68 protein-coding genes and 6 pseudogenes are annotated in these 106,016 nt (G+C 36.5%); 32 read left to right on the top strand and 42 right to left on the bottom strand.

Going from position 1 to position 106,016, the window contains the following annotated elements; all coding sequences use genetic code 11:
- The 11 genes from Q360_RS0113435 to tsaD form a co-directional block, all read right to left on the bottom strand.
- On the bottom strand, window positions 1-710 hold a 710-nt coding region (locus Q360_RS0113435), incomplete at its 3' end, for a carboxypeptidase-like regulatory domain-containing protein (protein ID WP_027077556.1).
- 789 nt (window positions 711-1,499) lie between these two features.
- Entirely contained in the window at window positions 1,500-2,720 is a 1,221-nt protein-coding gene (locus tag Q360_RS0113430; protein ID WP_027077555.1) for a multiheme c-type cytochrome, read from the bottom strand.
- A gap of 376 nt (window positions 2,721-3,096) precedes the next feature.
- Window positions 3,097-4,278, bottom strand: a complete 1,182-nt coding sequence (locus Q360_RS0113425; protein ID WP_027077554.1) for an aldose epimerase family protein — start codon at window positions 4,276-4,278, stop codon at window positions 3,097-3,099.
- 30 nt (window positions 4,279-4,308) lie between these two features.
- The gene (locus tag Q360_RS0113420; protein ID WP_027077553.1) at window positions 4,309-5,370 is read right to left on the bottom strand and encodes a cellulase family glycosylhydrolase; all 1,062 of its coding nucleotides are present in this window, start codon (window positions 5,368-5,370) and stop codon (window positions 4,309-4,311) included.
- A gap of 237 nt (window positions 5,371-5,607) precedes the next feature.
- Window positions 5,608-6,486 carry a family 43 glycosylhydrolase gene (locus tag Q360_RS23305; RefSeq protein ID WP_245603262.1) on the bottom strand — a complete coding sequence of 293 codons (879 nt, stop codon included), beginning with the start codon at window positions 6,484-6,486 and terminating at the stop codon, window positions 5,608-5,610.
- A gap of 439 nt (window positions 6,487-6,925) precedes the next feature.
- Window positions 6,926-7,570, bottom strand: coding sequence for a TonB-dependent receptor plug domain-containing protein (locus Q360_RS0113410; RefSeq protein ID WP_027077552.1), 645 nt, complete (start codon window positions 7,568-7,570; stop codon window positions 6,926-6,928).
- A gap of 682 nt (window positions 7,571-8,252) precedes the next feature.
- Window positions 8,253-9,434 (bottom strand): class I SAM-dependent methyltransferase, encoded by a 1,182-nt coding sequence (locus Q360_RS0113400; protein ID WP_027077551.1) that lies wholly within the window; start codon window positions 9,432-9,434, stop codon window positions 8,253-8,255.
- A 7-nt stretch (window positions 9,435-9,441) separates the two neighbouring features.
- Window positions 9,442-10,542 carry an AI-2E family transporter gene (locus tag Q360_RS0113395; RefSeq protein ID WP_027077550.1) on the bottom strand — a complete coding sequence of 367 codons (1,101 nt, stop codon included), beginning with the start codon at window positions 10,540-10,542 and terminating at the stop codon, window positions 9,442-9,444.
- Window positions 10,543-10,545: 3 nt separating this feature from the next.
- The gene (locus Q360_RS0113390; protein ID WP_027077549.1) at window positions 10,546-11,196 is read right to left on the bottom strand and encodes a DUF4159 domain-containing protein; all 651 of its coding nucleotides are present in this window, start codon (window positions 11,194-11,196) and stop codon (window positions 10,546-10,548) included.
- A gap of 213 nt (window positions 11,197-11,409) precedes the next feature.
- Window positions 11,410-12,117, bottom strand: coding sequence for a 16S rRNA (uracil(1498)-N(3))-methyltransferase (locus tag Q360_RS0113385; RefSeq protein WP_027077548.1), 708 nt, complete (start codon window positions 12,115-12,117; stop codon window positions 11,410-11,412).
- A gap of 9 nt (window positions 12,118-12,126) precedes the next feature.
- Window positions 12,127-13,149: a tRNA (adenosine(37)-N6)-threonylcarbamoyltransferase complex transferase subunit TsaD gene (gene tsaD, locus Q360_RS0113380; RefSeq protein WP_027077547.1), complete on the bottom strand. Its 1,023-nt coding sequence runs from the start codon at window positions 13,147-13,149 to the stop codon at window positions 12,127-12,129.
- A gap of 83 nt (window positions 13,150-13,232) precedes the next feature.
- Between tsaD and Q360_RS0113375 the strand changes: the two genes are divergently transcribed.
- The 4 genes from Q360_RS0113375 to Q360_RS0113355 all read left to right on the top strand — a co-directional run bounded on the left by Q360_RS0113375 (window position 13,233) and on the right by Q360_RS0113355 (window position 21,045).
- Complete coding sequence (locus Q360_RS0113375) at window positions 13,233-17,600, top strand: translocation/assembly module TamB domain-containing protein (protein ID WP_036195950.1); 4,368 nt, start codon at window positions 13,233-13,235, stop codon at window positions 17,598-17,600.
- 454 nt (window positions 17,601-18,054) lie between these two features.
- On the top strand, window positions 18,055-19,041 hold the full coding sequence (gene pfkA / locus Q360_RS0113365) for a 6-phosphofructokinase (protein WP_027077544.1): 987 nt from the start codon (window positions 18,055-18,057) through the stop codon (window positions 19,039-19,041).
- A 24-nt stretch (window positions 19,042-19,065) separates the two neighbouring features.
- A complete protein-coding gene (gene gap / locus Q360_RS0113360; protein WP_027077543.1) occupies window positions 19,066-20,067 on the top strand; it encodes a type I glyceraldehyde-3-phosphate dehydrogenase in 1,002 nt (333 codons plus the stop codon).
- Between the two features lie 126 nt (window positions 20,068-20,193).
- Complete coding sequence (locus Q360_RS0113355) at window positions 20,194-21,045, top strand: N-acetylglucosamine kinase (protein ID WP_027077542.1); 852 nt, start codon at window positions 20,194-20,196, stop codon at window positions 21,043-21,045.
- A 65-nt stretch (window positions 21,046-21,110) separates the two neighbouring features.
- Here Q360_RS0113355 and Q360_RS0113350 read toward each other — a convergent pair whose 3' ends face one another.
- Together Q360_RS0113350 and Q360_RS0113345 are read right to left on the bottom strand one after the other, a co-directional pair.
- Complete coding sequence (locus tag Q360_RS0113350; RefSeq protein ID WP_027077541.1) at window positions 21,111-21,491, bottom strand: RidA family protein; 381 nt, start codon at window positions 21,489-21,491, stop codon at window positions 21,111-21,113.
- Between the two features lie 10 nt (window positions 21,492-21,501).
- A complete protein-coding gene (locus Q360_RS0113345; RefSeq protein WP_051554722.1) occupies window positions 21,502-24,228 on the bottom strand; it encodes a putative LPS assembly protein LptD in 2,727 nt (908 codons plus the stop codon).
- Window positions 24,229-24,373: 145 nt separating this feature from the next.
- Here Q360_RS0113345 and Q360_RS0113340 point away from each other — a divergent pair, with 145 nt between their 5' ends.
- From Q360_RS0113340 to tnpA, 10 genes and pseudogenes are all read left to right on the top strand, one after another.
- Window positions 24,374-25,732, top strand: a complete 1,359-nt coding sequence (locus tag Q360_RS0113340; RefSeq protein WP_027077539.1) for an N-acetylmuramoyl-L-alanine amidase family protein — start codon at window positions 24,374-24,376, stop codon at window positions 25,730-25,732.
- A 56-nt stretch (window positions 25,733-25,788) separates the two neighbouring features.
- Window positions 25,789-26,754, top strand: coding sequence for an MlaD family protein (locus Q360_RS0113335; protein WP_027077538.1), 966 nt, complete (start codon window positions 25,789-25,791; stop codon window positions 26,752-26,754).
- 3 nt (window positions 26,755-26,757) lie between these two features.
- On the top strand, window positions 26,758-28,083 hold the full coding sequence (locus tag Q360_RS0113330; RefSeq protein WP_027077537.1) for a (Fe-S)-binding protein: 1,326 nt from the start codon (window positions 26,758-26,760) through the stop codon (window positions 28,081-28,083).
- Between the two features lie 10 nt (window positions 28,084-28,093).
- A complete protein-coding gene (locus tag Q360_RS0113325; protein ID WP_027077536.1) occupies window positions 28,094-28,885 on the top strand; it encodes a (Fe-S)-binding protein in 792 nt (263 codons plus the stop codon).
- A 13-nt stretch (window positions 28,886-28,898) separates the two neighbouring features.
- Window positions 28,899-29,381 carry a hypothetical protein gene (locus Q360_RS0113320; protein WP_027077535.1) on the top strand — a complete coding sequence of 161 codons (483 nt, stop codon included), beginning with the start codon at window positions 28,899-28,901 and terminating at the stop codon, window positions 29,379-29,381.
- A 95-nt stretch (window positions 29,382-29,476) separates the two neighbouring features.
- On the top strand, window positions 29,477-32,386 hold the full coding sequence (locus Q360_RS0113315) for a glycoside hydrolase family 3 N-terminal domain-containing protein (protein ID WP_027077534.1): 2,910 nt from the start codon (window positions 29,477-29,479) through the stop codon (window positions 32,384-32,386).
- A gap of 17 nt (window positions 32,387-32,403) precedes the next feature.
- Entirely contained in the window at window positions 32,404-33,543 is a 1,140-nt protein-coding gene (gene bshA, locus Q360_RS0113310) for an N-acetyl-alpha-D-glucosaminyl L-malate synthase BshA (RefSeq protein ID WP_027077533.1), read from the top strand.
- Window positions 33,544-33,637: 94 nt separating this feature from the next.
- Window positions 33,638-33,979, top strand: coding sequence for a hypothetical protein (locus Q360_RS0113305; protein ID WP_027077532.1), 342 nt, complete (start codon window positions 33,638-33,640; stop codon window positions 33,977-33,979).
- Window positions 33,980-34,102: 123 nt separating this feature from the next.
- On the top strand, window positions 34,103-35,293 hold the full coding sequence (locus tag Q360_RS0113300) for an OmpA family protein (RefSeq protein ID WP_245603261.1): 1,191 nt from the start codon (window positions 34,103-34,105) through the stop codon (window positions 35,291-35,293).
- Window positions 35,294-35,602: 309 nt separating this feature from the next.
- Window positions 35,603-35,887 (top strand): annotated as a pseudogene (gene tnpA, locus Q360_RS0113295) (IS200/IS605 family transposase); the annotation flags it as partial.
- Between the two features lie 333 nt (window positions 35,888-36,220).
- Here the strand turns inward: tnpA and Q360_RS0113290 are convergent.
- The 13 genes and pseudogenes from Q360_RS0113290 to Q360_RS23290 form a co-directional block, all read right to left on the bottom strand.
- The gene (locus Q360_RS0113290) at window positions 36,221-36,889 is read right to left on the bottom strand and encodes a DUF1919 domain-containing protein (RefSeq protein WP_027077529.1); all 669 of its coding nucleotides are present in this window, start codon (window positions 36,887-36,889) and stop codon (window positions 36,221-36,223) included.
- 336 nt (window positions 36,890-37,225) lie between these two features.
- A pseudogene (locus Q360_RS27455) lies at window positions 37,226-38,284 on the bottom strand (acyltransferase family protein).
- A 38-nt stretch (window positions 38,285-38,322) separates the two neighbouring features.
- Window positions 38,323-39,120, bottom strand: a complete 798-nt coding sequence (locus Q360_RS0113280; protein ID WP_027077527.1) for a hypothetical protein — start codon at window positions 39,118-39,120, stop codon at window positions 38,323-38,325.
- Window positions 39,121-39,179: 59 nt separating this feature from the next.
- Window positions 39,180-40,223 (bottom strand): glycosyltransferase, encoded by a 1,044-nt coding sequence (locus Q360_RS0113275; protein WP_027077526.1) that lies wholly within the window; start codon window positions 40,221-40,223, stop codon window positions 39,180-39,182.
- Window positions 40,224-40,504: 281 nt separating this feature from the next.
- On the bottom strand, window positions 40,505-41,278 hold the full coding sequence (locus Q360_RS0113270) for an SDR family oxidoreductase (protein WP_027077525.1): 774 nt from the start codon (window positions 41,276-41,278) through the stop codon (window positions 40,505-40,507).
- 13 nt (window positions 41,279-41,291) lie between these two features.
- Window positions 41,292-42,032, bottom strand: a complete 741-nt coding sequence (locus tag Q360_RS0113265; RefSeq protein ID WP_027077524.1) for an SDR family NAD(P)-dependent oxidoreductase — start codon at window positions 42,030-42,032, stop codon at window positions 41,292-41,294.
- 34 nt (window positions 42,033-42,066) lie between these two features.
- Entirely contained in the window at window positions 42,067-43,341 is a 1,275-nt protein-coding gene (locus Q360_RS23300; protein WP_036195946.1) for an ATP-grasp domain-containing protein, read from the bottom strand.
- A gap of 50 nt (window positions 43,342-43,391) precedes the next feature.
- Window positions 43,392-44,624 (bottom strand): glycosyltransferase family 2 protein, encoded by a 1,233-nt coding sequence (locus Q360_RS0113255; RefSeq protein WP_027077523.1) that lies wholly within the window; start codon window positions 44,622-44,624, stop codon window positions 43,392-43,394.
- Window positions 44,625-44,628: 4 nt separating this feature from the next.
- Window positions 44,629-45,447, bottom strand: a complete 819-nt coding sequence (locus tag Q360_RS0113250; protein WP_027077522.1) for an SMP-30/gluconolactonase/LRE family protein — start codon at window positions 45,445-45,447, stop codon at window positions 44,629-44,631.
- 9 nt (window positions 45,448-45,456) lie between these two features.
- Complete coding sequence (locus Q360_RS0113245) at window positions 45,457-46,206, bottom strand: SDR family NAD(P)-dependent oxidoreductase (RefSeq protein WP_245603260.1); 750 nt, start codon at window positions 46,204-46,206, stop codon at window positions 45,457-45,459.
- Between the two features lie 239 nt (window positions 46,207-46,445).
- Entirely contained in the window at window positions 46,446-47,060 is a 615-nt protein-coding gene (locus Q360_RS0113240; RefSeq protein ID WP_027077520.1) for a sugar transferase, read from the bottom strand.
- A 5-nt stretch (window positions 47,061-47,065) separates the two neighbouring features.
- Window positions 47,066-48,265 (bottom strand): glycosyltransferase family 4 protein, encoded by a 1,200-nt coding sequence (locus tag Q360_RS23295; RefSeq protein ID WP_051554719.1) that lies wholly within the window; start codon window positions 48,263-48,265, stop codon window positions 47,066-47,068.
- Window positions 48,266-48,387: 122 nt separating this feature from the next.
- On the bottom strand, window positions 48,388-49,257 hold the full coding sequence (locus Q360_RS23290) for a glycosyltransferase family 2 protein (RefSeq protein ID WP_036195944.1): 870 nt from the start codon (window positions 49,255-49,257) through the stop codon (window positions 48,388-48,390).
- 683 nt (window positions 49,258-49,940) lie between these two features.
- Between Q360_RS23290 and Q360_RS0113225 the strand changes: the two genes are divergently transcribed.
- From Q360_RS0113225 to Q360_RS0113200, 4 genes are all read left to right on the top strand, one after another.
- A complete protein-coding gene (locus tag Q360_RS0113225; RefSeq protein ID WP_027077519.1) occupies window positions 49,941-51,068 on the top strand; it encodes a glycosyltransferase family 4 protein in 1,128 nt (375 codons plus the stop codon).
- Complete coding sequence (locus Q360_RS0113220; RefSeq protein WP_027077518.1) at window positions 51,061-52,326, top strand: hypothetical protein; 1,266 nt, start codon at window positions 51,061-51,063, stop codon at window positions 52,324-52,326. Before Q360_RS0113225 ends, Q360_RS0113220 begins: the two co-directional genes overlap by 8 nt.
- A 126-nt stretch (window positions 52,327-52,452) precedes the next feature.
- Window positions 52,453-53,520, top strand: coding sequence for an acyltransferase family protein (locus Q360_RS0113215; RefSeq protein ID WP_027077517.1), 1,068 nt, complete (start codon window positions 52,453-52,455; stop codon window positions 53,518-53,520).
- Between the two features lie 1,371 nt (window positions 53,521-54,891).
- A complete protein-coding gene (locus tag Q360_RS0113200; protein ID WP_027077516.1) occupies window positions 54,892-56,376 on the top strand; it encodes a hypothetical protein in 1,485 nt (494 codons plus the stop codon).
- A gap of 42 nt (window positions 56,377-56,418) precedes the next feature.
- Here Q360_RS0113200 and Q360_RS0113195 read toward each other — a convergent pair whose 3' ends face one another.
- The 11 genes and pseudogenes from Q360_RS0113195 to Q360_RS0113150 form a co-directional block, all read right to left on the bottom strand.
- Window positions 56,419-57,588 (bottom strand): O-antigen ligase family protein, encoded by a 1,170-nt coding sequence (locus Q360_RS0113195; protein WP_156950114.1) that lies wholly within the window; start codon window positions 57,586-57,588, stop codon window positions 56,419-56,421.
- Window positions 57,585-58,748, bottom strand: coding sequence for a glycosyltransferase family 2 protein (locus Q360_RS23285; protein ID WP_051554718.1), 1,164 nt, complete (start codon window positions 58,746-58,748; stop codon window positions 57,585-57,587). Before Q360_RS23285 ends, Q360_RS0113195 begins: the two co-directional genes overlap by 4 nt.
- Window positions 58,749-58,871: 123 nt before the next feature.
- Window positions 58,872-59,034 (bottom strand): annotated as a pseudogene (locus tag Q360_RS27450) (DapH/DapD/GlmU-related protein); the annotation flags it as partial.
- Between the two features lie 449 nt (window positions 59,035-59,483).
- On the bottom strand, window positions 59,484-60,899 hold the full coding sequence (locus Q360_RS0113180; protein ID WP_262493225.1) for a lipopolysaccharide biosynthesis protein: 1,416 nt from the start codon (window positions 60,897-60,899) through the stop codon (window positions 59,484-59,486).
- 77 nt (window positions 60,900-60,976) lie between these two features.
- Window positions 60,977-62,071, bottom strand: coding sequence for a GDP-L-fucose synthase family protein (locus Q360_RS0113175; RefSeq protein ID WP_027077512.1), 1,095 nt, complete (start codon window positions 62,069-62,071; stop codon window positions 60,977-60,979).
- 5 nt (window positions 62,072-62,076) lie between these two features.
- Window positions 62,077-63,189, bottom strand: a complete 1,113-nt coding sequence (gene gmd / locus Q360_RS0113170) for a GDP-mannose 4,6-dehydratase (protein WP_027077511.1) — start codon at window positions 63,187-63,189, stop codon at window positions 62,077-62,079.
- A 1,149-nt stretch (window positions 63,190-64,338) separates the two neighbouring features.
- Window positions 64,339-66,336 (bottom strand): Ig-like domain-containing protein, encoded by a 1,998-nt coding sequence (locus Q360_RS0113165; protein WP_027077510.1) that lies wholly within the window; start codon window positions 66,334-66,336, stop codon window positions 64,339-64,341.
- Window positions 66,337-67,258: 922 nt separating this feature from the next.
- Entirely contained in the window at window positions 67,259-67,858 is a 600-nt protein-coding gene (locus tag Q360_RS26710; protein WP_245603259.1) for a UDP binding domain-containing protein, read from the bottom strand.
- Window positions 67,859-68,239: 381 nt separating this feature from the next.
- A complete protein-coding gene (locus Q360_RS26705) occupies window positions 68,240-68,410 on the bottom strand; it encodes a hypothetical protein (protein WP_245603258.1) in 171 nt (56 codons plus the stop codon).
- 121 nt (window positions 68,411-68,531) lie between these two features.
- Window positions 68,532-69,554 (bottom strand): NAD-dependent epimerase/dehydratase family protein, encoded by a 1,023-nt coding sequence (locus tag Q360_RS0113155; protein WP_027077509.1) that lies wholly within the window; start codon window positions 69,552-69,554, stop codon window positions 68,532-68,534.
- Window positions 69,551-70,948, bottom strand: a complete 1,398-nt coding sequence (locus Q360_RS0113150) for a nucleotide sugar dehydrogenase (RefSeq protein WP_027077508.1) — start codon at window positions 70,946-70,948, stop codon at window positions 69,551-69,553. Before Q360_RS0113150 ends, Q360_RS0113155 begins: the two co-directional genes overlap by 4 nt.
- 918 nt (window positions 70,949-71,866) lie before the next feature.
- On the opposite strand from Q360_RS0113150, the gene Q360_RS0113145 reads away from it, so the two are divergent.
- The 6 genes from Q360_RS0113145 to Q360_RS25860 all read left to right on the top strand — a co-directional run bounded on the left by Q360_RS0113145 (window position 71,867) and on the right by Q360_RS25860 (window position 88,729).
- Entirely contained in the window at window positions 71,867-72,853 is a 987-nt protein-coding gene (locus Q360_RS0113145; RefSeq protein WP_027077507.1) for a UDP-glucuronic acid decarboxylase family protein, read from the top strand.
- A gap of 185 nt (window positions 72,854-73,038) precedes the next feature.
- Window positions 73,039-74,172: a DegT/DnrJ/EryC1/StrS family aminotransferase gene (locus tag Q360_RS0113140; protein ID WP_027077506.1), complete on the top strand. Its 1,134-nt coding sequence runs from the start codon at window positions 73,039-73,041 to the stop codon at window positions 74,170-74,172.
- A 2-nt stretch (window positions 74,173-74,174) separates the two neighbouring features.
- Window positions 74,175-76,118 (top strand): polysaccharide biosynthesis protein, encoded by a 1,944-nt coding sequence (locus Q360_RS23275; protein ID WP_051554716.1) that lies wholly within the window; start codon window positions 74,175-74,177, stop codon window positions 76,116-76,118.
- A 28-nt stretch (window positions 76,119-76,146) separates the two neighbouring features.
- On the top strand, window positions 76,147-76,926 hold the full coding sequence (locus Q360_RS0113130; protein WP_027077505.1) for a polysaccharide biosynthesis/export family protein: 780 nt from the start codon (window positions 76,147-76,149) through the stop codon (window positions 76,924-76,926).
- A 55-nt stretch (window positions 76,927-76,981) separates the two neighbouring features.
- On the top strand, window positions 76,982-79,348 hold the full coding sequence (locus tag Q360_RS0113125) for a GumC family protein (RefSeq protein WP_027077504.1): 2,367 nt from the start codon (window positions 76,982-76,984) through the stop codon (window positions 79,346-79,348).
- A 489-nt stretch (window positions 79,349-79,837) separates the two neighbouring features.
- A complete protein-coding gene (locus tag Q360_RS25860) occupies window positions 79,838-88,729 on the top strand; it encodes an Ig-like domain-containing protein (RefSeq protein WP_051554714.1) in 8,892 nt (2,963 codons plus the stop codon).
- A gap of 208 nt (window positions 88,730-88,937) precedes the next feature.
- On the opposite strand, the pseudogene Q360_RS23250 reads toward Q360_RS25860, so the two are convergent.
- A pseudogene (locus Q360_RS23250) lies at window positions 88,938-89,876 on the bottom strand (IS1595 family transposase).
- A 180-nt stretch (window positions 89,877-90,056) separates the two neighbouring features.
- Between Q360_RS23250 and Q360_RS27445 the strand changes: the two are divergent.
- Both Q360_RS27445 and Q360_RS24730 read left to right on the top strand, forming a co-directional pair.
- Window positions 90,057-90,218, top strand: a pseudogene (locus Q360_RS27445) (IS481 family transposase); the annotation flags it as partial.
- Window positions 90,219-90,242: 24 nt separating this feature from the next.
- Window positions 90,243-90,632, top strand: a complete 390-nt coding sequence (locus tag Q360_RS24730; RefSeq protein ID WP_156950113.1) for a hypothetical protein — start codon at window positions 90,243-90,245, stop codon at window positions 90,630-90,632.
- Between the two features lie 657 nt (window positions 90,633-91,289).
- On the opposite strand, the gene Q360_RS0113100 is transcribed toward Q360_RS24730, so the two are convergent.
- The 4 genes and pseudogenes from Q360_RS0113100 to Q360_RS0113085 all read right to left on the bottom strand — a co-directional run bounded on the left by Q360_RS0113100 (window position 91,290) and on the right by Q360_RS0113085 (window position 95,687).
- Window positions 91,290-92,549 carry a nucleotide sugar dehydrogenase gene (locus Q360_RS0113100; RefSeq protein ID WP_027077503.1) on the bottom strand — a complete coding sequence of 420 codons (1,260 nt, stop codon included), beginning with the start codon at window positions 92,547-92,549 and terminating at the stop codon, window positions 91,290-91,292.
- Between the two features lie 18 nt (window positions 92,550-92,567).
- Entirely contained in the window at window positions 92,568-93,308 is a 741-nt protein-coding gene (locus tag Q360_RS0113095) for a tyrosine-protein phosphatase (protein ID WP_027077502.1), read from the bottom strand.
- Window positions 93,309-93,673: 365 nt separating this feature from the next.
- Window positions 93,674-94,657, bottom strand: a pseudogene (locus Q360_RS23240) (proline racemase family protein).
- Window positions 94,658-94,730: 73 nt separating this feature from the next.
- Window positions 94,731-95,687 (bottom strand): ornithine cyclodeaminase family protein, encoded by a 957-nt coding sequence (locus Q360_RS0113085; RefSeq protein WP_027077501.1) that lies wholly within the window; start codon window positions 95,685-95,687, stop codon window positions 94,731-94,733.
- Between the two features lie 325 nt (window positions 95,688-96,012).
- On the opposite strand from Q360_RS0113085, the gene eat reads away from it, so the two are divergent.
- From eat to Q360_RS23235, 6 genes are all read left to right on the top strand, one after another.
- Window positions 96,013-97,326 (top strand): ethanolamine permease, encoded by a 1,314-nt coding sequence (gene eat / locus Q360_RS0113080; protein ID WP_036195941.1) that lies wholly within the window; start codon window positions 96,013-96,015, stop codon window positions 97,324-97,326.
- Window positions 97,327-97,334: 8 nt separating this feature from the next.
- Window positions 97,335-98,693: a glutamine synthetase family protein gene (locus Q360_RS0113075; protein WP_027077499.1), complete on the top strand. Its 1,359-nt coding sequence runs from the start codon at window positions 97,335-97,337 to the stop codon at window positions 98,691-98,693.
- Window positions 98,694-98,696: 3 nt separating this feature from the next.
- Window positions 98,697-99,845, top strand: coding sequence for an iron-containing alcohol dehydrogenase (locus Q360_RS0113070; protein ID WP_027077498.1), 1,149 nt, complete (start codon window positions 98,697-98,699; stop codon window positions 99,843-99,845).
- Window positions 99,842-100,579 (top strand): gamma-glutamyl-gamma-aminobutyrate hydrolase family protein, encoded by a 738-nt coding sequence (locus Q360_RS0113065; protein ID WP_027077497.1) that lies wholly within the window; start codon window positions 99,842-99,844, stop codon window positions 100,577-100,579. Before Q360_RS0113070 ends, Q360_RS0113065 begins: the two co-directional genes overlap by 4 nt.
- Before the next feature lie 5 nt (window positions 100,580-100,584).
- Window positions 100,585-101,949, top strand: a complete 1,365-nt coding sequence (locus Q360_RS0113060; protein WP_027077496.1) for an aldehyde dehydrogenase family protein — start codon at window positions 100,585-100,587, stop codon at window positions 101,947-101,949.
- 833 nt (window positions 101,950-102,782) lie between these two features.
- Window positions 102,783-106,016, top strand: a 3,234-nt coding sequence (locus Q360_RS23235; protein WP_036195939.1) for a CotH kinase family protein, incomplete at its 3' end; no start/stop codon positions are given.

The raw sequence follows: 106,016 nt of genomic DNA, 5'->3' as shown, positions 1-106,016 counted from the left end.
AACGTATTATACGAAATAGATGGTTTTCCCATCTTTCCTTTTTTAGTGGTAATGATGATTACACCATTTGCCGCTCTAGAACCATAAATAGATGCAGCTGATGCATCTTTTAGTACCTGTAAAGACTCAATGTCATTCGGGTTTATGTTTCCTGGATCTGTGGAAGGCACACCATCTATAATGTATAGAGGATCGTTATTACCTACAGAACCAAAACCACGAATACGCACGGTAGCTGAACCACCTGCACGTGAATCGTTGACAATATTTACACCGGCAGCCCTACCTTGTAATTGTTGGGCAAACGTTGTTGCTGGTACAGCAAGTAGTTGATCTACATCTACTACAGCAACTGCACCGGTCAAATCCTTTTTGGCCTGTGAACCGTAACCAGTAACAACAACTTCGTCTAGTTTGCTAGCATCCTCTTCAAGGGTAATATCAATATTAGTCTGTCCACTTACAGGAACTTGAGCGGTCTTGTAACCAATATAGCTAAAAACAAGAGTTGCCTCTGCATTGGCATCGATAGTGTAGTTACCATCAAAATCAGTTTGTGTTCCATTTGTTGTTCCTTTTACCAGCACATTAGCTCCAGGCAATGGGCCTGTGGCGTCGGAGACGGTACCAGTGATTGTTTGTGCTTGAATAGTTGCCAGACATAACAAGGCTACTATTAAAGGCAATTTTTTAAAGAAAAGATTTCTCATGCGCTCAGTTTTAGTTTAGTTAAGTTAATAGTTTTAGTTGATGAATCAATAATTATATTACTGCGTTGAGAATTCAATAGAATTTCTCGCTTGTGAAGTTATGTTAAAAGTTGTTAATTTCAAAATATCATAAATATTTTAACACAAATCAATCAATTTGGTATTTAAATTCATCTGAGGATTAGGATTTGATAATCGTACATCCCATGCGGGCTTTGCATAGCTTAATGCAATACCTCAGATTTAGTTTCAATTTTAATCATTGAGTAAAGTCTACTAGATACTAAACTTTCCGTTCGCTTCTAGAAGCAGGCTAGGTACGCCATCCCATATATCAATGGTTATTAACTTTCTGATGTCACAATGTATTTAACTGACTTTATACGTTTGTAATCGTTACCCTAAGAAATGGAAAACGATGTATAAAAATGAATTGTAGGGTTTTCCTAAATTATTAAGGAACACAAGTGCTGTGAATGGCTTTCAAATGTTTACTTTTTTTGTTGAGTTATAGAACAAATTGTGTTGTGTATAATCTTGATAAGTTCAAACAAATTGAAATGGCCATTTATCCTATTGAGCTAGAATTAACTCCAAACCTATCTTAAGCTCTTTTTTATAGGTATACTTTTAAATTCTCAAACCCCAATGAGTACATCATTGATATCTGGCCATGCAAACGGAGAGAAATATAATCAAGTTATTAATGCAACAATTCAACAACTTCTTAAAATGATTAATACTTGGTAGTTTATTTTGGAGAAATAGTTAAAGCAGTAACCAATTTTACTATTGTAATATACTATCTATATAAATACCAATAAGATGAGTTCGAACATCAACCGATTTTTCTAAACCATCCTCTATAGACCTAACCTTCATAACACGAGAAGGGAATTCTGGCATATGGCATTGTATGCAGTTAGTGAAATCTGTTAGGTTCGATACTGAATCAACTGTGTGCAGGTTTTGTGGTTGCTCATGACAACTTAAGCACTTAGAATTAAAATATTGTGAATTATCTCTTTGGTTTTTGTGAGGGTCATGGCAAGTAACACAGCTCATTTCTTCACTCTCTTTGAAACACGGGCTGCTTATTAAAAGGCCATATTGGTTGCCATGAACATCCAATTCGGTATTTGGTTTACCTGAACTAAAATTCTTAGAATTTTCTTCTAAACTTTCACCAATAAGAAAAGAGAATGGATTTTCAGTAATTTGATTGGTACGAAGTCCTGCATGGCATTGCGCACAGGCATCCATTTGTTGTTGACGGTTTAGGGTTTCTGCACGAACTATAGGGTCGAAATCTAGCGTCTTTAAATTCCCGACGCGATAATCTACATGTTCTTGGGAAGGTCCATGGCAGCGTTCACAATCTACACCATACATAAACGAATTTTTATCATAAACGTTCGAGTTACCTGAAAATTTCTCATTCTTGGCAAAAGTGACGTGACATTTGATGCAGTTGTCCATCACGGGTCTTTTATAGCCATAGTTAGGGAACCCAGGGCTGTTTATCCAACTATCTGTTAAAGTGAAATATGAGGCCTGTAATTGGTACAGAGAATCTTCTTCAAAGGTAAGATAGGATTGCCCTTTGACTCCAGAACCAATAGTAATATCAATTTTTGATTTCTCAAGTACTTTTCCGTGATACGTTTTTGTAGATTGATAGCTACCCCCTTCTTCTTGTGTCATTGTCACTTTTACACCAGCTAAATTTATCTCATTCTCTTTAGGGCTAAAACTGCCGAGGATATTTTCTGAGTCTGCCAGAGCGGAAGTATTATAGTGTGCGGTTGAAATATGAGTTTTATAAATAGATTCATGACAGGGAATGCACGATTCTGATCCAGCAAATTTCTTTCCGCTGTAGTGTACTGGTAATTCAACTTTCAAATACTGATATTCCGATTCGGAAGTATCGTTATAATGATAGTACACAAGCACCCCGATTACTAAAAGTATCAAAAAGGAAACACCGACAACTATTTTTTTTAACACATAACAAATTTAAGATAAACAGACAGTAACCCATACTTTAAATCATATTTTTATAGGAGTAAGATGTTTTTCGTTAAGCATAAAAATACGACCTTTTGCAATAGTTTTCCTTCAACGGATACTCAAATCCATTCAAATATGCTATTCAATAAAACCATACCCATACGTACGAGTGTCGTCGAGAACCCTTACTTGTGATACTTTACTGCGCAGTACCTCAACTTGAGGTATTATACATGTTTAATTCAAAATACTTTTTTGATGTAGCTAAGGTTATAAATAAGATACCTACTCCATTCCCTATTATTAATTTGAAAGCATGCGAATCATACTATCATTTTTAGAAACTTCTTGAGTTTAAAAAAATAGTAGAATCTTATAAAATGGAGAACGCATACTCCGAAACTGTGCGGTATGTTTCAAAAGGGTTTAATAGGATAGCAGGAAAATTTAGCTGATTAGGTGCATCGGGAAAATGTTGAGTCTCCAAACAAAAAGCAGATCGAAAATCATCTTTGGCACCAGATTTTAATATATTTTCAGAATTCATAAAATTACCAGAGTAAAATTGGATTCCAGGTTCTTTTGTATAAACATCCATAACAATACCTGATTTATCTCCAATTACTTTAGCTGCATGTTTCATTACGTTTGGCTTATGTTTGCTCAATACAAAATTATGGTCATAACCTCCACCAAAAACGAGCTGCTCGTTATTCATTTCAATCCGTTTTCCAATAGTATGCGATTCAGAAAAATCAAAAGGAGTTTCTGCAACGTTTCTTAATTCACCAGTTGGAATTAAATGTGTGTCAACTGGAGTGAATTTCTCCGCATGGATTTGTAGTTTGTGATTTAAAATACTTCCACTACCCTCTCCATTAAGATTAAAATAGGCATGATTGGTTAAATTAACTATAGTAGGCTTATTTGTTGTAGCCTTATATTCCATTAGTAAGGAGTTGTTTTTGGTCAAAGTAAAAGTTACTTCAGCAATCAAAGTGCCAGGAAAGCCCTCTTCCATATCTGGGGAAGTGTAGTTTAATGTCAGTGTATGCACATCGGGCTGGTGTGCATTCCAGACTTTATCTTGAAAACCATGTTCCCCTCCGTGTAGGGCATTCACATTATTATTAGGAAGGATAGTATATTCTTTTTTCTTAATAGTGAACTTTCCCTTGGCAATACGGTTTCCTACTCTGCCAATAGTTGCGCCAAAGTATGATTCGGGTCCTTTTACATATTCTTTCGTGCTGCCTCTTCCAATAATCACATCCGTAAACTTACCGCTCTTATCTCGGGTCCAAAGCCCAACAAGGCGCCCTCCGTAGTTTGTTATCGCTAGTTTCAACTGTGGTGTTTTCAACCAGTACAGCTTGACGTGTTTTCCTTTAATTATAGTGTCAAAACTAGAATCTAACACCTTAGAATTGAATGCTCCAGGAATCACGGTGTTCTTTTGCTTTAGCGTCTGTTTGTTTTCCTTGCAGTTTGTAAAGCACAAAAGCACTACCCCTAATATCCCTAGTATGATACCTTTATTGTTTAAACTTATCATTACACATTTGAGTTTTGATTACAATTCCTTTTAAGAATTTAATTTTAGTATCAAATCCGTCTCGTCTTTACGATATGGCGTACCGTCTTTTCTAAATACCTCATGAAACCACTCATCAGGTTCGGAGCCGTCTTCAATGGGAGTACCCCACATATATTTGGTATTTGATTTTCCAGCAACCAGACCCCAATTGATTGCACCTACATTTTCCTTTTTTAATAAGGGTAAAATAGTAGAGAAACGACTATTTTTTGCACGCGCCATATACTCGGTGCAAATCAAAGGTCTGCCATGGGATTTTAGCAAATTAATGACATGCTGGTGGTGTTTTTTATCTTCGTAATTATGGTAAGTGATTATATCGGAGTTGAGCGCCTGAAATGCATTGAGTTCTTGAAATTTCCAATGCCAGATTCCCACAGTAAGCGGTTGGCTGGGGTTTACCTCTCTTGCCCAAGTAAAAATATTTTTCAGCAATGGCATTGACGTATTTTCCTTTCCAGAATTACCCGGCTCATTATATAGATCCCACATCAATATGCGTTTATCATTGGCAAAGGTTTTGAGTATATCTTTTACATACGTTTCTAATGCTGGGAAATTTGCTTCATTCTTGTGTGCTGGGTCGCCTGGATCCTGCATCCAACCAGAATTGTGCGTTCCTGTTTTAGGTTCTGGTTGTTCTCCTATTTTTGGACTTTTTCCCCATACATCATCAAAAAAGACAAACATTGTTTTCATGCCATGTTTATCGGCAATATCTAGATAAATAGCCATTCGCTTTTTAAAGCCATCAGCATCCGCTTTATAGGCTAAACTATGAAGGTAAACGCGCATGGTATTAAAGCCTATTCCTTCTGCATAACCTAATTCACTATCTATAGTTTCTGGGTCAAAAGTAGCTTCTTGCCACATTTCCAACTGATTGATAGCCGTGCTTGGGTTAAAGTTTGCACCGGTCATCCAATCATGCTGCGCATACCAATTTATAGACTTTTCGACAGCCCATTTGTTTGTTTCCAATACATTTTCTTGACCGCTTACTACTAAGCTCAAGCATAGTAGAAATACAAAATAAATCACTTTTTTCATGTGTAACATAGTAACGATTCTTAGTATTTTATCTTTTAGTGAATAGTAAACATTTTGAGTATTAAACCAAACGAAGTGATTTGCCTTTTTGGTTAAACATCCTTATTCGGATGCGATTTCTTTCACCCCTTCAAATGTCATTTTTACAGGTTTGATAGTACCATTTCTATTAAATTCCATGACATCCATACAAGTCACACGATGGTCCCTATCTTCATTAGGGATAGGGCGTCTGTGCTATACCATGATATACTCGTCGTTGTCGCGTCTTTTGATTACCGAATGATGGCCTGCTCCGGTAGCAATGTCCCCCTCCCTGGACTCTAGAATGGTGCCAATACGTTTATAGGGTCCTGTAGCTTTTTCGGCCATAGCATAGGCCACTTTATACGTTCCATTGGTCCATCCACCTTCCGACCACATAAAATAGTAGATTTCGTTTCGTAAAAACATAAAGGGGCCTTCCACATATCCTTCTGGGGTGATTTCTTTGAAGTTAGTACCATCCTCCCACGGCATAAAACCGGTAAAATCATCGTTCAGTATCCCTAGGTTGCAATGACTCCATCCTCCATAAAATAAATAAAAGGTATCGGCTACGTCCTTGAATACAAACTGGTCTATAGGTTGGTCGTCATTATAAAAATCAGATATAAGCGGCTCTCTCAAATGATCACTAAATGGTCCGACAGGCGTATCGGCTACGGCCACTCCAATACCTCCATAATGATTAATATCATTAGTTGGGTCATAAGAGTTTCTGCCAGGTCTTTGAATGTCGTTCGCACCAAAGAATAGAAAATACTTTTGATTTTTCTCTATGATTGAAGGCGCCCAAAGGGCCTGACGTAGCCATTTAATGTTGGTAGTATCCAAAATGCGTTCATGCTTTTTCCAGTCCACTTGGTTTTTAGATGAAAAGGCGTCAAAATGTAATTGCTTGTCATAGTCATCGGAGAACGTAGGGTACACCCAATAGGTGTCATTAAAAACTACACCTTCGAGATCGGCATACCACCCATCTGCTATTGGGTTGTTCAATTTTAGGGTCTCCTGCGAAAAACTGAGTCCATAAACTAAGAAACATAACATGGTGAAAATTAAATTTTGTTTCATGAGTTTATTCTTACTAGTCTTCTTATTTTAAACCGAAGTTAGACAAAATACAAAATAATTTAAACTTAGATAAGCTTTCTTTTGCTTAGACTAGTACGCGAAGCATTCTATATAAAATAGACTTTATGATAGTTATCTGTATGCGATAACAAATTTAAACAGCTTTTCTTTAACACACTATCAGACGATGTTGGGTAAATTTATCTTATTGGATGATATGCTTAAACCACTTCCGGAGTAGTCCGATTACTTTTTACTTATGACCTGAGTTTGATTAAATCAACTTGAGCTTATGGTATTCGTTATTCGTGCTTCTTTTTAGTTGGCAGGAAGCTGCAGGGAGTAAGACCGGTGATATGGTTTGCTAGGAAGTTTCCGTGCCATAAATGCTTTATCTGTTATATCGACTTCAGTTCAAGCTTTATGGTTGCTATATCGGTTACATTTTCATCTTAATAAGTATGACTCCGCTAGCACCACGTGCACCATAAAATGAAGCAGCGTCATCCCGAAGAACTCTTACCGAAGCTACTTCCCTAGGAAAAATATACTCCATGGAACTAACAGGATTACCATCTACGATTATCAATGGTTGTTGAATACTTTGAATCGAATTAGGGGGTACTAACCGAATAGAAGTTCCGTTGACAACAGCTCCTGGTATTTCTGTCGCAATCAGTTGGTACATATTCAAATACTTACTATAATCCTTAGGTTCTCTTCTAGTTCTTTTAACCTTTGTCTCGAAACCTAACTCTTCCAATTGCTCTTCAGACACTACAGACTCATTTTTAGGAAAAACAATCAACATACCATCATTACCTTGATAGTTTTTGGTTACGATACCGTAATTCCAAGAATATGCCGAAATAGTTTTGTTGGCAGGCTTTAAACCTATTCTGAATTCACCCTTCTTATTCGTTTTAGTTTTTGTCTTTACGGAATCGATATAAATTACAGCCTTTTTTACAGGTTGCTGGTCTGCGTTTAAAACGGTACCATTGACCCATTGTATTTCTTTTTTTTGAGCATTAATTTGCGCTGTATAGCAAACAATTAAGACAAACGTAATAAGGATTTTCATAGCGATAGGTGTAATTTGGCAATCTCTTTTTTACTCCGTTAAGATAGCTAAAAAATCAAAATCATCTGCTATGTTGGTGTGCTTTTTTATAGTTGTATCGATAATAGAACAGCTTTTTACACTAGTCAGCTAAAAAAAGTATTTTTTTTGGTCATGTGATTTTAGTTGAAAAGAAATTCAAATAATTTGATACAGGTAGGTGCTTGATGGTTACAATTGAATGGTATTTGTAAAGAATGGATTGTTAATCGTTGGGTTGATTTTCTTGCTAAAGATACACTCTCACCTTGCCATATTAAGTCGATACATGGTATTATAGAAGTTTAGCACCCTTATTTCGGTCTTTAAAGGCACGTGTGTTTTTTGTTTGCCTTTGTGTTACCCACCCTACATTCATACCCATTGTTGTCTACTGTAAAATTTGCAAAATATAGAATGGTGAATAGGTCTTACCTTGGCTGCACATTAAGTTTAGATCAGATATAAGGTGAATTATGCCTTTTAAGAGTGGTTCTTTCTGCTTTTTTTTATTGTTTTACCATGTTGGCTTTTTTGATAGTATAGTTTTCGAAATACCAATACTTGTGAGATACGATTACATTTTAAAACAGCTGTCACTACCTATAAAGCTATTGGGTACCTTATGCATATGGACACTGTGTATAAGTATCTTAATGTTCGTTTAAAATAGCCTATAACAAGAGATAACAATCAACTTGTTTTCCAAGTTTCTGGTAAAGAATAGGTAGTCGGTCCCGCCATCCTTTAGTTTTAGTTTTTTGCGTATTGTAGCCACACCATCAGGGAAGTTACGCGTGGTAATATTTGCCTTGGTAAGCCCAAGTTTTTGTATCGCCTTTTTATTATAGGCTACTACCGTTCTTATTTTAAAACTTCTTCCTTGGAAATTTTGATGTATCTCGGAGGTGTACAAATGGGAGTGGGTATGTAATTTATGTACATGAAGCCTTGCACTAATTAATTTAAATGCACCTGATTTTAGAAGTGCTGCGTTGGGTTCATAGAGGAAGTTGCGTGGAAGGGAGAAAGTTGGTACGGCTGCTTTTTCTTCTGAAAGTAAAAATTCGAAAATAGCCTCTTGACTCTTTATCAGGTTCACTGCTTTAATTGTAGGTTCTTCATTAAAACCATACGCTAGTACCCATAAAACTTCCTTTACATCGTTTTCCAAGGCAACAATATGTATTTCTTTTACATGTGTTAACTGTCTTGTGCCTGTAGTAAGATCCAACAATGGACCCGTCTTGATGAGGATATTGTCTGATTTGGAAAAAAGCAGATTTAAATGTCCTGTAATATCTGGTTCGCAGTCTGATAAGAAATAGACTTTTTTATTCGTATTGGTTCTTCTAGACGGGTCAATATATATCCAATCGAACTTTTGTGCTATTTTGGTTAAAAATTCGATGCCATCACCTGTAACAAAATCAATGTTTCCGATGCCCATAGTATCAAAATTTGATTGCGCAATTTTGCTAAGTATCGGGTTCTTTTCTACATGGAAAACTCTTTTTATTTTCCGACCAAAGGCATGTATATCTACACCAAAGCCAGCAGTAATATCTGCGAGTGAATCTCCATTTACAATACTGGATTTGTATGTAGCGGTTTGTTCGGATGATGTTTGGGATATGTTTAACTTGTTGGCATAATAAATGTTTTCCAAAGAAAACCATGTCGGTAGCTTCTTTCTGCTTTTGAGTTTAGCCTCAATTTGACCTGCCAATTCCTTTGTTGAGACCTTAAGGAATGGAGATTTTTGAAACAAAAGTGTAGGGATGTCTTTAGTAAGATTCGCAGTAATGAACGCTTGGACATCGGCATGCAAAATGGCATCGTTCATGACTGCTTTATAAATTTTTGGTAAGGGATTTTACAATTTTGTTATCCGATAAAAACTCTTTTAAAATCACTTTAATGGCCGTATAACCCGGAACAGCTATTATCATGCCTACCACGCCAAACAATAGCCCAGCAATAATAATGACCAAGAAAATTTCTAATGGATGCGATTTTACGCTGTTTGAAAATATAAATGGTTGTGAGAAAAAATTATCTACCAACTGTCCAATTACTAGCCCTATAATCACATATCCTGTGTTCGGTAAAATAACAGAACTAAAATCCATGCCAAGGGTGCTCGTCATGGTGAGCAAAATCATGAGCACACCACCTATAATTGGACCTATATAGGGGATTACGTTGAAAAGTGCACATAAAAAAGCGATAACTATGGCGTTTTCTATTCCAACAATCAATAACACAATGGTATAGATTACGAAAAGAATAAATATTTGGAGCAATAGACCAACGAAATATCGGGATAACAGTCCATTTATTTTATTAATAGAATTTATTGTTCCTGTTTCTTTTGTATTTGGTACGAATACCAATAGTCCATTCTGAAATAGCTTGCTGTCCTTTAAGAAAAAAAAAGAAATGAACAACACGGAGAAAAGACCAATACTGAGGGTACTAAGTACATTTAAAAACGAGTTGAGAAAATTAGGTATAAAACTAAGATTTAAGCCTTCTAGAATATTCTGTTCAATATTGCTTTCTTGAATGGCGTCACCCACAACATTTGTTGACAATCCCAAATATTGGGTAATTTCAAAATAAAGGGAGTTGATACTTTTTTGTAGCCCATCCATATTCAGCAGGGAAAGATTTTTGCTCTGCTCGGATATCAGCGGGATAAAAAGGGCAAAAACACTGGCTATGACCCCAACCATAACAAGCATTGCGAGTATCACTGCCAAAATATTGGGGAATCTAAGTTTTTCTCTTAGAAAGAAAACAATAGGTCGACCTATTAATGCGATGACCGCAGCTATTGCCAAATAAGCCAAAACGGAGCGGACCATGTATAGAAAATATAAAATCAGTAGGATTCCTGTTATAATCCCTATGGTCCTCAATAATCCGTTTGAAATGGTTTTAGAGGTCATGCTTTAGTTTTTAAAAACATATGAAATGATATTTGCACCCATTTTTAAGGCTTGTTGTCTTATATCCTCTGGGTCGTTATGTACTGCGGGGTCTTCCCAACCATCACCTAGATCAGATTCAAAAGTAAACAATAAGACAAGGCGCTGCTCGTAATAGATGCCTAATGCTTGTGGTCGTTGCCCGTCGTGTTCGTGTATCTTGGGAAGCCCTTTTGGAAAGTCGTATTCTTGGGAAAATATAGGGTGGTCTGCGCCAATTTCTTCTAACGGTGTATTGGGAAAAAGTGCCTCCAGCTGTTTGGTCACATAGGGTTTCATGCCATAATTATCATCAATATGTAAAAAACCGCCGGATACCAGGTAGGTTCTCAGATTTTCAAGATCCTCTTGGGAAAATACCACGTTACCATGACCTGTCATATGTAGAAATGGATACTGGAAAATAGCTGCGTTTCCCACTTCAACTGTATTTGGCTTATCGTTTAAACGCGTACCTATGTTAGCATTACAAAATCGAATCAAATTTGGCACAGCCGTCGGATTAGCATACCAGTCTCCTCCGCCATTGTATTTTAGTATAGCCACTTCTTGGGCCCTTACTTCTGATATAAACAGAAAAACACATAAAACAATAAGAGCGATTAAGCGATGCATAAAACAAGGTGTAAAAATTCAAATTTACATAATATCGGTATGAAAAGTAGGGAAGTGGCTTTATTGTTTAGTAAGGTATTATTTTCACGACTTTTTTTAGACTTTTTTTTATTCGGGGACCATTAATTGACTGCTTAATGGTCAGCGACTATCACTTTATTTTTAAATTATAACAAGTATACTGTGTCCAGCGTTAAGCTAAAGAACAAGCGGTTATCCATTATTGGTAAGCGTAACCGTAGTGCAGGCAACAATTGCAGCAGTTTCTGTTCGTAATCTAGTCTTGCCCATTGATACGGGTTTGTAGTCTTTTGTCTTTGCTTTTTTAATTTCCTCTTTGGTGAAATCTCCTTCTGGGCCTATCAATATTGTTATTGGTCTGTCTGGTGCAATATTGCGTTTTAATTCGTAGCGTTCGGTGTCTTCGCAATGTGCTATGAACAAGAGCCCTTGCGTATCCTTTTCCAAAAATTCAGCTAACGTAATCAATGGATTTAAAATAGGTAAATAGGCCTGGAAAGATTGTTTCATGGCCGATTGAATCACCTTTTCGTACCGTTCTGTTTTTACGGTTTTTCTTTCAGATCTTTCGCAAAGTATGGGTGTGATTTCATGCACTCCTATTTCTGTAGCCTTTTCTAAGAACCACTCGAACCTATCATTCATTTTGGTTGGTGCCACCGCTAAATGAAGATGATGTTTTGTAGGGTGGATTTTTTTGTGGTGCGTAATAGCTACAGTGCACCCTTTTGCATCACTTTCGGTAATAGTAGCGAACAGAAAAAGGCCACGGCCGTTGGTAATTTGAAGTTCGTCTCCGACTTTTCTACGTAATACTTTTACGATATGTTTGCTTTCAAAACTATCGAACGTAAAATGTTTCGATTCTTCTTCTAATTTTGGGTTGTAAAATAATTGCATAAGATTGGTTTAAAAACTATATCTGGCGCTGGCGGTAACGTTCTGCTCCGCAAAGAGTTCTTTTTTGAATTTTAAATACCCAACAATACCAATCATCGCGGCATTATCCGTACAATATTCAAATTTTGGAATATGCACGGTCCATCCCAAGTCCTTTTCCGCATTTACTAGCGCTTTCCGAATACCTGAATTAGCAGAGACACCTCCACCTATAGCAATAGTGTTGATTCCTGTTTGCTTAACAGATTTTTTAAGTTTCTGCATTAGAATGGTTACAATGGTGTATTGTATAGAAGCACAAATATCAACAAGGTTTTCAGAGATAAAATCTGGATTTTCCTTCGTTTTTCTTTGAACAAAATATAGGATGCTTGTTTTTAATCCACTAAAACTAAAATTAAGATCTTTTACCTTGGGTATAGGAAATTCAAAGGCACGCGGGTTACCTTTCTGTGCATACTGATCTACCAAAGGGCCACCAGGGTAAGGTAATCCTAAAACTTTTGCGCTTTTATCAAAGGCTTCACCAACAGCATCGTCTAGGCTTTGCCCCAAAACCTCCATTTTAAAATAATCGCTGACTTTTAAGATTTGGGTATGTCCTCCGCTAATGGTCAAGGCCAAAAAAGGAAATTTTGGAGGCGACATATTCGTGTCTTGGATAAAATGTGCCAAAATATGGGCTTGCATGTGGTTTACTTCAATTAGCGGAAGTCCAAGACCAAGGGCTAAGGACTTCGCAAAAGAGGTGCCTACCAAAAGAGACCCCATAAGACCTGGTCCGCGGGTAAATGCTATGGCTGATAACTGTTTTTTATCGATATTTGCTTTAGCTAATGCTTGATCAACTACGGGAACTATATTTTGCTGATGTGCACGGGACGCAAGTTCGGGTACGACGCCACCATATTGTTCATGTATTTTTTGACTGGCAACCACATTGCTTAGTACAGTAGTATTCCTAAGAATGGCAGCAGAAGTGTCGTCGCAAGACGATTCGATAGCAAGGATGTAATTAGTTTCGTTTTCCAACGGTTTTGGAATAAAAATTAAATGACAAAGGTAAAACATAAAGCCCTATCAAAAAATTAAGGAAAATACTGATTAGGACAATCATGGTTCTGCTATTGATATGTATTTTGGGAACCATGGTACTTTCCTTACCAGTTGTTCAGACCAGCTTGGCTAAGTATGCAACAACTGCTCTTAACAAGGAGTTTGGAACCAACATCAATATAGATAAGTTGCGTTTTTCCCTTATCTCTTGGGATACTTCTTTACAGGGGATATATATAGAAGATTATCAACAAGATACGCTGTTTTATGTAGATAATCTAAAGACTTCGGTGTTGAGCTTGGGAAATTTAACCCAAGGAAGACTCGAGTTTGGGGATATTACAATTAATAGGCTTCACTTTAAGCTTAAAACTTACGCGGGAGAAAGAACGACCAACATAAATGTTTTTGTGGATAAACTAGATGATAAAAAACCAAGGGCACTGGGAGCTCCACCATTTTTCTTTTCCTCTTCTTTTGTAGACATTAACGAAAGTAGGTTCCAATACATAGATGAAAACCTAGAAAATGCGCAAACTCTATTGTTCAATAATCTAAACATAGCTGGCAAGGATTTTCAGATAGTAGGGCCGGAAGTCTCTACCAATATTGCTGAAATGTCGTTTTTAAGTAAAAGAGGTATTCAGGTAGAAAAAATGTCTACTATTTTTAAATATACCAGGGAGCAAATGCGTTTTGATTCCCTTGAAATTAAAACACCACTATCTAATCTCAACGGTAATCTTGTTTTTAATTATAACAGAAAGGATTTTGTAGATTTCCTGAATAAGGTGAATCTGGAAGCCAGTTTTGAGGAATCTACTGTAGCTTTTGATGAAATAAATCTGTTATATAATGAATTTGGAAATGGCAAGTTAGCAACATTTAGCGCAAACCTTAGTGGAGTACTTAACGATTTAAATACTGATGATTTATTTCTTTTTTCAGATAATACAGGAATACGGGGAGATTTTAATTTTAAGAACCTCTTTAATAAACAAAAGCCTTTTGCACTAGATGCAAAAATGAAGAACGTAACTAGCAACTATTATCAATTAAATGCCCTTTTGCCCAATTTGGTAGGAAACTCCCTTCCCTCTTCGTTTAGTAAATTAGGACAATTTACAATAAGGGGTGATGCTTTCATAACCAATTCTTCCATTGATGCCAAAGTAAACTTGAATACTGCTGTGGGTAGTAGTTATACTGATATCGTGTTGACTGATTTCAACAATATTGATAATGCAACCTACAAAGGTTTTGTTTCTTTAATAGATTTTGATTTAGGTGATTTTGTGGGAAGTCCAACTGTTGGGAAAACTACCTTAGATTTTAACGTAAAAGGAAAGGGTTTCGTAAAAGAAAAGCTTGATACAGAGGTTACCGGTCAGGTCTATAGCATTGAATTTAATAGATATACCTATAAAAACCTAAAAGTTGCCGGAGTTCTAAAAGATGAACTATTTGATGGTTCCCTAATAAGTAATGATAGGAACATCAAATTTGATTTTAAAGGATTGGCAGATTTTGGAAAGGACCGAAACAATTTTAATTTTATGGCCAACGTTGCCTACGCCGACCTTAAGACCTTAAATTTTATTAAGGATAGTGTTTCCATTTTTAAAGGCAAGGTAATTATGGATATTACTGGGACTACGCTTGATAATTTAGTTGGGGGTATCAATTTTACGAGCACCAGTTATGAGAATATAAACGACATCTACTACTTTGACGATTTCGCCATTGCCTCTTCCTTTGATAAGGAACGCGTAAGAACTATAAACATTAATTCACCCGACATTATCACTGGTTTTATGAAGGGGAATTTTAAAGTGAAAGAACTTGGTAAGCTTGTTCAAAACTCTCTGGGTAGTATTTATACTAATTTCCGCCCTTCTGATATTTCTAGTGGACAAGACCTTTCCTTTAATTTTAAAATTTACAATAAAATAGTTGATATTTTCTTTCCAGAAGTGCGCTTTGATCCCAACACGTTTATAAAAGGAAAAATAGTGGCGGACGAAGGTGATTTTAAACTCAATTTTGAGTCGCCCAGTATAGAAGCCTATGGCAATGCGGCAGATAATATCGAATTAAAGATTGACAATAAAAATCCTTTGTTCAATACCTTTGTTTCGGTAGGGGAGCTAAGCACACCTTATTATAATTTAAAGGATTTTAATCTCATCAATACAACCCTAAAGGATACCTTGTTTTTTAGGTCTGAATTTAAAGGAGGAAGCGAACTTAACGATAGTTATAATCTCAACTTTTATCACACCTTCAATAAGGATAATAAATCTGTTATTGGTTTAAAGACTTCGGATATTAATTTTAAGGGGAATAAGTGGGTTTTGAATAAAGATGGAGATTCCAAGAATAAGGTTATTCTGAACCGTTCTCTGGATAGTATTACCATCGAAGAAATCGTAATGAACAATGAGCAGCGTGAACAGATAAGGTTAAGGGGGCAAATCGCTGATTCTACTTATAAAGACCTACAGCTCCAGTTCAAGATAGTATCGTTGAATAAAATCACCCCAGTAATAGATAGCCTAAAACTTCAAGGAGAAGTAAACGGAAACCTCAATATCTTGCAGAAGGATGGTATTTATTTGCCATCTTCTAGTCTTAATATAGTTGACTTTGGTGTAAACGATACCCGGCTTGGGGATTTGGCAATTAGTATTGTTGGAAATAGGGACTTAACTGAGTTTCAGGTAAATTCTCAGCTATTGGATAACGACGTCGAAAAGTTTAGTATCGTAGGCAAGATAGAAAATAAAGAAAAAGTTCCTAAGGCCAACTTGATGGCCAATTTCAGTAATTTCGATTTAGAACCTTTTAGTCCTTTGGGTGAAGGTGTAATTGATCGTATTAGGGGAGGTATAGACGGCAGTATAACCATAACCGGGGATGTGGACAATCCAAATTTTAACGGCCTTCTTACTTTGGATAATGCTGGAATATCAGTGCCTTATTTGAACGTAGATTATAGCTTTGGTATGCGTTCAAAAGTGTGGCTCTCTAACCAAACATTCAACTTTGAGAACATTGCACTTACCGATGTGGCAAAGGGGACTAGAGCAAATTTGGACGGTACTATTAGTCATAGTTACTTTAAAAATTGGGTATTAAATTTGAATGTAGACACAAACAATGACCGTTTCTTAATATTGGACACCGATTTTGAGGAAGGAGACTTATATTATGGTACTGGATACTTGAATGGTAGTGGTCGCATATACGGCCCTACAAAAGCCCTTAACATTAATGTCAGTGGAAAAACGGCTAAAGGCACCTCCTTAAAAATTCCCCTCAGCGATGTCGCTAGTGCAGGAGATTATTCTTTTATAAATTTCACTAAAAAAAATAGTATAAACAGTATCGACCAACAACGTAGTTTAAAAGATTCTCAGGGTGTGGAGCTAGAGTTTGATTTGGATATTACCCCAGAGGCTGAAGTAGAAATAGTGACCGATACGAAAACAGGTAGCTCTTTAAAGGGTACAGGAGTCGGAATCATTCTGCTACAGATAAATACGAATGGTAAGTTTGAAATGTATGGGGATTTTGTTGTGGTTACGGGGGAATTCAATTATAAGTTTGGCGGTATTATAGATAAAAAATTCGCTGTTAAACCTGGCGGTACCATCAATTGGGATCAGGAGCCTTTAGAGGCTGATTTGAATATGGAAGCGGTATATTCCATTGATGCAAACCCCGCCCCTTTATTAGACAATCAGAGCTTTGCAAGACGAATACCTACAGATGTCGTTATCAAATTAACAGGGGAACTTCAAAGTCCGAATATAGAGTTTGGCATAGAGTTTCCTGGAACCAATTCTATTGTACAATCCGAACTTCAGTATAGGTTGCAAGACCCAACCATAGAAGAGAAGAATGCTATTTTTTTATTGGCACAAGGTAATTTTGTTAATGATCAAAGCGGTATAAACCAACAAGCGATAACCGGTAACCTAATACAAAGTGCGTCTGGTATATTGAATTCAATTTTAGGAGGTGGTAATGACAAATTAAATGTCGGACTTTCTTATGAACAAGGTATTTTAGATCGTAATGCAGATATAGAGACAGATAATCGTATTGGGCTAACGGTTTCTACCCAGATAAGCGATCGGGTTTTATTCAATGGTAAGGTAGGGGTTCCGGTAGGAGCGTCTAGTGAAAACCTTGTTGCTGGTGATTTTGAAATTCAGCTGCTCTTAAACGATGAGGGTACATTGAGTGCGAAATTCTTCAGTCGACAACGTGAAATTCAAGCCTTTTTGCCTGATCAGCAAGGTTCTACTCAAGGAGCCGGACTCTCTTATGAAGTTGATTTCAATACCTTTAGGGAACTCTTTAGGAAAATCTTCACTACATCTTCCGATACTATTATCGTAGGGTCTCAAGCTATTGATTAGTAGGATGTAAGTTTTTGTGAGACGTCTACGTTCTGGGTATTTTTATTCCTCTCGGTTAGTTTTGTTTGGTTATTTTTTTACAACTGTGCTAAGCGCTGTTAAAACGAGTAACGTGTTAAAAATTTATACGATACGCCTTACTTTTGAAATATAAAAAAAGTTCACAAAAGCAACATTACGATTGTTTTAAAGATTCATTTTCATTCATTATGAATGTATTTTTACTTTTTAAGGCTAGTAGCTCTAATGTATCGGTAGTCGTACCTTTTAAGCGGATATGAATATATTTATTAATCTTTGTAGGTTGTTTAATGTTAGTAAAACGCAGGTTTATGTCCAATTTTAGTAAAAATATAACCACGAAACCCTTATTGTTGGGCGAATTAAAATTGCTGACGGTTTCCATTTCATAATTGCATTAACTTTTAGTACTTTCGTTCGCTTAAATTTTTCCATGTCTTCAAAAATAAAAAAAATAGGTGTACTTACTTCTGGGGGGGATTCTCCAGGAATGAATGCTGCCATTAGGTCTGTTGTGCGAACCTGTGCATATCTGAAGCTAGAATGTGTTGGAATCTACAGAGGATACCAAGGCATGATAGAGGGTGATTTTAAGCTTATGGATGCGCGTAGCGTAAACAATATTATAAATAAAGGGGGAACGATGTTAAAGTCCGCCAGGTGCATGGAATTTATGACACCCGAAGGCAGAAAAAGGGCCTATTCCCAATTGGTTACAGAGGGTATTGATGCTTTTGTGGTCATTGGTGGTGATGGAAGTTTCACAGGAGCCATGATTTTTAATCAAGAATACAATTTTCCTGTAATCGGTATTCCAGGTACGATAGACAATGATATTTTCGGAACTACATATACACTTGGTTTTGATACCGCTTTGAATACGGTAGTAGAGGCTATTGATAAAATTAGGGATACAGCGAGTTCGCACAATAGATTGTTCTTTGTAGAGGTTATGGGTAGAGATGTTGGCCATATTGCATTAAATGCAGGGGTTGGTGCCGGTGCCGAAGAAATCTTGATACCTGAGGAGAATTTGGGACTAGATCGTTTATTGGAGTCTTTGAAAAGAAGTAAGCAATCTGGAAAATCTTCTAGTATAGTAATCGTAGCCGAAGGTGATAAATCTGGAAAGAATGTATTTGAGCTTGCGGAATATGTAGAAGAACACCTTCCAATATATGATGTTCGCGTATCTGTACTAGGACACATGCAGCGTGGGGGGTCCCCTTCTTGTTACGATAGGGTTTTAGCTAGTAGAATGGGAGTAAGAGCAGTAGAAGCGCTTCTGGAAGGCAAAACTAGTTTAATGGTAGGTATACAGGATAACAAGCTAATTCTTACCCCTATCAATAAGGCCATAAAAGGCCACACAAAAATAGACAAGGAACTTATTCGGGTTTCGGAAATAATGACAACATAATTTTAATTCATAATAACAGATAACATGTCAAACTTAAAAATAGGAATTAACGGATTTGGTAGAATTGGTAGACTGGTTTTCAGGACTTCAGTAAAACGGGGAGATGTAGATGTGGTAGCCATCAACGATTTGTTGGATGTAGAGCATCTGGCTTATCTTTTAAAATACGATTCGGTACACGGTCATTTTGATGGAACTGTTGAAGTAAAAGACGGTCATTTGGTTGTAAACGGAAAAACGGTACGAATTACGGCAGAAAGAGACCCGAAAGAAATTAAATGGGATGCAGTAGGAGCAACAACCGTTGCTGAATGTACGGGTATCTTTACTACATTGGAAACAGCTCAATATCATATAGATGGTGGTACTAAAAAAGTTGTAATTTCTGCACCTTCCAAAGATGCTCCAATGTTTGTAATGGGTGTAAACCACAAAGACGTGAAAGAATCTGATACTATAGTTTCTAACGCTTCTTGTACGACTAATTGTTTAGCACCAATGGCAAAAGTACTTAACGATGCCTTTGGTATCGAAGAGGCCTTGATGACAACCGTTCATGCTACAACAGCTACGCAAATGACCGTAGATGGTCCTTCTAGAAAAGACTGGAGAGGTGGTAGAAGTGCTATGTTGAATATTATACCAGCCTCAACTGGTGCAGCCGTTGCAGTAACTAAAGTAATCCCAGAACTTAAAGGTAAACTTACGGGGATGGCTTTTAGAGTGCCAACTGCGGATGTTTCCGTGGTAGATTTAACGGTTCGTTTGGAGAAGGAAACTTCTTATGAAGAAGTGAAGAAAGCTTTTAAAGATGCTTCTGAAGGCGAATTGAAAGGCGTTTTAGGATATACAGAAGAGGCCTTGGTTTCTCAGGATTTTATTGGCGATGCAAGAACTAGTATTTTTGATGCTGGCGCTGGAATAGAATTGAATTCCAAATTCTTTAAATTGATCTGCTGGTACGATAACGAAGCAGGCTTCTCCAATAAAATGGTAGACCTTATACAACACGTAAACAGTCTCTAGTAAAAAACACGGTATTTGCGCTGTGCTTTGATGGCGTTTATGGAATGTATTAGATTTACGTAAATTTTCCTGAAAATAAGGGTATTTTTCCTTATTTTCAGGATTCTTTTTTAAACATATAGGTATATGATTTTAATTGTTGATAGTGGTGCTACAAAATCGGATTGGATTGCTTTGGATAGTAAGGGAAACCAGCTTTTTTTAACCCAGACCTTAGGCTTAAGTCCAGAAGTGCTTACAAAAGAAGTGATAGAAGATCGGCTGGCGAACAATTTTGAGCTGTCTAAGAACAGAGAGAGTGTCACTCATCTTCATTTTTATGGCGCAGGATGCGGAACGAATCGCATGAAGCTATTTTTAAAGGATATTTTTAAGGAGTTCTTTCCAAACGCCAAGGCGTATGTAAAGGAGGATACGTATGCAGCTATCTTTGCAACTACTAAAATTGGAACACAAGGTATTGTGTGTATTTTAGGAACAGGGTCTAACTGCAGTTATTACGATGGGCATCAGCTGTTCCAGAAGGTTACCTCACTTGGTTATATTCCTATGGATGATGGGAGCGGTAATTTTTTTGGACGTAAACTTATACGAGACTATTATTTCCATAAAATGCCTCAAGATCTTGGGATAAAGTTTGCTAAAGAATACAATTTAGAAGCAGATCACATCAAAGAAAATTTATACAAGCAACCCAATCCAAATACCTATTTGGCCACCTTTGCTCGCTTTCTGGTTGAAAATAAAGAACATCCATACGCAAAAGGAGTTATTGATAAAGGCTTTCAGCAATTTATCAATAACTACATTATGCAATTTGAGCTCGCAACCAAAGTTCCTGTTAATTTTGTAGGAAGTATTGCTCATTATCTAAGAGATGAGCTGGTTACGGTTTTAGAGCGGAATGACCTTATTGTTGGTGTCATAAGACAACGCCCTATAGAAGGGTTAGTTGAGTTTCATAAGGCTAATATGTAATGGCCTATCTTGGTTCTTTGAATATTCCAGTAATTTTTTCGATATTTTTTATCTTAAACTACAAACTACTTAACAGCAAGCATTGAAATCTCCACGTTTACAAACTTAGGTAGGTTTGCTACTTCTACAGTTTCTCTAGCGGGTGCAGTTTCAGCGTCAAAATAAGTTCCGTATACGTCATTTACTTTTGAGAATTGATGCATGTCTTTCAAGAAAATAGTAGATTTTACCACGTGGTCAAAACTCATCTCAGCTGCAGTTAAGATAGCCTTCAGGTTTTCCATAGATTGCTCGGTTTCTTTTTTGATATCTCCTTCTATCAAGGTTCCTGTTTTTGGGTCCATTGGAATTTGACCTGATATATACAAGGTATTTCCACTTAAAATAGCTTGGTTGTAAGGACCTATGGGTGCTGGCGCATTATCAGTGTTGATGATTTTTTTCATTTTCTAAAATTTAATTTCTTACGGGTTGACTTCGGTTTTCCCATTTTAAGTCGCTAAGAATGGAAGCGTCTATACCTATGAAGAAAAACCATCTTTTATATTGCCCAAATGGGGTCCAATTAAAACGCATATTAAAACTACCTAAATTACGTTCAAAACGAAGTTGTGTTAAGGTAAAACCGGAGTTTTGAAAGTCGTATCCAGAGGACCCTCCAACTTTCCATCTAGGCGATAGTTCAATATCACCTGAGAACATAAGCGCATTGTTGCCAAAGGTGTTCTGCCTTGCGCTGTTACTGTATCCTGCAGAATATGCTAATCTAAAATTCCAAGGAATCTTGGTGCCATATTTGGGGTTTTCAATATCACTATCGTCTTTATTATTATCCATAGGATTGTCGGAAAAGCTATCCGCCCTGCCAAACAAGTCGTCCGTTCTGCCGCCACTTTGAGCCACGTAATCAAACGGATTCTCCTCCTCCTCCTCCTCCTCTTCATCTTTATCTTTTCCAAACATATCACTACTAATGGAGTAGGTGATATTGGCGTTAGCTCGCGTAAGCCTAAAAAGACTTCCTCCATTGTTAGCATTTAAAGTGTTGATGCGCATTCCATTGTTATCAATAGCATAAGGGTCCAAATTAGCAGAGAAGTTAATGGACATTTTATTGTCCAATATATTCGTTCCACCATTTATACTCAATGGACTAAGCCGCAGTGAATCCGATTCTAAGTTGTATGCACTGGATATATTTAAATTACTTAGTAAGGGTACTTTTTTAGCTTCTAATTTAGTTGAATCTTTATCACTAACCTTGGCTTCTAACACGTTAGCTAGGGAAAAGCTAAGGCTATTGGAGCGCCCAAGTCTTGGGACCCCATTTAAGGTGCCTTCAAAACGCGTAAATTGTACAACCTCCCCATTTCCATCTATATACTGATCATAATACTGATCAAAGGAAGGCGCGTAGCCATAACTGATAGAGGGGCGCATCACATGTCTTATGGCTTGGATTTTTTTATCTTCCCCAAAATCAAATGTTCCGTATAGCGTCGTTCCTATGCTTGCGCTAAAATTGTATTGGTTAAAGCGATCAAAGCCACTGATAGTATCTCGTACCGTAGTATTGGTTTCTGCGTCAAAACGTTTGTCAAATGTCTCCAAGGTCCAAATATCTTCATAGTTTGCGCTTGTGCTTACACTAAAATACTTTGCTATTTTAAAATTGGTGCTTATGGGTATGCGATGTCTAGCCCCAACCCTTGCATTGTTGAACATTCTACTGGTTAAAAAATCTTGGTCATTTGTAGTAAGGCGGTTCTGGGCGTTTAAGTCATATTGAAAATTTATATTTTGTATAAATCCTTTTTTGATTCCGTCTCTCTTAGCAAAGGGAAAAATCCGTTCCATACTTGTTTGTAGCGTAGGAAGACTCATGGTAATATTGTCAGGGTTGTCTGCTGTAGCCGTCGGTGAGGTCAACTGCGAATGAGTGGCGGTTAAGCTCATATTTACCGATGGATAGGCTGGAAATGTTTTGGAGTAGGATATGGATGATGATAAGGTGTTGTTTTGGGTATTCGGTAAATTTCGCTGCTGTAAGGAATTTCGATAAAATTCACTACTCCCAAGGTTCACCGAAGCAGAAAACCTGGAGTTGGGACTCGCTTTGGGATCCTGTGAGTGGGAAATCTGGATATTATAGTTTTTTGATAAACTATAATCGCTAAATCCTTTTTGACTACGTACCTGGTTTTCGTACCTAAAATTAATGTTTCCCCTATATTTATAGCGTTTTGTGTAAATAGATGCTGCGCGCATACCCCAGCTCCCGTTGGTGTAGAAATCACCAGAAAAAGTAACATCTGCATAATCACCTAAAGGCACATAGTAACCCATGTCTTGCAAAAAGTAACCTGTATTAGGGTCATTGCCAAAGGCAGGCATTAATATACCTGCAGCCCGCCCTACAGTAAGGGGAAAATAGGCGAAGGGCATAAAAATAGGAGTGGGTACATCTTCGATATAAATACTACTGAACCCTGCTATCACCTTTTTCTTAGGGACGAATTTCGCCTTTTTTATGCGTATATAATAGTCTGGGTCTATGGTGTCAGTTGCTGTAGTTAGTTTAGCCTCACTCAAAAAATAAACAGAGTCGTTTTCTTTTTTTGTTTTTTCTGCATATACTTTCATAGAATCACTACCCAAGGCTCCTGCGGCGGCCTGTTGTTCTGTTCTGGAATTCCAAATAATAGCTTTTTGGGTATCAAAATTAAAACGAATCGAGTCCGGAATAACAACACTACCTCCTTGTTTAAAATAGGGTAATTGCGTGTAATTTCCTAATGAATCTTTTAAACGGCCCGCATAGACTTCATTTTTAACGTAGTCCATGGTGATGACCCCTGCTTTCAATTCGGTATCTTGATAATATATCTCTGCCTCGTTGTACAGATAAATCTTGTTTTCTTTTTGACTTAACCTTACATAGTCTTTGGCCTTATATGTAATTTTGTCAAGTAATAGTGGTTTTTTTTTGTTGAGAGAATCCGTAGCAACGGAATCTAATAGAATATTATCCTGACCTAAAGGCGCCAGAAAAAGAGGTGCTACTATGGTGTCCTGTACCGCTGTTACGGATAACGGTACAACTTTTTGCTCTTGAGCTTTGCTAGAAAATGCGCCGACTAAAAAAATCAAGAGGAAAAGTACGTAATGTTTATTTGATTGCAAGGCTTTATATCCTATTTTTGTAACAATTTGGCAATCCAATGAGACATTGGTTTCCGATGTCAAACTTACATATATTTTTTATTCCCTAAGTAGGGTATTACCATAATTTTAACCATAAGAAGGGGTTTAAAAACACCATAAGAACATGAAAATTAAATCGCTCTTGTCTATTTTATTTTTAGCGTCTTCCTTGCTATTATTTTCGTTTACACCTTTTTATACCCAAACGGTATCGGTAGAGCCTTTCGTTGTAGTCTTGGATGCAGGGCATGGAGGTCATGATCCTGGTAATTTAGGGAATGGTTATCTGGAAAAAAACATTGCCCTGAATATTGTACTCAAAGTGGGTGAGCTTTTGGGAAGTAACAAAGATATTAAGGTAATGTATACTCGTAAAGACGATACGTTTATAAATCTTTTTGTGCGAGGGGAGATTGCAAACAAGGCAAATGCAGACCTTTTTGTCTCTGTACATTGTGATTCGCATACTTCGGACGCACATGGTGCAGGTACTTTTGTTTTAGGGCTGCATGCGAACAAACAAAATTTCGAAATCGCAAAAAAGGAAAACTCCGTTATTTACCTTGAGGATAATTACGAAACGCGTTATGCCGATTATGATATTAATGCTCCAGAGTCTGTTATAGGTTTAACTATTATGCAAGAAGAATTTTTAGATCAGAGTATAGCCCTGGCAAAGATGATTCAAGATAATTTTTCAGGAAAGTTAAAACGAAATGATAGAAAGGTAAAACAAGCAGGTTTCATTGTGCTTCATCAGACTTTTATGCCCAGCGTTTTGGTAGAAACTGGGTTTCTTACCAACAAAAACGAAGGCGCATACCTCAACTCTAATAAAGGGCAAGTAGAAATGGGTACGGCAATTGCTAATGCTATTTTAAAATATAAGGGCGCTACGAAAGCGAATACTTCGCCAGTACTGGTGTCGAAAAAATCCGATGCTGCTGATGAACCAAAAAGGATTACAGCCGAAGCTATTGAAATGGAAAAGCTAGCTAGCGAGAAAGTATTATCAGAAAATAAGGTAGCAGAAAAAGAAAAAGAACCAATTAGCGCAACGCAAGAAGAAATAGAAGTAGGTGCTAAGGCTATAGCTACAGTTCCTCAAAGAGGCGAAAAAAGTAGCAATATAAGCACCAAGGCAGTAAATAACGAAGATATTAAGGTAACGAATGAAAAACCTGTCGCAGAAATTAAGGAAGCCCAACGAACTGATACAAACGTGGTTTTTAAGATACAATTAATGGCTAGTAGTAAGGATTTAGCTTCTGATTCTGACTATTTCAATGGATTAAATCGTATATCAAAAGAACCGTATAAGAAGCTGTATCGTTATTTGTATGGGGAGACCCGTTCGCATCGCGAAGCTGAAATGATGAAATCTAAAGCTGCCTCAAGAGGGTTTTCCACAGCTTATATTGTGGCTTACCGAGATGGTGTGCGAATTACCATTAGCGAGGCGCTAAAGGAGGTTTCGCAATAACCGTAATTATTGTAATAATTATTTCTAACTTTGTTTATAACATTAAATCTATTTTTTTGAAACTATCCAGGGAGCTTAAAACAGGAATAATAGTAATAGGAGGAATCTTACTTTTTATCATGGGATTTAGTTACCTAAAATCCACTCCTCTTTTTGACAATAGTAAAACACTTTATGCGGTATATCCAAATGTAGGGGGATTGCAATCCGGGACCGTAGTGTCGATAAATGGATACGGCGTAGGTAAAGTAAATGATGTTCGTTTTATAGATACGCAAGGTAATTTAGTAGTCACGTTTACTGTAAGTAGTGAATTTCAATTTACTAAAAATAGTACGGTAGAGCTATACGATACCGGTATCATAGGCGGTAAGGGATTACAGATTGTCCCTGTTTTTGATGACTCACCCAACGTGCAATCCGGAGATACATTAAACACCGATACAAGACCTGGACTCACAGAACTTGCTCAACAAAAATTAACACCTTTATTCAAGAAGTTTGAATCAGCGGTTACAGATGCAGATTCTGTTTTGATGAATGTAAACGATATTTTGGATAAAAATACAAGGAGCGATTTAAGAAAAGCGATTAACGGCTTAAGTCAACTTATGGTGAGCCTTAATGGGAGTGCCAGTACCTTGGATGAGCTACTAAAGGAGAACCAAGGCAAGTTGGGTAGTTCTTTAGATAACATTGATGTACTTACCTCCAATTTTGCCAAGCTATCAGATTCGCTCAATAATGCAGGGTTGGGAACTACCTTGTCTAGCTTACAATCAACCGTTGCGAGTTTGGATATTATTATGTCAAGATTAGAAAAAGGCGATGGTACTCTTGGTAAGCTTATGACCGATAAAGAATTATATTCCAATCTAAATAGTGCTTCAAGGGAGCTTGATTTGCTTTTGCAGGACTTTCGTTTGAACCCCAAACGCTATGTAAACGTCTCGGTTTTTGGTAAAAAGCAATCGGAATATGCGGTTCCTGAAGATGACCCCGCAGAAACTATAGAAAATTAATTGATGCAGTATATACCTAACATCTTATTTGCCATCCTATTCCTTTTTGGAGTTGGCTTTTTTGTCAGAAATGTAGTTCGTTTACGACGAAACATTTTTTTGGGAAAAGACGTGGAGGTAAGTGATAATACTTCTCAGCGTTGGAAGAATATGGCTAATATTGCTCTTGGGCAGAGTAAAATGGTGGTGAGACCGATTGCTGGTTTTCTTCATATTATCGTATACGTCGGCTTTGTTATTATAAATATTGAAGTGCTGGAAATAATTATTGACGGACTTCTAGGTACCCACAGGATTTTTGCTGGACTTGGACCAGTTTATAATTTTTTGATTGCTTCTTTTGAAATATTGGCTTTTTTAGTCATCGTAGCGGTAGTGCTTTTTTGGATACGAAGAAATGTTATTCGGTTAAAACGTTTTACAAAACCGGAGATGGAGGGATGGCCTAAACAGGATGGGAATCTTATTCTCTACATAGAAGTAGTGTTGATGTTCTTATTTTTAACCATGAATGCCTCTGATTATCAATTGCAACAAATGGGCGCTGACTATTATGTTCAAGCAGGTTCGTTTCCTATAAGTCAGTTTATTGCAGTCTGGTTTCAAGGGCTATCCGAAGCTACTTTAATTGGGATTGAAAGAACAGCGTGGTGGTTACATATTGCTGGTATCCTGTTCTTTTTAAACTACCTCTATTATTCTAAACACTTACATATTTTATTAGCCTTTCCCAATACCTATTATGGTAAGCTTACACCAATAGGTCAATTACCTAATTTAGAATCGGTCACGAATGAGGTAAAACTGATGATGGACCCTGGTGCAGACCCATTTGCTGCGCCGGCTGAGGATGCTCCAGTTCCAGAAAAGTTTGGTGCATCTGACGTACAGGATTTAAGTTGGGTTCAATTGCTAAATGCATACACTTGCACGGAATGTGGAAGATGCACGGATGAATGTCCTGCAAACCAAACGGGTAAGATGTTGTCCCCAAGAAAAATAATGATGGATACTCGAGATCGTTTGGTCGAAGTAGGGAAGAACATCGATGAAAATAAAGGGGTCTTTAAAGACGATGGAAAGCAACTGCTAGATGACTTTATTACTAGAGAAGAACTATGGGCATGTACATCTTGTAATGCGTGTGTAGAGGCTTGTCCTGTGAGTATAGACCCATTATCTATAATTATGGATATGCGTCAATATCTTGTTATGGAGCAGTCTGCCGCTCCAACAGATTTGAATAATATGATGGGGAATATAGAAAATAATGGTGCTCCGTGGCCCTTTAATCAAATGGACCGACTTAATTGGAGCAAAGAATCATAAATAGAAGAAAATGTCAACTGAATTGAAAGTACCTACCATGGCAGAATTATTTGCAGCCGGACAACAACCAGAGGTTTTGTTTTGGGTAGGCTGTGCGGGTAGTTTTGACGATAGGGCCAAAAAAATAACAAAAGCCTTTGTTAAGATATTGAATAAGGCGCAGGTCTCGTTTGCCGTATTGGGTACAGAGGAAAGTTGTACTGGTGATCCTGCTAAGAGGTCTGGTAATGAGTTTCTATTTCAGATGCAGGCTTTCGCGAATATCGAAATAATGAACGCCTACGGTGTTAAAAAGGTAGTTACGGCATGTCCCCATTGTTTTAATACCATTAAGAACGAATACCCCGTACTTGGTGGGAGTTATGATGTTATGCATCACACCCAATTCTTAAAGGATTTGTTGGATGAAGGTCGGATAACCATGGAAGGTGGTGCTTTTAAAGGAAAAAGAATAACCTTTCACGACCCGTGTTATTTGGGTAGGGCAAATGGCGTTTATGAGGCACCTAGAGAACTGATTAGAAAATTGGATGCAGAACTTGTAGAAATGAAAAGCTGTAAGTCTCGCGGATTATGTTGTGGTGCTGGTGGTGCGCAAATGTTTAAGGAATCGGAAAAAGGGGATCAGGAGGTGAATATAGTTCGTACAGAACAGGCTTTGGAAACCCAACCGGAAATCATAGCTGCTGGTTGCCCATTTTGTAATACCATGATGACCGATGGCGTAAAGAATAAAGAAAAAGAGGCATCGATTGCAGTGATGGATATTGCGGAGCTGATTGCCACCGCAGAGGAACTTTAAAAATACCCCAAAGATGTTAGTAGATTTTAACACATTGCCAGATACATCACGTATTTGGATTTATCAGGCCAATAGAAGCTTTACTCCGGCCGAGTTAGAAGTCATAGGTGCTGAACTTAATGATTTTATTGGACACTGGACTGCGCACGGAAAAGATTTAAACGCAGGTTATGAAGTGCGATACAAACGATTTTTGGTCATCGCTCTAGATCAAAGTTCACAATCTGCTACAGGTTGTTCTATTGATGCTTCAGTAAATTTTATTCAGCAATTGGAGAAAAAATACAACGTAGCGCTACTCGATAAAATGAACGTCTCTTACAAGCAAGGCGAATTTGTAGCCTATAAGACCTTGTTAGAGTTCAAGGCTATGGCCAAACAAAAGGCAGTTTCAAAAAACACCATTGTTTTTAATAACCTTGTAGCTACCAAAGGCGAATACAAAGAGCACTGGGAAGTTCCTGCTTCGGAGAGTTGGCATGCTCGTTTTGTTTAAGTTAAAACGGCTTTAAATACCTTGTTTTACTTGGTTATATCGATGAAATGCAATATTTTTCATTGTTCAAGGTTATCTCCATACATTTAAAACTCATGCGTCCATTTTTCATCTTACTTGCGTTTATCCTAAGTATGTATTCGGTTAGTGGTCAAGATCCGTTAATGACAACCGATAGCCTTGCACAACAGCAATGGGTAGACCTAGAATATAGCGGTATGACTTTGGAGGAGAAAATGGGCCAACTCTTTATGGTGAGTATCGCATCCAACCAAAACAAAGCAGCAACTGATAGGATCAAGGATATGATAACTACCCACCAAGTAGGCGGTGTTATATTTTCAAAGGGAGGCCCCGTACAGCAAGCTAAACTGTGTAATGTGTATCAATCGGTTTCCAAAACACCCTTACTTATAGGTATGGATGCAGAATGGGGACTTGCCATGCGATTGGATTCTACCTATGCGTTTCCGTGGAATATGACTTTAGGAGCAATTACAGATAACAAGATAGTTGAAAAGGTAGGACGCCAAGTAGGTATACATGCCAATCGACTAGGCGTACATATCAACTTTGCGCCAGATATAGATATCAATACAAATTCAAAAAACCCCATAATCGGAAACCGTTCCTTTGGGGAGAATAGAGAGAATGTCGCTGATAAAGGTGTTGCCTTTATGAAAGGGATGGAAAGTGTGGGTGTCCTGTCTAGCGGAAAACATTTTCCTGGTCATGGTGATACTGCTGTTGATTCACACCATGCCCTACCGGTTCTCGATTTCTCAAAAGAACGTTTGGATAGCTTGGAACTATATCCGTTTAAAAAATTAATAAAAAATGGATTGAGTAGCGTCATGGTGGCTCATCTAGAAGTACCCGCACTGGAACTAAAAAAAGGCTTACCGTCATCGTTATCTGAACAGATTATATCAGGTATTCTAAAAGAGAAGATGGGTTTTGAAGGGTTGGTGTTCACCGATGCCCTGAACATGAAAGGAGTCGCTAATTATGGTACTAATGGCGAAGTGGAACTCGCTGCTTTTATTGCAGGGAACGATATTTTGTTGATGCCCGAAAATGTAGCAGAAGCAAAGGAGCAACTAATAAAGGCATACGGAAAAGGTAAGATTACCGAACAACGTTTGTCTGAGTCGGTGAAAAAGATACTCATGGCCAAGTATAAGGTTGGCCTCCACGAGTATCAACCAATCAAGCTAAAAAACTTATATGAAGACCTAAATTCTATAGAAGACGATGTAGTTTATGAAGAGGCAATAGAACAGGCGATTACCGTTTTGAAAAATAAGTTCGATATTCTTGGAATAAAGAATTTGCAGAATAAAAAGATTGCCTACATAAAGTTTGGAGCTGCTCCAAATGATGATTTTGTGGAGACGCTGAAGAAATATGCCAGTGTAACACAGGTAAATGGTAGCGATATAGCTACGCTTAAGACAAAGTTGTCCGATTATAATTTGGTAATTATAGGCCACCATAAAAGTAATGCAAGCCCTTGGGAGTCATATCAATTCTCAAAAACAGAACTTACGTGGCTTCAGGAAATATCAAATCTAAGATCATCCAACCTCGTACTATGTGTGTTTGCAAAACCCTATGCACTTTCACAAATAGCGACCTTTCAAAATATTGATGCTGTGGTCATGTCCTATCAAAATAGCCCCATTTCCCAGCGAAAGACTGCGGAAATACTTTTTGGAGCCATCCCATCATTAGGAACCATCCCCGTGAATTCTAGTTCTGAGTTTCCTATGGGTACGGGGATTCAATTGAAATCTATCAAAAGATTGGGATATACCCATCCGGAACGTGTAGGGATGAGTTCAACAGGATTAGCTGTGGTAGATAGGCTGGTTCAAAACGGGTTAGATAGTCTTATGTTCCCAGGTGCACAGGTACTTATAACAAGAAAGGGAAAAGTGGTTTACAGTAAAAGTTTTGGTAAACCTACGTATGAATCAAAAGATAGTATTTCCAATGAGTCAATTTATGATTTAGCATCTCTTACTAAGATACTTGCCACCTTGCCCATGGTGATGAAAATGGAGGAGGAAGGTAAGATAGCCCTGAACGATACTTTTGAGGAGTTGGAGCCGCGCTACATCGATACAGAAATAAAAAATGTTACGGTATTAAAGGCTTTGTCCCACTACGGCAGGTTGCCGGCATGGATTCCGTTTTATATCAATACTTTGGATGAGGATAAAAAACCTTCTAAGCTGTTATACAGAAAGGAACCCACGCCAGGTTTTTCTAACAAGGTGTCTGACAATCTTTACATTATCGATTCATATAAAGATTCTATTTATGACCGTATTGGCCGCCAAGATTTGAAATCCAATCGATACCGGTATAGTGATGTGCCTTACTACGTGATGAAGAAATATGTGGAGGATACCTACGAGGAACGCTTGGACAAGCTTTCCAATGATTTTTTGTATGCTAGGTTAGGTGCCAATTACACATTATATAATCCCTTAGACAGGTTTTCTAAAAATCAAATCGTTCCATCTGAAGAAGATACGTATTACCGGTACCAAACTATTCAAGGGTATGTGCATGATATGGGTGCCGCTATGCAGGGTGGGGTAGGAGGGCATGCTGGTCTTTTTAGCAATGCCAATGATATTGCCAAAATAATGCAAATGTATTTACAGCAGGGATATTACGGTGGCACACAATTTTTCACCTATCGAACGGTTGAGAAATTTAATAAATGCTATTTCTGTGATAAGAATGTAAGACGCGGTGTAGGTTTTGATAAGCCACAATTGGAAAATAGCGGTCCTACATGTGGATGTGTCTCGAGAAAGAGTTTTGGGCATAGCGGTTTTACAGGAACCTATACTTGGGCGGATCCGGAAGAAGAGATTGTCTATGTTTTTTTATCGAACAGAACCTATCCTAGCGCCTCGAATAGGCTTTTAGTTAAATCTGGGTTAAGAACAAGGATTCAGCAAGCAATTTACGATTCAATTCTAAATTAAAATGTAGTTTTACTACGATGAAAATAGCAATAGTATGTTACCCTACCTTTGGAGGTAGCGGTGTTGTAGCAACAGAGCTTGGAATTGCTTTGGCCAATAGAGGACATGAGGTACATTTTGTAACTTATAGGCAACCCGTGCGGTTAGAGTTGTTGAATAATAATATATTTTTTCATGAGGTACACGTTCCTGAGTATCCTCTTTTCCACTACCAGCCCTATGAGCTTGCACTTTCGAGCAAATTGGTAGATACGATTAAATTACATGAAATAGACTTGCTACATGTACATTATGCCATACCACATGCGTATGCTGGGTATATGGCTAAAAAGATGCTGGAAGAAGAGGGGATTTATGTTCCAATGATAACCACACTTCATGGCACCGATATTACATTGGTTGGGAAACATCCGTTCTATAAGCCTGCGGTTACGTTCAGCATTAACCAGTCGGATGTGGTTACGTCTGTTTCAGAAAGCTTAAAAAAGCGAACACTAGAAACTTTTGATATTAAAGGAGAAATAGAAGTAATTCCAAATTTCATCGACACCAATAAATACAAAAACAACTTTACCGACTGCCAACGTTCTAAAATGGCTACAGATGAAGAACGCATCGTTACCCATATTAGTAATTTCAGAAAAGTGAAGCGTATACCTGATGTGATACGAGTATTTCATAAAATTCAGTCAACACTACCAGCCAAATTGATTATGGTAGGCGAGGGACCTGAGAAGGAAGGAGCGGAAAAGTTATGTGAGGCCTTGGGCATATCTGACCGTGTCATATTTTTGGGAAATAGTAATGAAATAGATAAAATTCTTTGTTTTTCAGACTTGTTCCTGTTGCCTTCCGAGTCTGAAAGTTTTGGTCTTGCGGCGTTAGAAGCTATGGTAAATAGGGTGCCGGTAATCTCCAGTAATGCAGGCGGAATCCCAGAGGTAAATAACCATGGTGTTACAGGATTTTTAAGTGAGATTGGCGCAATAGACGATATGGCCAAAAATGCCATAGCTATTCTTGAAAATGACGATACCTTGGAGACGTTTAAGATGAATGCGATACGTGAAGCGCATAAGTTTGACATACAGAAGGTTGTGCCTTTGTACGAGGAGGTGTATGAGCGCGCTCACAAAAGCAGGTTGAGTAATGCGTAGGTTAGTACTCCTACTAGCTTTGTCGCTTTCGGGACTATGTAGTTCTTGTAGAGGTCAACATATAGTTTCGAATGTTAAAACCGATACGTCAATAATGGAATTGATACTCCAAGATGGTTATAGTGGAGAAGTCGTTGAAGAAGTAATTATGATAAAGAATCAAAAATCTTTAGAATCGTTTTTTTCTAAAATCAACCAAACCAGAAAGCCTGGGCTACCTCTTCCTAAAATCGATTTCGATAAGAATATGTTGCTTGTCTGGTGTGAGGGCGAAACTGCCGCTGCGAGTTTAGGTTTAGTTTTGAAAAATGAAACTGCAAAATCCTATATTATCAGTAAATTGAATTCAAAAAGCAATGTGAATAATACTGCTATTACTAGTCCTTTTAGGGTATACAAACTTCCGCTTAGTGATAAAAAAATTGTTATTAAATAGGGAACTACGACCGATAAATTGACTCGTTCAACTATCTAACGAATAATCCTACATTTTGTAGGTAATTTTTGATGATGCTATTTAATTGAATTAATTTAGCCTACTGAAATAAAACAATATATTATGAAATCTCCAATTCTTTCTTTTCTAGTTACCTCAATGCTTTTGGGTGCAATGATGAGCGCTCAAAATACTGAAGAGGATTTACAAATCACCGCAAAAGATAGCATCGTACAAAGTTCTTGGATTTTTGGGGTAGGTTTAAATGCAGTAAACGATTCCGGAAACGTATTCAACGGGCTATTCAATGTTTCAGATTCGTGGAATATGGTGCCTTTTCCTTCCAGAATTAGTATAGGCAGGTATTTTAAAAGTGGTTTAGGTATTGAAGCTATAGGTACCTATAATCAATATAAGGAAGGTAACATTATTGATGGCTCACGTAATCCAGAAAATATCGATTACCTTGGACTGGATGCTAGACTTACCTATGATTTAAATAAGATTGTTGGACAGACGGGATGGTTTGATCCTTATGTAGGTATTGGTTTAGGATATACAGATGCCAATAATCTTGGTAGAGGTACATACAATGCCGTTGTTGGTTTTAGAACATGGTTCTCAGATAGATGGGGGTTGGATTTTAGTTCCTCTGGTAAATGGTCTATGGGAAGTGAGAATGGTGCAACGAATCACCTACAGCATGCAGCAGGAGTTGTTTATCAATTTGGAATTGAAAAAGGACTTTCGAGAAGAGGAGAAGAGAAGTTGGAGCTGTTGGCTGCTATAGAAAAGGAAAAGCAACGCCAAATGGACTCTATTTCAGCAGTAAATAGAGAAAAAGAAGCACTGTTGCTAGCGGAACGATTGAAGAACGAGAAGAAAGCAGCGGCATTAGCGACTGTTAAAGAAGCTAAGTTAAAAGCTGAACGAGATAGAAAAGATGCCATTGAAAAACGTATTGCTGAGTTGGGGTATGTTTATTTTGATTTAAACTCCTCCTTTCTCACTAAAGAATCAAAGGGAATTTTGAATTCCCTAGCTAGTATCTTAAAAGAAATTCCAACTATAGAATTAAAAATAACATCACATACCGATTCTAGGGGAGCTTCAAAATATAACGATTGGCTTTCTGAAAAAAGAGTACAGAGCACCAAAAATTATTTGATTTCTATAGGAGTAGGAGACGCTAAACTCCTTACAGAGGCTTATGGTGAAAGTCATCTATTGAACGAGTGTGATGATACTACTTACTGTCCAGAGGAGAAGCATAAAATAAACAGAAGGTCTGAGTTTATAGTTTTGAAATTCTAAAAACTTAGTAAGCGTGGATTAAAATCATCCCAATAGGGTTTGGATAGTAAATTTTTACTACCCAAACCCTATTGTACTTTTTATGTTTTTTTGATGTGGTTGTAAAGTTAGTTTTCTAAATTATTACAAGAAAATTTATAAGATAAAAGACAGCTAGACTACAATACTCCCGATGTGTAGGACAGCTTAAAGGTATTCTTTAGTTTGTTATGACGCTATTTTCTTTGTGATATACATTTGACTTGGCGGCACTTTTCCGATCTCTGTGTGCCTTCTTTTATTGTTATAGAAGTATGTGTCGCTTAAGGGGTTCAAATCTTAAAAGGTGTTGTAAGTAAAGACCACGTACACATGCACTTGGAATATCGCCCATCACAGGATGTCATTACTCTGGTGAAGAAATTGAAAGGCAGAAGTTCTCGAAAACTTCAACGAGAATTCCCTAAGCTGAAGAAGAAATATTGGGGTCGTTATTTTTGGGCGATCGGTTTCGGTTGTTGGAGTGCAGGAAACATTACGGACAAGATGATCAATGAGTATTTGGAACATCATAGAAAATCAGGCAATGACACGGACTCCTTTACGTTGGAGTAATACTCCATACTGCTAACTTTAGTTGGATTTATAAACCTATGGTACTTTAGTCCATAGTGGTTTAGTCCTTCATACTCGGTTCTGATGTTTGTATTGGCTGTGGTTGATTAAATATGGATTATAAATATATAATAATTGCTATTTGGAAAACTTTTGTTTAACCAATTAACAGTGATTAAATCCTATTGGTATAGTAAAAAAATCATTGATGAAATGTGAGTTGGTCCCTAGAGGAATAGTCTTTTCGAACTGACATTCTGCCGTGGGACTGTTCACAGACAATTGCTAAGGATAATCTTTAATTTATGAAATGGTGCTCGGAGGGTAAGTGCATTATTTTCGTAGCTTGCGATAGACCTTAGGGTCAAAAATCAAAAAATTAAGTATAGAATAAATTATAGATTTATTAATCTTTCCTTCGTTCAACCAATTAAAAATATTAAAATAACCTCTGGAAATATCAAACATTTCTGTCCCATCTATATTCCAATTTTTTATATAAACTCCGTTATGAATATCACCATTCCATTCTTTAAGTACACCATCTGAATAAAATGCAATACTATTTTCAAGTTGCATATCATTCCATTTCTTAATATGCTCAACATTAAATACAGGCTTTTCCAAATCAATTTTATAAAGTAGTCTATTCCAAATAATCCTATCATACCTTCTTTTAAATGTCCGAACGGCTAAATCAAAATTTTCATAGTGAAGAAAATGGAATTGAGCATCTGAAGATTTCCCTATAGGATAAGTCTCTTTGGAATTGACCTTCTGAATATTATAGGCGTTAGTATTATTTAAATTTTCAATAAATTTCAAATAGTCATCGCCTCCAATCCATAAACCAACTGTTGGCGTATAATATGGAATGGATAATTGCCTATAGATTTGTCCGCCCCAACAGTCATCTGAAATTATCGTGAAATTATCCTTGATTATTTTTTGGGAAAGGATTTTTCCGATTTTGGTTCTTTGATTGTAGATTTTTCTTAACATACTGACAATTTAAAATTAAACTTCGCTTTAATTATTGCAAATTTTGCGTGAAAGTATTCACAGGTTAAAAATCAATTATAATTTTCAAAAAAAGGCGAAAAGCAATTAATCAACTTTATATTGTAGGTGGTTTTTTTCGGTTAGTCAAATTTTTGAATCATTTTGTGGATTCTAATATAATTACTTGAGTTCAATTTACCGAAATAAAACAGTGAAAAGCAGTGTATTTTAAATTGCTAGCACCTATAAGATATGTTCAAACTTTCTGAGTACATAATTTAAATAATACATGATTGTGTATTGGGTTGGAACAGGTTTAAGATAATTAATACCCTGTTATATACGATGATTTATTTTTAATATGCTTTTAATAAGTATGGCAAATAACATGCTAATAGATACAAGTAAAATTAAGCCAATAATAAAAGCTAATATTGGTTGGGTAAACTGCTCAATTCCTAGTTGTTCTTTTAAAATATAGAGAAGCTTCAAAACATAACCATGTAGAAAATAGATAGCAAAACTTGTTTTAGCTAGTAACAAAATATATTTATTGTTAAAACCCTCAAAACGGTGTAGCCATACCATTAGAAAAAGGCATAGAAAGATTTTCTGAGGAAGAAGGAAATCTATTCCTTCATATGAAAAAAAGGATTTATTATTGTTTCCCACAATTCCCAATTGGGTTTGTGCCAGTAATATAACTAGAAAAGGAATTAAAAACAGGTATTCTTTAGCCCTAAAAAAGGAATATACGTTAGCCTTATTTAGGGAACAATAAATGCCAAATAAATAGGCAGGTGTAAAATAGACTAAAGACTGTACAATTAATAATCTCAATGGTAAAGTTCTTTGAACAACAACGGAAATAACAAAAGTAATCGCCAACATGAAGATTTGAATTTTCGTTTTAGCTTCTATAAAACGAATAGGTAGAAGAAACCATAAAAATAATAACATGGCAAAAGGTACATGCCAATGGGCAACAAGATGGTCCCCACTTATCAAAAATAGGAAAACTGGATATATGTAGTCGTTTAGAATACTTGTATTCTCTGCGGATATAAAACTAGACTAAATATTAGGATGATAATGTATCTTGTAAACTATTGGAATAATTGATAATATCAAATACGGGGTTAGCAACTTTTTAATCCGTTTTCTTAAAAAAATGTGAGTCCTCTCGTTTAAGTAAAAGACGTGATGATATAGAAATCCAGATAGGAATACAAAGACAACTGTGCCACCTGCAGTTATATTAATTAATAGACGAAAGAAAAAGTTATTTGGTGTAAGGTTAGAGATATTATCACAATGAGATGCTACAATTATTATAATGGCAACGCCCTTAAAATAGTAATTGAATTTAAATACATGGAAAAATGGTATAGTCAAAACTCTAAAAAAATTGATCAGTTTTGATTAAGTTTAATCTAGCTTATTTTATAAAAATTAAAAGTTTTTCTAAAACGACCTCCTATAAATCTTGGTCTATAGCGTGTAAGTTTCGAGTATACACTTTTTATATGCCCAACGGTAAATAACTTGGTTTGGTTAATTAAATTCATCATTTTTGATTGTGACATATAATGGTTTTCTCCATTAGCCATGCTGTATAGTGCAGCTGGTTTCGGGTAAGGTAGTAACAAAAGGTTATCGTCTAGTTCTATTTTTTCATGAACGTAATATAGGTAGGGTTCTTGTTGTAATACTTGTTTAAATAATTCTTTCTTTATAATGATGCATGTGCCGCACCTAAGATTAAAGTTACTGCGAATCATAAAAGCAAATTTACTTCCTTCAGTATAGAAGTATCCCTTATTAACATACCATCCTGGAATATTGTTTTTTATTCTTGAGTTTACATATTTGCTAATGCCATTATCTATGCAATCATCAGAGTCAACAACCATAAAATAGTCAACATTAAAGTTTTCTATGGCATAATCATATGCAACTTGAATCTTTCTGGCTTTATCGCCTTCTTTTAATTGCCTGTCTTTTTCCCAATCTTCATTGGTTAACTGTGGTATGTCAAAATCAACTTGAACGTAATGAACTTGTGGGTGATCAAATTTATTTGAGGGTAATTCATGACAAGCTACTACAATCTGAAAATCCTTGTCTTTTTGACCGTTAATTGACTTAAGGCTACGCTTAACCAATTCACTGAATATATCCCAATCAGAAGAAAGTTTCTCACTCTTTACAGGTACAAGGAAACAAATCATATTTTATATTTTTAGTTTGAAATTTTAGCGTTCGGATCAATCTATGACTTACACAATGACTATTTAAAAAAAAGTAGCCGATTCATAATTTTTAAACCGAATAAACAGTATGTTTTATTATTGAAAATTGGCAAAAAAAACAGTAAGTGAAATAAACTTCCTTTTCCAATACCTTCTACTCTCGGGTTGATAGGATAGGCTTCTAACGTATTTAATTCAATCAATATTGTGTTTAACTCCTTTGTGTTGAGACGATATTTAAATGCCCTGACCAATAAAGCATAAACAACGACATACTGTTTGTTTTTCAATCTACTAATAAGTTTGAAGTGATTTTGCTCTGAAATTTTAAGATTATTTATTAAAATAGATAGCTCAGAAACGGCTTCAACCATACTGTGAAGGAATTCCAAGTTTTTCTTTGAGTTTTTAGTGGTAACAATAGAATTGGCAACTCTAACATACCTGTGTGCATCTATGTTTGCTTTTGATATTCTGTTGGATTGAAGGAATAGATTTACGGTAAAAATCAAATCTTCGTAGGCACGCATTTTTTCTAAAAACTTTATTTTTGTATCTAAAATGAAGCTTCTTTTGATAATATATCTCCAAGCTTGATTTCTGAAATTATATTTAATAATATATGTAGGCCCATTCACAACAGGAACTGCTAACCCTTGTGAATTTAATGGTAATGTACTTAGTTCAGTAGAAGGTTCTGTTCCATCAGTTATTTCTCTAGTGTCGAATTCTATTATATCTAAGTTGTTTTTCTCACATAATTCTAATAAACAATTTAAGGTATTCAATGCTATGTAATCATCGGCGTCTAGAAAATAGACATACTTTCCTTTGGCCAATTTTAAACCATTATTTCGAGCAGCACTAGGCCCTTGGTTTTGTTGCTGAATTAAATGAATATTTACATCTGCATTGTTATTGGCATAATTTTGTACAGTATCTACTCCCGAATCCTTGGAATCGTCATCAACAATTATAACCTCATAATCTCTAGGTGAGATATCCTGTACGGAAAGACTTTCCAAGCAACGTTCAATATGTTTTTCCTTGTTATATAAAGGAATAATTATGCTTAACTTCATTGCTTGTAACTGTTGTATTTAGTCAAATTTTTAAATTAAATTCAGAGAATTACCAATGTCTTAAAAATGTCACAGTGTAATAATCTAGATATTTATCCATATAATTGGTAAAATAGAAATGGGTTGCAAAATTATTGAAACCTAAAGTCTCACCTAATAAAATTGTATTGCAACATGTTTATCGGATTAAAGACTTCGGTTTATTTTCATTATAATTTTATAGACCTATTCTATAAATATATTATTTGGCTATTAATGAAAATATTAAAAGCCAAATACATCTATCTTCCTAGATATCCTCCATCAACTGGTATAACAGTACCTGTAATGTAATCACTTGCAGATGAACATAAGAAAACAGTTAATCCTTTTAGATCTTCACCATTACCCCATCTTTTCATAGGTACTCTAATAAAAACTTCCTCAGTTCTTTTTTTATCGTTTATTAAAGCAGTATTAAGCTGAGTATCCATATAACCGGGAGCTATCGCATTAACACATATTCCTTTAGCTGCCCAATCATTTGAAAGTGCTTTTGTTAATTGACTAACACCACCTTTAGAAGCGGCGTAAGCAGGTATGGTTATACCACCCAAGAAACTCATTAAAGATGCAATATTTATTATTTTTCCCCCTCCATTTTCTATCATGTTTTTTGCAACATATTTGCAATAATAGAAAGTGGCATCTAGATTAATAGCAATTACCTTACTCCATTCTTCATCAGGGAAATCTTCGCTAGGGTATCTTCTTTGTATTCCTGCTGAGTTAATTAAAATATCTACTTTTCCTCCTAGTATATCTAATGCAGATTGATATGATTCTTTAATTTCAGATATTTTGCTAATATCTGCTTGTAATGCATCTACTTTAAGACCATCTTTTTTAAATTGCTCGCAAAGGTCAAAAACTTTTTCATCAAAGTCAATAACTACAGTTTGTGCACCTGCTTGAGATATCGCTTCAACCATTGCCTTTCCAAGATCGCCGGCACCACCAACTACGATTGCTTTTTTTCCAGCTAAACTAAATGATTCTAATATATTTGATTTCATATTTATTTATATTTTATCCCATGAATAATCCTCCGTTGACATCTAGAACAGAGCCAGTAGTAAACCCAGCATCATCACTTGCAAAGTAGCAAGCTGCTGCGGCAACTTCTTTTGGTGTTCCAAATCTTTCTAAAGGGAATCTTTCTTTTAATTTTTTTAATACCTCTGGACTACGTGCGGCAGACATATCAGATTCAATAGTGCCCGGTGCAATGCAGTTTACTGTAATTTTTTGTTTAGCAAGTCTTCTAGCTAAACCATAAGTCAATGCTATTATTCCACCCTTAGATGCGCTATAGGCCATTCCGTTTTCAAATCCTCCCATACGCCCAGAATTGGATGATAAATTTATTATTCTCGGATGCTTACTTTTTTCCAAATATTTAATTGATTTTTGAATCATTGTAAATGTACCTCTAAGATTAACGGCCATAACATGATCCCACTCTTCAATAGACGTTTCTTCTATGCTTGCCATATCCAAAATACCAGCACTATTTACAAGAATATCTATCCCACCGAAGTGCGAATTAATACGCTCAAGTGTTTCTTTAACTGATGTTTCATCTGTAACATCACATCTGTATCCAATTACTTTTTTGCCTGTATGGTCAATATTTTTGGCAGCTTTTTTAGCACTGTTCTCAGAAACACTTAAAATGGCTACATTATAACCAATAGTGTAAAATTTTTCGGCAATAGCCAAACCTATATTTCTAGAGCCACCCGTAATAACGGCTGTTTTATTTTCCATATTTTTTATTAATAGTTAATTCTATATGTTAGTATTAAAGGTAGTTTTCTGCATTTATTGTTTCTGGCCATGTTAATATCATGTCATTTCCAGAATTATCTGTAATCACTAGCGTATCTTTAAATTCCGACATTTTAGCATTCAATTCTTCAATTGAATCTGCTACAACATATACACGAGCAAAAACTTGTCTCTCGGTTCCTAGCCATTCCTTTTCAACAACATCACCTTCCTTAAATCTATCTAAAACAAAAATGACATTTTTATCAGCCTTTATTTCAGACATTCCTTTAATAGCATTAATTGTTCCTTCCTTTAAAAGAATCCAAATGGTGCATGCTTTTTTACCCTTAAACATGTAGTCATTCTTTTCAGGGAAATCGTCTTCTCCTAAAACACCGGTAAAGGCAAAATTAATCAGCATTTTTCTATGGTCAAAACCATTAATATGAGCCAAATGAATATGTGGCGCTTCACCCTGCAATCTAAACCCTGGGTCGTAGGCGTAGAAAAAACCATTTTCCACAAAAAATTGAAGATTAAGTATGCCATTTTGAATATTTAATTTTTTGAAAAAATCACATAGTTTTGGGTGTATTTTTTCAAAAAATAAATCTGTGTTTTTGGAAGGATAGATGGCTCCGATACCCACAGGACTAAAATCTCCTTGCATTTTAGTGGTTATTCTGTCATAAGTGGCAGAAAGATATGGGATACCATTTCTAAACGTATAGTAGGCTGCCATATCATCACATTCCATATATTTTTCAACAAGTACAACACCCTTTTTAGAGAACTGTAATGCAGTTTTTACGGATTCTTTAAAATCTTTGTCGTTTCTACAAATTTTCATACCAACGCCACCACCATTATCAACAGGCTTAATCATTACTGGGTATTCAATATGTTTTGGTTTTTCTATACTTGAATTAGTACCCAAATAGGTGCCAGGTATGTCTTGTATGTCAAATTTTTCGCAATATCTTTTAAAGCCATCCTTACTACAAAAAGCCTCAATTGCTTCTTTGGTAGCATAGTTATGCATATTTAACTTTTCGCAAATTTCTCCATAGGGCTTAACCAAAATATCTGCTACACCAACTAAAATACCGTCAACTTTTAGGTCTTTTGCTAATTGAACAATTTTATCAACTTCAAAACCATCTATATCGTAAGTTTCAGATGCATTCTTTTTTGCGGGCGCATCTGGGTTTGGGTCAACTACAATAGTATATATACCCATTGAAATCGCTATATCAACTAAAATGGCTGTTTCAGGATTCCCTCCTAATATTATAAGTTTTTTCATAGGTAAAACCTTATTTTTTAAATGGTAGTTATATTAAATTTCAATAGAATTTAGTTGTTTTGAAATACAAAATCACTATCAAACCCTAATTGAAGAAGTAGTTTACTGATTTCATTTATATCTGTTTTAATTTGCACAATTTTTTTCTCATCAACACCCACCAGACTCAATTCTTTTTTAATGTTTTTATAATACGAGGGATTAATTGTTGCTATGATCAAATAATCATAGTCCGACTTTGTTATGGAACTAATCGGTTTTACATGATTTTCACCAATTTTTAGTTCATGATAATCGATATCTATCCAATTAACAACCTCAAAAAAATTGTTTTTAATATTGGTGGATAGTATGTGTTGTCCGAAAGAACCAGAACTATACACTACAACTCTGGACCTGGATTCCACATTTGAAAATGGATTGAATAGTTGCCCCCCACTTTCATCGTAAATTAATCCACCAGATCTTACCAAAATCTGAGAGTACAGATAATAAGTGATTTGTTCCTTTATATTCTTTTCATCGAGGGACGTTTTAAGTTTCGATTGCAAATAATTCATAAGTAATCCCAACCTATAATATTCAATTTTTGGATTTTCTACAGATTTTACAATAGAATCGTGTCGCTGTCTATAGTAGTAAAGTGGTGTGCTACTTATGACTAAACTTTTACAAATAGTTAAGTAGGAAAAAGTAATTGCGGCATCTTCGCCCATTACAATGGCGTCGGGTACATTAAAAAGAATTTGACTTAACAGTTCCCTTTTAAACAGTTTATTCCAAACGTATGTTGATATCCCATGTTCGCAAAATTCACCATTATAAATAGCATTGGGAAGTATATGGGATTTTAGTTCTTCCTCATTGTAAACGCCGACGTTTTTTGGTTTGATTGTTTCAATTTTTCCGTCAAACTCTCTAAAGTGACCGGTAACAACAAGGTCTGCGTCATTTATGTCAGCAAGTTTAAACATGATGTCCAAATAAAATTTGTCAACCCAATCATCTCCATCTACAAATGTGACGTATTTGCCTTTGGCATTATTTAAACCTTCTTTTCTTGCACTTACAAGTCCTCCGTTTTCTTTATGAATAACCTTAATTCTAGTATCTTTTTTGGCATACTCATCACAAATCTTTGGGCAATTATCAGGACTGCCATCATTTACCAAAATTAATTCGAGGTCTAAAAAAGACTGATTTAAAAGGCTGTCTATACATTTAGGTAAATATTTTTCAATTCGAAAAATTGGAACAATTACACTAATTTTAACAGTGTTCATAAATTTAAATTTTATTTAATTCAATGTAAAATAAACCACCACCGTAAATATCTTTTTTAGATTCAGACTTAGCAGTAGTGACATATAAGTTTGAATGAATATCAAAACAACAAGATGTAACGTTCAGACATGGTAATTTTAGTTCCTTTAGTCTGAATCCATTTAAAGGATTCCATTGAGACACACATCCTCCTCCCCATTCCGCAATCCATAACATACCTTTGTTATCAATACACATTCCATCAGGACTCCCTGCACCTTTAAATGCGATTACGTTTGATTCAAATTGCGCTTCTCCTGTTCTTAAATCATAAGAATACCTTGCTACTTTTTTTGTTGGTGTATCAATAAAGTAGAGTAATTTATTATCTAGTGAGAATGCTAAACCATTAGAAATACTAGTATTTTCAATAATTGTTTTGAATTGCCCCTTATGATATGAAAACACCTTTCCTATATTTTCCTTTACTTCAGGAAATCCCATAGTTCCAATAATAAATCTTCCTATAGCATCTTGGATGCCATCATTATACCTAACTGATTTATCAATATCAATTTGAAAAACAAATTGCTTTTGTAAGGTTGTAAAGTTAATTTCGAAAAATCCATTTTTAGATGCTGCTAAGATTTTTTTTCTTTCTAATATAAAAATACAACTGACTGGGGAATCCAGTTTTATACTTAGAATTTCTTTGGTACTAGCATCATAAAAATAAATTAAATAGTCTAAAATTGATACAAAATAGAGGCAATTATTTTTTTTATCAAATACTGGTCCTTCTAAAAGCTCGGAATTAGAATGAAAAACTAATGATTCAATCATGAATGTTAATTATATGTACTCTCCTCCAGTAACTCTCATGATAGACCCAGTTGTCATAGCAGAATCATCAGAGATAAAGTGCATTACTGCTGGTATAGGGTCAAACCGATTTAGCATACGACCCATTGGAAGAATTTTGGAGGCTTTACTTTTTAATTCTTCTTCACTCATACCCTCTTTAGTCCTCAATTCAATTTCTCCTTCTGTGTTTGTCCAACCCATAACCAAATAATTTGATCGTATTCCATATTTGGCATAATGATGTGCAATGTGATTTGATAAGGTATAAAGAGCATTCTTGGTAAGTGCATAAGGAGCCCTATCGATTTCACCATAATCCATATGGGCTGACCCAAAGAAAACAATGGAACCGGAATTGTTATTAATCATTGACTTTAAAACATGCTTTAATAAGAAAAATGGGGCTTTGAGGTTAATATTAAATACGCTATTGTAAATATCTTCTTCAGTATCCAGTAATGATGCTACTGGTGTAATACCAGCATACAAAATTAAGGCATCAATTTTTCCAAACCGCTTAATGGTCTGGAGGTGAAAATTTTCGATTTCTTCTATACTGTTAAGATCAAGTTCATGAAAATAAAGCTTGTCTTCTGATTGTAGTGATTGGATAATTTGATTGCCTACAGAAGACTTTCTACCACAAAAAGCCACATTGTAGCCTTTTTCTAAACAAGACTTTAGTATTTCATTACCAACACCTGTAGTCCCTCCTAAAATCATTACTGTTTTCATCATCACACTTTAAATTGAAATAATATAACGTACCTCATACTAGTATTATTATTACTTAATTGGCATTAATCATACTCTATTTTACTTTTATAAAGCCAAACCTTCCCGAAATTTTTATTATCCAACGAAAGCCTGACATATTTATCCTATTCACAATTATTAATCTAAAGCCCTTGGCCGCTTTTTAAAACCTATATATTATCCTGTATTATTTTTTTAAGTTGAAAAACTATACAAGTGAATCATTGGTTCTGCTGTTCATTTTTAATAAATTCTTGCATAGTAGCGTTATTCGATGCTGAAATATCAGCTCCCTTGAATACCTTTTTAAAAGTGTTGAAAAATATTTTAACATCAAGTTTCAAAGAGATATGTTCAACATACCAAACGTCGTACTCGAATTTTTTCTTCCAAGAAATTGCATTTCGTCCGTTTACCTGAGCCCATCCGGTAATGCCCGGCCTTACTTTGTGTCGTTTACGTTGTTCTTGGTTGTATCTGGAAAGATATGAAATGAGTAAGGGTCGAGGCCCAATAAGACTCATATCGCCCTTAAGTACGTTCCATAGCTGAGGCAATTCATCCAAGGAACTTTTTCGCACAAATTTTCCAAATTTAGTGATACGCTCCCCATCTGGTAAAAGTATTCCGTCAGGGCCTTTTTTATCGTTCATTGATTTGAACTTTATAATTTTAAAAATCCGTTCGTTTTTACCTGGCCTGTGTTGAATAAAAAAGGGTTTACCTTGGTTTACCACATAAAGGGTCAGGGTAATGACCACCAACAAGGGTAAGGCCAATAGCAAGACAGTAAAAGCCACTAAAAAATCTAATAAACGCTTTATTATAGGGTACATGAGTATTAACTTTTAGGTAACAAACCCTTAACCACATTGGCAAATTGGGCACAGAGAATAGATTTATCATAGGTGCTTTCCGCTAATTTTCTAGCGTTGCTACCCATCAAGGCTAGGTAGTTTGGATTCTTTTTAAGTTCTAGGATTTTATTTGCAAAATCAATTGGCGATTCGGGATCTACATAAATACCACAGTGGTTCGTTTCTACCATAGTTTTTGTCCAACCTTTAGAATTTACAATAATTGGTTTTCCGGCCGACAAAGAATCGAAAAGCTTATTGGGCGAGTTCGTATACAAAATTGGTATATTAGCAAAGGTTACCAAGGTAATATCGCAAAGATTTACCAGATCAGCAGCTTCAGCAATACCAAAACGGCCTAGAAAACGAACATTGTCAAGGTTTTCTTTTTTGCAATATTCCAAGAGCGATTCTATCATCGAGCCGTATCCAATAAAAATAAACTCAATATTCGCGTGGGCTTTTAGCAGCTTCGCGGTATCCAAAATATAATCTATGCCATTGGATAGGCCCATAGAACCGAAGTAAATCAATTTAAAACTTTTATTTTTAAGGTCGTATTTCTCTAAAAGTCCCAAATTATGGGGGCGCGGAAAGAAGTGGTCTATTTTAGACATATTGGGAATCATGGTCACTTTGCTTTGCTTTATACCAGTTTGGAGCACCCCGTCCTCCATACCGGGGGAAAGTGCCACAATATGTGAGGCATTTTTGTAGATACTTTTTTCGAGCCACAAGGCGGCCGATCTTAGGAAAAAATTGTTTAGGGCACCCATTTGTATTGGTACCTCAGGCCAAAGGTCGCGGACTTCAAAGAGGTACATAGTTCCTTTTAGTTTTTTAATGAGCAGAGCGGGTATCCCTATGGTTAGGGGAGTGGAGGTGGCAATCACCAGGGCAATGCTTTTTTGCTTAAAGGCCTCTATAGTGCTTTTCCACATAAACTTCATATAGGCTTGCAATCTTCCCAAGAACCCCATATGTTGGTTGTAATATGCTTTCAAATATATTACGCTAATACCATCTATCGTTTTTTTTGAACCTTCCTCCTCCTTGTTTCGGGTACTGGTAATCATTACCACTTCATGTCCGTTTTTAATTAGTTCCTGACTTATCCAATAGGAACGTGTACTGCCACCGTCTTCTGGGGTATTGAAATATTGGTGGATATAAAGAATTTTCATTGCGTATGTTTTTAATGTGTTTTTAGAATCCCTAATTAAGGCATATAAACCTTAACAAAGCATAAGAAAAATCTTGTATATGATTTCTTAAAATTAATTTTAATAAAGTAAACATACTTGCTTTATTTTCTATGCCTAGCTATAAGGTAGACTTTAGGAAATAGAACTTTTAACCAACCAACTAAATAGAATATAGGATAACGATACGGAAAGAATTTTCGCATAAAAAGTAGCCTAGAATTGAAAGCGATTCCTGTTGGGCTGTATAAATGCGTTAACCGCTCCTTAAAAGTCATTAAATGAAAACTGTGATAGAGTCCTTTGGTATCCCTTTCGCAGGAACCACAATAATTAGGCATTATCAGCACAGGGATGTCGTTTTTTTTACATTTTAAGGTATAATCGTAATCGGCAATACCATGAACATAGCCCTCGGATAAGATACCTACTTTATCTACTACCCCGGCATTTACATACATAATGTTGGCATTGCCCAAATCACATTCCTGAAACCCACCGTCTGGTTTTAAAATTGTAAACTGGTAAAGGAACCGGTTGGTAATTACGGCGCCTCCGTAGGTTAATTTTTCTGTTTCAGGGTCTTTTGTAGAACCAATATAAACCCCTTTTTTTTCATATGTTTTTAAAGCATACTCGTCGGTAAGTGCTATGTCATCAAAAATATTTTCGCTGATAAACGTATCGTCGTTTAGCAAAAGATAACCGTTGTGTTGGTTTTTGATAGCTTCTTTCCAAGAATTGATCATCCCGCCGGCCCAAAACAGATTTCCGTTGCCCTGAAGTATAATTACTTCATGAAATTGTTGCTTTACAGCTACTGTAGTACCGTCTGTAGAACCATCATCTGTTAAGTAAATTGTAATTTGTAAAGGTTGTTTATGGCTATGCCAAGCATTTTTTAAAGATGCCAATGCCTTTAGCGTTTTGGTTTTTCTATTATGTGAGGTGTATAAAACTGCAATGTGATTCATTCAAAATATAGCTTTAAAGAGATATTTTAAACAACGAAATATATGTAGACTTAGTATGAAAGCAAGGTGAAATAATGCATTTTGTCGAACATCCAAGCTACATCCAATTTATAAGGTGTTTGACAAAAGCGACTTGTAGCCTTTAAAAGTCCAGTCTTGTAGACAAGGAGAACATGCATTTACCTAGAGACGTGGCAATATGGCGTAACAGTAAAATTATAAAGCGACTGCCTGGGTATATTGTTCTCTTCAATGATTGTTTCCTGTTATTTAGTATGATATAGCTTTTCCTTAAACTAGAAATGGCTTATCCAGGGTTGGTCTATGGTTTATATACCCTATAGCTATATTGAAATGGAATTAGAAATGACCCTGTCAGCGTGGTCAATGTGTTTGCTGTTTCTCTTCACCAGTAGGGGTTTTTTAAATTAAGAAATCTATTCCTAAGCATATCATTGAGAACGTTTTTTAGAGCTGAGACAAGGCCATTTGACTCAGGTTTGAACCAAATACCTTATTTTAGAAAGAACAATATATTTTTAATCTATAAAGGATTTATGTAAGGTATAATGGGGCAATCGGGGTCTTCCCATCAAATTTATAATGCAAAGTAATTCGGAGTAGGTATAAAATAAATAAAGTAAATTTGCGTTAGTTGACCTAGGATAATTTATTAAATCTACATGAAGATATTACATTTAAATTCCTATTACATTGACAATCACTTGTACGCTCAATTATACACCGAAATTGATGTTGACATCCAACAACGGGTTTATATTCCGATTAAGATTAATCGCGAGCCGGAAAATGAAGTTACCCTGAAACAGACGGAGCTAATTTTTGAAAAGATTATTAAGCCCATTCACAAGTATAATTATTTTGGGAAAATCCAAAAAATTTATAAGTCAATATGTTCCAAGGGGTTGGTAACCGATATTGATTTTATTCATGCGCACAACCTTTTTACCGATGGTGCGCTTGCCTATAAGTTGAAGAAAAAATATAATATTAGTTATATCGTAGCTGTTAGAACTACGGATATAGAATTGCAATATCGACTAATGTGGCATCGTAGGTCTTTTATTCATCGTGTATTGAAAAATGCGGATAGGATTGTGTTTATCTCCAATATGTATCGGGATAAATTATTTGCTATGATGCCTAAATCTTTGGTAGCTGAGCTTTTGCTTAAGGTGCTGGTGATTCCTAATGGAATAGACGATATGTGGCTGAACCAGCTTCAAAAACCAGCGGCAATCCCTTTGGATTATACCGTGAAATTACTATATGTTGGCCAAATTATAGAACGGAAAAATATTTTGCTTTTAATCGAGGCTGTACAACGGCTGAATGCTGCCGGGGAGTATGATTACACGCTAACAATCATTGGACCTGAAGGTAAATCGGAGCCGGACTATTTTAAGGGGTTTGTTGACCTGATACAATCCTTTCCCTGGGTAGACTATAAGGGGAAAATTAATGCTGGGGAGTTTCTTAAACAAGCTTATAGAGCCTGTGACATCTTTGTTATGCCATCAAAATATGAATTATTTGGGTTAGTGTACATAGAGGCATTGTCGCAGGGAAAACCAGTTTTATACTCTAAAGGAGAAGGAATAGACGGATTTTTGAAGAATTACGAGGCAGGAAGAGCGGTAGACCCGGATAATGTTGAAGCTATAGCCTCCGGCATTACATACATTGTGAAGAATTATGAAAACTATACTGATTTTGATGCTTTAATGTTACCCTTTAATTGGAAAAACATTGCAGCAGTTTATAAGAAATTATACGTACGACATGAATAAAATAGAAAAGCTGGTTTATGATGCGGTAAAGAAAAATCAACACCTTAAAGCTGGTATTAGAAATATATATCAAACGGTTTTTGATTTGCTGCCTAATAAAAAAAATTATTCTAAAAATCCCATCCAAGCTAAAGAAGGTTTTTTTTTTGGATTCCATGACGTTTGCCCTTTTTCTTACGACGATAGCAAGCTGTTGGGCAACCAATTGACCATTCCTTTTCGGATGAACACTGCAGAAGACGTACTACATGTGGGCTATTTTGACCATAAAAATGGTGAGTTGGGAGATTATATACAAATAGGAGAGACGCACGCTTGGAACTATCATAAGGGTTGCAGGTTACAATGGGTGGGAAAAGACAAATTGATATATAACGCAGTGGTGGACGAAAAGCAATTGGTGTCTAAGATCTTTGACATTGAAACGCAGCAAGAAACGGTTATTCCTTTTCCTATCGATCATGTATCGCATGACGGTATTTATGCATCTACCTTCAACTACGGCCGATTAGAACGCTATATGCTGGGCTATGGTTATGCCGGTATCACTGAAGAGGGGCATTACAATACCGAAAAAATGCCAGAGCAAACAGGTCTTTTTCTTGGAAATTTAAAAACAGGGGAAAAGGAATTATTAATAAGCCTAAGGGAGCTTACCAAAGTAGGTGAGATGTCTTCGGGTTTTGAGAATTGTTTTCATTACGTAACCCATTCTTTGTTTTCCTCGGATAACAGATATATTTCTTTTTTACACCGTTGGGTAGACGAGTTCGATACCTTCAACAGGCACTCTAGGCTTGTAAGTTATGATCGCCAAGAGAAAAAATGTTATATAGCACCTACCAACGATATGGTGTCACATTACGTTTGGAACAATCAAAATCAAATTGTGGCGTATTGCCGGATTGGAGATATAGATTGCCATGTTTTATTTAAGGAACCTACCCTCCAAGACTATCAGATAGTAGCGTATCCCCAATTGAACTCGGATGGTCACCAAAGCTTTATTACCTCTAGTTCTTTTGTGACCGATACCTACCCTAATCGCTCCCGAATGGCTAATTTATATAAAGTAGATGCTACTACTAATGCCGTGGAGCATCTAGCCTCTTTAAAATCGTTTAAGAAGTTTCAATCCCAAGCTTTTAAGCATTGGAGTTGTGATTTTCATCCCCGAATGAATCGCAATAGCGACGTAGTGTGTTTTGATTCAGTACATACAGGCCAAAGAGCCCTTTGTGTAATGAAAATCACTTAAATTTATATTTTATCCAAACTGCATTAGACACGGTTTCTTAACTAATATATGTTTGAATCAACGAATTTTGTGTCTTAACCCATTATAAGGGTGTTCTTTGCACCTTGATTTATAAAATAATTTTTTATGAGGATTACAAAATTAGATGGTTTAAGAGGTTTGTTTAGCTTAATGGTAGTTTTTTTTCATTTGCGTGCATTTACAATGCCAGATTGGCTTTATAACAGTTTTATAATTCGCGAATCTTGGTCTTTTGTAGATTTTTTCTTCGTTTTATCAGGTTTTGTCATTAGTTATAATTATTCAAATTTAACTAGCTACAAAGATTTTTGGTCTTATATGAAGAAACGCTTTATCCGATTATATCCTCTACTAATTTATTCTGTAACCGTATATTTTATTTTTGATTTGATTTTCAATTTTATCTTTCCAGAATTTGTTGAAAATGTAGACTCTTTTTCTGAACTATTAATACGTTATTTTGATTCTATCTTATTTATGAATTCAACACCGATATTAGGTAATACAGGAGGCATTAATGGCCCTTCTTGGTCTATCTCGGCTGAGATGATTTCTTATTTTGTTTTTGGTTTGGTCTCTATTTTGGCTATAAAATCAAAGCAAAATTTGATATTGCTTGCTATCATAATAATTGGTTTCGCAATTTTGGTACACAATAAATATTTTGGTATATTTTTAGATTTTCGATTTGTTAGAGGTCTAGTGGCATTTAATTTAGGGTATTTTGTTTGGTTTTTGTCTAAATATAAATTTAATCTTCATAATGTATGGGAGTATATAGGTTTTATTGGCTTAGGCGTATTGTTCTTTATTGTAAATAGCTATACAGGTGTACAAAAAAGTATCATTGCCATTTTGGCCTATCCAATCTATTTTTCTCTATTTATTTTGATTTTTATTCAAACAAGTGGTAAGTTGAGCAAATTAATGGATTCAAATATATTTACATTTTTGGGTAAAATATCATACTCTGTTTATTTGAATCATTTTATTTTAATATTATTGATTCCAACGGCAGCTTTTAAATTAGTAAAAATAGAAATGACGGCATTAAATCAGCTAATGGTGCTTTTAGTTACACTTAGCATAACCTTATTTTATAGCCAACTAACCTATACTTTTATTGAACTTAAAGGTGGTAAATGGTTGAAAAATAAGTTTTTCAAGCAATAACAACGACGTTGTTAATCAGGTGCTGTATATTTTTCTATAAAAGTATGTGTCATTCCTTGATACATGCAAAATAAATCGAAAATAAAAATAAATTTTCCAGAATTATTTCAACAAAATTCAGAAAAAAACTAATTAAATTGTAGACAGTATTTGTGAATAAATCAACAGCGTATATTTTTTCAACCGTTTAAAATTCAGTTTTTTTAGTTGGAACCTAATGGTCAAAATAATTAGTGATATAAATAAAATCACCTCTGTATATCTAGTAGCGTCCAACAATATATTATGAGAATATCCAAAATCTTTTATTTTCTAACCAAATAGATTATTAATAATAAGGCCAGTAATACGCTTAAGGTCATAGGAAGTACTTTTGGATTTTGAAATAATTGAAATATTAAACATGTCCACTATATAAAGCTAGGTACGTGCAAGGCTATTTGCCCTGAAAAAGATTCAGGTAAAAACAGTTTAGGATGAATGTTACTTCTATTTGGAGAACTTTTTTAACAAAAGAAAGGTATTTTCCTTTTGCCACCACTTTAATATTTGCTCTGTTTTGAGGGGTTAATAAAAGAGGAAAAAGATAGAGGGTATTCAATAAACCCCAAATGATAAAAGTCCAGTTGGCAACGTGCCAAAAGCCACTAACCGAAAAAAATGATAAAGGTATTACGCAACTTCATCCATGCACCCTCTTTGTTGCCCCCAAGAGGGATATAGGCGTAATCTCTGAACCACACGGATAGGCAGATGTACCCCCTTATCCAAAATTCAGCTATATCCCTTGAAAAGTAGGAAAACTAAAAATTTGACATTAATTCAAATACCTTGGAGGCCCCAATCGCAATGTTTGAATAGCTACTAAAATCACAGTAAATGTATATTACAAAATGAATAGTGCCCAACGCCAAAAGGTTCCACCGTTGTATTCTAAATATTTTTTAAAATGGTCATCTAAATATGACGCTGATGAATCTGCAATGACCATTTTTTTAAGCAAGCCCAAAGAATGAACCGAAACCCTTGAACGCTTCTGCCGTAACTAAAATTTCTCCTTTGTAAGTTTGGGGTAAAAGGTTTGTGGCTCTTTCTATGGTTCCTTCTACCAATTTTAAAAATAATAATTGTTTAATTTAATATCTATAAATTAGATTCTTGGATATTGTAGTTGTTGTTCAGTGATTTTTGTAAGTTGAATACTTGTTTTATATGCAAGCATTCATATTACAGTAAATTATGCGATATTTTTTAAGTGTTTTAATAGAATTATTTTTAATTGTTAAAAGAGAAAACTAATTAACAAATGGAATATATAGGTTGAATTATAATAATTAAATCAAAATAACCAATATGAAAACTTAGAATTATATGAATAATCTAAAATTTAGAAGACAGTTCTTACTATCTCCAAAACCAACAGAAGTATTGTCCAATTGGCAAGTTAGAAATTGTGGAGAAAGCTATTTATATGTGCATCCCGATTTAGAATTGAATTACTTACAAAAAGAAAATAAAACATTTATCCTTTTAGGATATTGGTTAAATCCACATTGCGGCGATAAAACCAATGAAGAACTTTTAGAGGAAATTGCTAACCGTAATGCTAATGAAGAAGATTTTTTTGAATACCTAAATAAACTTGTAGGTCGTTTTGTTTTGATTACCAAAACTAATGAAACATATAAAGTATTTCATGACGCCTGTGGTCTTAGGACTGTTTATTATAGCAGGAATGAGGATGGAATGCATCTAGCTTCACAACCGGAACTTTTCAAGTTGATATTTGATTTGGTCGAAAGTCCCGAGCGGGTAGAATATGTTCAATCCCAATATGTAAAAAATACGAAAGAACACTGGTTACCCTGCGGAATTACTCTTCTCCAAAATGTTTGCCAATTACTGCCAAATTTTTATTTTGACACAGCTTTAAATAAAGAAATTCGATACTGGCCAAACGCAAAACATAAAATTGTAACAAGAACTCGTGAGGAGGGAGTAACAGCACTTGCGAATTTACTCAGTAAGACTATGAAAGTTGCTAATAATCGTTTTGAATTAGCGGCAGCAATGACCGCTGGATTAGATTCTCGACTTTTGTTAAGTGCCACTAAAAATATTGCCAAGGATGTCTTTTTTTATACACTTAAGTACAGAAATCTCAACAGTGATTCAGCTGATATTAGCATTCCAAGAAAGGTACTAGAAAACCAAGGATACACCCACAATGTAATCGATTGCACAGAAAAAGCTGATGAGTCTTTCTTAAAATTATATAAAGAAAATACCTCAAATTCTCATCTTGATGATTGGGGTACTATAGCTTGGGGCATTAGCAAGAGTTTTCCAGCTAAACGAATAGCGGTTAGGGGTAATTGTGTTGAAATTGGTAGGTCAGCTTATTTTATAAAATGTAAATTGAATGGGGTTATAACTGCTGAACAAATTAAAAATATCGTTCCAGGATGGAGAGATTTAAGTTTTGTAGAGCAGGAACTTTCAAACTGGATTAAAAGTGTACCTAATGTTGAAAAATTAGGTTACGATATTAGAGACCTATTTTATATGGAACATAGGGTTGGAAGTTGGCAAGCACAAAGCCAGTTGGAATGGGATATAGCGCAAGAGATTTTTATACCATTTAATAACAGGGAAATCATAGATATAATGTTAAGTGTGGATTCCCAATTCAGAAATAATCAAAACGATTCTTTCTTTACAGAAACTGTAAAATTATTATGGCCGGAAGTATTATCAGCACCTATTAATCCGATATCAAAAAAGGAAAAAATAAAAGGGTACATTAAATCCACTTTAATTTCATTTGGCCTTTTTGAAAGGATTAAAAAATTTTAAAATGGCAACGTTTAGAGATGTAAATAGGATGTTTTAATTTTTTTAGTTATTTTTTTTTAAATAATTATTGATAATACCTTGAAAAAGGCAATAGACTGTAAACAAAAAGAAAAGACCCTCCATAACTGGCTCTACAAAGAAGATAAGCATGGAAGCCATCGTAAAAATTAACATCGTTGTATTCAAGAGCAGTTCTTTGGGAGCCTTCCGTACCGCCTTAAGGGTGTTTCGTAAAGAACCTAGAGTGAAAATCAGCAAAAGTCCGAAGGGAATAATTCCGGCATAGCGAGCTACATCCAACCAAAGGTTATGAGCATAACGTACATTGGGTCCTTGCCATCCTAGAGGATGAGTGAATAAATTTTCAAGGCCTTGTAACCATAATGCTGAGCGTCCACCGGCACTGGATATATTACCACTTTCTTGCAAACGAGAACCTAAGACCGAGAAATAATCCGCATTCAAATTTAACGGCACAAATTTTAAAATTAAAGCAGTAATAAATAACAAAAATAAAAATAATTTCGTGTTTGCTTTTACCGTTTGTTTGGGGATTATAAACAACAAACTTAGCACAATGGAAAGAAAACAAATGACCAATTGTGTGCGACTGCCCAAACGAAATACACTTAGTAAAGAGATTATAAAAATTACCCCGACTATACTTTGCATTAACCAGGGTATTTTTCGTTCCTTAATTAAATAAATAATAGGAAGACACATATTAAAGGTGAGGTAGGCGGACATTAATGTAGCTTTAGTCTCTTTACCATCCCAAAACAGTGGAACTTCTCGATTAAGCTGAACAAATCCTCCCTCTCTTAGGTTGATGACCACAGAAATTAATGGTGACAAAGAAAATAGAAACCCAATTGTAAAAAATAAAAATACCAAGTGGCCTGTTGTCATACCATCTATTACTAGATACTTCCCAAATAGATAAAAGAAACCAGGGAAAAGGGCATATATAAAAATAAGTTGTATCCCACTTTTTTGATTCATAGCGTAAAATAAAGCATAAGTAATCGCAAAAAGGCTAAGAAATACAAAATCCCTATCTAAGTAATGAATCAATTTCTTCCCATTCAGTAATAGGGACAATATTAAAAGATAACCGAACAAAAATCCCATACTATATGGATTTATCAAGTACAGAACAAAGGGTATAATATAGATTAGACCGATTTTTTGAAGATAATTCCACATTTTCATAGTCCCAGTTTTTTTAAACCACGGTTAAATTGCTCCTTTAGCAATTGGAATAGAACAATTTTTGCTTCATTGCGATTTAAACTTTTAATGTCGTACATAATTTTACGGTAGACATCCTCTTTAAAACTATTTTTGTCTGCTATTTGAGCTTCATATAAAAACAGGTCATTACCCGTATTACTCACCAGAATATTGGCTTCATGGGGTTTTAAGGATTTCCCAAATTTTCTAATGATTTTAAAGGGCAGTATTTTGCACGTTAAGATATATCTTTTATCAGTCTGATTGTTTTTTTTACCATAGAGATTGGTATGTAAGTCTGCTTCTTTTAGGTTTAAATATAAATGTAATTTTCTATTTTCATAAAAAACATCATAGACACTAGAACTTTCTTTAAGGGTGCTGAATTGAAATTGGGGGTCCTTGCTAAAGTCAAGAGGTATTTGAAAAGTGGTAGTGTCTTTTCCTACATGCGTACCCATATCACTAAAATTAGTGGTGTAAGAAGCTCTAGGATAAAGGAAATAAGTATCCGTTTCCACCAAATAAGCTATAAAGTATTTAAGCCAAGATTTTTCTGACCAACGGGTTACGTTATCCGGTAGGCTAGGGTGAGGCTCCAAAACCTCCTGTGTTATATACCATGCATAAAAAGATTCCCATTGAATTTTTGTCCAGGCCTGACCCCAAGAAGATGCGAATTGAAAATACCAATTGTCATAACCATCTAGTAAAGGAGAGAAATTACTACGACTATGAACATTAAACTGATGACTATAAAGGGATATGCCAGCGATATAGGGTTTATTATTAGCAAATTGCAATGCCTCAGAAGTATATTGATAGTAATTGGGAGAAACATAAAGGTCGTCCTCTAAAATTATAGCTGCTCCAAAAGTAACTGCATACGCACCACATTGTAAGATGTGGTTTCGTAAGCCTAAGTTTTCTTTTTGGTATTCTACTTTTTTTGTGCCGTGCTTCCATTTAAACGCGTTGGCAACCTGTACAACATCATAATTATCAGAAGCACAATCAATGCTAATAATCAAAGGAATATCAGCTTTTGGGTAGCTAGCATTACCTACACTTTTGAGTAAGCGTTGCAGCGAATTTTTACGGTTATACGCAACAATAACTATGGCGAGCTTAGTGGTCATCAGATGCGTTAAGGTATTTCATGAATTTTTCAATATCAGCGAACAAATGGGCATTTTTGGTAATCCAATCCTGCGGCTTCTCCCACCATTTATATCCTTTTAAAAAAATAATTTGAGCCTCAGTAAAGCGGTATTTGATAAGTTTGGCCGGTACCCCACCAACGATACTATAGGGTGCTATATTTTTTGTCACTATTGATCCTGCCGCAACTATGGCTCCATCACCAATCTGAACTCCATCCAAAATTCGCACATCGGCTCCTATCCAAACATCGTTCCCAATAGAAATGGTATAAGGGGAACCTTTTGAAATAGGTTCCGCAAACTCCGAAAAAAGTTGCTTTTTGGCATAGGTAAACCCTGTCTGTCCCCAAGTGGAAAATAAAGATGGGTGCGTAGAAACGATTTGTTTGGTTGGGTGATTTCCAAAAATACAAATAACCCTTGGTCCTATGGAGCAGTATCTGCCTATTTTGGTTTTTGCTATTTTTGAGTCATTGGCAACATAAGAGCCAAAACCCAAATACGAATTGGTCACGGTGGTATGATGATTTATGAAATTATGCCCTTCCAACACCACAGAAAATCCAAGAAATACTGATTTTCCTAACTTTAGTTTTATCCTATGCTGTTGGCGTTTTTTATAAATATAATTTGCCAATTGTAAGGACCAATTCCATCTTAAGATTAGACTTTTTAACATTTTTTAAAATTATAAATAAATACCTATGATATTTACTTTTTCAATTCTTTAATTTTTTGAATTAAATATTTAAGCTCTTTAATTTTCAATAACCTAATCATTAAAAGATAAGTTGAAATACCGACTAAAGGTCCAAAAACTAGCTTTAGAATATTATTTTCTATTCCTATAGTAGTAAAGTAGACAATAATCGCCATAACGAGCCCGGCAATAAAGAAAGGTAGTACATCCCTTAGTTGTTTAAAAGCTCCGTAGTTCATCAGTTTGCCTGGGTAATAGCTATTTATGAAATAGTGAATAGCAGTTGATAGCAGTTCCGCTAAAGCAATATAGATAATACCAAACTTAATGGATAACATCACCAAAATTATCCGAACAGTAATTTTTAAAAATTGTTGTCGTAATGCCAAATCAGTACGTCCGATAATATATAATAAGTTTACATTGATACTGCATATTAGTGTAATCAGACGAGCAATACAGAAAATTTGCATAATAGGTACCGCCATAATCCATTTATCTGTTAATAGTACTTGTATGATTGGCTTTGATAAAATAAATAACCCAAAGAATATGGGAATAGTAATTAATGCATTTAATCGTATGATTTGTTTTACATGCCGCACCAGTAAATCCATATCATTTTGGACCGTTGCTAAGCCAGGTAGTAAAACTCGGTCAAGTATTGATCTTAAGCCACTTGAGAAAAAATTAGTAAACTGGGTTCCGCGTGTGTAAAAGCCCAAATTCTTAGTGGAAAGATATTTGCCTATAAGTAAGGAAGATAAATCACTGACAATACGCTCCAATAGAGAAGATACTAGTAATTTGGAGCCGTAGGAAAATAATTTTTTAAAAGACTTTTTTGAAAAGACAAAAGAAGGTCGCCAAGAGTTAAAAATCCAAACCATCACTACCATAGTAATAGAATTAATTAGCGTTTGGGCTACAAGTGCCCAAACACCATAACCATGATATGCCATATAAACGGCAATAAGACCAGAAAAAATAGTAGAAGCAAAATTGATTTTACTAATTGTTTTAAAATCTAAGGTGATGGATATTAACGTATAAGGAACGGAGTAAAAAGCATTGATTATGAGGGATAAAGCTAAAACTTTAAGAAGTGATGAAATAATTTCTAAGTTATAGAAACTTGCAATGTATGGGGCTGCAATCCAAAGTACACTGTAGGATATTAAACTGATGGCAATATTAAATACAAAAACGGTAGAAATATCTGCATCGGTTCTTTCTTGATTTTGAATAAGTGCTACTGTAAAACCACTATCCATAAATACTTTGGAAATTGTAATAAAAACTAATAATAGTCCAACCGTACCATATTCAGTGGGTGTGAGTAACCTCGCTAAAATAATACCCAAGATAAACTGTACGGTTTGGGTAGAGAGTTTGTCTACGGCACTCCAAAGCACACCCGTGAACATTTTTTTTCCTAAACTCATATTGTTCGTTATATCCGGGGTTTATTCTTACTTAGGGACAATTATTCTTTCATTTGAAATTATTGGCAGCCTTTTAGATACCAAGAATAAACTTCACCCACACCTTTTTCCAATAACATGGTATGCTTCCAACCTAACTTATTTAATTTAGTTACATCTGTGAGTTTTTTTAAGGTGCCATCTGGCTTGTCACGATTAAAATAAAGGGTTCCGCTAAAGCCTATTTGTTTCTGTATTAGCAAAGCTAAATCTGAAATAGATATATCTTCGCCAGTACCAATATTTATATGCGTATTTCGGATTTCTTTGCTACCGCTAGGATAGGTGTCCATAAAATTTTGATTTTCCATCAAGAATACACAAGCATCGGCCATATCTTCTGACCATAAAAATTCTCTCATGGGTTTTCCGGAGCCCCAAATTTCTACTTGTACCTTGCCATCGGTAGATTGGCTCAAGCCAAACTTAGCTAGTACCTCTAGTATAGTATCCTTATCTGCTTTACCATTTATCCCATCTATGGGTAGGTGGTTTATGTTGGCCCTTATGGATTCCCAATTATTATTTTCTAAAGCTTTGCCTAAATGAATTTTACGTATCAAAGCTGGCATAACATGTGATTTTTCTAAATCAAAATTATCATGTGGGCCGTATAAATTGGTCGGCATTACTGCCATAAAGTTAGTATCGTACTGTAAATTATAACTTTCGCACATTTTTATACCAGCAATTTTTGCAATTGCATAGGGCTCGTTGGTATATTCTAAAATATCAGTCAACAAATAGTCCTCCTTCATAGGTTGTGGACAAGCTTTGGGATAAATACAAGTACTACCCAAAAATAATAATTTTTTCACCTTATTTAGATAAGCATGATGTATCACATTGTTTTGAATCATCAAGTTCTCATAAATAAACTCACCTCTATACCTATTATTTGCTACAATCCCGCCCACTTTTGCTGCTGCTAGAAACACATAGTCGGGTTTTTCTTCAATAAAAAAAGTGGATACAGCTGTCGTGTCTGTTAAATCCAATTGTTTGTGCGTACGAACCACTAAATTGGAATAGCCCTTGGTTTTTAGATTTTTCACGATTGCCGTGCCAACTAACCCACGATGGCCAGCCACGAAAATTTTTGAATTTTTTTCCATTACTATTATTCAAAATAATTTAAAATTCGATACCCACTCTCTTTCAAATACTGATCTTTTTGCATTAATTTTAAATCGCTTTTTACCATATCACTTACCAAATCGGCCAAATCATATTCTGTTTGCCATCCTAATTTGGTCCGTGCTTTGGTCGCGTCTCCTATGAGTAACTCAACTTCTGTTGGTCTAAAGTATTTTGGGTCTACCGCCAAGACTTCTTTTCCTATGGGTAATTGATATTTTTCGTTGCTACAATTTTTTATAAACCCCTTTTCATTAACGCCTTCTCCCTTAAATTCTAGTGCAATACCTGCTTCTGCAAAGCTTAGGCGCACAAATTCGCGTACGGTCGTAGTTTTGCCAGTAGCAATCACCCAATCCTCGGCTTCATCTGCTTGTAAAATCATCCACATCATACGCACATAATCCTTGGCATGGCCCCAGTCTCTTTGAGCATCCAAGTTTCCTAAATAAAATTGATCTTGTAAGCCTAAGGCGATACGCGCTGTAGCTCTGGTGATTTTTCTGGTCACAAAAGTTTCTCCTCGAATAGGGGATTCATGGTTAAATAATATACCATTGCAAGCGAACATGCCATAGGCTTCCCTATAATTTACGGTAATCCAATACGCGTACATTTTTGCCACTGCATAGGGGCTTCTGGGATAGAAAGGAGTGGTTTCTGATTGTGGCACTTCCTGTACCTTACCATAGAGTTCCGAAGTGGAGGCCTGGTAGATTCGTGTTGTTTTTTCCAGACCTAGAATCCGAACAGCGTCCAAAATCCGCAACGTACCTATACCATCGGCATTGGCCGTATATTCTGGAATTTCAAAGGACACATGAACATGGCTCATGGCTGCTAGGTTATAAATTTCATCGGGTTGTATTTCCTGAATCAATCGGATAAGATTGGTGCTGTCCGTCATATCCCCGTAGTGGAGTATGAAGTTTCTGTCTTCAACATGGGGGTCTTGGTATAAATGATCAATACGGTCTGTATTAAGCAAAGATGATCGCCTTTTAAGACCGTGAACTTCGTAGCCTTTTTTTAAAAGGAATTCACTTAGATAGGCTCCGTCTTGGCCTGTTACTCCAGTAATGAGGGCTTTTTTCATTGTATATTATGGTTAAAATGTCAAATTTGATTCAAATTCAGTAAAATTGAAATATATTTCAAGCTCAACAACATCTATAATAAAAACTTAGAATGTACGAGAGATTGAAACAAAACTATCATAATTAGAAAACAGGAAAGTTTCGGATTTATTGCACACGGTCCTCGTGGTTATTTCAAATCAAATATTTAGGGAGTATATTAAATTGAACCAGTTAAATAAGCCTTCTATTTGATTTACATAGTTTGCTTTTAAGGCTTTAGATAATATTTTGATTTTGAGTACTTTAATTCAGACAAATCTTGTTACAATATGGATTTTTTTTAGTTCAAAACCATATGGCTCAAATTACAAGTAATGGAGAATTGGTTTATTAAAAGTTCAAAAGGGAAATAAGTTAGCAGTTTTAGATGAAAACTGGTTGAACTACCTGATTTAATTCATAATTCAGACCAAGCAATATTAACTTTCATAGACCTTGTCTAAAAAGGTAATCGCGTTACCACAATTAGGGGATATCGCACTACCCCAAAAACAGGCATAAAGATAACATCAAGAAAGAAAAATTATAAATTTTAATCTTTAGTCCGAGTAATTTGAAAATTTTCTGATAAAAGTGATTTTTATTTCGCCTTTTACTTCTGCTAAAAAGGCTTAAATACAATTTTTTCGCACTGAAAAGCTATAATGATGTTCACCTAATAAACGTATACAGTATAAGCCGTATTAGATTACCGTTCCTTTAAGATGTCTTTCATAATGTAACTAATATTCCATCTTAAATAGAAATATACTTTTCATTTTTTAATCATTCATGAGATTTATAAATATTGCTTAGAACAATAGCTGTGTTTTTAAAATTTGTAATTCACAATAGCGAAAATAAAATTAAGGAATATTTAGAGGCATAATAATTATTTAAAAACTAATCTAGATAACTCAAATCTAAAAATTACTTTGTAATGCTTATTATATTATTTCTTTGGCCTAATCCTAGATTACTAATTGAAACGTTTATCTGGCTAACTAAATAAGATTTGGAATCTTTGCGTCACTTTTTTTATTCATTTTTCTCTATTCTTGAGTTATGCCCTAACCAAGTGTTTAAAATTTTTAAAAAAAATGAGTTTGTTTAAAATCACAATAATATCAAGGTAATGAAAAGCCTAAATTTATTTTCGTAATATTATAAAAGATTGTGTTGGGGTTTAATAAATATCCATATCCATTTGATGTTAATTGTAGAACTTTTATGTTTTCGAAAGTACAAGCTTCAAATGAATTATTTGAATTTGGACGGTTAACTTGAAACAAACGATGGATATTTTTAAATTTAGAATTTTTAATCAGATTTCTACTTGCAACTCCTTCTAATTTCGAGAACTCGTCAAAATTGATGGCTATTTCAGCTTGTTCACCTTGGATATTGATAAAAGTATTATTGTTTCCGGCATCAATAGCATCTAAAGGAGAATTAGTACCGTCTTTCCAATCATTAAAAGAAATTATTGCTTCAACTTTAGATATTTTAATATTTTTAAGGATATTATGATGGGCACCGTTAGCAATAAGTATTCCTCCGGCTGTATTTTTGTAACGTTCATTTGTATTGTAGTTTCCCTTAATTATCCCATTTTCAAATTGATTATTAAATACATTTTTAAAGGAAAGTTCCAGAACTGTGTTGACAATTTCAAAGGAAGTAAAGATATTGTTTGAAGCATCACCTTTGCACGCCAGACCATGCCCTTTGTGCGACAAACCATTTTGTCGATACACGAAGGCGTTATTAATGGTATTGTTATTGCTCGAGGAGGAGAATAGGTAATAATAATCGCAAGGATTTATTGGATTATCAGAGTAGACGCTATTGTAGGAATGAATTTGACTAATACCTCCTTTTACATGAATACCTTCCGCTCCAGCGTTAACAACAGTAGAATTTTTAAAAATTACACTGTTCCCTCTGAGTACAATGCCAACACCATTATAATTAACCCAAGCATTATCCGCATTTTCTGCAGAGTTGGCCGGATTAAAATCTCCTACGTCGGTAACTATAATGTTATCAATAACATTGTTATCACCCATTGATCGTAAACCCTTTTCAAAATATTTGATTTGAAAGTTAGCAATATGTATAAAGCTATTTGGAATAACTATTCCTTCACCTTTTCCTTCGTTATTTGTTCGGTTACCTTGAATTAAAGGCATTTTCGAAGCATCCACTGATTCACCATAGCTAAATGTAGAACCCTGTTCACTGACTAAGTCACCCGGGCTATTGGTATAACCTATAAAACGGATTGGATTAGTAGAGGTGCCGGAATTTCTGACTACTAGATTTTTGCTACCATAATTCCCAGCTTTTATATGTACGAAGTCTCCAGATTTAGCTACTTTAAAGGCATGATTAATGTCCCATGAAGTGGCCTCTGATTCTCCGTTATTGGAGTCTTTTCCTTCTGTTGTCACGTAGAACACATTAGCTCCTGTAGTGGGTATTTTACGCTCGCTAGTATTTACGGTTACGGTACCGTCTTCCGTAGTTACATCACCACCTTCATTGGTTTCTTCTGTGGTATAATTAAACGTATCTGTGGTTTCCTCTTGGGTATCTGAATTATCCTGTGACCCCTCCGCTGATTCTTCTTGGGTATCTGAATTATCCTGTGACCCCTCCGCTGATTCTTCTTGGGTATCTGAATTATCTTGCGACCCCTCCGCTGATTCTTCTTGACTATCTAAGTTGTCCTGTGACCCTTCCGCTGATTCTTCTTGACTATCTAAGTTGTCCTGTGACCCTTCCGAGGACTCCTCTTGGCTATCTGAATTATTTTGATTGGGAATGTAGGTTAACGTATTGTCTTCATTAATAATAACGATACCGTTCTGAGGCGTTGTGGTGTTCACAATGGTTACGTTATTTAAGTCCGCGAACTGATCGTTGCGCAACACATCTAAAACAGCACTTTGACCATACGTAATAGAAAAATTATCATTTACGACAAGATTATTAAATTCTGATAAATCCTCATTCAGGACATATTCTGCTAACAGGTCGGAATCCTTGCTACAGGAAGTAAGTTGAAAGGTGGAAAAAATTAAAACAAGGGTGTAGATTAATGATTTGATAGTATCGTTCATAACTGTAGGTTAATTTACTTGGGAAGTTAAAAGTATTTAAAATTTGAACTGTTTCGATGTAATTCATGTTTTTTTCGATGAAATACTATGATTTTACTCTTGTATTACGAAATTTGAAACCAAGTCGGATTTTTTAACCAGACCCAATTCGATAAAGAGCTTATTATTTTAACATTTGTTAACATTTTTATTTTCTTGTTCTCTTTAGCCACCTAAGCTAGGTAGCTAAAAAGCAAACGTAAAGCAGGTAATTTATGACCCTAAGCGGCAGATAGAAAAGAGGAACGTTACCATTTGCGGAATGCCTAATGCCAAAAGGTATGGATGTATTACTACCAATGGGGTATGAAGGAGCTTGGATAAAAAGGTTGTAAACGAAAACCTAACAGTTTTAAAGAGACCTGTAGCAATCACTGTACATATTCAAATTAACACAGAAGATTTTATCACATTAACTGTTACTGACATTTCTGGTTTCTCATTTCATCTTTTTAAAAAAGATGAAATGAGAAACCAGAAATTAATAAAAAAATAAATAGTCCTTCTGTTAAATAATACTGTGCGAATAGAGAAAAGATATTGTACTAATGACTTTGTGTAATCATGTGAATATAGCCAGACATGGTTAAGTGAAATTGCTATGATTACTCTAATACGGAAATAGTTAATACTGTGAAAACAGTATTAAGAACTGTATAAACTTATAATTTAAAATAAACGAGAATACTAAAATGTAGTTAGTTTTAGGAACTATTGTTTTTAAAGGGGTAAGTACCAAACTATATGTTCCTTACATTCATCCAATGTCAAGTTCAAATAACGCACGCTACATTTCAGAAAAAGGGTGTTTTTTTAGCATATCTGCCAAGTCTTATAGCCTATTAGTATAGCCGTTTTTTGGTTTACTTTTTTACATTATAAACTAATGTTTTAAGGGACTTAAATTAGTTTCAATAAATTCTTTATGGGCAACTGCTAAGATCAACATATCAAATTCCTGTTTGGGTCTGGTATTAGTGGTGGTGATATCATATTCAGTAAGAACTTCCTCGTGGTTTGCCCAAGGGTCATAAATGGTTGTTTTTACCCTATATTCGTTAAGGTGTTTGATTATCTCCAAAAATTTGGTATTTCGGATATCGGAACAATTTTCATTACAGGTAGTACCCATCACCAAAATTTTTGCATCTTTTACCACCAACTCGTGTTTTAGCATCAGTTTAATTATTTGTAAGCTCAAATACTCACCCATGCCATCATTGATACGCCTAACTGCCAGTATTAAATCTGGATTACACCCATTTTCCTGTTCTTTTTGAGCCAAATAGAATGGGTCTACCTCTATACAGTGCCCACCTACCAAACCAGGTTTAAATGACAAGAAGTTCCACTTGTTCTGTGCAACTTCCAGAACATTATTGGTATCAAAACTCATTAAATGAAATATTTGGGCCAATTCATTCATAAAAGAAATATTGATGTCCCGCTGCGTATTTTTAATTCCTTTTGAAGCTTCTGCCATCTTTATGTTAGGAGTCAAATGCGCACGGCAGTAATGACCGAAGCATAAACGTCATCTACATTTTTTGCCGCTTCTGTGGTGGAGCCGGATGTAACCTTTATAATTTTCTCGACAGTATCTATTTTATCCCTTGGATTGATTCTTTGAGGAGAGTAGCCTACAAATAAGTCTTTATTGAAAAATAGTGCACTGTTTTTTTCGGGTTCTGGAACACGATTTTCTTCTGTAGCACCTACATATACCGTAGATTCATAGTTAAGGATATCCTCTTTTTTAACACTTTACCAAGGGTTTAATTAGCTTTAAGGAGTGATGTAAATACCGGTCTTTTGGTCTTATCAACAGGTGTTGGAACGGTTATAATATAACAGGTACACTAGTTCAGCGTATCAATACTTGTAGTATACACCAAACCATTTTTTTAGTACGCTTTCCAAATTTAAGATTGGTAAGCTTCAAAGTAGTATCCTTCCATACAATAATTTCAGCAATCCTTTTCTCGTTAATATCAAAACCAACAACGTCGTATTTCTTAGCAAACAGTGCTGCCATTTATAAATTAACATACCCTAAACCTACCTATTACTATTTTCGTTAAATAAAGATATTTTCTTAGTATTTATAAATCTTAATTCATTGTAAAAAATAGTTGCAATTCATAAATGAATTGCAACTATTTTTTATAGGACGTGTACCAGCTTATGAAATTTTTGACTCCCAAATCTAAATCAACCTTAGGCTCATAATTATAATTTTTTTTTAGCTCTGCGGTATCGGCCCAAGTAGTGTAAACATCTCCGTCTTGCATTGGCAGCAACTGCAACTTTACCTCTTTTTTTAAATATTTGCCGATTGTATTTATAAAATCTAATAATTTAACAGGTTGTCCCCTGCCTATGTTATAGATAGCAGCGTTACTTTTAGAATTCGTATTAGGTTTAAAACCTTTTTCTAGGACCAGTAAGATACCGTTAACAATATCATCAATGTAGGTGAAATCCCTTGCTAATTTACCGTTATTATACACAGCTATTGGTTTGTTGGCTAAAATAGTTTCGGTGAATTTAAAGTATGCCATATCTGGGCGACCCCAGGGACCATATACGGTAAAAAATCTTAATCCAGTGCATGGAAATCCGTACAGGTGGCTGTAGGTATATGCCATTAGCTCATTACTTTTTTTGGTGGCGGCATAGAGGCTAATGGGGTGGTCAACCCGATCTGTTATCTCAAAAGGTACTTTTTCATTAATGCCATATACACTAGAACTGCTGGCATAAACCAAATGCTTAATTGCAAAGTTGCGGCAGCATTCCAATATATTCAAAAAACCGACTATGTTGCTATCAACATAGGCTTCCGGATTTTCCAAACTATAGCGAATACCGGGTTGTGCTGCAAGGTTGCATACAGTATCAAAACCCTGAGTTTTAAATAGTGTTGGTAGCTTTTCACGATCTTCCAAGGCTAACCTGATAAAGGAAAAATTTGGATGGGTATCACTAAAAACCAAGTTGTTGTATTGCTGGGCAACTGTTTTAGTGACACCCAATTTTTTTAACCGTGCATACTTAAGTGAAACATCATAGTAATCGTTTATATTGTCCAACCCTAAAATAGTATGGCCTTTTTCCAAAAGCGATTGGGCTACAAAAAAGCCTATGAATCCTGCTACACCGGTCACTAAAATTTTCATGACTGTCCTATTTTATAGTATTTAAAGCCCTTATCTTCCATTTCCTTTTTATCCATTAACCTACGACCATCAAAAAGAAAAGCTGGTTTTAGCATAGTTTTGTAAATATGATTCCAGTCATAGTGTTTAAAAGCGTCCCACTCTGTTAATATGGCAATAGCATGAGCATCTTTAGCTGCTGCAATAGGGTCATTTGTGACCGTTACTAATTTTTTATTTTCTTCTGAGGACCGAGTACCCAAATAGTCTAAATCAGCATATATTTTTTCAGCCGTTACTTTAGGATCGTACACTACAATTTCAGCTTGTTCATCCAACAAGGCATCCGCTACATAAATGGCTGCAGATTCTCTTGTGTCATTGGTGTCTTTTTTAAAAGCCCATCCGTAAAAAATTATCTTTTTACCTGATACGGTGTTGTATAGAGTAGAAATAATATTATCAGCAAATCTTCGTTTTTGATAATCATTCATGATAATAACTTGTTCCCAGTAATCCGCGACTTCCTGCAATCCAAAACTTCTAGAAATATAGACTAGGTTCAGAATGTCTTTTTGAAAACAAGAACCCCCGAATCCTACAGAAGCACTTAAGAATTTTGGACCAATTCTACTATCGGTACCTATAGCTCTTGCAACTTCGGCGATATTAGCATCGGTACGTTCACAAAGTGCTGAAATAGCATTGATGGAAGATACACGTTGTGCTAAAAAAGCATTAGCCACTAACTTTGACAATTCTGATGACCAAACATTAGTCTGCAGAATACGTTCTTTGGGCAGCCAGTGTTCATAAATTGAACTTAAGGTGTTTTTAGCTGCTTTGCCAGAGGGGGTGTCATCCCCACCTATCAAAATACGATCGGCATTCAATAAATCTTCGATGGCTGTGCCTTCCGCTAAGAATTCAGGGTTCGAAAGGATTTCAAAATGTACGTTATTTCCTGTATTATCTAGAATGCTTTTAATGGCACTGGCCGTTCGCACTGGTAAGGTAGATTTTTCGATAATGATTTTGTCATCTTTCGCAATTTTTGCAATATTACGAGCGCAGATTTCTACGTATTTTAAGTCTGCTGCCTGTCCTTTACCCTTTCCGAAGGTTTTGGTCGGGGTATTTACTGATATGAAAACGAGCTGCGCCTCATCTATGGCTTGATCTACATTAGTTGAAAAAAATAGATTTTTGTTGCGATTTGCTGCTACGATTTCCTGTAGACCTGGTTCATATACCGGAAGATTATCTAGATTTTTATCGTTCCAAGCATCTATGCGATTTTGATTAATATCTACTACAGTCACCTTTATTTCAGGACATTGACTGGCAATAACAGACATGGTAGGCCCGCCTACATAACCAGCACCGATGCAACAAATGTGTGTAATTTTTTTCATATTGACTATTTGTTTTAAAGCTTTTTATAATTAACAACTCAAAGATTAACAAAACGCATATTAAACTGTCGTTGTCGTGCAAAATTTGCAAATATAATTGAATTTCTTTTCCTTTTGTCGTTCAATTGTTTCTAAAAAGGTTCTGTGGTAAACTTTAAGATACCCTTTTAGAACTTTAACGATAGCTATTATAAATAATTGTGGTAGCCGCATCTAATTCATTTAAAAACACCTCTGCTAAGTTCTCTCTTTTAATGTATTCAATTACTTCGTTAAGACTAATGAGTGTTTTGGACTAAAAAATCAACTGGTCTGGTGTAGGGTGTTTAAACGTAATAGATAAGTTAAAATATATAGGTGAGAAAAAAAGAAACGGATACATCCCTTTACGCTAGTATCCTAATTAATTACAGCATGTACATTAGGTCTTAAGTAGTTTTGTTCTCTGGTAGGTTTTAATTAATACAATTAGTGATTAAAGGGCTAGTTATAAATTTATCATTCAGTAGACTAACATATTGTTCTTTTAGCAATCAAACTGGTTTTTAGGTTTTGGATAGTAGGATGATATTTTTTTAAAGTTTGATATCCCTCAATGGGTTTGATATCCCAAGGCATACTTGAAATTGAAAGTGTTCTGATTTAGACCTTGTATAAAAGTATCAATACTCTAAGACTTAGGGTAGGTATAGGGGACTAAGAGCAAAGCTGCTACTTTCAGTTTTTTTTTGTATTTTAACTGTTGTTTTAGTAGCAAAATTAATACGTACGAGATAGTCGTTATATAGGTTTAAGAATTATGCTAGTGATATCGTATTTAATCCTATTTTTTTTGAACTTTATAGTATTTTTCGTTAAAAATTGAATGTATCTATGCTATTATAATATCTTCGTATCATTAACTTAACAAGCCATATTTTGAAGAAAATTTTAATAACTGGAGGCGCTGGATTTTTAGGATCACATTTATGTGACAGATTTATAAAGGAAGGATATCATGTCATCGCCATGGATAATCTTATCACCGGTGATTTAAAGAATTTAGAGCATCTTTTTCCTTTGGAAAATTTTGAGTTTTATAACCATGATGTTACTAAATTTGTACATGTGCCAGGTGATTTAGATTATATCTTACATTTTGCATCTCCCGCTAGCCCAATAGATTATTTAAAAATACCGATACAAACCTTAAAAGTTGGTGCTATGGGTACGCACAATCTTTTGGGTCTAGCCAAAGAAAAACAAGCGCGCATCTTAATCGCCTCGACTTCGGAGATTTATGGCGATCCTTTAGTGCATCCGCAAACAGAAGCTTATTACGGTAATGTAAATACGATAGGACCGCGTGGAGTTTACGATGAAGCGAAACGTTTTATGGAATCCATTACCATGGCATACCATCGTTTTCACGGAGTAGATACACGTATAGTTCGAATCTTTAATACCTACGGACCTAGGATGCGCCTTAATGATGGAAGGGTTATTCCGGCATTTATTGGTCAGGCATTGCGAGGAGAGGACCTTACCGTCTTTGGAACAGGAAATCAGACACGCTCTTTTTGTTATGTAGATGATGAAGTAGAAGGCATTTACCGATTATTGCTAAGTGACTATGCTTTACCGATAAATATTGGAAACCCCAACGAAATAACCATTAAGGATTTTGCAGAAGAAATTATCAAGTTAACAGGTACAGATCAAAAAATAATTCTTAAACCGCTGCCACAAGATGATCCTTTGCAACGACAGCCGGATATCTCTAAAGCTCGGGAGATTTTGAATTGGGAACCAAAGGTGAGCAGGGCAGATGGCATGGCTAAAACCTATGCTTATTTTAAAACCTTACCTAAAGACGAACTCTACAAACGAGATCACAAGGATTTTAGTAACTATAACAAGGATTAACAACATAGGAATTTATTTTGAAATGAAGTATGTGCTAAGGGTTTTGGTTCGAACCTGTCTAATCAAAGTAGGAATACTCCGTTTTTTGTAATTCGGCGATTTAATATTGTGTTAAACGAAATAACAGACCCTTTATTCAAGTTGCCACTAACTATATGTATTTTAGCCTTTAAATAAGCAAACTAATGCAATCTGTAGATATTAATAAGAAAATTTGGCTATCATCCCCGCACATGGGAGATATGGAACAAGTTTATGTTAAAGAAGCATTTGATACCAATTGGGTAGCGCCAATAGGGCCAAATATTACTGCCTTTGAGAAAGCTATAGCCCATTCATTAGAAGAGAATGTGCATGTAGCTGCACTTAGTTCAGGAACAGCCGCTCTTCACTTAGGACTTCAATTACTCGGCGTAAAACGTGGTGATTTAGTAATTTGCCAAAGTTTTACTTTTTCCGCCTCGGCCAACCCGATAATGTATCTAGGAGCGACCCCGGTTTTTGTGGATAGTGAAAAGGATACCTGGAACTTGTCTCCTGATTTATTGAATAGCGCTATTGCCGATAGTATTAAAAACGGGAAAAAACCGAAAGCAATCATTGCGGTTCATTTGTATGGTATGCCGTATAAGATAAAAGAAGTTAGGGCCATTGCTGATAAATTTGGTATTCCAATTCTTGAAGATAGTGCAGAGGCATTAGGCAGTAGCTATATGGAGAAGCGTTGTGGTACTTTTGGCGATATTGGAATACTTTCCTTTAACGGTAACAAAATAATAACTACTTCGGGTGGTGGGGCATTAGTATCCAAAAACCCAGACTACATAAATAAAGCTGTTTTTCTTGCAACCCAAGCTAGGGATGAGGCTCCTCATTATCAACATTCCCATGTAGGTTATAACTATAGGATGAGTAATATTCTAGCGGGCATAGGCCGAGGGCAGATGCTAGTTTTGGAAGATAGGGTTATGGCTAGGAGAAGAAATTATGAGATTTACCGGAAGGAACTTGATGACGTGACCGGAATTGAATTTTTATCCGAACCTTCGGGGTTCTATTCCAACAGATGGTTGAGCTGCGTGCTTACTCCCTCCTTTACGATTAGGGAAAAAATTCGATTGGCACTACTAGAGGAAAATATTGAATCGAGACCGCTTTGGAAGCCTTTACACTTGCAGCCTGTATTTGAAAATTTCCCTAAATTTATAAATGGTACTTCTGAAGATTTGTTCAGCAGAGGGCTTTGTTTGCCAAGTGGGTCAAATCTTACTCAATATGACCTGAATTGTGTTATTGAAAAAATAAAAACAATGTTTTAGATATGAAGTTTCCTAAATATTTGACCTACCAAGTATACCGATATGCCTCTAAATGGGTGGTTTTATTAATCGATTTGTTGACAATCGCTTTTTCGTTTGTACTTTCTTATCTGATTAGATTCAATCTTACCTTAGATTTTGAGGTCAGTAATCTATTTATACAGCTCCCATGGATTTTAGCAGCTTCACTTTTTGCTTTTTTAGCAGTAGGGTCTTACAAAGGGGTGGTACGACATACAGGGATACGTGATGTATACAATATTTTTAATGCCATTTGTCTTTCAAGTATATTGATTATTTTTTTAGTGATTTCTAATAGACAATTCGGTTATATCCCAAGTTTCACAATTCCTTTGTCTATCATTATTATTCATAGTTTAATTAGTTTTGTGGCCTTAACCACATCTAGGTATCTGTTTAAATCAATCTATAATAAAATCGATGGAGGAATTAGAGCTTCCAAAAATGTATTAATATACGGTGCTGGAAATTCAGGAGTATTAACCTATGGTGCATTAACCAACCATTCTAAAAGTGATACCAAGGTCATTGGCTACGTTGATAACGATAATAAAAAGATAGGTAAAAGTATCAATGGAATTCCTGTATACGGTAAAGAGGTACTTACTAAGGAATTCGTAACTAAGAAGAATATAGTTGAAATTATTTTTAGTATCCAGAAAATTGATTCCAAAACGCTGCGTAAAAAGGTAGAGGATATGGTAGATTTACCAGTATCTGTAAAAATTGTTCCGCCTATAGAGGATTGGATCAATGGAGAACTAAAAGTATCTCAAATAAAACAAGTACAAATAGAGGATTTATTAGATCGTGCGCCCATTCAAATAAAAAACACCAACATTGAGGCAGAATTAATTAACAAGAATATTTTAGTTACTGGTGGTGCAGGTTCTATTGGAAGTGAGATTGTTAGGCAAATTTGTAATTATTCCTATGGTTCTTTAATTATTGTGGATCAAGCCGAGTCAGCTCTTTATGATTTACAACAGGAATTGAAGCAAAAAGGGTTCCATAATTTTATTCCTATCGTAGGTGATATTAGGGATAAAAATAGGATGAATCAGATTTTTGATGAATACCGTCCCAATATGGTTTTTCATGCAGCAGCATATAAGCATGTGCCACTTATGGAATACAATTGTTATGAAGCCATTAAAATAAATATCGCAGGTACTAAAACTATTACTGATCTTTCTATTGTGCATGGTGTAGAAAAATTTGTATTTGTATCGACGGACAAGGCAGTAAACCCTACTAATGTCATGGGTGCTAGTAAGCGTATTGCGGAAATGTACATTAGTTGTGCGCAACAAGAAGGTAAGACCAAATTTATTACTACGAGGTTCGGTAATGTGTTAGGATCAAACGGCTCCGTTATACCGTTATTTAGAAAACAAATAGAGCATGGAGGACCTTTAACATTAACCCACAAAGAAATTACCAGATATTTTATGACGATTCCCGAAGCTTCTCAATTGGTATTGGAGGCAGGTTCAATGGGAAAAGGTGGAGAAATCTTTATTTTTGATATGGGGGAGTCGGTCAAGATATTTGACTTGGCCAAGAATATGATTAAGTTATCCGGTTTACAATATCCTGAAGATATAGACATTAAGATTACGGGCCTTAGACCTGGAGAAAAATTGCATGAGGAACTCCTGGCTAATGGGGAGAATACAATGCGCACTTACCATAAAAAGATAAAAATAAGTAAGGTTAGGGACGTAGATTATTTAAAAGTTCGGTCGAAAATAGATGAGTTGTGTATCGTGAATATTTTCTTTAATGGTAATACGATTAAAATCATGAAAGAAATTGTACCAGAATATGTGTCACAAAATTCTGATCTTTGTAAATTTGATGAAGAAAATAAAACTACCGTTCGTGCTATTTCGGATACCAACCTTAAAATCGTAAAACACTAAATTTATTATAGCTTGTAAATATCTTCATATGATGACAACAATTAAAAAATATTTAAAATTGGTGGTGCTTTTGGGTATTACTTTGGGATTTATAGCATCTTGTGCTAGTAAAACGGAGGTAGTTTATTTTCAAGATGCACAGAATTATGAAACTATAATCAGTGATAACACTGCTAATAATAAATTTAAGATTAATGATATTATTGGTATCAATATCTCAACCCTTAATGCTGAAGCCAGTGTGCCGTTTAATATCTTTACGGGTAGTCAAGAGGGTGGTATGAGGCCGCAACAAATGGATTACATTGTTGATAAAAACGGAGAGATAGACTTTCCGGTAATCGGGAATATAAAAATAGCGGATTTGAGCCCACAAGAGACAAAGGAATTGTTGAGAGAAAAGTTAAAACCCTATTTAATAAACCCAATAATTAATATGCGCTTAAAAAACTTCAGGGTTACCGTATTGGGGGAAGTAAACAACCCAGGCACCTACCAAGTAAACGGTGAACAGATAACCGTTTTGGAAGCAATAGGTTTGGCCAGTGATTTGACGATTAAAGGGATGCGAGAAAACGTCTTAATTATAAGAGATTTCAATGGTGCCAAAGTATACCATCGAATCAATCTCACCAGTAAGGATGTCTTAAGTTCACCTAATTATTATTTGACTCAAAACGATGTGGTCTACGTGGAACCGAACAAATCAGCAATTACCTCTTCTTCTTTAGATAACAGGGCTACCATTGCTATTTCGATTGCGTCTATATTGCTCACCTCTACCGTCATACTTATAACTAGAAACTAGTGGGTAGTCGATTTTTGAATAACTTTTAAATGGTTGGCCTGAAAAGGATAAGTTTATGAATGATATTACCACTACTGCGGAACTTAAAAATACGATAACAGCATATTTGAAACATTGGAAATGGTTTGTACTTTCTGTATTCATAGCTCTTTTATTTGCTGTTATAAGCATTCGCTACTCAATACGGCATTATAATGTAGGGTCTCAAATTCAAATAGTACAAGAAAAAAACGCTAGCAATGAACTAAGTCTTTTTAAAGATTTAGGCGTTTTCTCAGGTAGTTCCAGACTGGTTGAGGATGAAATTGAGATACTTGGCTCGAGGGGAAATTTCATTGATCTGGTTAAGGAGCTGTCCATTAATGTTCAAATTTTATCCTTGGGGGACGTCATCAACTCAGAGGTGTATAGAAACCCTCCTTTTAATTTAACTTTTATTGCACCAGACTCCGTAATTCAGAATGCAAATTTCCATTTCTTTTTGGAATTTTTAGATACTAAAGGTTTCGGCTATTCCGAAGAGGAAGGAGCTCTAAATAAGGTCTTTGCCTTTGGGAACGCGATACCTACAGAAATTGGGGATATGGTATTAACGCCGAGTAAAGCTAATTTAGCGGGACTTGTTGGTAAGCGCTTTAAGATAGTATTGAGCCCTGTAACCGCTGTTGCTAGTGGAATAAAGAAGAGTTTAAATATTGGTCTCCTCGTGGAGCAGTCAAATATCGTGGAGGTATCCATGGAAACGCCTATTCCGCAAAAAGGAAAGGATATTATTAATAAATTGATTGAAATTTACAACCGTAATGATGTAGAGGAAAAAGAGCGTATTGCGAATAAAACATCAGAATTTATTGATAGCCGAATTCAACTTATTGCTGGCACCTTAAGTTCAGTAGATAAAGATGCTCAGGAAATGCTTACAGAAAAAGGCATGACGGGTTCTGGTCTAGAAGTAGGTGCGGCAGTTCAAGTAAGTGCAAGTAGCCGGCAAAACTTAGAAAATGCGAAAGTACAACTTCAAATGGTTAGCGGTATCAAGGACTATTTAGGCCTAGAAACAGGATACGAGGAAATGCCCGTAGTGGATGTAGGAAGCGTTGCGTTAGCACAAAGCACGGCGCAATACAACCAACTTATATCTGACCGAAAGCGCCTATTAAGGAGTGCGGATGAGAGAAACCCTATTATTGTAAACCTAGACCAACAGCTAGATGGTCTCAGAAATACGATAACGTCCAGCTTGTCCTCATTAGAACGAAATGTGGGAATGAACGTAAGCACGCTACAAAGTCAAATGGGACGTATTCAAGGAACCATTTATTCTGCACCTGAAAATCAGATGGAGCTTCGGAATATTACAAGAAAACAAGAAACAACAGAAAGTCTTTATTTATATTTACTACAGAAAAGAGAGGAGTCCCAGATTGCTTTTGCCTCCGCATCTCCAAAATCAAAGGTGATAGATTTTGCGCATTTGGCAAGTTCCATTCCGGTTAAGCCAAGGAAAAGAATTACCTTTTTGGCATCTATACTATTAGGCCTCTTGGTGCCTTTCGGTGTAATTTATCTCAGAGAGTTATTAGATACTAAAATTCATAATAAACACGGGTTGGAGACCTTGGCCAGTGATATCCCTGTCTTAGGTGAACTCCCCAAACTAAATAAAAAAGAAAGTAAACTTATCTTAAAGGATGATCGTTCTGTCCTAGCAGAAGCCTTAAGGATTATACGAACCAACCTTGATTACCTGATGAAGACCAAACGGAAGGAGGTTGGAAAAAAGAGAAATATTGTTTTTGTTACCTCCAGCGTTCCAGGGGAAGGTAAAACCTTTACCTCTACCAATTTGGCGATGATTTTGGGAAGTACAGAGAAAAAGGTTTTGTTGATTGGTGCAGATATACGTAATCCTAAATTCTATTCCTTTTTTGTTGGAGATGCAGTTGATAAGTTAAAAGGTAAAGACAAACAAAAGGATGTAGGCCTTACAGAATATTTGTTCAATACAGAACTGGTTGCCTCAGATATTATAAACACTATGTTGATTCATAATACGACTATAGATGTTATCTTTTCGGGAAAAATTCCCCCTAACCCTGCTGAATTGCTTATGAGTAAAAGGGTTGGTGAACTACTACAAAACGTTTCTGAAAAATACGATTATGTTATAGTGGATACAGCTCCATTAATGGTGGTAAGTGATACGCTATTAATTAGTGAGTATGCCGATCATATTATTTACGTAACAAGGGCGGGTACTACAGAGAAAAATTCTATTGATTTTCCACTTCAATTAGTAAAAGAAGGAAAGTTAAGAAATGTCTCTTTTGTCGTGAATGATGTCAATGAAGGTGATTTAGGATACGGAGGTAAATATGGTTATGGATATGGTAAGTCTACTAAAAAATGGTGGAAGTTTTAAGTAAAAGGATTTTAAATACGCACACAGGGTTACGAATAACAGCTAGTTAATTGTCATTAACAAACTAAACATCCAACGACAGGGTAAAAAGAGTTTACGGTCTAGCTTTATTGATTGTATATCAGTAGCAATGGTAGCATCCCTATTTGTTTGATAGCTTAATAGTCTCTTTATATCCACTTGCTAACCAGTTCCCATCCGTAGTTTAGAACCTACGCTAATTAGCAAAACTCAAATAGCGTGCTAAAGCTCCGTTTTATAGAGGATTATTAAAGATTTGAATTTACTGATACAGGTTAATTCTCACAAAATTTATAATATTTTCTTTCTAAATATTGATTTTATAGATTTGTTATCTGTTAATCGATGATATATGGTAGGACGTCGAATTACGTTTCTATAAAGTAAATATCATGATTGCATTTGTTTAATTTTGTAAGTAATTCTAGTTAAAAAATTAACAAGAAAAGGTATTTATACACCACTAATATGAAATATAGCTATTCATTTTTTTTAATCACTTTTTTACTAGGTACCAGTTTGTTTTATTCCCAAGCAACTCCGTTTAGTCAGAGCCAATTGGATATGAACGGAATCGGTACGTTGAACGGTGTTACAGGTCTTGACTTTGGCCCAGATAGCCGTTTGTACGTAGCTGAGTATACAGGAGGTATTAAAATTTTCACCATCCAACGTAATGGACCAACTGCATACGTGGTCACGGGTATGGAATCTCTAGACGGTATTCTAACTTTAGAAGATCATAACGATGACGGTACCTCATGGGATGGCCAGGGAACAAGTTTTGCCACCAATGCTAGGGAAACTATTGGGATTGTGACAAGTGGAACAATAGCTAACCCAATATTTTATGTTAGTTCTAGTGATATACGGATAGGTGCGGGAAACAATGGAGGAAATGGGGATGTTGGCTTGGATACCAATTCTGGTATTATTACTCGTTTTTCTTGGAATGGTACGGCTTGGGATGTGGTGGATTTAGTAAGGGGTCTTCCCCGTTCTGAGGAGAATCATGCTACAAATGGCTTGGATTTAGCTATCATTAATGGTACGGAATATCTTATTGTAGCTCAAGGTGGAAATACAAATGGTGGTAGTCCATCAACTAACTTTGTTTTTGCGAATGAGTATGCACTTTCAGGAGCTGTCCTGGCAATTGACCTCGACGCTCTTGAAACTTTACCCATATTAACAGATAATGGAAGGCAGTACGTTTACGATTTAGCTACTGTAGATGACCCAACAAGGGACAATGTAAATGATATTACCGATCCGGATACGCCAGGTTATGATGGAGTAGATGTAAATGATCCTTGGGGCGGGAATGACGGCTTGAACATGGCTATTTTGGATACTAGCAGTCCCGTAAAGATGCTCTCTCCTGGGTATCGAAATGCCTACGATTTAGTGGTTACCGAAAGTGGTGCCCTTTATGTAACTGATAACGGAGCCAACGGTGGTTGGGGTGGTTTTCCTGTAAATGAGGGACTAGGTGGCAACACAACCAATGATTATAACCCAAGTGAACCTGGAAGCTCATCACCTTCTTTTGGTGAAGAGATAAATAATAAGGATCATTTAGAGTTGGTAACAACAGACCTTCAAAATTATATTTTTAATAGTAAATACGGTGGACATCCTAACCCGATTAGGAGTAATCCATTTGGGGCAGGGCTATATACGGATAATACAAGTGATTTAGGAACTTTTGGAGCTCCTTTCTTTCGTACGCAGACTTATGATCCCGATGGCACAACAACAGGCTCAACTATGGATCCCAATGTTGCACTTCCGGCCAATTGGCCTCCAATACAAGTGGCCAACCCTGTTGAAGGAGATTGGCGCGGTCCAGGAATCAATAATCCTGACGGTGATGATGACACCCCTGTATTAATTTGGGGAACCAATACCAACGGTATTGATGAGTATACGGCCAGTAATTTTGGAGGGGTTCTGAAAGGAAATCTTCTGGCTGGCCATAATGGTGGTAATATCAGAAGGGTTATTCTCTCTGCGGATGGAAGTTCCGGAACATTAGAACCTAATTTTTTCTCAGGTTTAGGGAGCGATGCATTAGGTATTACTTGCAATAGTGACGACGAAATTTTCAATGGTTCGGTCTGGATAGGCTTATTTGGTGGTGGTATAGTAGTCTTTGAGCCTCAAGATGAAGTAGAATGTACAGAACCAGGCGAACCAGGTTATGACCCCTTAGCGGATTACGATAGTGACGGGTATACGAACCAAGATGAGGAAGATAATGGTACGGATGCATGTAACGGCGGGTCACAGCCCGCAGATTTTGACAAAGCTGTTGGTGCGCCATTAATTTCCGATCTTAATGATAGCGATGATGATGCTGATGGCATTGACGATGGTCAAGATTCATTTCAATTAGGTAATCCGCTTTTAGGAGGTAGCGATGCTTTTTCTATTCCCATATCCAATGATCTATTTAATAGTCAACAAGGCCTTGGGGGTATATTTGGCTTGGGAATGACGGGCCTTATGAATAACGGAAATACAAATGAAAATTGGCTCAGCTGGTTAGACAGAATTAATGATGTCAACGATCCTAACGATAATGACGTCCTTGGTGGCGCCACAGGTACAATGACATCCCACATGACCTCCGGAACAGCTCTGGGAACTGAGAACAATCAGGAAAAAGGATACCAATACGGAGTACAAGTCGAATCAGCTACTGGAGCTTTTACAGTGGTGGGTGGTATGAAAGGTTTTTCTGGGCCATATCGTCTTTATGGAAATACAGCTGCAGTAGGTGGTGAATTAGGTCTTTTTATAGGGGATGGTACGCAGTCCAATTACATAAAATTCGTAGTTACTGTTGATGGGTTTACGGTACTCCAAGAAATTAATGATATACCACTACCCCCAATCAATAGTGTTTTAGCCAACGCAGATAGACCCATTGAAAGCATTCGATTGTATTTTGTGGTAGAGCCAGTATCAGGTGAAGTGAACATGGAATATAGTGTTGACAATGGAGCCAGAATTTTGGTTGCCAGCGTAACTGCTCAAGGCCAAGTTTTAGATGCAATACAGCAGCCGGCTATAGACCTTGCAATAGGTTTTATAGGTACTTCAGGCACAGCAGGTGTAGAACTAGAAGGGTCCTGGGATTTTTTAAATGTATTGGGAAATACCCCAGTGTCCATAGCACAACTTCCTGATTTGGTCAGGTTTGTAAACACCATGGATGAGGACCTGAATTTGGATAATAATTTTACGGATGACGCGGGAGTTCAAAATCTTACGTATTCTGTAGAAAGCAATACGAATACCAATATAGGAGCTGCCATCATTGGCAATACGCTCACTTTGTCTTATCCTGCAACTGTTGAAAATACATCCATTACCATAAGAGCTACGGATGTCGAAAATAATTTTACGGAACAAACCTTTTTAGTGTCTGTTACTGACAGTCCTATTGTTTTGTATAGGATAAATACTGGTGGTTTGGAAATTGCGGCAATAGATGGAGAAATTAATTGGTCCGAAGACTCGGTATCCAATAATTCCCCATTTTTGACTCTCCCGGGAACCAATAAATCGTTTGCATCTTCCATAACTTCATTGACTCCACAAGTAAATACGGCTACAACGCCTTTGGGTATTTTTGATTCGGAACGGTTTGACGATTCAGTTGGAAATCCTAATATGACCTATTCCTTTCCAGTACCCATAAATGGTAATTATGAGGTTAGGCTATATATGGGAAATAGTTTTAGTGGTACATCGGCACCAAATCAGCGTATTTTTGATGTTACATTAGAAAACAAGATATACCCAGAATTAAAAAATACGGATCTTTCAGCCACGTATGGTCATCAGACTGGAACTGTTATTACCTATGTAGTACCTGTAATTGATGGAAATTTGGACGTTTCGTTCATTCATGGTATCATCGAGAACCCCCTGGTTAATGCCATCGAAATTTTGGATGTATCCAATATCGATACACCGATATATGCCTATACGGTTCCTGATCAGATGAGCAATGCTGGGCAGCCATTAAATGGTAGTTTAGCGGTTCAGGCCTTAGGGGGAGACGGGAACTTAACGTATGCAGCCACTGGGCTTCCTACCGGTGTGTTTATCGAACCAACCAATGGAGTGATAGGTGGAACAATTGATGCTGCTGCTGCTGCGGGGAGTCCCTACAGCGTAGTTGTAACTATTGATGATACTGATGGAGTTACTACAGACCAATTACAGCTTAGTTTTCAATGGGACGTCTTAGAGCCCTTTGCTTATCGAATTAATGTCGGTGGTAATCGGATTGATGATACAGACGATATTGGTCCAAGTTGGGAAAATAATGCAATATCCGGCCCACAAAACGAAGGTGTTTATGCAGTTAACACAGGTATTGTAGATGGGTTTGAGACAATCACTTTTGAGAATAAAGATAGTAGTATTCCTGCTTATATTAATGAAGCTATTTTTTCGGAACTTTTTGGGAGTGAGCGCTATGATTTGCTTTCTCAACCAGAGATGATATATACATTGCCTGTAGAAAACGGGGACTATGTGGTCAACTTATATTTTGGGAACGGATTTAATGGAGCTGCTGCTGTAGGAAATCGAATTTTCGATATTTTAATTGAAGGAAATTTAGCGGAAAATAATTTTGATGTTATTTCACAATTTGGTCACCAAATTGCTGGTATGTTGTCTTATCCGGTAGTTGTTGCTGATGGTAATTTGGAAATAAGTTTTGAACACAACACTCAAAATCCGTTTTTAAATGCAATTGAAGTTTTCAAAGTAAATACTTCTAATCCTGTGTTAGCATTAGCTACGATAAATGATGTGTCAAACGATACCTTTGATACCGTATCAATCGCGACTAATGCGGTTGGGGGTGATCCTAACGAAGCAAGTAACTATTATATTTCTGGCCAGCCAGAGGGCGTGGTTATAGATGTGTTAACGGGTCAGATATCTGGTAGTATTGCGGCAATCGCTTCTATAGGAGGTCCCAATGAGGATGGCGTTCACAGTGTTACCGTAACTGCAGTAAAGCCAGGATCAGCATCTAGTAGTGAATTTTTTACCTGGACGGTTCTTGGTGATGGATTATTCTGGACAGATATTGATGAGAACGAGAATTATACGCCAAGGCACGAGAACTCCTTTGTACAGGCAGGAGACAAGTTCTATTTGATGGGTGGTCGTGAAAGCGCAACTACTATTGATGTTTATGATTATGCTTCGGATAGCTGGAACTCACTTGTGGATTCTGCCCCATTTGAATTCAATCATTTTCAGGCTACGGAATATCAAGGTTTGATTTGGGTTATCGGTGCGTTTAATACCAATGATTTCCCTAATGAAACTCCTGCCGAAAATGTGTGGATGTTCGATCCTGTCAGGGAATCTTGGATACAAGGTCCACAGATACCTGCTGGAAGGCAAAGGGGAGGAGCTGGTTTGGTTCTTCACAATGATAAATTTTATATTTTAGGTGGTAATACACTCGGACATAGTGGTGGATACGTTAATTGGTTCGATGAGTACGACCCTGCTACTGGCATATGGACCGAGCTTTCTGATGCTCCCAATGCAAGAGATCATTTTGGGGCCTTAGTATCGGATAATAAGCTTTATTCTGCTGGTGGTAGATTATCAGGTGGTCCGGGCGGTATATTTGCACCTACGGTACCAGAAGTTGATGTTTATGATTTTGGTACCCAGAGCTGGATTACCCTTCCTACAGACCAAAATTTACCTACGCCCCGCGGAGGTACTGCGGTTGCAAATTATGGCAACAGATTACTGATAATCGGTGGCGAGGTTGATAATCAAGAAGTTTATGGTACTTTAACAACAGGTGCCCTTAATATCGTTGAAGCCTATAATCCTGCTGCACAGGTATGGGAACGCTTACCCAATTTGAACTATGAAAGACATGGTACCCAGGCCGTAGTTTCGGGGGGTGGAATTTTTATTTTGTCAGGTTCACCCAACTTAGGCGATGGAAATCAAAAAAATATGGAATTCTATGGAGAGAATACACCTGCTGGTGCGACAAGTGTTGCCTCAGGTCTTTCCGCACCGGAGCTAGTGCAGGTAGAGCCTGGAATTGAAGAGACCTTTACTATTACTGTAGGTGGTGGTACTGTTGGAGAATATATAGATTCTTTCGTATTAAGCGGGTCTACTGAATTTAGTATCGTTTCTGGTGAACTGAATAACGCTGTCGTAGGCCCAAATACGACATACGATATCACCGTAACTTTAGATCCAGCAGGAGCAGGGGAGACCGCCATATTGACAATTAATTATGGTTCTTCTGAATCATCAGAGGTTATACTTACCAATGATGAGAACCAGAATGGTCTCATCAGCCCTGATGATCAATTTAACGAAGAGGGAGATGTTATCAGTTTACCTATAATTAAAACAGATGAACAACCTTCAGATATTTACAGCGCTACAGGGTTGCCTCCGACATTGACAATAGACGACGCAACAGGATTAATCACTGGTACTATAGATGCTGGTACAGAGGGTGAAACCGTCTATGAGGAGCAAAATGGTCTTGTTCTCATAGAGGTTGAAAATTTGGAAATCAACCCTAACTGGTCTATAGAATCTAGTGAGTCAGGATTTTCTGGAACGGGATATCTATTTAACACTGTGGATAGTTTTAATACTCCTGGAAATGGTACAATAACTACTAAGATTGAAATTAGTACCCCTGGAGTCTATAGGTTTCAATGGCGTAATAAAATAGGAATTATTGCTCCTCAATTTCCAACTACTGAACATAACGATGCTTGGCTACGGTTTCCTGATGCAGATGATTTTTTTGGTCAAAAACCGGGCAGCACTATTTACCCGATAGGAAGCGGGCAAACACCGAACCCGAATGGAGAAGGAGGTGGCGGTTGGTTTAAAATATATATGAACACCATAGATTGGAATTGGAATGCAAAAACTAGTGATGAAGATGCACATGATATTTTTGTTCAATTTGATACAGCTGGTGTGTATACCATGGAAATATCGTCTAGATCTGATGGTCATATTATTGATAAGGCAGCATTGCATTTGGTAACTGATAATTATACAATCGAGGAGTTAGATGCAGCACCTGAATCTATGATATCCAATACAGGAATAGGAGGGGCAGAGGCCGGCAGTCCATATAATGTCGAAGTAACAGTTACGAATTCTAACGGTGTTAATCCACCAGAGTCAATTCTCTTTGATTGGATTGTTGGAGAAGATACTAGGATCCTTGTTACCGGTGTAACTGTAGATCCAACCACCGATACTATAATATTGGGAGGCACGACGCAGTTGACTGCTACGGTGAGCCCAGCGAACGCAGATGATATTTCCGTTGTTTGGAGCAGTAGCGATGAAATGGTAGCCACGGTAGATGCGATCGGTCTTGTGACCTCGATAGGTCTTGGTACGGCAATAATTACGGTGACAACGAACAATGGTGGCTTTGAGGCCGATGCGGAGATAACCATAGTAGCGGAACCTATTCCTGTCACAGGTGTGACTGTTAATCCGACCACCGATACGATAGTATTGGGAGGTACAACGCAGTTGACAGCCACGGTCAGCCCAGCGGGCGCAGACGATACTTCCGTAACATGGAGCAGTAGCGATGAAATAATAGCCACGGTAGATGCGAACGGTCTTGTGACCTCGATAGGTCTTGGTACTGCAACGATAACGGTAACGACTACTGATGGTGGCTTTATGGCCGATGCGGCGATAACCATAGTAGCGGAACCTATTCCTGTCACAGGTGTGACTGTTAATCCGACTACCGATACGATAGTATTGGGAGGTACAACGCAGTTGACAGCCACGGTCAGCCCAGCGGGCGCAGACGATACTTCCGTAACATGGAGCAGTAGTGATGTAGCTATAGCTACAGTTGACGGTAACGGTCTAGTGACCTCTGTCGGACTTGGTACTGCAACGATAACGGTAACGACCACTGATGGTGGCTTTATGGCCGATGCGGCGATAACCATAGTAGCGGAACCTATTCTTGTCACGGGTGTAACAGTAAATCCGACCACCGATACGATAGTATTGGGAGGTACAACGCAGTTGACAGCCACGGTCAGCCCAGCGGGCGCAGACGATATTTCCGTAACATGGAGCAGTAGTGATGTAGCTATAGCAACAGTTGACGGTAACGGTCTAGTGACCTCTGTCGGACTTGGTACCGCAACGATAACGGTAACGACCACTGATGGTGGTTTTATGGCAGATGCGGCGATAACCATAGTAGCGGAACCTATTCTTGTCACGGGCGTAACAGTAAATCCGACCACCGATACGATAGTATTGGGAGGTACAGCGCAGTTGACAGCCACGGTGAGCCCAATGGGGGCCGAGGATTCTTCGGTGACATGGAGCAGTAGTGATGAAACGATAGCAACGGTAGATGCGAACGGTGTTGTGACTTCGACAAGTCTCGGTACCGCAACGATTACGGTAGCGACCATTGACGGCGGCTTTACGGCCAATGCGGAAATCACTGTAGCAGCAGATGCTGTCCTGGTTACAGGGGTAACTGTGAATCCGACAACCGATACGATAGTATTGAGCGGTACGACGCAGTTGACAGCCACGGTGAGCCCAATGGGGGCTGAGGATTCTTCGGTGACGTGGAGCAGTAGTGATGAAACGATAGTAACGGTAGATGCGAACGGTGTTGTGACTTCGGTCGGCATTGGTGCTGCAACGATAACGGTGACCACTAACAATGGAGGTTTTACGGCTGATGCTACATTAGAGGTTGTGGCAATCGCAAATGAGGCTCCAACTGCAGTAGCTCAAGTCAGTGTTTTAAATGGGAGCGCGCCTCTACTAGTCGAGTTTACAGGTGAAAACTCTTCTGATGATAAAGGAATTGTTTCGTATCTATGGGATTTTGGTACTGGAGATACTTCTACTTCACCTAACCCTGCATATACTTTTGAATTTGCAGGTTCATTTGTGGTGAGATTAATAATAAGGGATGAAGAGGGATTAGAGGATACGGCAACACTAACAATTGAGGTTATCGATAATGTTACCTACAATGCTTCCCAGGATAATATGTTCATATCTCCAAACCCTGCGATTGGGAATACAGAGGTAATCATCAATCTAGAAAATCCGATGCCGTTATTGGGAATTTATATATTTGATTCAACCGGAAAGTTGGTGAAACAAAATGACTATTTTGATTCGAATGCGGTAAATGGTAGTTATCCAATTAATGTAGGTAATTTAGGAAATGGGGTGTACACAGTTTATACCTTTTTTATGGGAGATATAAAACCCAAAACTAAAAAAATGATAGTTCGCAATTAGATATAGTTTTATATAAAAAAAGGGAGGTGACGAAAAAACGTTAACTCCTTTTTTTATTATATTTTATGGTAATATATTGTGATTACTTCAACATTAATTCTGAAATAGATACCATGAGAACTTAAAGATTTACCATTTAATTAATGTCTGTTTTAAGCAGCTTCCTTTATGGTTAATCCAAATTTGAGATAATTAATGGTACATCCGTTTAATGTCCAATAGCTGTAATACTTGCTATAACCATCCTATTGAAAATTCTTTTACCAAAGTATCTTCTGTTGAGTTTATAAATGAACTCATTTAAATAAAGTTGGAGCTATTTGGCTTTAATCTTATGATATGTCCCCACAGAATTCCGCTTTGCATTACTTATAGCAATATGTGCCAATTTTAAGGTCTCTTTTGTTGTTTGTTCGTTTGACTTTTCACTTATGTGTATGTCTACATAGTCAGCAATGTTTACATATGATATGCTCTTATTTTTAAAAACTATGAAGTCATCATTTCCTATTGCTTTCCGAAGTGCTTGGTCGGTTCCTTCTATTTTATAATCCGCTAGTACCCTCCCTTTGAAGTATCTGGTCTGACGTTTAACCTTTCCAGTATCTATATCCTCCAAAATAGCACTCTCTGCTATTATCAGCACATTGTTCATTGTCTTACTGTCACGTCCTACTTTCTGTGTTTTATCCTTGCAGGCAGATGCCTCTATTATAAAACATCCTTCATCAGCCTCTATGATACCTTCAAGAGTATAACTCTTGCCTATCTACCCTATTGCCTTGCGAAGCTTATGAACCGTAGCCTAGACTACCTCACGGCGCTTTTACCTCAATTGGTGTTGAATCTCCTTACTGTAAAACCTTTTTTTGGTAGTACTCAATAAAAATAGTGTCTTGTACCAAATCCAAATCCAAATCCAAATCGTAAAGAATAGTTTCGAACTCTTCATCACAGTTCCGCTACGCAAAGATAATCTTGCATTGCAAGACTTACATTGATAACTCCACCTGTTCTTAACCCAATAATGATTTGTACCTTGACATCGATGACAAATAAAACCCTTTTGGACTCTTTGTTCTTTAAAATGTATTTTGCAACTATGCTCATCTGTAAAGTACACTCGAAAAGAAATTACAGAAACGATAAACGGACATCCCTTACAAAGTTAAACAGACATAGTTTACACTTTTGAGATTTATAAATTGTTAGACAAAAGCAATTTATCGTGCCTTGGAAAGTAACAACAACTATGGAACGAAAAATAGAATTTATCTGCGAGTGGCTGACGCAAAAGTACACCATCACATAACTATGCCGAGTCTTTGAAATCTCAAGGCCAACGGCATACAAAATGATAAGCCGATACGAAAATTCAGGTATCGAAGGGCTTAAGGAAAAACGAAAATCTCCTCTAAACCATCCCAACAGGACCAAAGACACTGTTGAGAAAAACATTCTTGAATTGAAAGGGAAACACGCGCTCTGAGGAGCTATAAAAATAAGAAGGTTATTGTTTAACCTTTGTCACGGAAAAGATATTCTAAGTGTGGTTACCATTTATGATATTTTGAAAATAAACGGATTGGTAAAGCCTCAGAAGAGATGTAAGAGGGTAAAACCGCTACGCCCCTTGTTAGACACGCAAGAGTGTAACGAGGTTTGGAGCGCAGGCTACAAAGGGATTTTTTTAATGGGTAACAACGTCTATCGTCATCCACTTACCATTGCAGACTCGAGAAGCCTCAACCACTTTGTAAAGGAATATAATCATATCAGACCACATGAAGTTTTGGGTATGGAAACACCTGATTCTATGCATAATTCCTCCAACAGGCCTTACCCTGAAAAAATACCTAAATTCGGATATAGGAGCAATATGAAAATAATGAAGGTTTGCTAAAACGGGTCTAACATATGGAAATCATATTATTAGGTATATCTAACGGTAGTTCTCAAGGGTAAATATATAGCTGTCGAGGATATGGGAAAAGGCATTTGGAAGGTGTTTTATAGAAACGTATTTTTAGGTTTTTTCAATGAAAGTAATAGTAAGATACAAACAAGTATCAATAAGGTTAAGTCAAAATATGGTGCAAACTATCTTACTTAACAAACACTAAAGAAGAAAACGAATATAATCTCGGTCAGAACCAATCTCTAAAAAATGAATATCATATCTATCCTCAATATTTAAGCATGCCCTATTTAAAACCCTATCAACTTTTGGACTAAAAACAAAACGCTAATAAAATGGTAGGGCAAAAGAGAGACAATATGGCTTTTATGTTTGTGGGTACTTGAGCTCACGCTCAAGATTACTGTTTTTTCTCTTTCAAGGCAAGCCTCGGGGTATTGAACCCTTCTAGAAGAAAATCTCTTAACCTTCTGAGGATTTATTCTTCCATAAAAAAGAAAGGGTTAGATTTAGTCAGGTAATGAGGGCAAAAATAATTAAGTAAGAGGTTTTAATATATTCAGCGTATTAATTTGTTTGTTGAAAATAAAAATAGTGTTGCAAAAGTTTTATTTGTGATTTAATAGCTTTCGGAAATTGAAATTATAACCTATCTGTAACCTGTTCTCTTGGTAGTATACTTTTTATATCATACACCACAGAGGTAGCGTTATTTTTTAATGTTGTCAAATCAATGTTTAGGAACTCAGTATGACTTACTGCCAAGATAATCCCATCATAGCGTATAGTAGGTTTTTCAAGTAAAGAAATATTATAGACAGCTTTCACCTCTTTTTTATTCGCTTTAGGATCGTAAACATCAACTAACGCTTCAAAATCCTCCAATTCTGTCACTAAATCTATGATTCTGGAGTTACGTATATCAGAGCAATTTTCTTTAAAAGTAATACCCAACACCAAAATTTTAGACCCTTTTACCTTAATGTCGTTTTTCACCATTAGTTTAATGACTTTGTGGGCTATAAACTTACCCATATTGTCATTGACGCGTCTACCGGAGAGTATGACGCTTGGGTGGTAGCCTAGACTCTCCGCTTTATGGGTTAAGTAATAGGGGTCAACACCAATACAGTGCCCACCAACCAAACCAGGTCTAAAGGGTAAAAAATTCCATTTACTACCTGCAGCTTCCAAAACCTCAAGAGTATCTATTGATAATCTATCAAAAATGAGTGCTAGTTCGTTGATTAAGGAAATATTCAAATCTCGTTGAATATTTTCTATAATTTTTGACGCTTCTGCCACTTTAATGCTGGATGCTTTGTGTGTTCCTACCTTGACTATAGTTTTGTACAACTCATCAACTACTGTAGCTATTACTTCAGTGCTTCCTGAGGTCACTTTAACAATGTTGTGTACTTTTCTTTTTTTATCACCCGGATTAATGCGTTCAGGAGAATATCCACAATAAAAGTCCATATTAAATTTTAGACCACTTATTTTTTCTAATACCGGGACGCATTCTTCTTCCGTACATCCTGGGTATACAGTGGACTCATAAATTACCAAAGCTCCTTTTTTTAGATATTTACCTACTAAAGCGCTGGCAGATATAAGATGGCTTAAATCTGGCTGTTTAAAGGTATCAATGGGCGTAGGTACGGTAATAATAAAGATGTCGAGTTGTAGTAATTCTTTTTCATCGCTTGTAAAAACTAAGTCTGTGGCCTTTAATCGCTGTTCATCAATTTCACTGGTAGTATCTATTCCATTTTTTAAATCTTTAATCCTCTCAGAGTTTATATCATAACCAACAACGTTAAAATTATTTTCAGAGAATTCTATGGCCAATGGTAGTCCTACATACCCTAATCCTATGACCCCTATTTTTTTATTTTTCATATCCGTAAAAAATTAATTTTAAATGAAAGTGTTAGAAGTTCTTTCAATAACTGGTAATAAAAGATTAAGTAGCCTAGAAGATATTTTTATTTCTTTCAAGTGCTTTAACTGATTTAAATTATGAACATCTGTAGCAATGAAATCAATCATATTTAGTTTTAAAAGTGTATGCGCTGTTTTTTGAACATGTTTACCATAATAACCTCCTAAGGAAAGAAAATTCAATTGATATAGTAGCCCTTTACTTTTAATACGTTCATATTTATCTAGATTGTTCTGTAAAAACACATAACGTTCAGGATGGGCAAGGATTGGAAATAAATTTTTATCTGCTATTTTTTGAATGGCTACATCAAAATTAATAGAAGGTTGTAGGTATGACATTTCTATCAGGATATAATTACCATCAAGCGGCATAAATTCATTTTTTTCTAATAGCGATTCAAAACCAGAATCTATCATATGCTCAGCGGCCAATCGTATCCGAACATTAGTGAGCTTATTCGTTTTACTGCTATTTTTTAGAAGCGCTAGAGAGCTGTTTATGGATTTTGGGGTATTTGGATAATAGTTTTCCATGATATGCGGCGTACAAATGAAATTCGTGATTCCAAATGCGCCCATACCTTGTATTAAACTCAGGGATTCGGCAACGGTCTTTGCGCCATCATCTATACCGGGAAGTATATGGTTATGGATGTCTGTAAAGCCATCGAGATAATCAACAAGAAACTTTTTTTTGACGAAAAAATCGAACATGAATCGAAGTATTTTATTGTAGGTCCAAAGTTACCATAATACAATGGATTTTAATTTTTTCTATTGTACATGGAAGAAAGTGAGTCTGTTGGTAGTAAACGAGTAAAATAGTAATAACTAAATAGTACTAAGCTATTTGTTTTTGAACTTCAAAAAGTTGGCAGTTGGAAAAAGTAAATAGCTAATGTGAAAAGGTTAGCTGCCGAAATAGTGGTTGCATCCGGAGGCTAATGAGGTCCAAAACGCACGGGCTTTGGTCCAAACCTGTTCGGTATCGAATCCCGAAATATAATGGCTTTGCTTAATAGTAGTTAAGTGCCTAAAATCATTAGCGTTTGAAGCACTATAGAATTCGTTAACTCGTACTACCTTAATATAAATCCATTTTTCATGTAATCACAAGGGTCTATGCAAAAGGTGTGTTTTCCTGTAACGTAGGCATTTCCTTCTACCTGTTGAATAACCGCTTTAAATGGGCCGTAGTCTACCTCATCAACAACAGCGCCCTCAAAAACGGAACCTAAAATACTTTCTATCTGCATGGTTTCTCCAGGTGCAATTTCTTTTCGTGCGCTGTGAATGGCCATTCTTACTGAAACCCCTAAACCTCTTGGACAACGGTCTACTTCCCTATCCGTGAAAATTCAAACATTTTTACTGTCTATTTTTACAGTATCGGAATCACCCATAAAAATGGTACCGTAGAGAAAACTTAAATCGGTTTCAAACGGATGTTGGGTTTCGGGGTCACCTTTCATTACAGCATGCTTTATATGCATTCCGTTCCTAATCAATTCTTGGTAGGATTTTGTACTCAAATTGAAGTTAAAATTATGCTGCTTCATAGCTACATAAGCATAAAACGCACCTCCGTAGGCTAAATCATAATGGACTTTGACAATTCCTTTAATTTCCATTGTTGTATCCAAACTGATTACAAACATGGGTACACAATGAAAACGCACATCAGAAACCTTAGCATTCTCTACCTTGATATACGCGGTTATTCCTCCGCAGGGCGCATCGATTTTTAAGATAGTTTCCCCTTTCTGGACGGTAATCCATTTCAGCTCAACCGCCAAGGTAGCAATAGCAATAATGGCATGGCCGCATATGGTGCTATAGCCTTCACTATGTAAAAAAAATAACTCCAAGATGAGCTTTGGTATCATTGGGCGGCGTTAAAATACACCCATACATACGGCATGACCGCGTGATTCAAATAGTAGGGCGGTACGCAAATGGTCAACGTTTTCTTTGCAGTAGCGTCGGTAATCCAAGACAGAATTTCCCTTAAATTCAGGAAACCCCGAAACGAAAACGCGCAGCGGCTCTCCGCCCGTATGCATGTCAATGGTCTTTATTTGGAGTCAATCGTCAGGCAGATTAACATCCGTTCGTTCCAGAATATTTTGGTAGGTATTAGGCATTTTTGAATTTATTATAGTAGTAGTTAGCAGCTATTAAATCTTCTAAAGCGTGGCCTACGGATTTGAATAGGGTGATTTCTTCGTCACTTTTTCGTCCGGTAACATCGCTAGATGAAAGCGAAAACAGATTCCCTTTAATATCCTTCTCCGTAAGGATTCCAGAATTTAAGGGAATAGAAATATCACCACTTTCATGGAGTCCAGCTAGGGTGTCCACAAAAACAGATGCCTTAGAGATAAGTGCATTATCCGCCTCGCGCATGTCTTTTTTATAAGCACCTACGAGGTCAATATGCTGGCCGGGTTTTACGCGTTTTCCTAGTACTAAAGGAGTTTTTGAAAGTGTGGCGCAGGAAACTATATCGACCTCACTAATTTTATCTTCAATATCCGAAACTACGTGGCAGCTAAATTTTTCATCAGCCAACGCGTCGCAAATGACCCGTGCCTTTTTAGCGTTTCTCCCCCAAACAAACACATTCTTAATGGGTCTGACACTCGCATGGGCGTGAATCAGATTCGTAGAAAGTGCCCCTGTGCCAATCATTAATAAAGAAGATGCATCTTTTTTAGACAAAAAAGAAGAAGCCAAGGCAGAGGCGGCCGCCGTGCGTTTTGCAGTTAAGCTTTTTGCCTGCATCGTAGCTATCATGGCTCCAGTAACAGCATGTATCAACACATAAATTGCTTGTATGGAGGGCAAATCAAAACGTCGATTTTGGGGACTTACCGTGGCTATTTTTACGCCAGCCATTTTAGATGGATGCCAAGCGGGCATTAGTAGTAGGGTGGAGTCCGCACCCGTTTCAGGATTTGGAAAATCGTGATGGTGCCGCTGAGGAACCAGGATATCTTTGGTAGAAAAACCAACTTTTAAAGCTGCTATGAGTTCCTGGAAATTTGTGTTTTCATTGATAAAAGCATCTGAAATCTGTACCGTTTCTTCCATAACTTAAAAATATAGGATTATACTGTGCATTACATGGAAAAGGAAGCCATACAAGTATATTTTACTTTCCGCTACAGTGCCTAACGATCTCATACTGGCTATAGTTTTAAAGGCTCATAGGGATAAAATTTAAAAAATGATGTAACATTTTCTCATGTCTACAGTTAAAATAGGCTACTAAATTACACCATATTGTGTTAATAGCTGAGTTCCTTTTAACAGGGTTTTCCACTTTTAATTTTCCTTGGGTATTGCAAACTAATTTATACTATTTTTGAGTTAAGGAAAGCATTTTATTTTTTTAGAGCCAATAAAAACCAATACAATGAGTGAAGTCGTATTAAAAAAAGCCCTAAGTCCATTAATGCTTTGGGGATTGGGTGTAGGCTACGTGATTTCCGGTATGTATTTTGGGTGGAACCTCGGACTAGCCGAAGGTGGCACTTATGGACTTGCAATCGCCACGGTTTTCATCATCATTATGTATGTGACCTTTACGTTTAGTTATGCGGAGATGGCCTGTGCTATTCCAAAGGCAGGTGGTGCGTTTGAGTACGCAAACCGAGGCTTAGGCAAACATTTAGGTTTTGTAGCGGGCATTGCCCAAAATATAGAATTTATATTTGCTCCGCCTGCTATTGCGGCTGCCATTGGGGCTTATCTAAACCTAATTTATCCTTCGGTTGATTTAATGGTTTTCGCCATCGGCGCCTACTTGATATTTACTATCATCAATATTCTAGGTGTACAACTCGCAGCTTCTTTTGAATTGGTCATTACTATCTTGGCTGTTATTGAGTTGCTCATTTTTGCAGGAGTTACTTTGCCAGAATTTGAACTGAGCAATTTACAGATAAACCCCTTACCCAACGGTTATGAGGGTATATTTGCAGCTATTCCTTTTGCTATTTGGTTTTTTCTAGCCATTGAAGGAATAGCCAATGTTGCAGAGGAGGCCATAAATCCGCAACGTAGTATTTTAATCGGTTTTGGGTCTGCTATTTTGACTTTGGTGATTTTGTGTGTCTTAACGTTTACAGCTGCAGTTGGGGTTGCTGGCTGGGAGGCTGTTGTTTATCCCGAGGGCAGTACCATTGCATCTGATTCTCCTTTGCCATTAGCCTTATCACAAATTATGGACAGTGGGCATATACTCTATAAAGTACTGATTGGAATCGGACTTCTAGGCTTAATAGCTTCCTTTCACGGTATTATTTTGGCAGGTGGAAGAGCAACTTTTGAATTCGGAAGACAGGGGTACGCTCCCAAATATTTGGGAAAAGTGCACGGTACGTTTAGAACGCCTGCCAACGCACTTATCGTAAACACACTTATCGGAATCGTTGCACTATGTACAGGTGCTACGAGCGAGATTATTACAATTGCCTGTTTTGGTGCTTTAGGGCTGTATATCGTTTCAATGTTTTCCTTTTTTGCGTTGCGAAAAAAAGAACCTGAGATGGAACGACCTTTTAAGGTGCCGATGTTTCCACTATTTCCGGCGGTAGCATTGATCATTGCTTCCGTCGCTATGATTGCAATGGCATATTACAATCCGATGTTGGCAGCCGTATTTTTCGGTATCGTAGTGGTTTCCTATTTGTATTTTCTACTCTTCCTTAATAAAAAAATGAAGTAACTTTAAGTATGGATAAGAATGAGCTAATTAAAAGGATAAAGGAGAGCAAGCATTCCAAAATAAAAGTCGCCATTGTTGATATTGATGGGGTTTTACGTGGCAAGTTTATGCACAGGGATAAGTTTTTATCCGCTCTCGAAAGTGGATTTGGATTCTGTTCGGTAGTCTTTGGATGGGATATGGGCGATGTATCATACACGAATGATATACAGGTCACTGGTTGGCATACCGGTTATAACGACTTCGAAGCTCGTGTTGATTTAGATACATTTCGCACCATTCCTTGGGAAGAGGATACTCCTTTTTTTCTAGTGGATTTTGCGAAAGAAAAAACTGAAGATTTGGCGGTGTGCCCTAGAAGTCTGCTTCGGAAAATAATAGCAGAGGCCGAGAATATGAAGTATACACCGATGTTCTCGCAGGAATTCGAATGGTTCAATTTCAGGGAGACTTCTGATTCATTAAAGGAAAAAAGTCACCAAAACCCACAAGCCCTAACCCATGGAATGTTCGGATATTCGATTTTACGGATGTCGGAGAACTCCGATTATTTCGATGATCTTTTTAATTTGCTAGATTCTTTTGGTGTGCCTTTGGAAGGGCTGCACACAGAAACCGGACCTGGGGTAACAGAGGCAGCCATTCAATATAGTGGTATTTTGGAAGCTGCTGATAGAGCCGTACTTTTTAAAACAGCCGTTAAAGAAATTGCCTACCGCCACGGAATAATCGCAAGTTTTATGGCGAAACAGACCAGTGCACTTCCTGGTTGTGGCGGACATATTCACCAAAGTCTTTGGGATTTAAAAAAGGAAGAGAATCTTTTTTTTGATGAAAAAGCCAAAGATAACATGAGTGAGACCATGCAGTATTTTTTGGCTGGTCAACTGAAGTGCCTTCCAGAGATACTGCCTATGTTTGCTCCTACAATAAATAGCTATAAAAGATTGGTAGTCGGAGCATGGGCTCCCATCAATCAAACGTGGGGGCATGATAATCGCACCTGTTCCTTACGCGTATTGGCGTCAGGAAAAAAATCGGCCCGTATCGAACACCGAGTGGTGGGGTCTGATGTAAATCCGTATTTAGCCATGGCAGCTTGTTTGGCAAGCGGACTTTATGGTATCAAAAACAAACTTACATTGGATACTCCTGAGACAAAGGGCAATGGTTACGATATCAAAAAAGAAATATTACCTTCCAATTTGTGGGATGCCTCCCAAAAAATGAAAAACTCTATAATTGCTAAGGAACTTTTTGGAAACGAATTTGTAGACCATTTTACCAAGACACGAGAGTGGGAATGGAAGCAATTTTCCGCGGAAGTAACCGATTGGGAGACCAAAAGATATTTTGAAATTATTTAGCAAATGGACATAACTAAAATTCAAGGCTTTAATTTCCCCTGCCCAATAAGATTTGGCGCCGGTGCAAGTGAAGAATTAGCCGATTATTTAAGAAGTAACGGTCTTTCAAGACCACTATTGGTAACGGATGCTACGGTGGCTGAACTCACTTTTTTCAAGCAAATCAAGATTAGTCTTGAACGAAAAGGGATACGTACTGAGGTGTTTAGTGAAATGCATAAGAATCCGGTGAAGTCTGATGTGTTGAAAGGTGGCGCTATTTTTCATGAGACTAATCGCGACTGTATTGTCGGGATTGGCGGTGGAGTTGCCCTTGACGTGGCGCGCGCAATTACACTAAGAGTCCATCATAAACGTGATTTGTTCGACTACGATGATTTAATCGGTGGCGATAAATATGTAACTGAAGAAGTGCCACATTTTATAGCAATTCCCACTACGGCGGGTACCGGAAGTGAAGTGGGCCGAAGCGCTATTATTTCGGAGGATGAATCAAAGAAAAAACGAATTCTTTTTAGCCCGAAATTGATGGCGAAAATTGTTTTTGCCGACCCATTACTGACTATGGAATTACCGCCTTTTATAACGGCCGCGACCGGTATGGATGCTTTGACCCACAATATGGAAGCGTATTTAGCAAAGAACTACCATCCCATGTGCGATGGCATTGCACTTGAAGGAATAGTCTTGATTGCTGAATCATTGGAAACCGCAACCCATAAACCGGATGTAGCATCACGGGCAAAAATGTTACTAGCCAGCTTAATGGGAGCGGTAGCATTTCAAAAAGGTTTGGGTGTGGTGCACAGTTTAGCACATCCATTATCAAGTTTGCTTGATACACATCACGGATTGGCAAATGCTATAAATCTTCCTTATGGAATGCAATTCAATTATGAGGGATTTGAAAATCGATTCGATAAAATGGGTGATGCCTTTGGATTGGGAAGTGCAGCAGGGAATAGGGTAGTGGACCACATTTTTGAAATGAACGCTAAGCTTGGAATGCCAACAAAGCTTTCTGAAATTGACGTGACCAAGGAACATATTGAGGAACTTTCCAAATTAGCAGTGGCTGATTTTTGTCATCCGAACAACCCAAAACCAGTTTCCAAAGAAGATTTTAAAAACTTATATCAAAGGGCCCTATGATTAAAATTGGTATCTCCTCTTGTTTTATGTATCCCGACAAAGAACGGGGTGTCTTTGGACACAAATCCTTGAGTTATATCGAAAATGATATGGCCAGGTATATCACTCGAAAAGGAGTGCTTCCTGTTTTGATTCCCGATGTTTCCGATGACTATCTTGAGGATATTCTGTCAAATATGGATGGATTCATTTTTCAAGGTGGCGTCGATTTAGCTCCTGAAACATATGGCGAAAAGCCCATTGGTAGTTGGAAAGGCGACGCGTATCGTGATCAATATGAACTTAAAATTATGGATTACGCCATCAAAAATTCCAAACCAGTCCATGCTATCTGTAGGGGAATGCAATTGATGAACGTATATTTTGGTGGAACACTTTATCAGGATACGGTCACACAAGATTTGAATGCTGAAGATCATCGTTCGGCAGTGTTGTATGATACCATCAAGCATCCCATAGCATTTGTGCAAGGCACTTTTTTGGCAAACCTGTATTCTGAGGAAAAAAATCCCCATGTTAACACAGTGCATCATCAAGCGGTAAAAGATTTGGGGGATAATCTAGACGTATATGCAAACGCACCGGACGGTATTATCGAGGCCTTTGGATATTCAGAAGAACCCGATGGCAAAGTAATGGGCGTACAATGGCATCCTGAATTTTCTCCTACATTGGGGAAAGGAGTAATTGATGCCGATTTACTTTATGAAGCTTTTTTAAAACATACCAAATAAAGAACATGCAGATAATCAATCCAGCAACGGAAGAAATCATTTTAGAATTGCAAGGAACATCGAAAGCTGAATTGGGGAGTATCTTGGCTTCCTTACGTGAAGGTCAAAAATCGTGGTCTCAAAAACCTATAGAAGAACGACTCGAATGTATCATTCGCTTTGGTGAATTGATTAAGGAGAATGTCAATGCACTGGCTGAAATTCTTACTATGGAGACAGGCAAGCCATTACAGCAATCCTTGAATGAAATCAAAGGTGCACAGAATCGTGTTGAACATTTACGTCAAAACGCGAAAAAGTGGCTAGCGCCAGAGACTTTAGTTGCTTCTGGAAGTACTCATGAGAAAATCGCTTATGAGCCTTTGGGGGTAATTGCAAATATTTCTGCTTGGAACTTTCCTTATAATGTTGGGTATAATGTTTTTTTATATGGCCTAGCGGCAGGCAATTCTGTGCTCTACAAACCCTCGGAGTTTGCGTCTTTGACTGGAAAGCAATTTGAAAAATATTTGTGGCAAGCTGGGATTCCAGAAAATGTATTTCAATGTGTTATCGGGGATGGAAGCTTAGGACAACAAATTTTAGACGCTGATTTGAAGGGCTACTTTTTTACGGGTTCGCATAGGACAGGTTTACATATCGCAAAGGCAGTTGCTCATAAATTGGTGCCAGTTCAGTTAGAATTGGGCGGGAAAGACCCACTTTACATCATGGATGATGTTTCGGATGTTAAACAAGCAGCCATCAATGCTGCAGAAGGGGCTTTTTATAATAACGGTCAGAGCTGTTGTGCGGTAGAACGCATGTACGTTTCAGAAAAAATATATGATGAATTTGTCGCTGCTTTCGTTGCCGAAGTAAAATCCTATAAAATTGGAGATCCTACCAGTTTAGAAATATTTGTTGGCCCATTGACACGAAAACAGCAAATTAAAGTCCTAGAAAACCAAGTAGCCGATGCGTTGAATAAAGGTGCCACGTTGCTTTGTGGAGGAAAAGTAATAGAGGGCAAAGGGTATTATTTTGAACCAACGGTTTTAATATATTGCAATCATGAAATGGACGTGATGAAAGAAGAATCCTTTGGGCCTATCATCGGAATTCAAAAAGTTAGCTCAGATAAGAAAGCTTTAGAATTGATGGCAGATACCAACTATGGTTTGACCGCTGCTATATTTTCCAATGATGAGCAGCGTGCATTACATCTTTTGAATCAACTTAATGTGGGTACTGCTTATTGGAATTGTTGTGATCGTGTAAGTCCAAATGTACCTTGGTCAGGTAGAAATAATTCAGGTGTGGGGTCTACGCTTTCAACCCAAGGTATACGCGCTTTTGTACAACCGAAGTCTTATCATTTAAGGCGCTGAAGTATGATTAATAGCATCGATGGGTTTTAAAATCTAACAGTATTCTGTTACTGATTTAGCTGTCATAAAAGGAGCAAGGCGAACAATATTGACCGTTTCCACACCAACAATGTAGAATTTCCATTCCTCACTTTTGCGGTTGCTCTGCTATTATTTGATTTTAAGATTATTTTCATAATCGAGATGAAACTAAGGTGAAATAAATTATAGTATACGGGATTTTATGAAAAAGAGGTACTAAAATTATTTTTCAATAACCTCTTATTTTTTAGTGAGTTTTATTCAAAATGAAGCTATGTTGAATACTTGTTTTCTTCAGATACAGTAAGCAGCAAAGCTAGTAAACAACTGTTGTAGAGGAGTTCAAGGTACAAATGGGGTTCACCAAAATGGCTTCCTTTAGTTGGATGTTAGTTGATAAGACCTGTTGATAACTTGAAAAAGTCACTTTAACTCCTGTATTCAAAAATCTTAATAAACATCCTCAATTTTATAAACCCTTTATTCGTTCTTATGATAAATACGGCTATTCATATCAAAAATAGATAGTGGTTAAACAATAATGTCATAACCATAATAAATAACAAAAAATTTGTACCCTTTGTCAATTTCTCTAGGTACAGATTTAAGACAAATTTATATACTTTTTTTGAGTACTATTGGTATAACAACGGAATAAATACGCATTTGGTCTTATAAAATGCATATTTCAACATAAATATTCTTAAAACATATTAAGTTAGTAATCATAAAAAGAATTAAGCATTCGTTGTATTCTGTTTAACACAATATGGGTTCCCTCCGGAAAAATATAAACCATAAACAACAACTCGATGTATAAAAATATTGAATCTTATATTCTTAAAATAAAATTTTTATTGGTTTTATTATTTTTAAGTATTTCAAATCTAACAGCACAAACCATAAGAATTAATGAAGTAGTTTCTTCAAATTCTCAACATACAGATGAAGATGGCGACACCCCAGACTGGTTAGAACTTCATAATTATGGAACTGAGAATATTTCAATTAGTAATTGGGCCTTGACTGATGATGAAGACGACCTTACAAAATGGACATTCCCTAGTTTTACATTAGCACCTGATCAATATTTGCTCATATGGGCTTCAAAAAAAGACCGTTCATCTGCAGCTAATGAACTTCACACAAATTTTAAAATATCGTCAAGTTTAGAAACACTAACCTTAACGAATACTTCTGGTACTTTTGTTGACCAAATTACAGCAGAGAATCTTACGCCAGATACCTCTATTGGAGTATCTATAAATTCAGGAACTCTAGTAGTTTTTTCAGAGACCACACCAGGTGATGAGAATTCTAATAACGAATACCAAGGCACTATTCAGAGTGAAGTTGTTTTTTCTCACGAAGGTGGTCTTGTAGGTGGACCTATAAGTTTAGTTTTATCAGGGAATACTTCGGGGGAAGAAATACGATATACTATTGGTGGAAATACGACTACAGAAACCGCTACTTTATACACAAGCCCAATTGCTATTAATGCTAACACAAGTGTGCGTGCACAAATATTTGCAGAAAATCATATACCTTCCCCAGTATATACAAAATCCTATATTCTGAACGCAAATCATGAAATAGATGTCATGCTATTAACAACAGACCCAGATGACTTTTTTGATGAAGATACTGGAATATACGTTTTCGGCCCTAATGATCCGGGTGATTTTCCATATAGAGGAGCTAATTTCTGGAAAGATTGGGAACGCCCAATCCATTTTGCTTTTTATGAAAATGGAGAGAATACTTCTGTTGAATTTAATGCAGGTGTAAAGATTTTTGGAGGCTGGAGTAGGGCAAACAGGCAACGATCCCTAGCCTTATTCGCCAGGTCACAATATGGAGATTCCAAATTTGAACATTCCTTTTTTGATGAATTAAATTACAATGAATTTGAATCGTTGGTGCTACGAAATTCAGGTCTAGATTGGTTAAGAACTCAGATGAAAGACATCGCTTTAAGTAGTTTAATGCGAGGTTCTGGTTTAGATTTTCAAGAGCATACACCTGTAGCAACTTATCTTAATGGAGAATATTGGGGTATGTATAATTTGCGTGAAAAAGTTAATGAACATATGTTGGCTTCTAAATATAATATAGACGCTGATGATATTACATTACTTGATGATGATGCTGTAGAAGATGAGAGTAATGCAGAATACAATCAATTAATTAATTATTTAAGTACAACAGATTTAACAATAGATTCAAATTTTGAATATGTTGCCCAAGAAATAGATATAGAGCAATATGTACTTTATCATGCTACTGAAATTTTTTTTAATAATAACGATTGGCCAGGCAATAATATTAAATTTTGGAAATATCCAGAGGGAAAATGGCGCTGGGTTATGTTCGATACCGATAATGGCTTTCGCGGATGGTCTGGAAACGCCCTAAATCGAGCCCTAGCAGATGACGGACCAGATCACCCAAACCCACCTGAGTCAACCCTGCCTTTTAGAAGACTAGTTACAAATATTGGTTTTAGAAATATATTTATCAATCGATACGCAGACGAACTAAATACGCGCTTCTTACCCCACAAAGTTAAAGCACATATCGATCAAACCTACAGTACAATCCAATCAGAAGTAAATGCCCATTTTCAACGTTGGAATTCAGATATCGCTCGAGTTACATTATATATGAATGAGATGAAAACTTTTGCAGATAACAGACCCACAGTTGCAAAAAATCGTATTAAATCAAATTTTAACTTACCGGCGTATCATACAATAACAATTATAAACCCTGAAATACCCGAGGGATTTGTAGAAGTTAATTCGAATCTAAACATTCAAGAGGCTTCTTGGACTGGTGATTATTTTGAAACAGTTCCCATTCAGTTAAAAGCTACTGCTGAATCTGGATTTGAGTTTTCTCATTGGAGTGGTGATATCTCTTCTACTGATGAAACGATAAGTTTAACTTTGGTGAGTAATTTAGAGGTGACTCCAAATTTCTCACCAACAAGTTCTAATGATGCAATTGTAATCAATGAAATTAATTACAAGTCAAGTGATAGTTTTGATGCTAATGATTGGGTTGAGTTGTATAATCCGAATACAACTTCTGTTGACTTAGCTAATTGGGAATTAAAAGATAACAATGATTCAAATATCTTTATACTCCCTGAGGGCACTACTATTGATGCAGGTGGTTATATCGTGTTAGTTAAGAATTCTTCAGATTTCTCTTCTGTTTTCCCTGAGATAACAAATTTTATTGGGGATATAGATTTTGGTTTTGGATCTTCTGATGCTGTTCGATTGTTTGATGTTAACAGTTTGCTGCAAGATGAAGTAAACTATCTATCAGAAGCACCTTGGTCTGACTGTGCGGATGAAACAGGAAATACGTTACAACTAATTACTCCAGATTTGGATAATGCTTTGCCTGATAGTTGGAGTTGTATCAACTCTAATGGAAGTCCTAATGCCATAAATGGTTCACCAGTCGCCCAAGATCCAATCGCAGAGGCAGGTTCAAACAAAGTGATTACACTTCCAACGAACAGTATAACTTTCAATGGATCAGGAATTGACCCAGACGGTGGTGCTATTGTAAGTTATGCTTGGACACAGGAATCTGGTCCATCAACGACAACGCTAAATGAGGCAAGTACGACAGCACTTACCACAAACGATTTAGAAGAAGGTACATATGTTTTCAGACTTACGGTTGTTGATGATGAAGGAGATTCTAGTTTTGATGAAGTGAGTGTGGTGGTTTATCCTGAAGCTTCTAGTGTTAATATTGTAGGTTCAGCAAATCTTGTTGACGCTACCTACTTAGAAGGCTCAAGAAACCCTTCACCAACAGGGCCAATTTTACGTGCAGAAGGAGGCAATAGAGAAATTTACTTAAAATTTGATTTAAGTTCATTTAAAGACCAAATTGTTCAGGTAGAATTATCAATGCAAGTTTCTAGTGACCCAGGAAATGGTACTTTAGAAGTGTTTCTAGGAAGCGATTCAAACTGGACAGAAACGGGTCTTAATGGAACAAACAAACCTGTTGCTGTA

This window comes from Maribacter antarcticus DSM 21422 (assembly GCF_000621125.1).
GTDB classification, from domain to species: domain Bacteria; phylum Bacteroidota; class Bacteroidia; order Flavobacteriales; family Flavobacteriaceae; genus Maribacter; species Maribacter antarcticus.
The sequence above is the reverse complement of the archived record's forward strand: the minus strand, read 5'-3'. Positions and strand labels throughout refer to the sequence as shown.

Bases quoted from the DNA above. Each gene is read 5' to 3' on its own strand.
- Q360_RS23295 (WP_051554719.1), bottom strand. From the start codon at position 48,265: ATGAAAATTCTTTATATCCACCAATATTTCAATACCCCAGAAGACGGT.
- Q360_RS0113075 (WP_027077499.1), top strand. From the start codon at position 97,335: ATGGATAAGAATGAGCTAATTAAAAGGATAAAGGAGAGCAAGCATTCC.
- gap (WP_027077543.1), top strand. From the start codon at position 19,066: ATGTCAAACTTAAAAATAGGAATTAACGGATTTGGTAGAATTGGTAGA.
- Q360_RS0113395 (WP_027077550.1), bottom strand. From the start codon at position 10,542: ATGACCTCTAAAACCATTTCAAACGGATTATTGAGGACCATAGGGATT.
- Q360_RS0113085 (WP_027077501.1), bottom strand. From the start codon at position 95,687: ATGGAAGAAACGGTACAGATTTCAGATGCTTTTATCAATGAAAACACA.
- Q360_RS23300 (WP_036195946.1), bottom strand. From the start codon at position 43,341: ATGAAAAAACTTATAATATTAGGAGGGAATCCTGAAACAGCCATTTTA.
- Q360_RS0113270 (WP_027077525.1), bottom strand. From the start codon at position 41,278: ATGAAATCAAATATATTAGAATCATTTAGTTTAGCTGGAAAAAAAGCA.
- Q360_RS0113245 (WP_245603260.1), bottom strand. From the start codon at position 46,206: ATGATGAAAACAGTAATGATTTTAGGAGGGACTACAGGTGTTGGTAAT.
- Q360_RS0113425 (WP_027077554.1), bottom strand. From the start codon at position 4,278: ATGATAAGTTTAAACAATAAAGGTATCATACTAGGGATATTAGGGGTA.
- Q360_RS0113300 (WP_245603261.1), top strand. From the start codon at position 34,103: ATGAAATCTCCAATTCTTTCTTTTCTAGTTACCTCAATGCTTTTGGGT.
- Q360_RS0113255 (WP_027077523.1), bottom strand. From the start codon at position 44,624: ATGAACACTGTTAAAATTAGTGTAATTGTTCCAATTTTTCGAATTGAA.
- Q360_RS0113155 (WP_027077509.1), bottom strand. From the start codon at position 69,554: ATGAAAATTTTAGTGACCGGTGTAGCAGGATTCATAGGCTTTTTTGTA.
- Q360_RS0113400 (WP_027077551.1), bottom strand. From the start codon at position 9,434: ATGAACGATGCCATTTTGCATGCCGATGTCCAAGCGTTCATTACTGCG.
- Q360_RS0113200 (WP_027077516.1), top strand. From the start codon at position 54,892: ATGAATAATCTAAAATTTAGAAGACAGTTCTTACTATCTCCAAAACCA.
- pfkA (WP_027077544.1), top strand. From the start codon at position 18,055: ATGTCTTCAAAAATAAAAAAAATAGGTGTACTTACTTCTGGGGGGGAT.
- eat (WP_036195941.1), top strand. From the start codon at position 96,013: ATGAGTGAAGTCGTATTAAAAAAAGCCCTAAGTCCATTAATGCTTTGG.
- Q360_RS0113060 (WP_027077496.1), top strand. From the start codon at position 100,585: ATGCAGATAATCAATCCAGCAACGGAAGAAATCATTTTAGAATTGCAA.
- Q360_RS0113340 (WP_027077539.1), top strand. From the start codon at position 24,374: ATGAAAATTAAATCGCTCTTGTCTATTTTATTTTTAGCGTCTTCCTTG.
- Q360_RS0113290 (WP_027077529.1), bottom strand. From the start codon at position 36,889: ATGTTAAGAAAAATCTACAATCAAAGAACCAAAATCGGAAAAATCCTT.
- Q360_RS23275 (WP_051554716.1), top strand. From the start codon at position 74,175: ATGAAGTTTCCTAAATATTTGACCTACCAAGTATACCGATATGCCTCT.
- Q360_RS26705 (WP_245603258.1), bottom strand. From the start codon at position 68,410: ATGGCAGCACTGTTTGCTAAGAAATACGACGTTGTTGGTTTTGATATT.
- Q360_RS0113265 (WP_027077524.1), bottom strand. From the start codon at position 42,032: ATGGAAAATAAAACAGCCGTTATTACGGGTGGCTCTAGAAATATAGGT.
- Q360_RS0113325 (WP_027077536.1), top strand. From the start codon at position 28,094: ATGTCAACTGAATTGAAAGTACCTACCATGGCAGAATTATTTGCAGCC.
- Q360_RS0113330 (WP_027077537.1), top strand. From the start codon at position 26,758: ATGCAGTATATACCTAACATCTTATTTGCCATCCTATTCCTTTTTGGA.
- Q360_RS0113215 (WP_027077517.1), top strand. From the start codon at position 52,453: ATGAGGATTACAAAATTAGATGGTTTAAGAGGTTTGTTTAGCTTAATG.
- Q360_RS0113275 (WP_027077526.1), bottom strand. From the start codon at position 40,223: ATGAAGTTAAGCATAATTATTCCTTTATATAACAAGGAAAAACATATT.
- Q360_RS0113225 (WP_027077519.1), top strand. From the start codon at position 49,941: ATGAAGATATTACATTTAAATTCCTATTACATTGACAATCACTTGTAC.
- Q360_RS0113410 (WP_027077552.1), bottom strand. From the start codon at position 7,570: ATGAAAATCCTTATTACGTTTGTCTTAATTGTTTGCTATACAGCGCAA.
- Q360_RS0113165 (WP_027077510.1), bottom strand. From the start codon at position 66,336: ATGAACGATACTATCAAATCATTAATCTACACCCTTGTTTTAATTTTT.
- Q360_RS0113350 (WP_027077541.1), bottom strand. From the start codon at position 21,491: ATGAAAAAAATCATCAACACTGATAATGCGCCAGCACCCATAGGTCCT.
- Q360_RS0113095 (WP_027077502.1), bottom strand. From the start codon at position 93,308: ATGTTCGATTTTTTCGTCAAAAAAAAGTTTCTTGTTGATTATCTCGAT.
- Q360_RS0113315 (WP_027077534.1), top strand. From the start codon at position 29,477: ATGCGTCCATTTTTCATCTTACTTGCGTTTATCCTAAGTATGTATTCG.
- Q360_RS0113240 (WP_027077520.1), bottom strand. From the start codon at position 47,060: ATGTACCCTATAATAAAGCGTTTATTAGATTTTTTAGTGGCTTTTACT.
- Q360_RS0113390 (WP_027077549.1), bottom strand. From the start codon at position 11,196: ATGCATCGCTTAATCGCTCTTATTGTTTTATGTGTTTTTCTGTTTATA.
- Q360_RS0113355 (WP_027077542.1), top strand. From the start codon at position 20,194: ATGATTTTAATTGTTGATAGTGGTGCTACAAAATCGGATTGGATTGCT.
- Q360_RS0113385 (WP_027077548.1), bottom strand. From the start codon at position 12,117: ATGCAATTATTTTACAACCCAAAATTAGAAGAAGAATCGAAACATTTT.
- gmd (WP_027077511.1), bottom strand. From the start codon at position 63,189: ATGAAAAAAGCCCTCATTACTGGAGTAACAGGCCAAGACGGAGCCTAT.
- Q360_RS0113065 (WP_027077497.1), top strand. From the start codon at position 99,842: ATGATTAAAATTGGTATCTCCTCTTGTTTTATGTATCCCGACAAAGAA.
- bshA (WP_027077533.1), top strand. From the start codon at position 32,404: ATGAAAATAGCAATAGTATGTTACCCTACCTTTGGAGGTAGCGGTGTT.
- Q360_RS0113305 (WP_027077532.1), top strand. From the start codon at position 33,638: ATGGAATTGATACTCCAAGATGGTTATAGTGGAGAAGTCGTTGAAGAA.
- Q360_RS0113125 (WP_027077504.1), top strand. From the start codon at position 76,982: ATGAATGATATTACCACTACTGCGGAACTTAAAAATACGATAACAGCA.
- Q360_RS0113180 (WP_262493225.1), bottom strand. From the start codon at position 60,899: ATGTTCACGGGTGTGCTTTGGAGTGCCGTAGACAAACTCTCTACCCAA.
- Q360_RS0113130 (WP_027077505.1), top strand. From the start codon at position 76,147: ATGATGACAACAATTAAAAAATATTTAAAATTGGTGGTGCTTTTGGGT.
- Q360_RS0113070 (WP_027077498.1), top strand. From the start codon at position 98,697: ATGGACATAACTAAAATTCAAGGCTTTAATTTCCCCTGCCCAATAAGA.
- Q360_RS0113100 (WP_027077503.1), bottom strand. From the start codon at position 92,549: ATGAAAAATAAAAAAATAGGGGTCATAGGATTAGGGTATGTAGGACTA.
- Q360_RS0113250 (WP_027077522.1), bottom strand. From the start codon at position 45,447: ATGATTGAATCATTAGTTTTTCATTCTAATTCCGAGCTTTTAGAAGGA.
- Q360_RS0113175 (WP_027077512.1), bottom strand. From the start codon at position 62,071: ATGGAAAAAAATTCAAAAATTTTCGTGGCTGGCCATCGTGGGTTAGTT.
- Q360_RS23290 (WP_036195944.1), bottom strand. From the start codon at position 49,257: ATGAATCACATTGCAGTTTTATACACCTCACATAATAGAAAAACCAAA.
- Q360_RS0113280 (WP_027077527.1), bottom strand. From the start codon at position 39,120: ATGATTTGTTTCCTTGTACCTGTAAAGAGTGAGAAACTTTCTTCTGAT.
- Q360_RS0113150 (WP_027077508.1), bottom strand. From the start codon at position 70,948: ATGAAAAAAATTACACACATTTGTTGCATCGGTGCTGGTTATGTAGGC.
- Q360_RS25860 (WP_051554714.1), top strand. From the start codon at position 79,838: ATGAAATATAGCTATTCATTTTTTTTAATCACTTTTTTACTAGGTACC.
- Q360_RS23305 (WP_245603262.1), bottom strand. From the start codon at position 6,486: ATGAAACAAAATTTAATTTTCACCATGTTATGTTTCTTAGTTTATGGA.
- Q360_RS0113375 (WP_036195950.1), top strand. From the start codon at position 13,233: ATGGTTCTGCTATTGATATGTATTTTGGGAACCATGGTACTTTCCTTA.
- Q360_RS0113320 (WP_027077535.1), top strand. From the start codon at position 28,899: ATGTTAGTAGATTTTAACACATTGCCAGATACATCACGTATTTGGATT.
- Q360_RS0113420 (WP_027077553.1), bottom strand. From the start codon at position 5,370: ATGAAAAAAGTGATTTATTTTGTATTTCTACTATGCTTGAGCTTAGTA.
- Q360_RS0113220 (WP_027077518.1), top strand. From the start codon at position 51,061: ATGAATAAAATAGAAAAGCTGGTTTATGATGCGGTAAAGAAAAATCAA.
- Q360_RS26710 (WP_245603259.1), bottom strand. From the start codon at position 67,858: ATGGCAGAAGCTTCAAAAGGAATTAAAAATACGCAGCGGGACATCAAT.
- Q360_RS0113140 (WP_027077506.1), top strand. From the start codon at position 73,039: ATGCAATCTGTAGATATTAATAAGAAAATTTGGCTATCATCCCCGCAC.
- Q360_RS23285 (WP_051554718.1), bottom strand. From the start codon at position 58,748: ATGACCACTAAGCTCGCCATAGTTATTGTTGCGTATAACCGTAAAAAT.
- Q360_RS0113195 (WP_156950114.1), bottom strand. From the start codon at position 57,588: ATGAAAATGTGGAATTATCTTCAAAAAATCGGTCTAATCTATATTATA.